Origin of the sequence: Halomonas sp. RT37 (genome assembly GCF_040070525.1) — a bacterium.
Taxonomy (GTDB): domain Bacteria; phylum Pseudomonadota; class Gammaproteobacteria; order Pseudomonadales; family Halomonadaceae; genus Halomonas; species Halomonas litopenaei.
Window position 1 is genome coordinate 4,463,843 of record NZ_CP098827.1, and the last position, 113,366, is coordinate 4,577,208.

The following is a 113,366-nucleotide window of genomic DNA, read 5'->3' on the forward strand; positions in this document are numbered from 1 at the left end:
TCTCGACGCCCCCCGTCGTCAGGTCGAGCAGGCTCTCGAGGAGCTCGACCGGCTGCCGTTGACGCGTCGAGTCGCGGCCTCTCGGCTGTACGCCAGCCGCCCGGTCGGTCCCCAGGACCAGCCCGACTACGTCAACGCCGTGGCCGAACTCCACACCCGGCTGTCGCCGCTGGCCCTGCTCGACCAACTGCAGGCGCTGGAGCAGCGTCATCGACGCGTACGCCAGCGCCACTGGGGGCCCCGCACCCTGGATCTCGACCTGTTGTGGATGGATGCCGCCGAGTGGCGCCACCCGCGCCTCACGCTGCCACACCCGGAATTGGTAAACCGCGCCTTCGTGGTACTGCCGCTGGCCGAGATCGCCACAGACCTCAGATTGCCCGACGGTCAGACCCTGGCATCGCTGGCCGAGCGCTGGAACGGCGCCCTCACCTCGGGTGATCTATCCCCATTGAACGCCACCGAGGCCGTTCGCTGAGCTTCTGGAGCCCAGGTGGCCCGAAGCCTCCAGGCACTCACTAGACGCCGATCGACCTCTACCACTTTGGTCGCTGTTACCTTGAACCCTGCACTGCCTTGGTCAACGTTACCTATCGACACAGATTCACCCATCGGTAACAATCCGCGGTGATCACTCTGGGGCGGTCATAGAACTCGCCCCACCGCCAACACGAGAACACGCCATGACTTCCGTCACCCTGAGCTCGCTGAAGGCTCGCAAGCGCGCCGGTGAACCCTTCAGCTGCCTGACCGCCTATGACGCCTCCTTTGCCGCCGCCGCCGGGCGCGCCGGCATCGACGTGCTGCTGGTCGGGGATTCCCTTGGCATGGTCCTGCAGGGGCACGACAGCACCCTGCCGGTCACCATGGACGACATCCTCTACCACACCCGCTGCGTGGCACGCGGCAAGGGCGACAGCCTGTTGATGGTCGATCTGCCATTCATGGGCAATCCCAGTCGCGAGCGCCTGCTGGACAACGCCGCCGCGCTGATGCGGGCCGGCGCCGAGCTGGTCAAGGTCGAGGGTGAGGGCTGGATGGCCGATGACATCCGTGAACTCACCCGTCGCGGGGTGCCCGTCTGCGCCCATCTGGGGCTGACCCCCCAGACCGTGCATCAGCTCGGTGGCTACAAGGTCCAGGGACGCGAGGCCGAAGCCGCCAGCCGTATCCTCGAGGACGCCCGAGCGCTGGTCGAGGCCGGCGCCTCGGTGATCCTGCTGGAGTGCGTGCCGGCGAGTCTCGGTCGTGCCGTCAGTGAAGCTCTGGAAGTGCCGGTGATCGGTATCGGCGCCGGCCCCGACACCGACGGCCAGATCCTGGTGATGCACGACGTGCTCGGCGTGACCCACGGGCGGACCCCGCGCTTCGTCAAGAACTTCCTGGCCGAAGCCGAGGACATCGAAGGCGCCTTCCGTCGCTACCACGAAGCGGTGCTGGCGCGGGAGTTCCCGGCTGCCGAGCACTGCTTCTAGGAGGTCTGCGATGCACGTCCATTCCGCCATCGCCAAGCTTCGCGAAGCGCTCGCGCCTCACCGCCGCAGTGGTGCCCGCATCGGCCTGGTGCCGACCATGGGCAACCTTCACCAGGGCCACCTGGCGCTGGTGGAAGCGGCCCGCGAGCGCTGTGACCTGGTGGTCGCCTCGATCTTTGTCAATCCGCTGCAGTTCGGCCCCAGCGAAGACCTGGACAACTATCCGCGCACCCTCGAGGCGGACCTGGCCAAGCTCGAGGCCGCTGGCTGCGACATGGTGTTCACCCCGACCCCGGCGACCATGTACCCCGACGGCCTCGACGGCCAGACCCTGGTGCGGGTGCCCGAGGTCAGCGAAGGCCTGTGTGGCGGCGCCCGCCCCGGCCACTTCGACGGCGTCTCGACCGTGGTCAGCATGCTGTTCCATATCGTCCAGCCTGACCTCGCCTGCTTCGGCGAAAAGGACTACCAGCAACTGGCGGTCATTCGCCGCATGGTCCGCGACATGCACATGCCGATCGAGATCGTCGGGGTGCCCACGGTGCGCGAGGCCTCGGGACTGGCGCTATCGTCGCGCAACGGCTACCTGAGCGAGGCCGAGCACGCCACCGCCGCCGAACTGCAGGCCACCCTGGCAATGCTTGCGCGCAGCCTCGAGGCCGGCGCCGACATCGACGCCACCCTGACAGAGGGCCGCGCGCGTCTGGCCTCCCACGGCTTTGCTCCCGACTATCTGGAGCTGCGCGCCCGTGACCTCGGCGCGGTGACCGCCACCACCCGTGACGCCATCCTGTTGGTGGCCGCTCGTCTCGGCGCCACGCGACTGATCGACAACCTCACTGTGACGCTACCTCGATAGGAGCCCCCTAGATGTACACCATCATGCTCAAGGCCAAGCTGCACATGGCTCGCGTGACCCACGCCGTGCTCAACTACGAAGGCTCCTGCGCCATCGACGGTGAACTGCTCGACCTCGCCGGTATCCGCGAAAACGAACAGATCCAGATCTACAACGTCGAGAACGGCCAGCGCTTCACCACCTATGCCATCCGTGCCGAGGAAGGCTCCAAGGTGATTTCGGTCAACGGCGCCGCTGCCCACCTGGCAAGCGAAGGCCAGCGCGTGATCATCTGCAGCTACGCCCACTACAGCGACAGCGAACTCGACCAGCACAAGCCCTCCCTGGTCTACCTCCAGGAAGGCAACGAGATCAGCCACACCAGCAACGCCATCCCGGTCCAGCTGGCCTGATCCGACCGCACCATCGCACCACCCGACAGGAGCGCACCACCATGGCATCGCTGAAGGAACAACTCGGCTCGCTGGTCTACTCCACCGAACACGGCGACATCTGCCCGGACTGCCGTGAACCGAAGGACGCCTGCCGCTGCGACGAGATCCAGGACCAGGCGCGCCTGGCCAGCCTGGATGGGGTGGTGCGAATCCGCCGGGAAACCAGCGGGCGCAAGGGCAAGGGCGTCACCACCATCGACGGCGTGCCGCTTGCCGACAAGGAGTTGAAGGCCCTGGCCAAGGAGCTGAAGAAGCGCTGCGGCACCGGTGGCGCGCTGAAGGACGGCGTTATCGAGATCCAGGGCGACCACCGCCAGGTGTTGAAAGACGCCCTGGAGAAGAAAGGCTACAGGGTCAAGCTGGCCGGAGGCTGAGCTCTGGCTTGTCTGAAAAGTGGCTGGGCCGGCGTCTAGCCCAGATCCCGGACCAGCGCTTCCAGCGCCTGATCCGCCGGGGCCTCGAGCTTGACGTCGAACAGTTCATCGGCCCGGGTGCGCCCCAGATTGATGCAGGCCACCGGGCGTCCCACCTTCACGCTTTCGCGCACGAAGCGAAAGCCGGAATAGACCATCAGCGAACTGCCGACCACCAGCAGGGCGTCGCTGTCCTCGAGCAGCCCTCGGGCGCTGGCCAGCGTCGCCGCTGGCACGTTGTCGCCGAAGAACACCACATCGGGCTTCCAGATACCGTCGCCACAGCGGCCACAGGAGGGCACCCGAAAGCTCGAGAAGTCCGCCTCCAGATCCGCATCGCCGTCCGGCGCCGGTCGCACCGGCGACGTTTGCGCCACCCACTGCGGATTGCAGCGCGCCAGCTCATCGTGCAGAGCATGGCGCATCTGGCGCGCACCGCAGCTCATGCACACCACCAGATCCGCCCTGCCGTGCAGATCGATGACCCGCCGGGAGCCCGCGCGCTGGTGCAGTCCATCGACGTTCTGGGTGATCACCCCGGAGACCTTGCCGCGCAGCTCGAGCTCGGCGATGGCCCGGTGCGCCGCGTTGGGACTGGCCTCATTGAGCACCCGAAAACCGATCATCGCCCGCGCCCAGTAGCGCTGACGCGAGGCATGGCGAGACATGAAGTCGCGATGATCGATCGGCGGCGAGCGCTTCCACTCGCCCTGGGCATCGCGATAGTCGGGGATACCGCTAGCGGTGCTGATGCCGGCGCCACTGAGCACGGCGATACGCCGGTGACGACAGACGAGAGCGTACAGCGCATCCATCGCCGACGCTGACGCTTCTCGGTTGACGCAAGTTCGAGCCTCGCTACCGCCGCCGACATTCGTCATTGCTCCTCCCCTTGTGACCGCGCACCAGCACCCGGGACAGGCCCGCCGGCCCTGCCCCCATGGCCAAGACTACCCCCGGGCGTTCGATAAGACCAAGGGCGCCATGGCCCAACAGGCACGTCGTTGTCTACAATGGACGGGATTCTTCACGGGCAAGGAGTGCCGATGGCCTGGCTGGACTACCTGCTGCCGCTGTTCTTTCTGTTCCCCCTCGCGGCGGCCGCCACGGTGGTGGTGGCACTCCGAAGCCTGCACGACGCGCGAGTACGCTCGCCGTTCGACGCCCACCCGCTGCGTGAGCCTGGGCAGGCCCTGCGCGATCGGCTGGATCGCGCCTTCGCCACCCTGTTCCTCAACGCCGCCCTCGGCCCCGTACTGGTGCTGACCCCACTGGTCTACGGCATGGGCAGGATGCTGTTCTCGCGCCACCAGAACTGGATCGAATGGGCGCTCTACGGTGTGCTGTGCACACTGCTGGCGATCGTGGTCAGCTTCCGACTGATGCGTGACTACCAGCGTATCCGTCGCCTGAAGCTGGGGCTCGCCTGCGAACTGGCCGTGGGCCAGGAACTCGAACGCCTGATTCGCCCCGAGGCTCATCCCTACTTCGTGTTCCACGACGTACCCGCCGACACCTTCGTGATCGACCACGTGGCGATCACCCCCCACGCCGTCTTCGTCATCGAGACCCGGGCCCGCACCCCGGCCATCAGTCCCGCCGGCGAGACCGAGGACACCGTGGTGGTCGAACACGAGCGCCTGCGCTTTCCCGGCTGGATGGAGCGACGCCCCCAGCGCAAGGCCCGCCAGGCCACCCGCTGGGTCGCCTCCTGGCTATGTCGCGAACTGGGACAGCCGGTGCCGGTCAAGGGCATCCTTGCCCTGCCCGGCTGGAAGATCGAACGTGAGGTCCCCGACGACGATCTTGCCGTGGTCAGCGGCGAAGGCCTGGCCGCCCATCTGACCGACGCCTGCCCTGGTATCGCGCCGATGGATCCGACGCTGCACGACCGGGTCATCGAGGCCTTGAACCGGCGAACACTGACGCGGGAACTTGGCCACCTGGAAGGCCCGTCCATCTAGGCTCTGTCCGAAAAGTCGACGAGCGAAGGTTAGACAAGGCAAAAATCGGTGAGAAAGCGCAGTTTACGGGGTGTAAATGAGCATTTTGATCCGATTTTTAACGCAGTATTGCCGAGCGCAGGCACTTTTCGGACGAGCCCTAGAAGCGGCGCAGCTCGATCCGGCTGGGGCAGCGCCCATGATCCACCGGAGCGAAGCTCTTTCTGGCCGGAAAGTCATCGATATGCTCCGCCTCCAGGCCGATGCGCACCTCGGTGAGCAGTCGGTTGCCCGAGCCCCCGCACTGCAGCGACAGGGAGCTGCCGGTACCCCGGCCGAAAGCCTCCTCGAAGGCCGCGATCAGCGCATTGCGCCTGACCGTCGAGCCTCGATTGTCGCGCATGAAGTCCCCCAGGGCCCCGGCGTTGACGATCTCGGTCAGCGCCAGGGCACCGTCGAAGAAGTCATCATCGCTGATCGATAGGCAGGCACCGTGCTTGGCGTACTCGTAACGGTCGAGGCAGCTGGCCCTGCCGGGCATGGCGTCGTCGAGCTCCTGTTCAAGCGATGAGCCGATATCGATGGCAGGCCCTGCCTGGCAGAAATCGCCCGCTGGCCTCGGGCGTTCAAGAAAGCAGCCCTGGCGGCGCCACTCGCTGACACTGACGCCCTGTGAGATCAGCCTGACGGGGCGTGACGGCCACAGCCCGTGGATCACGAAGCCATCGTCGGCCCCGACCATCAGCGACGGATCCCGGCACTCTCGTGGCGGCTGACGACGGCTGGCGCAGAACCCGGGATGCCAGGTCAGCGCCAGCACATAATGATCGAAGTGCTCTCGCTCGAGATCCTCCAGTGCCTCACGCTGCTCCTGCGGCTCGTGGGCCTGGGCGCCAGCGTTCATGGTGAGGGCCAGCAGCACCGCAGCCAGCGCACGCCATGGTTGCCGTCGACGGGCTCCCCGGTCCCCCTGTCGCCTTGCAATCGGCGACCACAGTTGGCAAGGTGCGCCGCCTCGCTTCAATCCTCTTTCGTCTTTCTCGGATGACTGTCTCATGAACCTGATCACCTTCGATCCGTTACGGAGTCTGGGGGTCCCGGGGGCGCGATACATCAAGCCTGAGCACATGAATGACCATCGCCAGGCCCTGGCCGATGCCGACGCCCTGCTGTTCCCCGAATACTGGCAGATCAATGCCCTGGCCTACGGCCTCAATCCGCGCGTCTTTCCCAGTCTACCCAGCTATCACCTGGGTCACGACAAGATCGAACAGACCCGCGCCTTCCAGGCCTGCTGCCCCGAGGCAACGCCCGATACCGCCATCCTCGGGGTCAATTCAGACGCCATCCACCAGGTGGAGGCGCGCTTCGGCTACCCGTTCGTGGTCAAGCGGGTGCGCAGCTCCATGGGCGAGGGCGTGCGCCTGATTCGCTCCCGCGAGGCGCTGATCGATCACCTGTCCAGCGAGAATCTGCTCTACGCCCAGCGCTACCTGCCCATCGAACGCGACCTGCGCATCGTGGTGGTCGGGCGCAGGGTGCTGGCCGCCTACTGGCGCGAGAGCCCACTGGGCGACTTTCGCACCAATGTGGCACGCGGCGGCGAGATCCGCCACGACCCGGTACCGGCCTCCGCCATCGAGCTTGCCACCACCCTGGCCCAGCGCCTGGGCATCGATCACGCCGGCTTCGACATCGCCATGGTCGATGACGCCCCGATGGTGCTGGAATTCAACCGGCTGTTCGGCAACCAGGGCATCGACTCCCCCGAGACCAGCGTGGGAGAGGCGATCCTCGAACACCTCGAGCAGGATAGCTGGCGCCAGGCGGCCTGATCCTTGAGCCTTGCTGGTCGCCGCTCTCGGAGCTATACCCCTTCACAAGATCGACCACAAGAAAACGGGCCACCGTCGCAATGACGGTGGCCCGGGCAGTCGGCGCTGAGCGCTGATTACAGCCGTGAAGGATGGCTCGCCGGGTCGCCCTCCTGGTGGGGCTTGTCGTCATGATCGACACCGTGGTGCTCCCCTTCCGGCAACTCCCAGGTGCCATCCTCGGTCCAGGGGTCATCCTCGGGGAATTCCTCGATATAGATTTCCTTGTCGGTGTAGTCCGGCTGATAGCGCAGATCGTAGTGGGCCGCCCGGACGGTCGAGATGCACAACAACAGCGCCACCAGCAGCAAGGGCACACCCCCTACCACCGAGGCCGTCTGCAGGGTCTCGAGCCCACCGATGAACATCAGCACCGCCGGCATGAACGACAGCGCAAAGGCCCAGAACAGTCGATTCCAGCGCATCGGTTCCTCGTCGACCTCCTTCTGCACCACCGCCGCCAGGATGTAGGAGATGGAGTCGAAGGTGGTAGCGGTGAAGATCAGCGCCAGCAGGGTGAAGGCGAAGATCACCAGGTAGCTCAGCGGCAGGGTCGACAGGGTAGCGAAGATCGCCGCCGTGGGGCTCTGCTCGTTAAGAATGGTGACCAGATCCAGGGTGCCGGACAGCTGCAGGTAGAGACCGTAGTTGCCGAGGATGATGAAGAAAAGGGCGCATCCCAGGGTACCGAAGAAGATCGAGCCCGCGACCATGGAGCGGATGGTGCGGCCGCGGGAGATGCGCGCGATGAACAGGCCGACGCTGGGGGCGAACACCAGCCACCAGGCCCAGTAGAAGATGGTCCAGTCCTGAGGGAAGTGGGTGTCCTGAAAATTCTCGAAGCGGGCGAAGGGCTCGGTCCAGGTGCCCATGTGCACCAGATTGCTGAGCACCCTGCCAAGGGCATCCAGGCCGGTACTGGCCATGAACTGGGTCGGCCCGACGATGAAGACGAAGGTCAGCAGCGACACCGCCAGCCAGAAGTTGATGTCCGACAGCACCTTGATGCCCTTCTTGAGGCCGACGAAGGCGCTGTAGCCGAAGACAACGGTACACAGCATCAGCACGAAGATGCGCGTCGCCAGGGTCTTCGGAAAACCGAACAGCTCATGCAGCCCCTCGTTGATCAAGGGCGCCGCCAGTCCCAGGGTGGTGGCACCGCCGCCCAGCATGCCGAACACGAACAGCACGTCGATCAGCTTGCCCGGCCAGCGGTGGGCACGGCTCTCGCCCAGCACCGGCATTAGCGCCTCGCTGATCTTGAGCACGCTGTGATTGCGCACGTAGTAGAAGTAGGCAATGGGAATCGCCGGGATCAGATAGATCGACCAGGCCACCGGCCCCCAGTGGAAGATACCGTAGGCCGCCGCCCAGCGCGCCGCATCCGGCGACTGAGGTTCCACATGGAAGGGTGGCGCCTGGTAGTAGTAGATCCACTCGATCATCGACCAGTAGAGGATCGAGGCGCCGATACCGGCGCAGAACAGCATCGCCGCCCAGGACAGGGTCGAGAACTCCGGCTGCTCCTCGGGGTCACCCAGCTTGATCTGGCCGATATCGCTGAACACGATGAACAGCATGAAGCCGCTGGCCCCGAGCCCCAGGGCCAGATACAGCACACCGAGCTCATTGGTAATGAAGTTCTTGGCCGCGATGACCCAGGTTGCCCCCTGTTCGGGGAACACCACCAGAGGCAGAGTGACAGCAAGGAGGAGAAACAGCGAACCGAAGAAGGTGGGCTTGTCGATCGCATCAAAGCCTTGATCGGAAGAGGCGGGGGAGGATTTCCTTTTCACGGGCCATACCCTTGTTATCGTTTTCCCCAGTATACGCAGTCTTGCTGCATCAAACGTCATCCATTGACTTAGGCCGCGCAGCGACAAACGCCCTATCGTCCGCCGCTGGACTCCCTTGGCCGGAACGCCCTGGTTCAATCACCCCGCTCTTACCGCCTGAACACACTCAGTTTTTCAATCACCACGTAGCTTGCCGCCCATTTCCTGGGCCAGGTCGACCGCGTAGTGGTCCGTCATCCCACCGATAAAGTCGAGCATGCGTCGATAGCTGTCGTACAAGGACCAGGACGGCAGCGGGGTGTTCTCGCCGATCAGCGCCAGCACCCGTTGGTGCTTGAAGCTCGAATGGCCGGTGTGGTGCAGCTCGTGGGCCGCGCCGATAAAGGCCTCGAGCAGAATACCGAGGGTGGTGTAGGCACCGATCTCCAGCTTGGCCTTGCGGGTATTGCGGAAGATGCGCTTGCGCGCCAGCTGCTTGGCCAGCTTGACCCCCCAGTCCAGATCCGGGTGGCACAGCTCCAGCAGGTCATCCTGAAGCGTTCCGGAAAGCAGCTCCTGCTCATGCTCGACGAACACCTGGCCCACGTCGGTGACCGCTCGCTCCATGGCCGCCCCTCGCAGCGCCGCGATACGCCGGCGTTGAGACACACCGGTACGGTTCATCTCGGCGTAGTCCGACGGCTCGCCACCGGCGATCTGGGTCAGGATCTCGGCCACCTCGTCGAAAGCCAGGATATCCATCTCCACCCCGTCCTCGAGGTCAAGCAGGGCGTAGCAGATGTCATCGGCGGCCTCCACCAGCCAGGCCAGCGGATGGCGACACCAACGGTGCTCGCCCTGGGGAATCAGTCCCAGATGGTCGGCCACCTGCTCAAGTGCACCGAGTTCGCTCTGATAGCAGCCGAACTTGCCGGCCTTGCCACCGTGGGTCACCGTCCACGGATACTTGAGCAGGGTACCGAGGGTCGCTGCGGTCAGGCGCATGCCGCCGCGAAACTGGTTGTACTCGATCTGGGTGACGATACGAAAGCCCTGGGCGTTGCCTTCGTAGGTCAGCAGGTCCTCGCGCTCCAGCGGCGACAGTCCATCGAGCAGCCCGCTGCCGTTGACCTCGGCGCACTTGAACCAGTCGCGGATGGCGTACTCACCGGCATGGCCAAAAGGGGGGTTGCCGATGTCGTGCCCCAGACAGGCCGCCTGGATGATCACCCCCAGATCCGCCGGAGTGATCCAGTCGGGCAGGCGGTCACGCAGCAGCTCGCCCACGCTCATGCCCAGCGAGCGGCCGACGCAGCCCACTTCAAGCGAGTGGGTCAGGCGGGTGTGGATATGGTCGTTGTCGGTGAGGGGATGCACCTGGGTCTTGCGTCCCAGGCGGCGAAAGGAGCCGGCGAAGACGATGCGATCGTGATCCTTGTGGAAGGGACTGCGTCCCACCTCGTCACGAGTCCCGCCACGCGGATCGTGCAGTCGGCCCGGATCGAGCAGTCGTTCCCAGTTCATGGTCTTCATCGATGGCCCCTCCTTGTGGCCCTCCATTCTGACACCCGGGACGACACCTGCAAGGCCACGACCGCGAGGTCGCCAGGACCCTCATGACAGGCCCTAGGCGCATCGATGGAAAGTCGATGGAAAGGCCCGGTGGATACACCTCCACCGGGCCCTCTTTCTTTAGCGACGCTTTAGCGACGCTTCTCTACGCCAGCCGACGCTTGAGCATCATGGCGTAGACCGCTCCGGCCACGATCAGGGTGGCGGCGAAGGCGTAGATCCCGATCGAGATCCCGCTGTTGACCAGGATGCTCCAGTCACCACCGCTGATCGACATCGCCCGGCGCAGATTGAACTCCATCTGCCCACCCAGCAGCAGGCCGAGCACAACCGGCACGGTGGGAATCTCGAGCTTTCTGAGCACATAGCCGAGCACCCCGAAGGCCAGCATCATGTACAGATCGAAGGGGCTGTTATTGAGCGAATAGACCCCGACAAAGGCGATCAGAACCACCATCGGCATCAGCAGCCAGCTGGGGGCCTGCAGCACCCGGGCGAACAGTCCCACCAGCGGTACGTTGAGCACCAGCAGCATGATGTTGCCGATAAACAGCGCTGCCACCAGCCCCCACACCATCTCGGGCTGCTGGGCGAACAAAAGCGGCCCCGGGGTGATGTTCATCGACAGCAGCAGGGCCAGCAGAATCGCGGTGGTGCCGCTGCCGGGAATGCCCAGCGACAGCATCGGAATCAGCGCGCCACCGGCGGCGGCGTTGTTGCCTGCCTCGGGCGCGGCCACACCGCGCGGGTCGCCGTTGCCGAAGTCCCCCTTGGCTCCCAGCCAGCGCTTCTCGAGCATGTAGGACAGGAAGCTGCCGAGCGAGGCGCCAGCGCCGGGCAGCACCCCGGAGACGAAGCCGATCAGCGAGCCACGACCGATGGTGCCCTTGCAGGACAGCGACGCCTTCATCCCCGGCCAGGCCGAGCCCAGCTTGATATGCGGCTTGTCGGCGTCGTGGCGCTGTTCGAGAAACACCAGGCATTCGGAGATGGCGAACAGTCCCACCAGGGCCACGATAAAGTCGATGCCGTCATAGAGCTCGAAGGTGCCGAAGGTGTAGCGCGCGACGCTGGACACCGGGTCGATGCCCACGGTCCCCAGCAGCAGGCCCAGACAGGCGGCGATGAAACTCTTGGTAAAGCTGCCGCTGGTCACCCCGCCGATGGTGGCAAAGGCCAGCAGGAACAGCGCGAAGTACTCGGCCGGACCGAACTTGATCGCCAGGTCCACCAACAGCGGCGCGAACAGCGTAAGCCCGATGGTGGCGATGGTGGCGCCGACGAAGGAAGCCACCGCCGACAGCCCCAGGGCCTCGCCGCCGCGCCCCTTGAGGGCCATCGGGTAGCCGTCCAGAGTGGTCATCATCGCCGGCTCGTCGCCGGGGATATTGAGCACGATGGAACTGATCCGCCCACCGTACATGCAGCCATAGTAGACGCTGACCAGCAGGATCAGCGCGGCGGTGGGATCCAGGCCGAAGTTGAAGGCCAGCGGGATCATCAGCGCCACCCCGTTGACCGGGCCGAGCCCTGGCAGCGCCCCGATCAGGGTTCCCACGGCGCAGCCGATCAGCGCCAGCAGCAGAAATTCCGGCTGGGTCGCCACGGCGAAGCCCTGGGCAAGAAAGGCAAGCGTTTCCATGATCAGTGTCCCCCTCCCCACCAGGGCACGTCCGGCAAGGGCATGCCGAGGGCAAACTCGAACAGTGCGTACAGCCCCAGCGCCAGTCCTGTGCCGGCGATCAGCGCCTGGCCCCAGGCCGCGCCGAACAGCCGCGTCAGTACGATGGCGCAGGCCAGGGTGGCGGGAACAAACCCCAGCGGCTCGAGCAGGCCAGCGTAGGCCGCCAGCAGCAGCAGCACCGCCAGCTGTCGGGCCAGGCCGGCACGATCCGGCCAGCGCTCGTTGAAGCCCGGGCGCAGGATCAGGTAGGCCGACAGCGCCGCCAGCGGCAGGCTGACCAGCCGGGGGAAAGCCCCCGGCCCCACCGGCTGCATGAAGCCGGTGACGAAGCTATGAGAATGCCACCAGGCCCCCAGCGCCAGCACCAGCAGCACCGCGCCGGCCAGGCGATCGCCGACCTGGGCCGGCCGGCGATGCTGGTGAGCGTCGAGGTCGCTCATCTGACTCATTGAATAACCCCGATCTCGCGCGAGATGGCCTCGACGCGCTGGATGGATTCCTCGACGAAACTCGAGAAGTCGTCACCGCCACGCCACAGCGGCACCAGGCCATTCTGGGCTGCCACGTCCTTCCACTCGTCGCTGGCGTAAAGGTTCTCGAGGTCTTCGACCATGCTGGCGTAGTCCTCGTCGGAGACCTCGCCGCCGGTGTAGAAGCCGCGCCAGTTGTAGCCGGTGACGTCATAGCCCTGGCTGACCGCGGTGGGCAGCTCGTCGAAGGGCTCGGGCAGCGGATCATCCGACATCACCGCCAGCACCCGCACGTCACCGGACTCGATGAAGCCGGCGACCTCGCCCAGGTCGGTGGAAACCACGTCCACGTGGTTGCCCATCATCTGGGTTACCGCGGGGCCGCCGCCGTCGAACTGCACCCAACGCAGGGCGCCGACCTGGTCGCCGGGCAGGCCCGCGGCCTTGGCCAGCATCAATGCCCGAATGTGATCCCAGCCACCGGCACCGCTGGAGCCGGCCATGGCCACCGAGGTCGGATCGGCGACGATGGCCTCCAGCAGTTGCTCGAGGGACTCGTACTCGCTCTCGTCGTCGACCAGGATGACGCCGACGTCGGTACCGAGCATGCCCAGCCAGCGCATGGTCTCGGCACCCCCGGGATAGCGACCCTGGGCAATCTGGGTCATGCCCACGGTGCTGGTGGCGACGATCAGGTTGCTGTCATCGGCACGCTTGGAGGCCACGTTGGAGAAGGCCACCGCGCCGACACCGCCGGGCATGTTGGTGACCTGCACCGAGCCGTCGGTCAGTTCCAGGTCGGTGAGCAGCTTGCCGACGCTGCGGCAGGTGAAGTCCCAGCCGCCACCGGGGTCGGCCGGGGCGATGCACTCGTCGATGGGCAGGGCGCTGGCCGAGGTCGAGACACCGAGGCCGAGCGCGAGCAGCGGCAGGCCAAGGCGAGTGGTCAGAGTCGAGGGCATGGAAGGCTCCTTGTTTTTCGTTGTTGGCGTTTTCGTTGTGGGTGTTGCGGTCCTGCGGTCCTGCGGTCCTGCATCGTTGTCACCAGCCGGCACCGGCCATCCGGCGGATTGCCTGGCGGTTGTCGAGTCGCCATCTTGCGCGGCCACTCGCCTGGCGTTGTCCGGCGGGGACCGCCACCCAGCCTAGACGATCCCGCGCTGGCGCAGCGCCCGACACTCGTCGGCACCGAAGCCGAGTTCGGCCAGTACCTCGTCGGTATGCTCGCCAAGCTGTGGCGCCGGTCGCTGGATCATCGCCGGGGCCTCGCGCATCTTGACCGGAAAGCCGGTGGTGGCGATCTGTCCGGCCTCGCCCTGATCCAGGGTCAGGCGCATGCGCTGGTCGATGATCTGGGGGTCATCGAAGGTCTCGCGCAGATCCTGCACTCGGCCACAGGGCACGCCGGCGGTGTTCAGGTGTTCGATCCAGTCGTCCACACTGCGCCGGCGCGTCACCTCGTTGAGGATCTCGCGCAGCGCCTCGCGGTGCGCCATGCGCTGGGCGTTGTCGGCGAAGCGCGGCTGCTCGAGCAGATCGACACGACCCAGCGCCTCCAGCAGACGACGCACCATGGTCTCGCTGCTGGGGGCGATGGCGACCTCGCCATCGCTGGCCTCGAACAGGCCGTAGGGGTAGAGCATGGGATGGTCATTGCCGGTACGCCGGGGGACCTCGCCGGTGGCGAAGTACTCCGCCGCCAGATAGCCCAGCATCGCCACCAGGCCGTTGGTCAGGGCGGTCTCGAGAATCTCGCCCTGGCCGGTACGCTCGCGACGCACCAGTGCCGCGCTGACCCCGAAGGCCAGGTTGAGGCTCGCCACCATGTCGCTGATCGGTGGCGCGGCGCGCATCGGCTCGCCCCCCTCGACCCCGTTGACGCCCATGAAGCCGCTCATGGCCTGGGCGACAAAATCGTAGGCGGGTCGGTCGCGGTAGGGCCCGGTGGATCCGAAGCCGTTGATCCGCCCCACCACCAGGCGCGGGAAGCGCTGCCTCAGGGTGTCGTCGTCGAGTCCCATCTTGGCCAGCACCCCGGGGCGGAAGTTCTCCACCAGCACGTCGGCATCCTCGAGCAGGCGGTTCAGGATCTGACGCCCTTCGGGCTCGCGCAGATTGAGGGTGATCGAGCGCTTGTTGCGGTTGAACTGGGCAAAGTAGGCGCTGAAGCCGTTGACCATATTGCCCTGGCGGCGGACCACGTCGCCCTCCCCCGGGGTCTCGATCTTGATCACCTCGGCGCCGTGATCCCCCAGCATCTGGCTGGCGAAGGGGCCGGAGATCACCCGGGTCAGATCGATCACACGTATGCCGGCCAGGCTGCCCGGAGCAAGGCCGGTGGCGTCCTGGGTCGATGGCCGCGAATCGTCGCTGTCATCCCTGCCGGGGCTAGCATCCATAGGTTTGCGTATCCGTCGGTATGTCTGTGGTGGTGTCGTCTGGTCTTGCCAGGTTCAGGGATCTGGCTCAGCCCTTTGCGGTGGGCACCGCATCGGGTCGATGCAGCCTGAGCCGAGTGCCGGCCCGGGCCAGCTGAGAGCCCGGCGCACGTTCCAGTCGCCGCGCGGCAAGCCCCGCCACCTCGATCAAGGACTCCAGCGAGACGCCGGTGTCATGCCCCAGCTCCTCGAGCAGGTAGATCAGCTCCTCGGTGGCCAGATTGCCGCTGGCGCCTGGGGCGAAGGGACAGCCGCCGAGACCACCGACCGCACTTTCGTAACGCGTGACGCCAAGCGACAGCCCCTGCATGACGTTGGCCAACGCCAGACCCCGGGTATTGTGAAAGTGCAGGATCGGCCGCGCCGCGGGGGCCTGTTCGGCGATCTCACCCACCACCCGCGAGACCACGGCGGGCGTGGCCATGCCGGTGGTATCGCCAAGGGTGAGGTCATCGATACCCAGCTCGCCGAGGCGACGCGCCAGCTCACCGATGCGCCCGGCCGGCAGGTCACCCTCGAAGGGACAGCCGAAGGCCGTGGCGATGGCGCCCTGTACCTCGATACCGCTGCCGGACAGGCGCTCGACGATATCGGCGAAACCGGCCAGGGAGGCGTCGATCGAGCGATTGACGTTACGCGCGTTGTGGGTCTCGGAGGCGGACACGAACAGCACCACCCGATCGATGCCCACCTCCAGCGCGCGCTCAGCACCGCGCAGATTGGGCACCAGGGCGCTGAAGCGGGCATCCGCCAGCCCCTTGGCGGCGGCCACCAGTTCCGCGGCGTCGGCCAGCGCCGGTACCGCCCGGGGACTGACGAAAGACGTCAGCTCGAAGCGCCTGAGGCCGGCCCGGTGAAGCCCGTGCAGCAATTCGAGCTTGTGCTCGGTGGACAGCACCCGCGCCTCGTTCTGCAGGCCATCACGAAGCCCCACTTCGGTCAGTTCGATTCTGGCAGGTGCTCGCTGGGGCGGCGATGACGTCATGGCGAAGAAGTCCCTAAAAGTCGATATTTCACCAATATAGAGGCTATTGGCTCATGTTGGACATACGCCTTTTCGCTGAGACGTCCGTACGCTGACGGTGCCAGACCGCAGAGGTATTCCCCTTGACCGGTGATTTCCATAGAATTCACCGCCCAAATCGTGATCCACAGCAATTTTTGTTACGGACTCGCACATTATCGTGTTCTTCACACGTTTTTCTGTTCGCATGCCGCCTCCGTCCCGGGGCGCTTGATGTAGAGGCGTCGACGTTCGCCTTCCCACCCTGAAAAGGCCTGGTTTCATGCAATCCACTTCCTCCGACGGCTCGGCCGCCGACAAGGGCTTCTTTGGTCACCCCCGCGCCCTGGGGCCACTGTTCTTCACCGAGATGTGGGAGCGCTTTTCGTTCTACGGCATTCGCCCCATGCTGGTGCTGTTCATCGCCGCCTCGCTGTTCGACGGCGGGCTCGGCTTCGACCCCAAGACCGCCGCCGCCATCGTCGGCATCTACGGTGGTGCCATCTATCTGGCCGCGCTGCCCGGCGGCTGGCTTGCCGACAACTGGCTCGGCCAGCGCCGGGCGGTGTGGTACGGCTCCATCCTGATCGCCTTCGGTCATCTGTCCATCGCGCTGTCGGCCCTGCTCGGTGCCGTCGCCTTCTTCGTCGGGCTGATCTTCATCGTGCTCGGCACCGGGCTATTCAAGACCTGCATCTCGGTGATGGTCGGCAGCCTGTATGACGAAAGCGACGTGCGCCGCGACGGCGGCTTCGCCATCTTCTACATGGGCATCAACATCGGCAGCCTGTTCGCGCCGTTGTTCACCGGGCTATTGATGGACTCGTTGGGCTGGCACTGGGGCTTCGCCATGGGCGGCCTTGGCATGCTGATCGCACTGCTGCTGTTTCGCCTGTGGGCGGTGCCCGCCATGCAGCGCGCCGACGCCGAGCGCGGCCGCGCCTCCACCTGGGACGCCCCGGCCCAGCGCCGTCGTCACGTCGGCCCCGTCGTGTCGCTGTGCCTGGCGCTGATCGCCGCCCTGGTGGCGCTGGTCGCTACCGGCGTGGTGACCATCGACGCCCGCGCGGTGGCCGAGGCCATGACCAGCGTGCTGATCGTCGCCTCGCTGGGCTTCTTTGCCTACCTGATGCTGTTCTCCGGACTCAGCGGTGACGAGCGTATTCGCGTCACCATCTGCTTTGTGCTGATCGTCGCCGCCGCCTTCTTCTGGGCCGCCTTCGAGCAGCAGCCCACCTCCTATAACCTGTTCGCGGCCAACTACACCGACCGCAACGTGATGGGCTGGGAGGTCCCCACCCTGTGGTTCCAGTCGTTGAACCCGGTATTCATCGTGCTGCTGGGCCCGCTGTTCGGCTGGCTGTGGCCGGCGCTCGGTCGGCGCCGACTGGAACCGGGTAGCCCGATGAAGTTCGTCCTCGGCCTGTTGCTGGCGGCCTGCGGCTTCGGCCTGATGGTGCTGGCGGCGCAACAGGTACTGACAGGCACAGGGCTGGTGTCACCCTGGTGGATCGTCGGCAGCATGCTGCTGTTGACCCTGGGCGAGCTGTGCCTGTCGCCGGTGGGGCTGTCCACCATGTCGGGGCTGTCGCCACGTCGCACCCAGGGCCAGTTGATGGGCCTGTGGTTCACCGGTGCCGCCCTCGGCAACCTGGTGGCGGGCCTGATCGGCGGTCACGTCAACGCCGAGGAGCTTCAGCAGTTGCCGGAACTGTTCGGACGGTCGGCCATCGCCCTGGTGATCTTCGCCGGGGTGCTGCTGTTGCTCGTGCCGGTGTTCAAGCGCATGCTGAAGCATCACCGTCTTATCGATCCGGCGGCCGCCCACCGCGCGGACGCCGAAGCCATTGTCAGAACAGGAGTCTGAGCATGACCTCAGCCAGTGCCGATACCGCTCGCCAACGCTTGAGCGATCTGCGCGAGGCGATGCGCCGCCACGCCATCGATGCCTGGTGGCTACCGTCCAGCGATCCGCACAACAGCGAATACCTGCCCGAGCACTGGGCCGGTCGCGAGTGGCTGTCCGGCTTCGACGGCTCGGTGGGTACCCTGGTGGTGACCCAGGACGAGGCCGGCCTGTGGGTCGACAGCCGCTACTTCGTGCAGGCCGAGGCTCAACTCGCCGGCACCGGCATCAGCATGATGAAGCTGACCCAGGGGCAGGCCAGCGCACCGATGCAGTGGCTGGCCGAGCGCCTCGAGGCCGGCGACACCCTGGGCTACGACGCCCAGGTGGTGTCCCTGGCCCACGGCCGCCAGTTCGAGGACATCCTTGGTGAACGGGGCGTCGTCCTGCGCGGCGACAGCGACCTGCTCGACGAGATCTGGCGCGATCGCCCGAGCCTGCCGAGCGGGGCCATCGAACCCCACGCCGGCCGCTATCTGGACGAGACCCGGCGCCAGCGTCTGGACCGGGTACGCACGGCCATGGCCGAGCACCACGCCGACTGGCATCTGGTGTCGACGCTGGACGACATCGCCTGGCTGACCACCCTGCGCGGTGCCGACGTGGGCTTCAATCCGGTGTTCCTGTCCCATCTGCTGATCGGTCGCGCCACCGCCACCCTGTTCGTGGCACCCGGCAAGCTCGCTCCCGAACTGGTCGACGCGCTCAAGGCCGATGGTGTCGAGGTGGCCGACTACGCCGACTGGGCGGCGCGGCTGTCCGCCCTGCCGCGGGACGAACGGGTACTGATCGATCCGGCCCGGCTGACGCTGGGGACCCGCCAGGCCCTGCCGGACGAGATGACCGTGGTCGAAGCCTTCCAGCCCAGCACCCTGGCCAAGGGCATCAAGACAGCCCACGAGCTCGGCTTCGTGCGTCAGGCCATGGAAGCCGACGGCGCGGCCCTGTGTCGCTTCTTCGCCTGGCTGGAGGCCGCCTTCGCCGCCGGCGAACGGGTCACCGAGCTGGACGTCGAGGCCCGCCTGTACGAGGAACGCGCCAAGGACGAGGACTTCGTCTGCGAGAGCTTCAATACCATCGCCGCCTTCAACGCCAACGGTGCCCTGCCCCACTACCGCGCGACCCAGGAGGCCCATTCGGTGATCGAGGGCGACGGTCTGTTGCTGATCGACTCCGGCGGCCAGTACCGCGGTGGCACCACCGATATCACCCGCATGGTCCCGGTCGGCACGGTCAGTGAGGCTCAGCGCGAAGACTGCACCCTGGTGCTCAAGGGCATGATCGCACTGTCGCGGGCACGCTTCCCCGAGGGCATCGCCGCCTCGCGGCTGGACGCCCTGGCGCGGGCGCCGCTGTGGGCCACCGGCCGCGACTACGGTCACGGTACCGGCCACGGTGTGGGCTACTTCCTCAACGTCCACGAAGGCCCCCAGGTGATCAGCTCAGGCGCTTCCGTCGCCGAACATACCGCCATGCGCGAAGGCATGATCACCTCCAACGAGCCTGGGGTGTACCGTCCCGGCCAGTGGGGGGTGCGCATCGAGAACCTGGTGGCCAACCGCACCGCGGCCCCCAGCGACTTCGGCGACTTCCTGGAGTTCGAGACCCTGACCCTGTGTCCCATCGACACCCGCTGCCTGAACCTGTTCACCCTGGATCAGGCCGAGATCGACTGGCTCAACGCCTACCACGACGAGGTCCGCCGCCGGCTGGCGCCGAGGCTCGACGGCCAGGCGCTGGCCTGGCTCGAAGCCCGCACCGAACCGCTGACGGTTGCCTGATAGCGGGCCTGCTGGTCGGCCGCAGATGCAAAGGGGCCCCGCCATGGCGGGGCCCCTTTGCGTAGGCTGCCAGCGCCGTTACATGAACGGGTTCTTGACCACCGGGATGAACATCAAGCGGAAGTTCCAGTCCGCATCCCACTCATCACCGCGGATCACGCTGTGCTGGATCTCGGCGGCCAGGCGCACCGGGGTGCTGCCCATGCGGACCACGTTGGAATAGCCCAGGCCGATCGGGAAGTTGACCTTTTCGCCGCTGTCGGCCTCCCAGTTGATGCGCACGTTGGGTGTCATGCCCACCAGTTCGGTGCCGCTGAGCCGGTAGTTGAGGAAGTACTGCAGATCGGTCTGGCTGGTGTGCTCGCGGTCATCTTCGCCGGCGTAGGACCACCAGTGCTGAGCCAGCAGGCCCATGTTCCAGCCACCGGGATTGGGCGCCAGGCGCGCGATCAGGGCCGCCGGGCCGGCCTGGAACTTGCCCTGTCCCAGAACGTCATGCTCGGCGGTGGGGAAGATCTGGGTCAGCCCCAGGCCCCAGATGACGCCGTCGGCGCGGGCCGGGCCGGCCAGGGTCACCAGGGCGGTGTCACCCAGGCCCTCGGTACGCCCGCGATGGGGGGCGTTGCGGCTCCACTCGTCGGGATCGATGTCCAGCGGGCTGCCGCCCCGGGCCAGGGTACCGAAGCTCTCGTCCATCGGAGTCGAGTTGTACTGGAACACCGGGCGCACCACCAGGTTCCAGTTGTCGTCTGCCATCTCGAAGGGGAAGGACATGACCGGCTGGAACTTGAAGGAATTGGACCAGCGACCGTCGAAGTCGTCGCCGTCCAGGTGGGTATAGTCGTTCTGCATCCACAGCATCCAGGCCGAACCCACCGGATTGGTGGTTTCCTTGGCGATGGCAGCAAGATCCTCGCTGCTGGCAGCAGGCTCGCTGTTGGCCGGTACGGTGCGTGGCGAGGACCGCTCCTGGGCAAGCGAGAGGCTCGAGATGAAAACCAGCGACATGGCCACCAGGCCAAGCCGACGAGAGCGTGAAAGGTTCATGGGGGTAGGCCTCAGAATCGTGACGCTACCCCCGACGCCGAGAGTAGCGGTGCAACGTCGCCACCACTCTAGGCCACCGATAACAGGCTGATGATATGCCCCTTGGGGTAGGCCGGTCCGGGCAGGCTGGTTAAACCGGTGCCCCCCGGACTCGCCGCCCCGGCCCGCTCAGACCTCCTGGTCTTCCGCCAGCGACGGCAGCAGCACCTTCAGCTTGCGGGTCAAGGTATTGCGCCCCCAGCCCAGCAGCTCGGCAGCCTCACCCTTGCGCCCGGCGGTGTGCTTGAGCGCGGTCTCGATAAGGATGCGCTCGAAGTCCGGCACCGCCTCTTCGAGCAGGTGGGTGTGGCCCGAGGCCAGGGCGCTGTCGGCCCAGGCGCGGAAGGCTTCACGCCAGTCTCCGCCTGCGGCGCTGTCATCGCCGCCGCGCAGCTCCGGCGGCAGGTCCTCGACCAGGATCTCGCGCCCGGAGGCCATCACCGTCAGCCAGCGACAGGTGTTCTCGAGCTGACGCACGTTGCCGGGCCAGTCCACCCGGGTCAGGAACTCCTCGGCTTCGCGGGTCAGCACCTTGACGTCGGTGGACAGCTCCTTGGCCGCCTCGACCAGGAAGTGCCGCGCCAGCCGGGGAATATCCTCGCGCCGCTGGGACAGCCTTGGCAGGTGCACGCGGATGACGTTGAGGCGGTGGAACAGGTCCTCACGAAAGCGGCCATCGGCGACCAGCGTCTCGAGGTCCTGGTGGGTCGCGGCGATGATGCGCACGTCCACCTTGACCGGCGTATGACCACCGACCCGATAGAACTCGCCGTCGGCCAGCACCCGCAACAGCCGGGTCTGGGTCTCCGACGGCATGTCACCGATCTCGTCGAGGAACAGGGTGCCGCCGTTGGCCTGCTCGAAGCGCCCCTGACGACTGGCGCTGGCGCCGGTGAAGGCGCCCTTCTCGTGGCCGAACAGCTCCGACTCGATCAGATCCCGGGGGATCGCCGCCATGTTGAGGGCAATAAAGGGATTGGCGGCGCGGGGACTGTGCTGATGAAGCGCACGCGCCACGCGCTCCTTGCCGGTCCCGGACTCGCCGTTGATCAACACCGTGATATGCGAGTGCGCCAGGCGCCCGATGGCCCGGAACACCTCCTGCATCGCCGGCGCCTCACCGATGATCTCGGCGTCGAGTCCTTCAGGCACGCTGACCGGCCGCTGGCGCTCGCGCACGTGGGCCACCGCGCGTCGCACCAGGGCCAGCGCCTCGTCCACGTCGAACGGCTTGGGCAGGTACTCGAAGGCCCCGCCCTGATAGGAAGCCACCGCACTGTCCAGGTCGGAATGGGCGGTCATCACGATGACCGGCAGGTCCGGGTGCACCTGGCGCACCTTGGCCATCAGATCGAGCCCGTCGATACCTGGCATGCGGATATCGGTGACCAGTACGTCGGGCGGCTCGGCCAGCAGTCGATCGAGGATACCGTCGGCCCGCTCGACCGCCTCGACCTCAAGGTCCGGCTGCGCCAGGGCGCGCTCGAGCACCCAGCGTATGGCCCGGTCGTCGTCGACGATCATTACACGAGCGGTATCAGTCATGACTCATCTCCAGGGGAATCAACAGACGGAATTCGGTACGTCCAGGCTCGGACTCGCATTCGATCAGCCCTTCGTGCTGGTGCAGCACCGACTGGGCGATCGACAGCCCCAGGCCGCTGCCCTCGGCACGACCGGACACCATCGGATAGAACAGGGTCTCGCGCAGCGTCTCGGGGACGCCCGGGCCGTTGTCGATCACGCTGACGTCGCAGACCAGACGATGGCGCTGGGCGCCCAGGGTGAACTGGCGGCGCGCGCGGGTCCTCAGGGTCATCACCGGGTTCGGTGTCTCGGACTCGACCAGCGCCTGGACGGCGTTGCGGGCCACATTGAGCACCGCCTGGATCAACTGGGCTTCATCGCCGGTCAACTCCGGCAGGCTGGGATCATAGTCGCGCTCGATGCTCACCCGCGGCTGCTCGACCAATAGCAGCGCGCGTACCCGCTCCAGCACCCGGTGGATGTTCAGCGGCTCTCGCCGACTCACCCGGTTGGGCCCGAGCATGGAATCGACCAGATCGCGGAGCCGATCCACCTCTTCGATGATGATCCGGGTGTACTCCTTGAGCGCCGGCGTCTGCTCCAGGTCACGCTCGAGCAATTGCGCCGCGCCACGAATCCCCCCCAGGGGATTCTTGACCTCGTGGGCCAGCCCCCGCGCCAGCACCTTCATGGTTTCCTGGCGCGACTGCAGCGCTTCCTCGCGGGAAATTCGCAACAGCCGATCCCGTGGTTCCATCTCCAGCAGCAGCTCGTCAGGCGACAGCGGCGTCACGGTGTAGTCCACCGTCAAGGGGTCTCCACCGGCGAGGACCAGCCGCGCCTCCCGTTGGGTATAGGGATGCTGTCCATCCCGGGCCCGTATCAGCACCTCGGCGATATCATCCTCGCCGCTGAGCCAGTCGCTCAGCGCCACGCCGGCAACCCGACTGGCGCTGACCGCCAGCAAGGTCTCCGCCGCCGGGTTCATCCAGGTCGGTCGCAGCTCGCCGTCGAGCAGCATGACCGCAGTTGTGAGGTGTTCGATGATGCCAGGCGTCATGGGTCCATCCTGATGGGGCAAAGCGCCCACTCGATAGAGGCCGCCACGGCGCCAAGCCGGCATTCCATGGTGGCGGTCCAGGTCTCGGCCTCGAGCAGGCGTCAGACAACAACATTCAAAGCAAGAAGCGGGCCAGCCTTGGTGCCAGTGGCACACTCCCGCCGCGCAGGCGCCAGGACGGTGCTTTTGTCGAGGAGGCGGGTCACCGTCGGCGCACCTACGCACCATTTTAGTGCACCAACCTGGTGCAGGGCAGTCTCGCCTGGATCACTGTCCGCACAAGGCCCGCAGATCGCGGGTCAAGGCGGCGCAGGACGAAGGGGGTTGGCGGGAAGCAGGCGGCTGGCGCGCTGTACGTGAATGACGATATCGGCACTGCGTTGACGCACCTCTCCCGACGGGGCCAGCACCACCAGGCCCAGGCGATGCTCGCCACGCTCCAGATTGGTGAGCCACAGTGGGCCGATGCCGGTGACGCTGGTGGCGAGCACACCGTCGACCTCCAGGCCGAGGCGATCCCCCGTCGCCGGAGGCGGGCTGATCGCGGCCAGCACCTTCAATCTTCCCCCGGTCCCCGTGGGCAACACGCTGTCATCCGCCGGGGAGGCGATGGCCAGGACATCGTGGGGCTGGAAGATATCGGCGTCGCTATCCGGGCCTGGTACTGAAGGCGCCGTCGGCCTGGAGGGCGCCGCCACATCCAGCGCAGGGGCGCTGGACAACGGCGGCGGTGCCAGCTCGCGGGCGCCGGCCGAGGGGGTATCGCTGTAGCGCACGATGCCGTCGGGACCGACACTGCGATAGATGGTGCTCGCCGGCACGGTTTCTGCCACCGGCAACGCCAGCCCGGATGCTGCCAGCAAGGCAATGGCCATCAGTGATGGTCGACTCGGCGACGAGGGAGCGCTCTCGCCCCTCTCCCGGCCTGCCCTGCGCGTCCACCGCTGCATCATCGTGATTGCCCTCGCCGACCTTCCCCTGACGAGGATGACGGCAGCCACGACCCGCGCCAAGGGGATCCCTTGCCCAGGCGCAAGGCCCGCGCAAAAAAATCGGCCCCGCGATCATCGCGGGGCCGACGGAACGCACGAGGCGCTATGCCGATCAGCAGCTGTAGTACATGTCGAACTCGATCGGGTGGGTCGCCATGCGCAGACGCTCGACATCCTCGTTCTTGAGCTCGATGTAAGCGTCGATCATGTCGTCGGTGAAGACGCCACCTTCGGTCAGGAAGCTGCGGTCCTCGTCGAGGGCTGCCAGCGCCTGGTCGAGGCTCTCGGCCACGGTCGGGATGGCCTTGCCTTCTTCCGGCGGCAGGTCATAGAGGTTCTTGTCCATGGCGTCGCCGGGGTGGATCTTGTTCTTGATGCCGTCGATACCGGCCATCAGCATCGCCGCGAAGCACAGGTAGGGGTTGGCGGTCGGGTCGGGGAAACGCGCCTCGACACGCTTGCCCTTCGGGCTTGCGGTGTACGGGATACGGATGGAAGCAGAACGGTTACGGGCGCTGTAGGCCAGCATTACCGGCGCTTCGAAGCCCGGCACCAGACGCTTGTAGGAGTTGGTAGAAGCGTTGGTGAAGGCGTTCAGGGCGCGGGCGTGCTTAATGATACCGCCGATGTAGAACAGTGCCATTTCAGACAGACCGGCGTACTCGTCACCGGCAAACTGGTTCTGGCCGTCCTTCCAGAAAGACTGGTGGACGTGCATGCCGCTGCCGTTGTCGCCGACCAGCGGCTTGGGCATGAAGGTGGCGGTCTTGCCGTAGGCGTGAGCCACATTGTGGATCACGTACTTCATTTCCTGAACTTCGTCGGCCTTCTTGACCAGGGTGTTGAAGGCAACACCGATCTCGTTCTGGCCGGCGTTGGACACCTCGTGGTGGTGCACCTCGACCTTCTGGCCGATGGCCTCGAGGGTGTTGCACATGGCACCGCGCATGTCATGGAAGCTGTCCACCGGCGGAACCGGGAAGTAGCCGCCCTTGACCCGCGGACGGTGACCGAGGTTGCCACCTTCGACGGCGCGGTCGGTGGACCAGGCACCCTCTTCGGAGCTGATCTTGTACATGGCGCCTTCGATATCGGCCTTCCAGTGCACCTCGTCGAAGATGAAGAACTCGGGCTCGGGGCCGAAGAAGGCGGTGTCGCCCAGGCCAGAGGACTGCAGGTAGGCCTCGGCGCGCTTGGCGATGGAGCGCGGATCACGCTCGTAGCCCTGCATGGTGGCCGGCTCGATGATGTCGCAACGCAGGATCAGGGTCGCGTCTTCGGTGAAGGGGTCGAGGAAGCCGGTGCCGTCCTCCGGACGCAGGATCATGTCGGACTCGTTGATGCCCTTCCAGCCGTTGATGGAGGAACCATCGAACATCTGGCCATTCTCGAAGAACTCTTCGTCGACCTCGGCGGCCGGAATGGTGACGTGCTGCTCTTTACCGCGGGTATCGGTGAAGCGCAGGTCAACCCACTTCACATCATGTTCGTTGATCAGGGCGAGGGTCTTGTCTGACATGTGGTCCTCCAGAGTGGAACTTGTCTCGTGACTCGAGCGTTGCGCAACGGCGCCAATCCCATGTCACCGGTTTGAAACGGGGGATGATCCAGGGAACAAAAGGGGTACCGGGATCCTTTGTAGCACGCTCCCGGGACACTGCCCATGGCAACGTGCGCGACACGATGACACTGCCAACCACAATGCAGATTGCGTGCCAGCATTGCACCAGCATCGACCAAAAAAATCCCAACCCATTGTTTCAAATCTTTTTTATCCAAACAGGCCCTTTGCGCCAGCTTAGGGCACAAAGGCCCACCACCTTCAGGATCTGCCGACCAATGCACCACAAAAGTGCAATAAAGACTGCGACGCACCACTTTGGACCTTTGTGACAGGATCTATAAACTCTGCCGGGCCGATCGCGAGGTGTCAGTGGGCGCTGGAACCTTTCGCAACGCAAAGATACACTTTATTACGTTCGACTCCGACCGCCTCCCCTGCCGGCCGGCGTCACCCTCCTCGGAGTGTCGTCGTGAAAATCAGCTTGATCATTGATGCCCGACTTACCGGCAAGGAACTGCCTCGCCGGCTCGCGGAAGCTCGCCAGCAGGTCGCCCTCTTCCAGGGAAGAGGCGAAATCCTCGTCATCGACGATGGCGATATGGCGCCACCACTACTGGGCGAACCGGGCGAACAAGCCGTCGTCGGCTATCGCCAGGTGCGCAGCAGGCCCGCGCCCATGGGGCGGCGCCTCAATCTGGCCGCCTCCCACAGCAACGGACGCATGCTCGGCTTCTGCCTCGGCCCCCTAGACACCCACTGGGTCGAGCGAATGATGGCAGCCGCCTGCGATGATTCGCGCCCGGTGGTGCGTCCTGCTCGTCCCTGTCCGCTATCGCTGCTCAGCCTGCTGCGACGTACACCGACCCGGGCCCTGGGCGTCGAACGCACCTGGTTCGATCGACTGGGAGGCTTCGACCCGTCGCTGGACCTGAGCGCGGTAGAGGACCTCGCCACTCGCCTCAAGGCCTGTCGCGCCAAGATGGTCGTACAGCGCGCCTGAGCGTCAGATCGTCCTTTCTGCCGATTTCGCCTACTTTTTTCGCCTCGCAGGTGCTTGATAGTTCAGCATCTTGAGGATCGATGCCGAGATTGGCGCCAACAAGGCTGGTCGTTGTCATCGCCCAGGCCCTATAATGCTGCCCCACTTTTTCCAGCAGGATCCCGTCGTGATCGAGAATCTTCGCAACATCGCCATCATCGCTCACGTCGACCACGGCAAAACCACCCTGGTCGACAAGCTGTTGAGTCAGTCTGGCACTCTGGACCGCAAGGCCGAGGGTCAGGAGCGCATCATGGACTCCAATGACCAGGAGAAGGAACGCGGTATTACCATCCTGGCGAAGAACACGGCGATCCGCTGGAATTCCCCCGAGGGACAGGACTACCACATCAACATCGTCGACACCCCTGGACACGCCGACTTCGGCGGCGAGGTCGAGCGCGTGATGTCGATGGTGGACTCGGTACTGCTGCTGGTCGACGCCGTCGACGGCCCCATGCCGCAGACCCGCTTCGTCACCCAGAAGGCCTTCGATCAGGGCCTCAAGCCGATCGTGGTGGTCAACAAGATCGATCGCCCCGGCGCACGCCCGGACTGGGTCATCGACCAGATCTTCGATCTGTTCGACAACCTCGGCGCCAGCGACGAGCAGCTCGACTTCCCGATCATCTACTGCTCCGCCCTCAACGGCATCGCCGGTCCCGAGCCTGACCAGCTGTCCGACGACATGACGCCGATGTTCCAGTCCATCGTCGACATCGTCGAGCCGCCCAAGGTGGAACTCGACGGCCCGCTGCAGATGCAGATCTCGGCGCTCGACTACTCCAGCTACGTCGGCGTCATTGGCCTTGGCCGCATCACCCGCGGCGCCATCTCGCCCAACCAGCAGGTGGTGGTCATCAACAAGGAAGGCCAGACCCGCAAGGGCAAGGTCGGCCAGGTCATGACCCACCTGGGTCTCGAGCGGGTACAGACCGAGCAGGCCACCGCCGGGGACATCGTCTGCATCACCGGCATCGACGACCTGGCGATCTCCGACACCATCTGTGATCCGGCCGCCGTCGAGGCACTGCCGGCACTGACCGTCGACGAGCCCACCGTGTCCATGACCTTCCAGGTCAACGACTCACCGTTTGCCGGCAAGGACGGCAAGTTCGTCACCAGCCGCAACATTCGCGATCGTCTCGACCAGGAGCTGATCCACAACGTGGCGCTGCGTGTCGAGCAGGGCGAGTCCCCGGAGAAGTTCATCGTCTCCGGCCGCGGCGAGCTGCACCTGTCGGTGCTGATCGAGAGCATGCGTCGTGAAGGCTTCGAGCTGGCCGTGGGTCGTCCCGAGGTCATCATCCGCGAGATCGACGGTGAGAAGCAGGAGCCCTACGAAGAAGTCATCATCGACTGCGAAGAGCAGCACCAGGGCGCCATCATGGAAGAGCTCGGCTATCGCAAGGGCGAGCTCAAGAACATGAACCCGGACGGCAAGGGCCGGGTCCGCCTGGACTTCATCATCCCGGCGCGCGGCCTGATCGGCTTCCGTGGTCAGTTCCTGACCCTGACCTCCGGTACCGGCATCCTGACCAGCCGCTTCGACCACTACGGCCCGCTCAAGCCCGACGCTTCCATCGAGCGTCGCAACGGCGTGCTGGTGTCGATGGTTCCGGGCAAGGCCCTGGCCTACGCCCTGTACGCCCTGCAGGAGCGCGGCAAGCTGATCATCGACCACGGCACCGAGGTCTACGAAGGCATGCTGGTCGGCATCAACAACCGCGCCAACGACATGGTGGTCAACCCCACCAAGGGCAAGAAGCTCGACAACATGCGCGCCTCCGGCAACGACGAGAACATCGTGCTGACCCCGCCGGTGCGCTTCACTCTGGAACAGGCCATCGAGTTCCTCGATGACGACGAGCTGGTCGAGATCACCCCGAACCATATCCGTCTGCGCAAGAAGTTCCTGACCGAGAACGAGCGCAAGCGCGCCACCAAGAAGTAAGCGCTGCGTTTTCTCGCTTCATCGATGCCCGCCTCCTGGCGGGCATCGTTGTTTTCGGCCTCTCTAGCGATGCCCGGCTCTTCATGACGGGCATCGTCGTTTTGCGGAATAGACAATATCGATGCCCGGCTGTTCATGGCGGGCATCATCGTTTTGCGGCAATGCTCATATAGACAATATCGATGCCCGGCGCCCGATGGCGGCCAGTGTCGTCTGCAAGTGGAGACATCAGTATTTGGGGTGAGGACGGCACCCTGGCCGGACTGAACTATCCTTTGGTGACCACCCAGCAAGGAGGCTCACCATGGCCGCCCGACGCTTCAGCGCCTTACTGTCCCTGCTGCCAGCATTTGCCCTGGCCTCGCCATCCACCGATGACACCCTGCTCGCCAATGCCGAGCAGGAGCGCTCGGCCTTTCTCGAGACCCTGGAGTCGCTGGTCAATCTCGACTCCGGTACCGGCGATGTCGACGACCTCGCTCGCGTCGAGGCGCTATTGCAGGAACGTCTCGTCGAACTCGGCTTCGAGGTCGAACAGCACCCGGCCGAGGCCTTCGGCGGCAACACGCTGGTGGCTCGACACCAGGGCAGCGGCGACGCCGATCTCATGCTGATGATCCACTACGACACCGTCTTTTCCTCAGGCACTGTGGCAAAGCGCCCCTTTTCCAGCGACGCCTCCAGGGCCTATGGCCCCGGCGTCGGCGATGCCAAGGGCGGCATCGCGGTCATCCTGCATAGCCTGGGCCTGCTCGCTGACCTCGGGCTCTCGCCCTGGGGAACTTTGACCGTGGTGTTCAACCCCGACGAGGAAAAAGGCTCCTTTGGATCCCGTGAGCTGATCGCCGAACTGGCCAGCGAACAGGACGCGGTCCTGTCCTTCGAGCCCACCCTGGGCAAGCCCGGCGAGTCAGCGGTCACCACCGTGACCAAGGGCATCAACTACGCCTTTCTCGAGGTCGAGGGACGTGCGTCCCACGCCGGCGGCGCCCCCGAGGAAGGCCGCAATGCGGTGATGGAGCTGGCCCACCAGTTGCTCCAGCTCGATGACCTTGGCGACAGCGACAAGGGCACCACCCTCAACTGGACCATTGTCGAGGGTGGCACCAAGCGCAATATCATCCCGGACTCGGCCAGGGCCGAAGGGGACATGCGCTACTTCGATCATACCGAGTACGAGCGCGTCATGGCCGAAGCCCAGTCGATTATTGCCGAGCAGCGAGTCACGGACACCGAGGTAGCGTTTCGGCTCGAGCGCGGGCGCCCGCCGCTGCCGCCGAATCCGGCCACCGAGCAACTGGCGGCCCTCGCCCAGTCTATCTACCGCCAGGAACTCGACCAGACGCTCGCCCTGGCCGAGATCGGTGGGGGCACCGATGCGGGCTACGCCTACGACCCCGAAACCGGCCAACCCGCGGTGCTGGAGTCCCTCGGTCTGGTCGGGGGGCGCTACCACAGCGACGAGGAATTCATCGAGCTCGACAGCATTGTGCCGCGACTGTATCTCACCACCCGTCTGATCCAGGAACTTTCCGGGCCGAGCGCTGCCACAATTGATGCAGACTGATAACCGTTAGGGGTGAAGACGGCGACCGCCCTAGTTGCGGTCTATGCTAATGGGGCACCGTCATCCTTCGCGAACAAGGAGATACGCGAATGCACAAGCACGTCGAATGGGATGATCCCGGCGCTGACAGCGTTCAGCGCTACTTCGCCGACAAGCCCGACGAATACCCCACCGCCCACGTCGGCAGTATCATCGCCGGCCGCTACCATGGCTATTCGGTCAGGGTCAGGGTGGAAGCCAGGGTCGACGACGACACCGCCAGCATCGGCGACGTGGTCGCCCTGATCTCCGTGCGCACAGGCGAGCGCACCAAGAATATCGGCGACCTGTCGATCGGCGATACCGTGCGTCTTGGCGACGATCACCGCGCCCTGGCTCCCCATACCAGCAGCTGACGACGAGTTCCAGAACCCGCCAGTGACGGAAACCCGTCCCGCCAACGCCTGCTAAACGCATCGCCCCTAGTCAGGCGCCATGGTTGTATCGCAAAGTTGACATGTCAGACCGGGCCTCGGCCCGGTCAGCCATTACCGCGTCGCGACGCCGACATGTCGACGGAAGCCCCATGAGCAGCGATAACATCTGGACCCACAAAGGCACCTTCCTGCTGGCCGCGGTCGGCTCGGCGGTGGGCCTGGGTAACCTCTGGCGCTTTCCCTACCTGGCCGGCGAGCACGGTGGTGGCGCCTTTCTGCTGGTCTACGTGCTGTGCGTCTTTGCCGTCGGCATCCCGATCCTGATCGCCGAGATCATGCTTGGGCGCAACAGCCGGCGCTGCCCGATCATGGGCATGCGCTTTCTCACCCGTTGTCATCGCACCTCCCGCGCCTGGGAGACCATCGGCTGGCTCGGTGGCCTGTCCGCGCTGCTGATCCTGAGCTTCTACTCGGTGATCAGCGGCTGGGCGCTGCACTATCTTGGCGAGATGCTGACCGGGTCACTGCGCGACGCCGACGCCGCCATGCTGGCCGACAACTTTGCCAACCTGATCGCATCGCCGCTGAAGCTGACGCTCTACCACACGCTGTTTCTCGCCATCTGCGCCTACATCGTCGCCCGGGGTGTCCATCGTGGACTGGAGAGTGCCCTGCGCATCCTGATGCCGACCCTGCTGGTCATTCTGCTGGTGGTGCTGTTCTACGCCGCGACCAGCGGCGACATGGCGGCAGCCAGTCGCTTCATGCTGTCCTTCTCGCTGTCCGAGTTGAGCCTGGAAGGCTGGCTCGAGGCGATGGGGCAGTCGTTCTTCACGCTGAGTCTGGGGATGGGCGCGATCATGGCCTATGGCGCCTACATGCCCAGCGAGACCTCGCTGACCCTGACCGCCTTCGCCATCGCCCTGATCGACACCCTGGTGGCGGTAATCGCGGGGCTGGCGATCTTCGCCCTGGTGTTCGGCGCAGGACTCGCCGCCGACGAAGGGCCGGGACTGATGTTCGTGTCACTGCCGCTGGCATTCTCGGTGATGCCTTCAGGCTCGCTGGTCGGCGCCATCTTCTTCGTGCTGGTACTGGGGGCCGCGATCAGCTCGGCGATCTCGCTGATCGAGCCGGTCGCGGCCTATCTGGTCGAGCGCTTCGACCTCAGTCGCGTACTGGCGGTAGCCCTGGTGTCGGTGCTGGCCTGGGGGCTGGGGCTCGCCACGGTGGCGAGTTTCAACGTCTGGGCCGAGGCCAGCCCCGTGCATGACGTGTTCGGTCGCAGCGCCTTCGCCGTGCTGGAACTGGTGACCCACATCACGCTGCCCCTGTGCGGCCTGCTGGTGGCGCTGTTCGCCGGCTGGTCGCTGACCCAGTCCGAATCGATGAAGGAAATGCACACCCGCTCCAGCTGGCTCAGGCTGTGGCGGTTTCTGGTGCGCTTCATCGCGCCGACCGGGGTCGCCTTCGTCTTTCTGCGGGCCCTGCCCTATGTCCAGGGCTACTGGCTGCCGACCATCGGTGCCTGCGTACTGGTAGGCGCCTTCGCCGCCTACCGGCTGATGGCCGAGCAGCACGCCGCCAGCGGCTGAGGGACGTCGGGAAGCCCGACAATCAAGACCGCAACGACACCAACGCAACAACGCAACAACGCAACAACGACAATAGACAACACGGCGGGACCCAAGATGTCAGCCATCATCGATGTACGACACGTCAACAAGGCCTTCGGCGGCCTTCACGTCATCAACGACTGTTCGATTCAGGTCGAGGAAGGCTCCGTCACCGGTCTGATCGGCCCCAACGGTGCGGGCAAGTCGACCCTGTTCAACATCATCGCAGGCGCCCTGCCGCTGGATTCCGGGCAGATCCTGCTGGACGGCGAGGACATCACCAATCGTCCGGCCAACGAGCTGTTTCACAAGGGCCTGTTGCGCACCTTCCAGATCGCCCACGAGTTCTCCCAGCTCACCGCCCTGGAAAACCTGATGATGGTGCCCCCGGACCAGCCCGGGGAGTCCCTGGCCAAGGCCTGGTTCGCGCCGAAGGCGGTGCGAGCACAGGAGGCCGAGGTCAAGCGCCGGGCCCAGGAGGTGATCGAGTTCATCGGCCTCAATCATGTGCGCAACGAGCTGGCAGGCAACCTCTCCGGTGGCCAGAAGAAGCTTCTGGAGCTCGGCCGCACCATGATGACCGACGCTCGGGTGGTGCTGCTCGACGAGATCGCCGCCGGGGTCAACCGCACCCTGCTGGGAGACCTGATCGGCAATATCGAACGGATGAACCGCGAGTTCGGCTACACCTTCCTGGTCATCGAGCACGACATGGACATGATCGCCAGGCTGTGCGATCCGGTGATCGTGCTGGCCCAGGGCTCGGTGATGGTCGAGGGCTCCATCGAGGAGATCCAGAACAACCCCGAGGTCATCGAAGCCTATTTCGGCGCCGGCGCGGCCTGACAGCGGCCCGGCAACAGACACCGCGCCACCCGGGGGCCCCTCCCGTTGCAGGCGCGGCGATAACAACAACCAGGGCGCGACAGGCGCTCTTATGCAGAGAACAGGACTATGCCTCTACTCGATGCACGCGAGGTGCACGGCGGCTATGGCGGCATGAACATCCTCAACGGGGTGGACATGGCCATCGAGGCCGACCAGATCGGCGTCATCGTCGGCCCCAACGGCGCCGGCAAGTCGACCATGCTCAAGGCCATCTTCGGCCAGTTGAACGTGACCCAGGGCGATATCCTGCTGCGCGGTGAACCGATCCAGAACCTACCCACCAACCGCCTGGTAGAACTGGGCATGGGCTTCGTGCCCCAGGAGCACAACGTCTTTCCCAGCCTGACGGTCAAGGAAAACCTCGAGATGGGGGCCTTCCTCAAGCCGGGCAACGTGAAACGCATGCTGTCCAAGGTCTACGAATTCTTCCCGCCCCTTCACGAAAAGCGTCATCAGCCCGCCGGCGAGCTGTCCGGTGGCCAGCGCCAGATGGTGGCCATGGGCCGGGCGCTGATGGCCGAACCCGAACTACTGCTGCTCGACGAGCCGACTGCAGGGCTGTCGCCCAAGTACATGTACGAGATCTTCGACCGGGTCAAGGAGGTCAACGCCGCCGGCGTCGGCATCCTGATGGTGGAGCAGAACGCCAAGCAGGCCCTGGCCATCGCCGACAAGGGCTTCGTGCTGGCCGCCGGCCAGAACCGCTTCACCGACACGGGGCAGGCGCTGCTTGCCGATCCTGACGTGGCCAAGAGCTTCCTCGGCGGCTGACGCCGAGTCCTAGCGCGGAGATATCGCCTTGAACGAATTCGTGTTCTTCATCAACAACGTGCTGATCGCCGGCAGCGTCACCGGGTCGATCTATGCCATCGGCGCGGTGGGCGTGACGCTGGTCTTCAGCATCATGCGCTTTGCCCACTTCGCCCACGCCGACATGATGACCTTCGGCGCCTTCATGGTGCTGCTGCTGGCGACGCTGTTCCCCCATGCCGGCGACGTCATCGGTGTGCCCACCGCCATCGTCATGCTGCCGCTGGCCATGGTGCTGACGGCGGCGCTGGCGGTGGGCATCGACAAGGCCTTCTACAAGCCGCTGCGTGCCCACGGCGTCAAGCCGATCGTGATGGTCATCGGCTCCCTCGGCGTGACCCTGATGCTGCAGGGCCTGATCCGGCTGTTCTCGGGCACCGGCGGCCAGAGCCTGTACGTCGATGACCGCAAGGAGATCTTCCGCCTGGCGCTGCCCTTCGAGGGCGCCCGGGTGCCGGTGGTGATCACCGAGCCGCAGATCTATCTGTTCGTGCTGACCCTGGTGGCGGTGATCGGGCTGCAGCTGTTTCTGTCGCGTACCCGGCTCGGCAAGGCCATGCGCGCCATGTCCGACAACCCGGACCTGGCCCGGGCGTCGGGCATCAACACCAACACCATCGTCGCCGTGACCTGGGTGATCGTCGGTGGCCTGGCCGCCATCGCTGGCACCCTGCTGTCGATGGACGTGACGTTCAAGCCGGACTTGAGCTTCCACCTGCTGCTGCCGATCTTCGCCGCCGCCATCGTCGGCGGTGTCGGCCACCCCTTCGGCGCCATCGCCGGCGGCTTCGTGGTGGGCTTCGCCGAGACCCTGGCGGTGTTCAACTGGCGGGTGCTGCTGCGGCCCTTCAGCGACAGCCTGCCCGAGTGGCTCGCGCTGCCCAGTAACCTGGCCTTCGTCGGCACCGAGTACAAGATCGTGGTGCCCTTCTTCATCCTCGTCGCCATCCTGGTGTGGCGCCCCACCGGCATCTTCAAGGGCAAGGTGATCTGATGACGACCAACAACTTTCATCGCCGCGACGACGCCAACACCGCGCCCCAGAGCCGCTTTCCGGTGCGCGAACTCAGCCTCTTGGTGGTCCTCGCCGTCGCCGTCGGCGCGGTCTACCTGGCCATGGGTTCGGCCTATTCGACACGCATGCTGGTGGAAGCCAGCTGCTACGCCATCCTGGCCCTGGGCCTGACCATCCAGTGGGGCTACGCCGGCCAGTTCAACGCAGGCGTCATGGGCTTCGTCGCCCTCGGCGGCTTCTGCGCCATGACCTTCAGCGTGCCGGTCAATCCGGCCTTCTGGGATAGCCCGCTGCCCGGTGAGCTGGCCAAGGTACTGGGGTATCTGGCCGTCGGTATCGCGCTGGTATTCGCGCTGTCGCGCATGACTCGCCTGGGCGTGCCGTCCTGGCTGCGCACCCTGATCACCGTGGTGATCGGCCTCGTCGTCTACATGGTGGTGATCAGCGAGCTGCGCGAGGTCACCGACGCCATCGAAAGCCAGATGGGCTTCATCGGTGGGTTCGGCCTGCCGGTGTGGGTCGGCTGGGTGGTCGGCGGAGCGCTGGCCGGCGGTATCGGCTACTTTATCGGCCACGTCTGCCTGGGGCTTCGCAGCGACTATCTGGCCATCGCCACCCTGGGCATCGCCGAGATCATCAAGGCCTTTCTCAAGAACTCTGACTGGCTGACCCGTGGCACCGCTACCGTGTCGCCGCTGCCGTGGCCGGTACCCGATCCCGGCGAGGTCGGCTTCACCCTGGCGCGGGCGCTCTATCTGTCGGTGACGGCGGTGATGATCCTGGGCATCTTCTTTTTGCTCAACCGAGCCTACAACGCCCCCTGGGGCCGCATGATCCGGGCGATTCGCGACAACGAGGTGTCATCTGCCGCCATGGGCAAGGACATCAATCGCCGCCGGCTCGAGATCTTCGTGCTGGGCTGCGTGCTGATGGGCCTCGGCGGCGCGGCACTCGGCAGCTTCAACAGCATCTTCGACCCCAACGGCTACCTGCCGCTCAACCACACCTTCCTGGTGCTGGTGATGGTCATCCTGGGTGGGCCGGGCAACAATCTCGGTACCCTGTTCGGCGCGGTGGCGGTGTACATCATCTGGATCATGTCAGAGCCGCTGGCGCTCTACGTGATGGAGTTGATCGCCCACTTCGGCCAGGCCAGCTTCGGCTGGGAGCTACCCAGCAACCTGGAAAGCCGAGCCCTGCAGGCCAGGGTATTCGTCATCGGGCTGTTGATCACGGTGGTGCTGCGCGTCGCCCCCAAAGGGCTGCTGCCGGAGAAGGTCAAGCACCATGACTGAGGCGTGTCCGTCGACACCGCTACTGCGGACAGTGCCTGACGCCGGTCGTCGTCACTGATGGTCTCATCCTGGCGGCCCAGGGTCGCCAGGGCCCGCCTCTCACGCCTCTTGCCCCATCACTGGCCATCTCGCACGACATCGCCAGCTCGACGCCAATGACAGGCCCCTACCAACGATAAAGCCCCCAGCCAGATGGCCGGGGGCTTTCCTTGAGCGCCTCTGTTGCGAGCATTGGCGCGGTCATTGGGCGGAGGCGACCGCCCGGATGCGTTGTCGTCCGTCGACGACTCGCCTTACTTTACGTCATGGCGGCTATTCAACAAAGCCCTTGCCGGTAAAAGTGCCGTTTTCCACGGCCATTTCCTGTACCACACCAGGCACATCGCCGTTGTCGTCGAAGTCCTGGGTACCGGAGGCGCCTTCATAGTTGATCTCGGTCCCCGCTGCGATCAGCTCCACCGCCTTCTCCCACTCACCGGGCAGGATGACCTCACCGGGGGGAGAGGACACGCTGCGCAGCGCCTCAGACACACCCTCGCGCTCGGCACTGCCGTTCTGCTGGATGGCCAGCCCCAGCAGGAAGGCCGCATCGTAGGCCTGGGCGGCGAATACGGCGGTGGGGTCGATGTCGGCGTTGTTGGCAAGTTCAGTGAAGATCTCGGTGCCGGGAAGGTCCGGGCTGCCCGGACGGGTGGCGATCATGCCGTCGAGCACGTCGGCGCCGATGGCCTCGACCAGGCTGTCGCCGACCATGCCATCGGCCCCCACGTACTGGGTGAACATGCCGCTCTCGTAGGCCTGGCGCACCACCGTCTGGCCGGAGGTATCGGCGTAGGCGAGTACCACCAGGGTCTGGGCGCCGGTGGCCGACAGGGTGCCGAGTTCGCTGCGGTAGTCGGCGCGGTTGTCCTCGTGGGCGAGGTTTTCCAGCACGCTGCCGCCGCCGTCCTCGAAGGCCGAGCTGAAGGCGTCGGACAGGCCGCGTCCGTAGTCGTTGTTGACGTAGGTGACGGCGACTTCCTCGATGCCCTTGTCGATCAGCAACTTGGCCAGCATCTCGCCCTGGAAGGCATCGGAGGGCACGGTGCGGAACACCAGGTCATTGTCGTCGAGGTCGGTGACCGCCGGCGCCGTGGAGGCCGGAGACACCATGGTCACGCCACCCGGAATCGCCGCGTTGTTGGCCGCGGCGATGGTGGCACCGGTACACAGCGCGCCAACGATGGCGGTGACCTGCTCGGTGTTGACCATGCGGTCAGCCGCGTTGGACGCCGCCGAAGCGTCGCCGCAGGTGGTGTCGCCGGTCGGCATCACCACGTCCTGGCCATCGAGGATGCCACCCTGGTTGTTGATATGGTCAACCGCCAGCTGGGCGCCGTCGTAGATCGGCGGCGTCAGGCTCTCGATCCCCCCGGTGAAGCCGCCGAGAAATCCGATCTTGACCTCTGCGTGGGCCATGGAGCCGACCGCCAGGGTGGTTGCAGCCACGGCGGTCGCCAGTACGCGCTTTTTCATGATTGTTGGTCTCGCTCTGGTTGTCCTGAGATGAAGCCGAGACGAGCGCGGTCAGCCGCGGCTCGCCCACTCGATCTTCATACCCCCAATCTGGAAGGCCGCCGGGGAAAACTCAAGTCCCCGCCGCCAACGCTAGGCCGGCTGGATGCAACAAGACGGGGTTCAGGACTGGCGTCTGTGGCCAGGCTTCTATACTCAGCACAGGCCCTGCCATCTGGCGGGGCCAACGCCCCTCACTCGCCAAGGAGCACACCATGTCTCGTTGCGCCCTGCTCGCCCCTGCCCTGATCGGTCTCGGCTCTGTTCTCGCCAGCGCCGGCGCCATGGCCGGACAAAACGTTGACTACCAGGTGGACGGTGAAGCCTTCCAGGGCTATTTCGCCCCCGCCACGTCCTCTTCCAAGGGCAGCGTGCTGATCATCCACGACTGGGATGGCCTCACCGACTATGAAAGAAAGCGTGCCGACATGCTCGCCGAGGCGGGCTACGACGCCTTCGCCGTGGACCTCTACGGCGCCGGCAACCGCCCCGAGGAGATCGACGCGCGCAAGGCCGAGATGGCGGTGCTCTACGATGACCGTGAACGCATGCGCCGGCTGACCCTAGCGGGGCTGACCCAGGCCCGTGAACAGGGCGCCGGCGAAGACACCGTGGTGATGGGCTACTGCTTCGGTGGCGCCGTGGTGCTGGAGATGGCCCGCGCCAACGCCGACGAAGGTGTGCGTGGTTTCGCTACCTTCCACGGCGGCCTCGGCACACCGGAAGGCCAGGGCTACTCCGCCGATACGCCACCGATCCTGGTCGCCCACGGTGGTGCCGACGCCTCCATCGGCATGGACCAGGTGGCGGCGCTGTCCGAGGAGCTGGAGGCGGCTGGCGCCCCCTACGAGATCCAGGTCTACTCCGGTGCTCCCCACGCCTTCACGGTATTCGGCAGCGATCGCTACCAGGCTCGGGCCGACCAGGCCTCCTGGGCGGCCTTCCACCAGCTGCTGCGGCGCGCCCTGGAACAGCAGGATCAGGGCTGAACCGCTAGCGTCGTCAACAGCCCGGCCACCTGGAAGCCGCTCCCAGGTGGCCTCTGAGCACCAGAAGGTGTGCAACGGATGAAAACACCGAGGCAGATTATTCGGTAGAATCCGCCTCCATCGTGCCGATCGCCCATTCGATAGCAGCCAACGAGAACATTTTGCTGACTATCGATGGGTGTCGCGTCTTCCCACCTTGCACGGCAGGCCATCCACCCTGTCCTTCTGGAGCCTCCCCATGTCCACCCCCGATCGTTCCCCCGGCCTGTGGCGCCGTATCCCGCTATGGCAGAAGATCCTGGTCGGCCTCGCCCTGGGTGTCCTCGTCGGCACCCTGATGGGCGAAAGCGCCAGCGTGTTCAAGCCCATCGGTGACATCTTCATCAGCGCCATCAAGATGCTGATCGTGCCGCTGGTGTTCTCTACCCTGGTGGTCGGTATCACCGCCATGCGTGACCCCCAGAAGATGGGCCGCATCGGCGCGCGGACCATCGCGCTGTATCTGGTGACCACCGCCTTCGCCATCGCCATCGGCCTGGCCGCCTCCTGGCTGTTTCAGCCTGGCGTTGGCCTCGACATGACCTTCGAGGCCAACCCAGACGCGGCCAAGGAAGCCCCAAGCCTAGTGCAGATCGTGGTCGGCCTGGTGCCCCAGAACCCGGTGGACGCCCTGGCCAGCGGCAATATCCTGCAGATCATCGTGTTCGCCATTGGCCTCGGTGTCTCGCTGACCCTGATCGGCGAGAAGGGCGAGCCGGTGGTCAAGGTGTTCGAGAGCTTCGCCGAGGCCATGGTCAAGCTGACCAGCCTGGTGATGGCGCTGGCGCCCTTCGGCGTGTTCGGTCTGATCGCCCACGTCGCCGGCAGCTACGGCGCCGAGGTGCTGCTGCCCCTGGTCAAGGTGATCGGCGTGGCCTACCTGGCCAGCGTCGTCCACGTGCTGGTGGTCTACTCCGGTCTGCTGTCGCTGCTCGGTCGTCTCAATCCGGTGCGCTACCTGCAGGGCATTCTCGATGCCCTGGTGGTGGCCTATTCGTCGGCGTCCTCGTCCGGCACCCTGCCGGTCTCGCTGCGCTGCGCGACGAAGAACCTCGGCGTGTCCGAGGGTGTCGCCGGCTTCGTGCTGCCGGTGGGCGCCACCATCAACATGGACGGCACCGCCATCTATCAGGGGGTGGTGGCGGTATTCATCGCCCAGTTGATCGGCGTCGACCTGAGCCTGGCCGACTACGGCATGATCATCGTCACCGGTACCCTGGCGTCCATCGGCACCGCCGGTGTCCCGGGCGCCGGCCTGGTGATGCTGTCCATCGTCATGGCCCAGATCGGCCTGCCGCTGGAAGCCCTGGCGGTGGTCGCCGGCGTCGATCGCATCCTCGACATGGCCCGTACCAGCGTCAACGTGGCCGGAGACCTGATGGTCACCACCCTGGTCGGCAAGAGCGAAGGCGAACTCGACGAGAACGTCTACAACGCCGCCAACAAGACCTGACCAGCCCCCCGAGCCCCTGCCAGACGACGATGCCCCGGCCAGTTGGCCGGGGCATCGTCGTTCAGGGTTCCGCCAGCATCATCGCTTTCAGCTGTGGCCCTGTTGCTCCTGGCTTGCCGTCTCGCGGGCGTCGAAGTCGGCATCCTGCGTGGCACCAGCGTGTTCAGCCGCGCAGTAGGTGGTGTGATGATTGGCGCAGGGCCCTTCTGCAGGGGCCAGCGGCTCAGCCAGCTTGGCAATCTTGCCGTCGACAACACCTGCCTGAGCGGACAGCGGCAGGGCCAAGAGGGCCAATACGAGCAGCGCGTTTCTGGTCTTCATGTTGTGTCTCCTGAGATGGCCGGTAAGGCTCTCTGGCAGCATACAACTTCGCAGACTAATAAAGTGAAACCCTCTGTGGGAGTCTCGCCAGGAATTGTCGAGAAGGGTAGCGAATCGTGTAAAAACTGAACGATATCAATATATTAAAATTCATCCAAGACACCTCGATGGCCACCTCTACGACGCCATGCCAAGCGCAGAACTGCTACGCTGAGGGGATATCCACCCATGTCAGCGACCCGGCGCCAGCCGCTTCGATCGCAGGGAGCACTTCATGACCCCCTCCACGTCCTCTCCCACCCCCTCCTGCTCGTCGTTGACACCCACCAGGCTCTCCGGCAGCCGCCTCGACATCGGCCGTGCCCACGGCAGCCAGCACCGTGAGGCGATCCTTGCCAGCATCGACGTCTACGACCGACTGTTTCATGACCTGGCGGGCCTGCGCTGGCACGAGGCGCGACGCGACGCCGAACGCTTCCTGCCGATGATCGAGCGGCGCTACCCGGCCATCCTCGAGGAGCTCGACGGCATCGCCCAGGGCATCGGCGGTGATCTGGCCGACGTGCTGACCCTCAACTGTCGCAGCGAGGTGTCGCTGACCCGCGCCGGCGGTGGCTGCTCGGCCTTTTCGCTCTATCACGCCGGCCGCCAGTGGCTCGCCCAGAACTGGGACTGGCGCGCCGACCAACTCGACCATCTGGTGATCCTCGAGATCCAGGCTCCCGGCGCACCGCCGTTGATCAGCGTGGGCGAGGCCGGCATGGTCGGCAAGATAGGGCTCAACGCCAATGGTGTGGGAGTCGGACTCAATGCCATCCGCTCGGCGACCTGTGGCGAGGGACTGCCGATCCATATCGCCCTGCGCGCCATGCTCGAGTGCGAGACCCTCGACGCCGCCCGGCAAATCGCCCACGACGGTGTCTGTGCGCCCGCCCACTTCCTGCTGGCCGACGGCAGCGGCCAGGCAGAAGGGCTCGAGGTTCACCCCGGGCAACCGGGAACCATCACCCCGGCTCGCGGGGTCGTCACCCATACCAATCACCTGGTCAGTGACACCGCCACCCACTGGGTCGAGGACTTCCCCAAGCCGGACTCCTGGTCCCGCCTGAGTCGCCTCGACGCGCTGGTCGAGCAACTGCTCGACGGTCTGGGTATGGATGACTCGGGTGCGGATGAATTGGCTGCGGACGAACGGGGTACAGCGAGCACAGCCCCCAACGAGAGCGCCACCCTCGACGCCGAGCGGCTATTCGACCTGCTCGGTGATCATACCCCCGGCGAGGACAGCCTGTGTCGCCACTTCGACCCGAGCGTCGCTGAAGCCGAGCGGATGGAAACGCTGTTCAGCGTGGTCATGGACCTGACCGACAAGGTGCTGTGGCTACGCCACGGCAAGCCCTGCCAGACCACCCATTCAATGCGCCTTGTGCCCACCGCCGTGTGACCCTGACGCCTCGCTTCCGTCCCTGCCGAGTTCGCCTTTCAGGTACTGTTCGGTGGTCAGCAGAAACAGCCGCCGAAACAGCTCGTGGATCGCCTCCTCTCGGCGCAGCGAGGCAAGCTCCGGATCCTTCTCTTCACTGCCCACCTCCTTCGGGTACTCCCAGGCCATGCGCATGGAGCCCGAGCTGACGTCGAAGATCTCGAGGGTCGGGTTGGCTCCGTGAAGCGCGGTCTTGATGCGATAGGACATGACGACCTCCTGCAGACGCTGATAGCCCAAAACAATGAGAATCATTAACGTTTGCAATATGGTCGTGTTTGGATGGCCTGTCAAGGCTCGTCCTGATCATCTCTGTTCAGCGACCAGAAGAAGCAGGCAACCGTCGCCGTGTCTATCGCAGGACTCAGCGTGTCAGCAATGCGCTGATGGCGACACCGGTGTGCATGACGTGTTCGTGCATGTGGCGGCGGGCAAGGTCGGCGTCCCTGGCGATCAAGGCATCGAGGATGGCGCGATGCTCATCGGTGGACTCCTGCCAGCGGCCGAGGCGATTCAGCGCCAGATAGCGCGCCCGCTCCAACCGACCCAGCAGGCGCTGGTGGGTTTCCACCAGCACCGGATTGCGCGCCGCCTCGACCAGCAGCGCGTGGATACGGGTATTGGTGGCGAAGTAGCCGTCGCGATCGCCCTTGGCGTGCTGCTTTTCCAGGCGAGTCTGCAGTGAGGCCAGCCGCTTGAGCTCGGTCTCTGTCATGCGCCCGGCCGCCAGTTCCACCGCCATGGCCTCGAGCCCGGCCTCGACCTCGAACAGATGACGCAGCTCGTCACCATCAAGCAGGGTGACCAGGGCGTTGCGATTGCGCCGCAGGGTCACCAGGCCTTCGCCCGCCAGCTGGTTCAAGGCATCGCGCAGGGGCGTGCGCGAGATGCCCAGACGCCGACACAGAGCCGGCTCCAGCAGACGCTCCCCAGGGGCCAGCTCACCGTGGACGATCAGCCCCTTGAGCAGGTCGTAGGCTTCATCGGCCAGGGACGGCGCCTGGATACGGCGGCGGTGAGGCGCTCGCTGACGCGTGCCTCTATCGGAGGGTGAAGCGACGGTGGCGTCGTCGGTTGTCGACGTCATGGGCATGGACCCTGGAAAATTGAAGGAGAGAAGGGCCCAGAGTATATCGCCTGCCCCGGGCCCGACATCCCCTTCAGGACTGCGGTTCGTCGGTCGGGTCGACGAACACACCCGGCGTCGGGGTACTCGAGGCACGCGCCGCCACCTCGTCCTCGAGTGCTGCGTCGGCTTCGGCGGAGCCTTCACCGTCCAGCGCCGGCAACACATAGTCATTGACCACGTTACGGAAGATGCGCACGTTCTTCGAATGGCGCAGCCCACCGTCGATCGGCAGCATCGCGGTCATCACGACCACAGCGTCACGCTCGGGCAGCGCCGTCACGAACTGGCCCTTGAATCCCATCATGTCGAAGCTCGGCGTGGTATCGACGATATGGCCAAGCCACAGGTAGTAGCCAAAGTCTCGCGCGGCGCGAGGAGTCGTCATCTGTGCGATCCAGCCCTCAGGCACGATCTGCTCGCCATCAAAGCGCCCCTGGTCGATCAGCAATTGGCCCAGCTTGGCCAGATCCATGGATCTGAGCCTCAACCCCCAGCCTGCCGACACCAATCCCTTGTCATCGGCTCGCTGCCAGCTTGCGTTCTCCATACCAAGGGGCTCGAACAGCCGCCGCTCGGCGTATTCGGCAAGAGGCTCACCGGCAGCGGCCTCGAGCATGGCGGCGGCGAATACCGGATTGACGTCGGTGTAGTCGAAAGCGCTGCCGGGTTCCCACGCAACCGGGGTGTCGGCGATCAACGCCAGGCGATCCTCGGCCCCGTAGTAGATGGGGTCACCTTCCGGATCGAAGTCATAAGCAAGCCCAGAGGACATCGACAGCAGGTGCGCCAGAGTGACCTCCTCCTTGTCGGCGACATACTCGGCCAGATCGGGGCGCAGGGTAGCGATGACATCGGCCACACTGGCGTCCAGGGTGATCTTGCCCTCCTCGATCAGCAGACCCGCCAGCAGCGCGGTCACCGTCTTGGTCACCGAGTAGAGCTCATAGTTGTGCTGCCTGCCGAGATCCTGGGTATAGCGTTCCATGATGACCTGGCCGTCCTTGACCACCATCAGGCTGCGCACGTCGTAGCCCTGGGCGTCGAGCCACGACGACAGCTCGCTCAGCGGGGCCGCATCCACTCCCACTTCGCTGGGTGCGGCACTTGGCAGGTCACTGGCGTTCGCGGTGGCACCGAGTGAACCGCACAGCAGGGTGGCGGCGACGAGTCCTGTGAGGGAACGACGACCGTGGGCAAATCTGGAAACAGATGCAGGAAACTGAAGGTGCATGGTGATACCTCGCTGTTGTACTTGTTGTGGTGATGCCTGCCAGGGTGACAGTGGCGGAGGGTCAGCGCCGGCCGATCAGCGTTGCCACATCCCTGCTCAAGCCCTTGTGCGGCTTGTCGGGGGGTGCGGCGTAGCTGCCGACGGTGGCCTTGGCGCGGCCGAGATCGACCAGCGCCTGGGCCTGGGTGATGGCGCAGGTCACGCCGTCCAGCGCCGGCACCGGCAGCTCGGCGGCGACCTGGCGGGCCAACCCCGCCAGCGGGGCCCCGGCCAGGATCAGCACGTCGGCGCCATCCTCTCTGACCGCCTGTTCGGCCAGCTCGATCAGCCGCCCTCCCTGGTCCTGCTGCACGCTACCGATGGCCGCAAGGGGTTCGTCCAGGGCGCGGATACTGGCCAGCCGCGAGCCCAGGCCGTAGCTGTCCACGGTTTCGCGGTACCAGGCCTGGATGCGCTGGGAGATGGCGATGATCGAGAAACGCCCGCCGTACTGACAGGCGCTCATCAGCGCCGCTTCGGTCAGCCCCACCACCGGGATCGGCAGGGCCTCGCGCAACGCGGGCAGACCGGGATCGCCGAAGGCGGCCACCACCACGGCGTCGTGGCCGGGGTAGCGCTCGGCGGCGAGACCCAGGGTCGCATAGCCGCCGATCAGCGCCTCGGCGCGGGTCTCGATATAGGCCACACCGAAGGGCGCGGTGGCGACGCTCAGTTCGCTGCCCGGGCGCAGGCTTGCCTGTGCTTCACGCTCGATCAGCGCGCTGACGTCGTCTGAAATATTGGGATTGATGACCAGAAGCTTCATGGCAGTCTCTTTGTGGTGGGCCGGTCCGAGGCGCCGAATGCGAAACCTCGGCCCTTTCGTAGCTTGTCGTTCGGTCGATGCCGTACTTCAGTCGCCAGTACCTCGATCATTCAGTACCTCGATCATTCAGTACCCCAGTGCCCGCGGCAGCCAGGTGACCAGCGAGGGGAAGGCGATACACGCCACCAGCACCACATACTGAAAGACGATGAAGGGCCAGGCGCTCTTCATCAGCTCGTTCAGGCTGATATTGGAGATGCCGCACATCACGAACAGCAGCACCCCCACCGGCGGCGTCATCATGCCCACCACCAGGTTCATCACGAACAGAAAGCCGAACAGCAGCGGATCGATGCCGTAGGACAGCGCGATCGGTGCCAGCAGGGGCACCAGCATGATGTAGGCGGCGTTGGACTCGACGAACATGCCGACCAGGATCAACAGCCCCATCACCAGCAGCAGGAACATCAGCGGGTCGCTGGTCAGTCCCTGCAGGGCGCTGGTCAGTCGCATCGGCACCAGATCGATGGTGAAGGCAAAGGTCATGGTCGAGGCGAAGGCGATCAGCGCCCCCACCATGGCTGCGGTGACCGCGGCGTTGAACATCGCCCGCGGCAGGTGCGACAGGCGTAGCTGGCGGGTGACGAAGAAGCCGATCACCAGCGCGTAGAGCACGGCGATGCCGGCCCCCTCCGTCGGGGTGAAGGCACCGGCGACGATGCCACCGACCACGACGATCGGCATCAGCAGAATGGGCAGCGCCCGCCAGGTCTGCACCAGCACGTGGCGCAGCCCGATGACTCCGCCGGCCAGCGGATAGCCACGGCGCATCGACAGGAAGCTGGCCAGGCCCATGAAGCCCAGCGCCAGCACCAGCCCCGGCACGATACCCGCCATGAACAGCCCGCCTACCGAGACGCTAGAGCCGGCCATCAAGGCGTAGACGATCATCGCATTGCTGGGCGGGATGATCGCCCCCAGGTTGGCCGCCGAGGCGACCACCGCGCTGCTGTAGCCGGTGTCGTACTGCTGACGCATGGACGGCACCAGCGAACTGCCCAGGGCGCTGGCACTGGCCACCGCCGCCCCGCTGACCGCCGCCAGCACCATGCCGGCGACGATCGCCACGTGGGCGAGCCCGCCGTGGACGCGGCCGATCAACGAGTTGGCGAAGTCGACCAGGCGCTGAAGGATCCCTGCCGCCACCATCAACTCGCCGGCCAGCATGAACAACGGAATCGCCATCAGCGGAAAGCTGTCCACCGAGTGCATCATGCGCTGTGGCAGCACCGCCAGGTCCATGCCGCCGACGACCAGCCCCACCAGCGAGGCAAGGCCCAGGGCAAAGGCCAGCGGCATACGCAGAAGCGCCAGTACCGCAAAGCTCAGAATAATCGCCAGGGTCATGGGCGCACCTCCTCACCTCGGTCATGGCCTGAGTCGGGTCCAGCCGGGGCGGAAGGCAGCGGCTCAAGCTCCAGGCACTGGGCGATCAGATGCAGCGCACAGTGGATCGCCGAGATCAGCACCGCGATATAGAACACCGCCGCGGTGATCGGCATGGTTGGCATCAGCTGCGGCCACTTGTCGATCACCGCACCGGTTCCCACCACCCCCAGGATCACCATCAGTACCACCCCCAACGCCGCCATCAGCTGGGCCAGCCGGCGCTGGGCGCCGGCGGGCAGGTGGCTGACAAGGGCATCGATACCGACGTGGATGCCACTCTTGATACCGTGGGGAATGGCCAGAAAGATCGCCCATACAAAGCACAACCGGGACAGCTCATCGGCGGAGTCGATACTGGTGCCGAGCAGGTAGCGTGCCACCACCTGGGCGCACACCAGCACCGTCATCAGGCCCATGGCCAGCAGGATGGCGTAGTAGGAGCCACGGTCCAGCCACGCCAGCAGATGCAGGAAATGGCGCCGAACCGGATGGCCCGCGTGGGCCTCCAGGCGTTGCCAGGCCCGTGTCATGCCCCCAGCTCCTCGAGCACCTTGTCGACCAGCTCAGCGCCGAGCTTTTCGCGCAGATCATCCACTACGCTCTGGCTGGCCTCGCGCAGGGCCGCGCGGGTCTCGTCGCTGATCGGAGTGAACTGCATGCCGCGCTCGATCAGGGTATCGCGGGCCTGGGTATCCTCGGCCGCCGCGGTCTCGCGCTGCCAGGCCACCGCCTCGTCCATGGCCGCCATCAGGGTGGCACGCTGGTCGTCGCTCAGGTCCTCGAACTTGTCGCGATTGGCGACCACCACGATGTAGTCGTAGAAGTGTCCGGTATCGGACAGGTACGGCTGCACCTCGTCCAGACGCTTGGTCTCGATGATGCTGTAGGGGTTCTCCTGGCCATCGAGCACCCCCTGCTGCAGCGCACCGTAGACCTCCTTGATGTCCATCGACACCGGATTGGCACCGATGGCGCGGAAGGTGTCCAGGTGGGTCTGGTTGGGCTGCAGGCGGATCTTCAGGTCCTGAAAGTCCTCGATCGACTCAAGCGGCCGCTCGGCGTTGGTGACGTGGCGGAAGCCGAGTTCCATGTAGCCCAGCGCCACGAACCCGGCCTCGGCCAGTTTCTCGTCGAGCAGCTCGCCGACCTCGCCGTCGATCAGCGCAAAGGCGTCCTCGCGGCTGTCGAAGGCGAACGGCAGGCTCAGCGCCTCGAGTTCCGGCACGGTACGCGACAGGTAGGAGATGCCGATCCAGCTGCCCATGATGGCGCCGGAACTGACCTGATCGAGATTCTCGCCGGCACCGCCAAGCTGCATGTTGGGGAACAGCTGGGCGGTCAGATCGCCATCGCTCTGCTCCGCCAGGGTCTCGGCGAAGCGCGCCATGGCGCGACTGCTGGAGTGATCATCGGTGAAGTTGCCGCCAAAGCGCAGGTCTTCTGCCTGGGCCAGCAGCGGTGTGCAAAGACCCAGGGCCAGCGCGCCGGCACCCAGCAGGGAAAGACGGGAGGGAGTCGTCATGTCGCAATCCTTGTTGTTGGTATTGGGTAAGGAATCGGTGATGGAACGCTCAAGCGAGCCCACCTGCTTTGACCTTAGTCGAACACACTAAAGAATTCCAAATCTTGAATACTATTTTTTTTAAAAACTTTATTTATCAGATAGTTGTTGTTTTCACATTCAGCAAGAAGCGACTTATGACATGCGGAGGCCATGCGACAGGAGATCTTCCGGGCGCCGAGCCGTGGGTGGCGAACCATGGGTGGCGAACTATGGGTGGCAAGCCGTGCACGGCGGGGAGTGTCCGGTAGCAAGGAGCAGTGGGCCCAAGCCCCTTGGTGCAGGGCTTGAGGGGAGGCTCGAAGGGAAAAGAGCCCTGGGAAAAGGGGCTCGAGGGCAAAGGTTTGGGAGAAAGCGTTCGGGAGAAAAGGTTCGGCAGAAAGGGTTCGGGGGACGGCGCGGCCAGCACCTGCAGCCCCGCGCCAGGCAACGCTCGCGGTCAGTCGTCGCCAGCGTTGTCGGGCAGCCCCTGCAGCACGGCCTGGCCGGTCTTGCGCATGTGCAGGCTCAGGGCCTCGGACAGCGCCTGGGCGTCCCGCGCCTCAAGCGCCTCGACGAAGTAGCTGTGCTCGCGAGCGGACTCCTCCCAGCGGCTGGCGTCCAGGTTGGCCATGTAGCGCGCCCGGGTAATACGCAACGTCAGCGATTGCTCCAGGTCTTTCAGCACCCGATTGCCGGACAGGTCCGCCAGACGCTGGTGAATGCGTTGATTGAGGGCAAAGTAGCGCTTGCGCTGATTGTCCGCGAAATAGCCCATCATCTCGTCATGGAGTCGGCGGATCTCGGCGATGTCGGCATCAGAGGCGCGCACCGCCAGCAGGTTGCCCGCCAGCGACTCCAGTGCCGCCATGACCTCGAACAGATCACGTACCTCGTCACGATCCACCCTGGTCACCCGGGCCCCACGATGGGGCAGCATCTCGACCAGGCCTTCGCTGGCCAGCACCTTGAGCGCCTGGCGCAGTGGCGTCGGCGACACCCCAAAGGCCTCGCACAGGGGTTTTTCCGCGATCCGGCTGCCGGGGGCCAGCTCTCCTTCCAGTACCATTTCGCGCAGGCGCTCGGCCACCGCCTCATAAAGGCTCGAGCGCTTGAGCGGCGCCGGGCGAGGCGGTGACAGCACGTCCTGATCCAGGGACTCGTTCATGGCGGCTCCTTTTGCTCCTCGGTGCTCCTGGGTGCTCATGCTGGCTGCTTGCGGAGGACTGGGGCGTCGCTTCAGCCCACAGCGCCCTGGAGCGGGCACCCACTGCTCAGCACGCCGACCATCGACCACCAGCACTCAACAAAGCGCTGAAATCAAAGTTATTTCCACACCCCATCGAAGATCCCAAGGCGCGGATTCCACGATGGTGGCCAGGCGTCCACTGCCACTTTCACAGCAAGATGTCATGGCGATTGATGCAGTGTACTTGCAAAAACTCGACGTTATGCAATGCTGAAAAGGTCGTAGAAATTTGGAATTCCGAATTTCTTTCAAGATTCAGTGTAGCGCGCCACAGGCAAGACCGGCCACCGCCGATACGCCTCCGGGGCACGCCCCACACAACAACAACACGACCTTGCACAGGATCGCCACGCCCATGCAACGCACCCTTCTCGGAATGCTGACCCCCTCGTCGAACACCGTGCTGGAGCCTTACACCAGCGCCATACTGCGGGACCTCATGCCAGCGGTCAGTGCCCACTTTCAGCGCTTCACGGTCAAGGAAATCTCGCTGAGCGAGGCGGCCCTGGCCCAGTTCGACCCCGCACCACAGCTTGACGCCGCCCGCCTGCTCAGCGATGCCCGCATGGACGTGATCGCCTGGAATGGCACCTCCTCGAGCTGGCTCGGGTTCGACGCCGACCGCCGCCTGTGCGCCGCCATCACCGAAGCCACCGGCATACCGGCGACCAGCAGCGTGCTGGCGCTCAACGAGGTGCTCGAGCGCACCGGGGTCAAGCGTCTAGGGCTGGTCACCCCATACCTTGACGACATCCAGGCCGCCATCGTCGACAACTACCGGCGTGAAGGAGTCGAGGTGGTGGCCGAGCGTCACCTCAACGACCGCGGCAACTTCTCGTTCTCCGAATACGATGAGCAGACCCTGGCCGAGATGGTCCGCGAGGTCGCCCGAGCAGAGCCGGAGGCGATCACCATCCTGTGCACCAACCTGCGCGGGGCCGGCATCGTCGAGGAGCTGGAGCGGGAGCTCGGTATTCCCATCTACGACTCGGTCAGCGTCACCGTGTGGAAGAGCCTACTGCTGGCAGGCAAGGACCCGAGCGCCATCAACGGCTGGGGCCAGCTGTTTCACGACCCTCGGCTCGGCTGACACTCCCCCGCCCCTCTCCACAGAAACAGCAATAGCAACATCAGCACCTGCAACAACCACCAACAACAAGATGAGGTTCTCCCATGACGACTCCCTCCCTCGTGACGGCGACCCGCCGGCTTACCCTCGGCGCCCTGATCGCCGCCCCCCTGCTGGTGGCCACCAGCCAGGCCCAGGCCGAAACCCTGCTGCGAGTAGCCGGCAATTTCTCCGGCAACAAGCTGCACGTGGACAACGTGGAGCGGCCCTTCTTCGCCGAGCTCGATGCCCGTGACGACCTGGCGGTGAGCTACAACCCGATGGACGCCATCGGCGTGGAAGCCGCGGACGCCCTGCGCAACATACGCTCCGGTGCCTTCGACGTGATGTCGGTGCAGATCGGTATGGCCTCCCGCGACGAGCCGTTCTTCGAGGGCATCGATCTGGCCGGGGTCACCGCCGACCTGGACCAGCAGCGCGAGGCGGTGGACGCCTTCCGCGCCGACTTCGACGCCCGCCTGCAGGAACGCTTCAACGCCAAGCTGATGACGCTGTGGCCATTCGGCCCGCAGATGATGTTCTGTAACGGTGACATCAACGGTGCCGACGACCTGGCGGGCAAGAAGGTGAGGGTGTTCACGCCGTCCATGTCACGGCTGGTGGAAGGACTCGGCGCGGTGCCGGTGACGCTGCAGTTCAGCGAGGTCTACCTGGCGCTGCAGCGCGGCGTCGCCGACTGCGGAGTGACCGCACCGTCGGCCGGCAGTAACGGAAAGTGGCCGGAAGTGACCGATCACTTCGTACCGCTGCCGTTGTCCTACTCGGTGCAGGGCCACTTCATGAACCTGGACACCTGGAACGGCTTCGACGCCGAGCAGCAGGCGTCGCTGAGCGAGGCCTTCGCCCGCCTCGAGGACCAGATGTGGGACCTGGCCTACACCGTCAACGACGATGCCATCGCCTGCAATACCGGTCAGCCGAGCTGCGAGAACCACACCGCCTACGACATGACCCTGGTGGACATCGACGAGGACTCCCGCGCGCGCATCGAACAGATCACCTCCGAGGCGGTGCTGCCGGTGTGGGCGGAGACCTGCGACGCCCGCTACCCCGAGTGCACCGCGCTGTGGAACGCAAGCGTCGGCGAGGTCACCGGCCTGAGCGCCAGCGCGCCCTGAGCGGCGGCTGATCGACCCTGTCGCCCACGACCAGGGGCCGCCCATGCGGCGGCCCCGTCCCCAGGAGCATCCCGATGTCCGATTCCCGTCCCTCCGGTGCGCATTCGCCACCCGACGCCAGATCGCCCGGCGCTGCATCCGCTGCCGCATCGATGGCTGTATCACCGGACTCCCGGCTCGACCGGGGACTTGCCCGTCTGTCCCGCGGTGCCGCTCTGGCCGCCGGCTACGGCGCGCTGTTGCTGTCTGCGCTGATCACCTTCGAGGTGCTGGCGCGCAAGTTCTTCGCCTTCTCGCTGCAGGGGGTCGACGAGATCGGTGGCTATGTGCTGGCTATCGGTGTCGCCTTCAGCTTCGCCTTCGCCCTGACCCAGCGCGCCCATACCCGGGTCGACGTCCTGCTGACGCGACTGCCGCCCCGGCTGCGCGCCCTGCTCAACCTGGTGGCGCTGGTGCTGTTGTGCGTGTTTTCGCTGTTTATGCTGTGGCGGGCGGGCGCGACCCTGGGCGAGACCCTGGAATTCTCCAGCCTGGCCAGCACCCCACTGCAGACCCCGCTGTGGATCCCCCAGTCGCTGTGGCTGATCGGGCTCTCGGTGTTCGCCATCGTCACCCTGCGAGCCGCCGTCCGGGCCGGAGTCCAGCTAACGCGCGGCCAGATCGGCGCGCTCAACGCCGGCTGCGACCCGCTCAGCGCCGATGACGAGCTCGACGAAGCGCGTCGCCACTATGTTGGCGCGAAGAGTGGCTCGCCTGGCCATTCGGCGGATGGCCAGATAGCCGGCCGGGAGAAGACACCATGATTTCCGTCACCGAGGTACTGCTGGGCTTTGCCCTGATGATTTCCATGATGGCGCTGGGCATCCATGTGGCGGTGGCCATCTTCACCACCGCCGCCCTCGGCGCCATGCTCTACCTGGGCACCCCGCTGCTGTTCTCCTTCGGCGACCTGTTGTGGGGCACCCTCAACGACTTCATCCTGACCGCCATTCCGCTGTTTATCCTGCTCGGCGAGCTGCTGCTGCGGGCCGGCATCACCGAGCGCATGTACTCGGCGCTGTCGGTGTGGCTCAACCGCCTGCCTGGCGGTCTGCTGCACACCAACATCGGCGCCTCATCGGTGTTCGCCGCCATGTCCGGCTCGTCGGTGGCCACCGCCGCCACCATCGGCACCGTGGCCCTGCCGGCCTTCGCTGAACGCGGCTACAGCGAGCGCCTGGCGCTGGGCACCCTGGCCGCCGGGGCGACGCTCGGCATCCTGATTCCACCCAGCATCAACATGATCATCTACGGGGCGATCACCAACACCTCCATCGGCGCCCTGTTTATCGCCGGTATCGTGCCCGGGCTTGCCCTGGCGGCCACCTTCATGCTGGTGATCATGGGCATGAGCCTGCTGCGCCCCGGGGTCGCCGGCGAGCGCGAGCCGCGCGTGCCGCTGGCCCAACGTCTGCGCTCGCTGGTCGATCTGCTGCCGCCGGCGTTCGTCTTCGCCATCGTCATCGGCAGCATCTACAGCGGCTGGGCGACCCCCACCGAGGCCGCCGCCCTGGGGGTGGTGGCAGCACTGCTGCTCGCGGCGCTCAACCGCAAGCTGACCATCGCCATGCTTCACGAGTGCTTTCTGTCCATGGCACGTACCACCGCCATGATCATGCTGATCATCTCTGCGGCGTTCTTTCTCAACTATATCGTCGGCATTCTCGGCATCCCCTTCGCCCTGACCCAGTGGGTCTCGGAACTGGGACTGTCGCCGCTGGGGCTGATCCTCGCACTGGTGGTGTTCTACCTGGTGCTGGGCTGCTTTCTCGAGACCCTGTCGATGATGATCGCCACCGTACCCATCGTGGTGCCCATGGTGGTGCAGTTCGGCTTCGATCCGGTGTGGTTCGGTGTATTTCTGGTGATCATGATGGAAATCTCGTTGATCACCCCGCCCATCGGCATGAACCTCTACGTGGTGCAGGGGGTGCGCGGACGCGGCTCGATCGTCGACGTGATGATCGGCAGCCTGCCCTTCCTCGCGGTGATGCTCGCCTTCGTCGCCCTGATCACCGCATGGCCGGCCATCGTGCTGTGGCTGCCGGGGGTGATGGGATGATCGGCGATATCCGCCACGCCTTGGCACCAAGCACCTGAACAACAATGAATAACTCCGGCGCGAGCCGGTCTCTGGAGAGCAAGATGCAACGCCTCGATACTCTGATCACCAACGCCACCGTGATCACCGCCGCCGACCGCTTTGTCGCCGATATCGGCATTCGCGACGGGCGTATCGTCGCCCTCGGCGAAGGACTCGCCGAGGGTGCAGGCCCAGTCGGCGAGACCATCGACGCCAGCGGCCTGTGGGTGATGCCCGGCGGCATCGACGCCCATTGCCACCTGGCCCAGCCGCTGGGTGACGGCGCGGTGATGGCCGATGACTTCGCTAGCGGTACCCGCTCGGCGGCGGCCGGTGGCACCACCACGGTGATTCCCTTCGCGGCCCAGTTCAAGGGACAGTCGCTGCGCGCGGCGGTGGAGGACTACCACCGCGAGAGCGACGGCAAGGCGATGATTGACTACGCCTTTCACATGATCGTCACCGACCCCAACCAGACGGTGCTGCGCGAGGAGCTGCCGGCGCTGATCGAGGAGGGTTACAGCTCGTTCAAGATCTACCTGACCTACGATGACCTGAAGCTCAACGACCGCGAGGTGCTCGAGGTGCTGGCGCTGGCCCGCCGCGAGGGCGCCATGGTCATGGTCCACGCCGAAAACGCCGACTGCATCGCCTACCTGACCGAACTGCTGGAAGCCCAGGGCCACACCGCCCCGCGCTACCACGCCGAGGCCCACTCCTCCATCGCCGAACGCGAGGCCACCCACCGCGCGATCTCGCTGGCCGAGCTGATCGACGTACCGCTGCTGATCGTCCACGTTTCCGGCCCCCAGGCGATCGAGCAGATCCGCTGGGCCCAGAGCCGTGGCCTGCGGGTCTACGGCGAGACCTGCCCCCAGTACCTGATGCTGACCGCCGATGACCTGGACCAGGACGGCTTCGAAGGCGCCAAGTGCGTGTGCAGCCCACCGCCCCGGGACCCGGCGGCCCAGCAGGCGGTGTGGGAGGCGCTGGAAAGCGGTGTTTTCCAGGTGTTCTCGTCGGACCATGCGCCCTTCCGCTACGAGGACGACAAGGGCAAGAAGCTGCATGGCGAGGAGGCGAGTTTTTCCTGCATCCCCAACGGTATTCCGGGGCTCGAGACGCGCCTGGCGATCCTGTTCTCGGAGGGCGTGGTCAAGCAGCGCATCGACGCCACCCGCTTCGTCGCGCTGACCGCCACCAACCCGGCCAAGATCTACGGCCTTTATCCGCGCAAGGGCACCATCGCCGTGGGCAGCGACGCCGACCTGACCCTATGGGACCCCGAGGCCCGGGTCACGGTGTGCAACGACGACCTGCACCACGCGGTGGACTACACCCCCTACGAGGGCCTGGAGCTGACCGGGCGGGTGGTCATGGCGCTGTGCCGGGGCCAGGTCGTCGCCCGCGACGGCAAGCCCTGCGGCCAAGCCGGTGACGGCCAGTTCCTGCGCTGCGACAAGCCCACCCCGGCAAGGCCCAGAGGGCAGGCCAAGGGGTTCTAGGGCTAGGTAATGGACGTGTTGTACGGTGGAACAATGTGTCCAGTCAAAAGGAAGGAGTCCCCTCGCCCGCGGCGAACAGAGGGCAGCGAAAGGAGCACGGCGAACAACGCCAAGTTGGCCAAGTTGCTCGCCCCCTTGTCTTTTCCACACGAGTCCCGGGGCGAGGGCCCAGTACCCCCGCCCGGGCGCTGGGCTGCACAGGTGCATCGCTTGTATGTCACTCAACCGGGATAGTATGAGAGGTGTCGCTTCCCCCGAGGCGATAGTTGTACTGTCGCGCGGAGGGCTACAATGGATAGAAGGCACCACGCCGAGAAAGCCTTGTGTGAAGCCATGGAAAAGATCATCGTCGGGATCATCGTCGGCCTGACCATAGGCGCCACGATCAACAGGCACGCCCCGGTGGGGCTGTTACTATTGGCTATAGGCCTGGCCACAGTGACCCTGGCGGGGATTGCCACTTACCTCGGCCATCTGCGCGCGGCCGAAGACGCCGCCAAAGGAGGCAGCTCATGAGTCACAATGCCGCCATCATTGTCCTGGGGCTCATGCCCGCCGTCGTTTTCGGCGTGAGCCTGCTACTGATTCGCTGGCGATACCGCTAGGGCTTGTCTGAAAAGTGCCTGCGCTCGGTAATACGGCGTTAAAAGTCGAATCAACATGCTCATTTACACCCCGTAAACTGCGCTGTCTCACCGATTTTTGCCTTGTCTAACCTTCGCTCGCCGACTTTTCGGACAGAGCCTAGCCTTCGATCTTCCTTCACGCTCACAGAGCCCGAGCCCTCGGCCACCTCTCGCCTCGTGGATTCTGGCGACAACACATCAGCCATATCAACAGAGTCGCGGCCTCCAGACAGCCAGGCGCCCATTCAATCGGTAAGCCCCTGGTACTGGCGCCCTTCCCAGGCTTTCGCGCCCCCCGGCTGCTTGAGCAGCCCACTTGCAACCCTGCCTACCCCAGCGCTTCCTCGACGATGGCGCGGGCCTCGTCGCTCATGGGCAGGCCCAATGCGAGCTGGTGGGCGGCGGGGGACATCTTCTTCCAGGTCATCTGGACGATGCGGATCAGGTGGTCGTGATCGACCTGACGCGAGAAGTCGGCGAAGTAGTTCTCGAGGAACACCAGGCAAGCGCAGTCTTCCACCGCCTGGGTGCCGGGGTCGCGCCCCAGTCCCTGCTTGCGGATCATCCGCGCCACCTCGTCGGCGTCGGCGTCGCTGTAGCCGCAGGCGCGCATCACCTCCGCCGCCAGTTGGCCGGCGCGCTTGCCCTGGTCACGTCGCCAGGTCAGGTAGCCGATGCGGCCCTCTTCATAGTCACTGCGCGGCACCTCCCAGCGCTTCAGGTGCTGGTTGTGCACGGCAAGCTGCACCAGCTCCGCTGCGTCGGGATCGAGACGCTCGAGCCAGGCGCTCATGCGCCCGGCGTGCCACAGCTCCTGGGGCTGTGACGCCCCGCCCACCTCCACGCGGCGAGGGTCCTCGGCATGCAGGGCGTCGAGCCTTGCCTGGGCCTGGTCGAAGGGCGTTGTCGTCATGGGATTCCTCGATGGCGTCGATGCGTTGCCATCATGGTAACGGTCTGACGGCCATCTCAGTAGTCTTGCGCCGTTCCATGGCCGCGCAGATGACGGCAGGCCAGCGCCAGCGGCAGCAGAAAGATGGCGAAGCACCACATCGCGGCGGCAACCAAGACGACAAGCAGGAGGCGCGTCCATGGACGCTCAAGGGAGGTCAGCAGCGGGCGAAGCCCCTCGAGCAATACGCCCAGCACCAGATCCATGCTCGGCAACAGCATGGCATTGAGCACCCCGGCCCAGATCGCCAGGTCGACGGGCACGCCATGTGGCACCAAGCTGACCAGCGCCAGCAGGGCCAGCACGAGAAGCGCCATCCATCGACAAATGCGGCGAGGTTCCGTCGACAGGGCGGGCAGCTGTGGGAACCGGTGGGGCAGCGTGAGCATGGGGAGCACCGAGCAGGAAGATATTCATACTCTATACTGCTCCTCCCCTACCCCCTTTGACTGACCTTTGTGTGCGTAATCACTTACAACACAATCAACATGATCTACATCACGTTTTGCGCAATCCGTCCTCTGAACCGACGAAAAATCGTCAATCGACTAGTACCAACGGCCGATACGTGACGCCAAAACAGCGCAGGGCCGACGCTTTTGCGTCGGCCCTGCGGAGTAGAACGCACCTGATGGAAACCGGTACCTGAGTCGCATCAGCCAGGCTAGAAGGTATAGACCACGCTGCCGGTCAGGCTATCGACGTGCCCGATCTCGTCGGCATCGATGCGCTCGACCTCCAGACGCCCGGTCACATCGAACAGCTGCACCCGGGCGCCCAGCCCGAATACCGGGTCGGTGCCGGAATAGTCCTTGTTCAGGCCATTGCCGCTGCGGTCGGCGTCCCAGTCCGCCATGCCGGCCTTGCCGTAGACGCCGAAGGGACCAAAGCTGAAGCCCGCGATACCCATGGCCTGCAGGCTCTCCACCTCGAGCCGTGCCGAGGTGCCGTCGACCTCACCGTCGAGCTCACCGCCGTTGAGGTAGGACAGCTCCGCCCCCAGATCGAGGAAGGGCAGCCAGCCGAAGTTGTAGCCGGCAAAGACCTTGGCCGCCGACGCCTCGTCGTCAAAGTCGTCATCGCCCTGCATCTGGCCGGCGCCGACACCGACGTACAAGCCGGTACTGCCGCCCGCCACGCAGTGGGTCGACGTCAGCAGGGCCAGCCCAAGGGCCGCCCCGACCAGCGCCATCCGCCGCAATATCCGTGACATCCTGAAAACTCCGTAGAAACGTTGTCCTGTTGTGCGAGACCAAGCACACCTGACACTTTATTTCAGTCTATCGTGGGAAGACATTCTTTGCAGTACCGATTGTAGGAAAGTTCCACGCCTGCCTCGAACGCTCTGGCGGCTACCTCAAGTGGATGGCCCGAGGGAGGGAAGTCGTGGAATCCCAGTTATTGTTATGTTATAACTTTCAACCATTTTGCTCGACCGATTCGCCCCGGAGCTATCCTGCATGACCCATCGTCACCGCCCCGAAGGGCCTTGCCACTTCTCGCTGATGTCCCTGTCCATGCGGCGCCGACTGATGCTGGTGCTGATTCCCCTGCTGCCACTGTGGCTGGCGGTGTCCTGGTCCGCCGGATGGTGGCACTGATGTCACGCCTCGTCTTGCATGATCTGCAGTTGGCACGCGGCGGGCGCACCGTGCTCGAACATCTCGAGGGGCGCTTTCAGGATGGCGCCATCACCGCGCTCATCGGCGCCAACGGCGCCGGCAAGAGCACCCTGATCCAGGCCATCATGGGCGACTTGACGCCGGTCGCGGGCCGCGTCGAATGCGCCGTTCCGGCGCCGCGCCGCGCCTGGCTGCCGCAGCAGTTGGCGCTGGACCTGAGTTTCCCGATGAGCGTCGAGGAACTGATCATGACCGGCACCTGGCCGAGCCACGGTGCCTTCAAGGGCTACTGCGCCGCTCACTATCGCCGTGGGCGCGAGATCATGGAACGCCTGGGCATCTCACGGCTGGCCCACCGCCCGCTGGGCGAGCTGTCCGGAGGCCAGCGCCAGCGAGCCCTGATCGGTCGGACGCTGATGCAGGAAGCCGAACTGCTGCTGCTCGATGAACCCTTTGCCAACGTCGACGTCGATACCGTCGAGATGCTGATGGACGTGCTGCGCGAGATGGCCGAACAGGGGGCGACCCTGATCATCGTGCTGCACGACATGGAGCAACTGGCACGCCTGGCCGATGACGTCCTGATCCTGTCCCAGGGCCACGGCCGCTGGGCCACGCCGGATGCCCTGGTGGAGCGTCACACCGGTCAATTGACCCGCCCACCTCGACTGCCGCTGACCTTTCCTGGATCTGTCTGAATGCTCGACTCGCTGCTTTCCACCCTGTACCTGTGGCTGATCGCCCCTTTCGACTATGCCTTCATGAGCCGTGCCCTGCTGGCCAGCCTGGCGCTGTCGCTGGCGGCGCCGCCGCTGGGGGTCTTCCTGATGCTGCGCGGCATGAGCCTGATCGGCGACGCCATGTCCCACGCCATCCTGCCCGGCGTTGCGCTGGGTTTTCTGATGGCCGGTTTCTCGCTGCCCATCATGAGCCTTGGCGGCATGCTGTCAGGGCTATTGATCGCGCTGTTGGCCGGCAGCGTGTCCCAGCTCACCGGCCACCGGGAAGACTCGGCCATGGCGAGCTTCTTCCTGATCTCGCTGGCGGCCGGGGTAATGCTGGTCGCCCTGGGCGGCAGCAGTGTCGATCTGACCCATGTGCTGTTCGGCTCCATTCTGGCGGTGGACACCACCGCCCTGGTGCTGATCACCGGCATCAGTAGCCTGATCGTGATCACCCTGGCGGTGATCTTCCGCGCCCTGGTGGTGGAATGCCTCGACCCGCTGTTTCTGCGCAGCCAAGGCACCAGAAGCGGTCTGGTCCACGGTGTCTTCCTGGGACTCGTCGTGCTCAACCTTACCGCCGGGTTTCAGACCCTGGGCACGCTGATGGCGGTCGGTCTGATGATGCTGCCGGCCACCACCGCTCGCTTCTGGAGCACGCGCCTCGAGGGCCTGATAGTGCTGTCGGTGGTGATCGCGCTGGGCGCCAGCCTCGGTGGCCTGCTGATTTCCTACCACCTGAGCCTGCCCTCTGGACCGGCCATCATCCTGCTGGCCGGTGTGGCCTATCTGCTGTCGGCGCTGTTTGGCCGCCAGCACAGTCTTTCTGCTCGCCTTCGTCGTCGCGCCACACCGCTGCGCGCCGACGACCACGCCTGACGCGCCCCGCCTTCCCCTGACCAACCGGAGATCAACGTCCATGCCACTGTCACTGCCTCATGCCTTCGTCAAACGCCACGCCTGGATTGCCCTGACGGGACTCGCCCTTGGCCCCCAGGCCGTGGCAGACGAGCCCACCCAGGTGGTCGCCAGCTTCAGTGTATTGGCCGACATGGTACGCAACGTCGGCGGCGACAGGGTCGAGGTCACCTCGCTGGTCGGCCCCGACAGCGACCCCCACGTCTACTCCCCTCGCCCGACCGACGCCAGGGCCCTGGCCGAGGCAGACCTGGTGGTGCTCAACGGCCTGCAGTTCGAGGGCTGGATGACGCGCCTGCTCGACGCCAGCGGCTATCAGGGCAAGACCGTTGTCGCCACGGACGGAGTGCCGCTGCTGGCCTATGGCGGCCAATCACTGCATCGCCAGGACGAGGAAGGGGACGAGCACGACGGCCACGACCATGACAGCCATGAAGAGCACGACGGCCATGAAGAGCACCGCGGACACGGTGATCACGACAGCCATGAAGACCATGAAGATCACGACGGCCACGATGATCACGACAGCCACGACCATGGCGAGTACGACCCCCATGCCTGGCTCGACCTGTCGGCAGGACTGATCTATGTCGCCAATATCCGCGACGGACTGATCGCCGTCGACCCTGACAACAGCGAGCACTACGCGTCCAGGGCCGACAGCTACATGGAGGATATCCAGGCGGCCCACGACCAGGTGCTCGCGCTGCTCGACGACCTGCCGGAACACGCCCAGGTCATCGTCGGCCACGACGCTTTCGGCCACTTCTCTCGGGCCTACGGCATCGACTTCCTGTCGCCGGTCGGTCTGTCCACCGAAGCGGAACCGTCAGCGGCAGATATCGCGCGCATGGTGGACGTCATCCGTGAACGCCAGATTCCGGCGCTGTTTGTCGAGAACATGTCCAGCCCGGCGCTGATGGAACAACTGTCCGAGGAAACCGGCGTGCCCATCGCCGGCTCACTCTACAACGGCGCCCTGTCCGAAGAAGGGATGACGTCTCACTACCTGGGAATGATCCTGCACAATGCCGAGGTGCTGCATCAGGGGTTGGTCGATGCCGAGGGTCATGACGATAGCCACGATGGCCACGACCACGACCACTGATCCTGTCATCACGACCCGCTCGCTCGACAGCTCGAGTGGACGCCACACGTCGTCCTGTCGACCTGCAGAAAACAAAGGACCGCCCTGGGGCGGTCCTTTCGTCTTTCGCTCCAAACGGCGGTCTTCAGTCGACGCTTGAGGCAACCGACATCAGGCTTCGGGGATCTCCAGTGCATCGCGCACCACGGGCCAGGCCTCCTCGCCGTCGCGCGTGGTGACCCCCTCGAGGAAGCCCTTGGTCTCCTCGGGGTGTTCACGCAGCCAATCGACGGCAACCGCCTCCGGCTCGCGCTCTTCGTAGCTGAAGCCACGGATCATGGCGCTCTGGTCATCGGCGGTAAACACCAGCTGATCGAGCAGACGGGTGGCATTGGGGTGGCTCTCGGCGAACTCGCTGCGCACCAGGGTGCGCACGTCGCTGCGGCCGCCTTCCGGGCCCCACATGTCCTCGGGGTCATCCAGATAACGCACGTCGAACTCGATGTTCATCCAGTGCGGGGTCCAGGCGGCGAACACGATCCACTCTTCACGATCGATCACCGCGTCCACGGCGCTCAGCATGCCTGGCGTCGAGGTCTCGGACAGGTTCCAGTCACCCAGACCGTAGGTGTCCTCATCCACGGCGCTGTTGAGCGAGTCGCTCATGCCGGAGCCCACCTCGATGGAATAGATGGTGCGGTCCAGCTTGTCGGCAAACTCTTCCTTGTCCAGATCCTCCGCCGTTTTCACGCCGGCTTCGTAGACGTAGGTGGGTACGGCAAAGCCGAGGCGCGCACCGTCGACGTTGTTGCCAAGGTCCTCGAGCTTGGACTCGCCATCCTCGAAGCTGGCGTCGTACATGCCCTGCTGGGCCGGCAACCAGGCCGCCAGAAAGGCGTCGAGCTCTCCCTGGCGCAGGGCCTGATAGGTGATGGTGGAGCCCAGCTCTTCCTGGACCGGCTCATAACCCAGGGTCTCGAGCAGGGTGGATGCCAGGGCCGTCTTGACCGTTACACCGGGCCAGGCGGGCACGGAAAAACGAACCTGGGCATCTTCCTGGTCCTGAGCATGGGCGCCGAAGGAAGCCGCGAGCGCAATCGAGGCCGCCAGGGCCAAGGGCATGGAATGGTGTCGCATGGTTCACCTGTCGATAGCTGTAGAAGCCATCAACCATACCGGCTCGGCACACCGCCTCAAGAACGCGCCTTCAACGACTGGGTCACGGCACCGCACTTACCTGTTTGCCAGAAGTCCTTTGCTGGACCAGTCTTAAGAGGCCCGTTTCGCCGGAGGAAACACCAAGATGGCTGACATCGACTACACCCTGGAGCGCCAGATTACCCTCAAGGCACTCGCCAAGGCCTTGTCCCGCGGGTTTTCGCCCATCGTCGAGGTGGAGTCGATGGATGGCATCTACACGGTGCGCTTTCATCACGCCAACGGCACCACAGAGCTTGCCGACGACAAGGGGCGAACCCGCACCTTTCTCGGCACCGGCGAGATCCGCGAGTTGCTCGGCGGCGTCGGCCTGACCCATGGCGTCCTGACCTGGACCGATCAGTGCGGTGACGAGATGATCGGCGTGGAGGGCAAGGCCATGACCCCCGACGAGATGCTGGCCAACGGCACACGCATCTCCTTTCGTTAGGGGGCACGTATCTCCTGTCGTCAGGGGGCATCGGCCTGTCGGTCGCGTCCGCGCCTGGTCGCCTGGTCGCCTTGTCGTTGTCGTTGTCGCTACGCCTGCGGCGCCAGCGACACATTAGGCCTCGGCCCCCTTGGCCTGCCTGGTAGGGCAGAGTACCGTAGAGGGCGCCTCGTCTGTGCAGGGAAAGCCGCAATGACCACTTCGATGCCGTGGTACACCAGGTCCTCTTGGACAGCCCTGATGGCACTGCTGCTGGTACTTCTGGGGGGCTGTGCCTCGGCCCCGCTGAGCACCGATGACGGCGGCCAGGGACTGTCCATGGAACGTGCCCTGATCCTGTCCGAGGCGCGCAGCGCCGTCGGCACCCCCTACCGGTTCGGCGGCAACGATCCGCGCGGGCTGGACTGTTCCGGCCTGGCCCAGATGACGTATTCCCGGGCGGGTATCCCCTTGCCGCGCTCATCCCGGGAGCAATACCGGCGCCTGCCGCCCATCGACGAGGCACGGCCGGGTGATCTTCTGTTCTTCGCTACCGGCAAGGGTCCCGGGGTCAGCCATGTCGGCATCTACGCCGGCGACGATGTGATGATCCACGCGCCCGGACGCGGGCGAACGGTCACCACCACCTCGCTGTCCATAGACTATTGGCAGGATCGCTTCGTCGGGGCAGCCGCGCCGGCGCCCTGACGCTCGCTGCCACGAGGCCGCGCCCCGGTCTCACCGATCGACCCGTCGGGTCCGTCCGGGCCCGTCGCCATCAACCGCCAAGGAGACGACCATGACGCTACGACTGGGTGATACCGCACCGGACTTCACACAGGAAAGCACCGCCGGCACCATTCACTTTCATGAGTGGGCCGGTGACAGCTGGGTCATCCTGTTCTCTCACCCCAAGGACTTCACCCCGGTGTGCACCACCGAACTCGGGGAAGTGTCGCGCCTCAAGGGCGAATTCGACAAACGCAACGCCAAGGCCATCGGCCTGTCGGTGGATCCCATCGAGGATCACCACGCCTGGGCCGGCGATATCGAGGACACCCAGGGCCACGGGCTCAACTTCCCGCTGCTCGCCGACGCCGATCGCAAGGTCAGTGACCTCTACGACATGATCCACCCCAACGCCAACGACACCCTGACGGTGCGAAGCGTATTCATCATCGATCCGGCCAAGAAGGTGCGCCTGACGCTGACCTACCCGGCCAGCACCGGACGCAACTTCGACGAGATCCTGAGGGTGCTGGACAGCCTGCAGCTGACCGACGGCTACAAGGTGGCGACCCCGGTGAACTGGAACCATGGCGACCGTTGCATCATCGTGCCTGCCGTCTCCAACGACGAGGCCAAGACCCTGTTCCCGGAAGGCTGGGACGAACAGCGTCCGTACCTGCGTTTTGTCAAACAGCCCGGCAAGAAGTAAGGACGGAGCAGGCAAGACGTAAGGACAGAAGTGTCCGAGGGAGGGACGAGCAGCGCCCCCTCTCTATCTACCGCTACGTCAGACAGCCTGTCCCCTCAGCGATGGCCGCCCCCGGGCGGCCATCGTCGTGTCGGCGTCTTCCGACGCCTAATAAGCATATAACGGATTGATCGCACGCCTGCGTGTCGCCCTCGTCCCCCGATCGTTATCATGCTGATCATTAACTTCATTGCTCCGGGAGGGCTCCATGCCCCAGCTCCTTTACCGCTGGCTGACCGCCGCCGCCCTGCTTCTGCCTGGTACCGCCATCGCCGCCGACGAAGGTCCGCTGGAGGTTGGTTATATGCCGATCCTGCCGGTGGCTCAGCTATTCGTGATGGAGGGCGAAGGCTGGACCGAAGAGGCCGGTCTGGAACTTGAGCTGACACGCTTTTCCAGCGGGCCGGCGATGGTCCAGGCGCTGGCCTCGGGTGATCTCGACGTCATGTACTTCGGTATCGGCCCGGCCATGGTGGCTCGCGCCAACGGGGTACCGATCAAGGTACTGGCGGCCGCCATCCAGGAGCAGATCGGCCTGGTCGCCCGCGGCGAACTGGCCAGCCTGATGGCCGACGCCGACCCGGCCCAGGCCATCGCCGACTTTACCGAGCGCGAAGGCCGTCGGCCCAAGATCGCCACCTTCCCCAAGGGCTCGGTACCCGACACGGTATTGCGCTACTGGCTGGACGAACGCCTGGGCATCGGCAGTGACGCCGTCGAGATCGTCGCCATGGGCGCCGATCGTGTCCAGCAGGCGCTGCTGGCCGGTGCAGTGGACGCCGCCTCGACCCTGGAGCCGATACTCTCCACCGTGACCGAACGCCTCGACGACGCCCAGATCGTGGCCCACGCCTCGGACATGTTGCCGGGTCAACCCGGCGCGGTGCTGGCAGCACGCGAAAGCCTGCTCGAACAGCGCCCCGATGCCGTCAGCACCTTGCTCGAACTTCACCTGCGAGCGACCCACGCCCTGGTCGATACGCCACAGCAGGTCGCCCCCTCGGTGCGCGAGTTCGTCGGCAAGCGTCTGGTGCCGCTGGAAACCGTAGAGGCTGCACTGTCCTCGCCCTTCGCCAACTACGGCGCCGATCCCCACGCGATCGTCGAGGGCACCCGCACCATGCATGACTTCCAGCTGGCCAACGGCACCCTCAAGCAGGGCCTCGACATCGACACTCTGTTCGACACCCGCTGGTACGACGACCTGACCGCAAGCGCTGACGCAGACGCCGAAGAAGGCGACACGAGCCCATGAAGTCGGTATCTCGTAGCCGGCGCACCGGCCTCGGTGCGCTGGGGCTCGTCGCCTTTGTGGCACTCTGGGAGATCTCACTGCGCCTGGGGCTGCTGCCCGGCAATCTGGTTCCGCTGCCCTCTGCGATCCCGACGGTCTTCTGGGGCGAGGTGGTCGACGGCATCTGGTGGGAAGTCGTCAGCTCGAGCCTGTCTCACTACAGCGTAGGGGTGGCCATCGGCTCGCTGGCAGGTATCGCCATGGGCGTGGCGGCGGCCCTGCTGCCGGTATTCGACGCCCTGCACGCCTGGCTGGCGCGCCTGCTGCGCCCGATCCCGCCACTGGCCTGGATCCCCTTTGCCATCATCTGGTTCGGGATCACGCCATCGGCGGCGGCCTTCATCATCAGTATCGGGGTGTTCTGGATCAACTACTTCGCCAGCTACAGCGCGGTGCGTGCGGTGGACCCCGGCTATGACGAGGTAGCCAGGGCCTTCGGCCAGGGTTCGCTGCTGGCCCGCCTGACCAAGGTCAGCCTGCCCGCGGCAGCCCCCGGCATCCTCGGTGGCCTGCGCGCCGGCCTCGGCCAGGGCTGGATGACCGTGGTCGCGGCCGAACTGTTCGGCATTCCCGGCATCGGCCAGCGCATGATGGAGGCCTCGGGCCTGCTGGCCACCGATATCGTGGTGGTCTACATGCTGACCATTGCCGCGCTCTACGCCCTGTTCGACCTGGGCTTTCTGCATCTGCAAAAAAGGCTGCTGATATGGACACCCTGACAGCCGAACGCAACGCCGACGCCTGCGTGCTCAAGGCCCATGACCTGGCGCTGGGCTTCGGCGGCCAGCGCGTGCTCGAACATGTCGACCTGCGCCTGGCTCCACGGGAGTTCATCGCCATCGTCGGTGCCTCCGGGGTCGGCAAGTCGACCCTGCTGCGGGCACTCTGCGGCCTGCTGCCGGCGGTGGCAGGCGAGCGCTGGCTGGACGAGAGTCCGCGTGATGGAGCGCGGCCCTGGTCGATGGTCTTCCAGGCGCCACGGCTGTTTCCCTGGCGACGCATCCGCGCCAATGTGGCGCTCGGGCTCGAGGGACTGGGGCTGTCCCGGGAGGAGCGCCAGCGCCGCGCCCTTGCGCCGCTGGAGCTGGTCGGCCTGGGCGACATGGCCGAGCGCTTTCCTTCCACCCTGTCCGGCGGCCAGCAACAGCGTGTCGGCATTGCCCGGGCGCTGGCGGTAAAGCCCCGGGTGCTGTTCATGGACGAACCCTTCTCGGCGCTGGATGCGATCACTCGCCGTCGCCTGCAGAACGAGTTGATCGACCTGCGCCAGCGCACCGAGGCCGCCATCGTCTTCGTTACCCACGACATCGAAGAGGCGGTGCTGCTGGCCGACCGGGTGATGGTGCTCGGTGGACATCAGGGCGGGGCCCCGGCGCGGGTCATCGACACCCTCGAGATCACGCTGCCCACCGACAATCGCCGTGAGCATGCCGACTTCGGCGCCCAGGTCCATCATCTGGAAACATTGATCGGCGCCGCCCCGGAGGCGTCATGAGCGAGACCGGCCTGCCCCCCCGCGAAGCGGGTGATTCACGCTTGAAGGTGATGCTTCACGCTCCCTGCGCCGAGAGCCTTGCCCGCGCCAGGCGCAATGCCCGCAACCTCAAGGCCGCCAGCCCCGACGCCGAGGTGCTGATCATCACCAATGCAGGCGGTGTGGCCGCCGCCGTCGCCACCCCGGACGACACCGACGCATGGTTAAGACTGTGTCGCAACAGTCTCGACGCCCAGGGCATCGTCGACACCCGGGGACTGGCCATCGTCGAGGCAGCGGTACTCACCCTGGCCGAGGGCCAGCGCCAGGGCTGGGCCTATATCCGCGCCTGACGCACGCGTTTGATCCACGTCCAGACAGACCGCCTTGGCAGGAGGCCATTGCGGTCGCCCTTGCAGATCACCCTTGCAGGTCGCCCTTGAAGGCGAGGACGGAGCCAGGCGCGACGAGCCCTCTGCTCCCCACGATTCCCATGCTCTGCCAATGGCGTTCGACCAATGTCGCAGCTCGCCGACTGAACATTTTGCAGATTCGCGCATCAGACCTTGTCACAAATCTTTCAATAAAGCTTAAGCGCGCGTTAAGGCAAAGCCGCTACGCTGCAGCCCTAGCGATGGTGTCAGTAGTTGTCTTCTGGCCCGCCCCCTGCACCGACAAGGAATTCCGAACATGCCCTTCCTACAGCAGGTCTCCCGTACTCGCCCCCGCTTCGCCACCAAGGGGCTTCTTCGTATCTCTCTGGCCCTGGTCGGCGGCCTCGCCCTGATGGCCTTCTGGTCGTCCATCAGCCTGCCCCTCGGCAGCCTCAGCCTGATTCTCGGTGGCCTCGCCCTGTGGCCCCGAACCGCAAGCTCGGAGCGTCGAGACGACGCCACAGACAGCGGCAACGGCGTACCGGTTCGCGAGCTCGCCCTCGCCGCCCTGGGGGTATTGATCGCGCTGCAATTGCTGGGCTGACGCCCGGCGAGCTGTCGCGGTTCACCGTCTCCCGGCTCAAGGGGGATATCTCAGGCCATCGCCGCTTTACAGCGGCGCGCAGTGACCGGATCATGACTCCCTGCAAGGCGACCCTCGCCGCCTTCGTCCAACGCCAGGGAGGCCTGTCATGACGACAACACTCACCGGCGCCGACATCGGCGCACGGCTGACCCGGCTTCGCCAGGCGGCGCCGCTGGTCCATAGCCTGACCAACTACGTGGCCATGAACAGCGCCGCCAATGTGCTGCTGGCCGTGGGCGCTTCACCGGCCATGGTCCATGCGCGTGAGGAAGCGGCCGAGTTCGCGGCATTGGCCGACGCTGTGCTGATCAATATCGGTACGCTCTCGCCTCACTGGGTCGAGGCCATGATCGAGGCTGCCACCAGTGCCGGCGAGCACCAGACCCCCTGGGTGCTCGACCCCGTCGCCGTTGGCGCCACCGCCTATCGGCGAGAGTCGGCCGCCAGGCTGCTGGACTTGAGGCCCAGCGTCATTCGCGGCAACGCCTCGGAGATCATCGCCCTGGCCGAGGACGGTCTTGGCGGGCGCGGCGTCGACTCCACTGCCGCCAGCGACGACGCCGTGCAGGCGGCCGTCGCCCTGGCCCGGCGCCAGGAGGCGGTGGTAGCGGTAACCGGTGAGGTCGATCTGGTCACCGACGGCCGGCGGCTGGTGCGCGTGCCCGGTGGACACCCGCTGATGCCCCGCGTGACGGCGCTGGGCTGCGCCCTGTCCGGTGTGGTCGCGGCCTTTCTCGCCGCCGATCAGGATCCGCTGGTCGCCACCTGCGCGGCCCTGGCCTGCTATGGCGAAGCCGGCAGTCGCGCCGGCCGCACCGCCCAGGGTCCTGGCAGCTTCGCCGTCGCCTTTGTCGACGCCTTGCATCAGCTCAATCCCGAGACGCTGTTACGGCGAGAACCTCTCGCCATCGAGTCTCTCGACTGACCCGACCGCCCTACCCGATTCATGTACCAGGAGCCCCTCGTGACCCACTCTCCTCGACGCCTTGATGCGCGCCTGTTCGACCCCCGCAGCCTTCGCCTCTATCTGGTCACCGACCCCGGGCTGTGCGCATCCATGGGGATTGAAGCGACGGTGGAGGCGGCGGTACGCGGCGGAGTCAGCCTGGTGCAGCTACGTGACAAGACCGCCAGCGATGACGAACTGGTGCAACTGGCGCGCCGACTGAAACCGGCGCTGGCCGAACACGGGGTTCCTCTGGTCATCAATGACCGTGTCCAGGTCGCGCTAAAGGCACAGGTCGACGGCGTGCATCTGGGGCAGGACGACGGCGACGTGGGCGAAGCCCGCCGCCTGCTTGGCGAGACGGCGATCATCGGCCTATCGGTGCAGCACCCCGACCAGCTGTCGCGCCTGGATGTCCAGGCACTGGACTACCTGGGACTCGGACCGGTATTCGCCACGCCGACCAAGAGCGACCACGCCACGCCGCTGGGCTTCGATGGTCTTGCCTCGCTGGTGGCGGCGAGCCCGCTGCCCAGCGTGGCCATCGGCGGGCTCAAGCGCGAGCACGCCTCGGCGGTGCGTCAAAGCGGCGCCGATGGCATGGCCGTGGTCTCCGCCATCTGCGGCCAGGCGGACCCGGCGTGCGCCGCGAGGGACCTGCTGACGGCCTGGGAAGGCTGAACCGGCCTGGGAGCCCGGCCAGGCAGCCCACCGCCGAACGCGACCCTCAGACGCGAGGCCTGACCCTTCGACGCCCATGGACCATTGCGGCGATCAGGTTGTCGCCCAGTCGTCGCCCCTCCAGGATGGCACCGCCCACGTGCAACGGCACCAGACACAGTACCGCCGTGGCGAGGCCCTCGTGCAGCTCCTCCATCCAGTGCACATCGTGGAAACGCTCGGTGTGCACCATCAAGATGCCGGTGGTACCGAGCCCCACCAGCAAGGCCAGCATCAGCAACATCATCACCGCCCCCAGCGGGCTATGGGTGATGCGCTGAGGGGAACTGTTTTCCTTTGCTTCCTGTGCTGCGGCCTGTCTCTTGAGCGCCGCTCCAAGGCGCGAGGGTGTCGGCCGGAAGCTCGACCAGCGCACCGACCAGGGCCCCACCAGCCCCCAGACGACACGCAGCCCTATCAGCCCCATCAGGGTGTAGCCGATATAACGATGTGGGCCAATTTCGGCGTAATTGAGGGCAACCCCCAGCACCAGCGCCCAGTGAAAGACGCGAACCAACGGGTCCCACACCTTGATCTGCCGGCTTTTTGAATGTGACGGAATCGATGCCATCGTCCTGCTCCCTGAAGGTGATACGCCTTGTCGCGTAACAGGCAGCCTGACGGCAGCAACTTAAGGCAAGCTTAGGCGCTGTCCGAAAAGTCGACGAGCGCAGGCACTTTTCAGACAAGCCCTAGGACGGCAAGCGCCTCCCCCCAAGGCGACGTGATGTCGGTCAACCTCCTGGTCCTTCCATCCGATCAAGCGCCCAGCTCAGGCCGAAGGGCGCCGCTTGAGGCTGGTGCGCCCCTCCTGGTAGGCGATCGCCAGGCCGCTGGCGATGATCAGGGTGCCGCCGATCAGCACCCCGAGATCCGGCACCTCGTCCCAGATCATCCAGCCGAGCAGGACCGCCCACAGCATGGCGGTATAGTCGAAGGGGGCGGCGATAGCGGCCGGAGCGTGACGAAAGGCCAGGGTAATAAAGGCGGTAGCGCCGACCCCGAGCACCCCGGACATGAGAAAGGCCGGCCAATGCTCCAGCGCCGGCGCCTGCCATACCAGCGGCAGGGCGACGCCAGTCACCACAAAGGGCACCAGGGTCATGTAGAACACCATCGCCCACAGGTGCTCGCGGGCGCCGTAGCGCCGAGCGGTGATCATCATCAAGGCATAGAACACCGCCGCCCCGAGCATCGACAGAGCACCCAGCGAGATGCCTTCACTGCCTGGACGCACGATCACCAATACACCGGCAAAGCCCACCAGCGACGCCAGCACCACCGGCACGCTCACCCGCTCGCCCAGCAGCGGGACCGACAGCAGGCTGACAAACAGCGGCGCGGCGAAGGCGATGGCGGTGCCCTCGGCGAGCGGCATCATCGTCAGCCCCAGCACGAAGCAACCCATGGTGCCGGTATAGATCAGACCACGGATCAGATGCACCCCCGGGCGTCGGGTCGACAGGGTGCGCAGGCCTCCCCCCTGGTGTGCCAGCAGCATGATCAACGGCAACGACACCAGGGTGCGAAAGAAGATGATCTGCAACGGCGAATGCACCTCGCCGAGCCACTTGGAAATGGCGTCACCGAGCGCCAGGCACAGCACGCCAAGACACATGAACCCGATACCCTTGAACGATGACCCCATGCTCTCCTCCCTGTCCGCAGCCGCTGATGGCAAGTGGCTCACGATCACCACTTACCTGACCCAAAAACGAACCCCGCCGGCACGGGGCCGACGGGGGTAACAGGGACAACGTTAGGGGGCGAACGCTTCGCTGGCAAGAACAGACGCACCAGAACTGTGCACTGGTGTATGCCATGCAGCAAAAGGCCCGCCGGAGGCGGGCCTTGTCGGAGAACGACGTGAAGGTGGCGCGAACTGACGCTTAGAGGCTGGCCTGAACGACCATGCAGTCCATGCCCTGCTGCAGCAGTCGCCGACAGGCCGAACGGGCCTGGCCTTCCTGCAGGTCCACCACCCGGGCACGGTAGATGTTGGCATTGTCGGCTCGCGCCACCGCTACCCGGGCGTGGGCCATCTCGCCCGCCAGACGATCGGCCGCCTGGCTGGCCTGGCTGCGCGCGCTGTCCATGTCGCTGAACGCCCCCACCTGGACCCCCCAGTCGCCGGTCTGCGCGATGGTGCTGTTCGCATTCGCGCTGGTGGTGTTCGTGCTGGCCGCGCTGGACGGCGCGCTCGACACGGCACTCGACACAGGGCTGGGCTCAGGCCTCGCCGCTGCCGCGTCGGGCACCGAGGCCGCCACCGGAATCGATGCCAGGGCGGGTGCCGAGGCACTCGGCTGGTCGATCAGGTTGCGCAGCGGGTCGGGACCGGACGAAGAACGACGCGAATCGGAGATGATCGGGGCGGCGGACTCGAAGCGCACCGGCGCTGTCGCCGACTGACGGCTGGCCAGTGTCGGCGTGGCCGGACGCACCACGGTCTCGACCCGTGACGGCCGCACCGCGGTCGATGGCACCTGAGCGACACGGCTCGGCGTCGGCGCAGAGATCAACCCACGCTGGCGAGGCGCCATCAGTTCACCACCGGAGACGTCGGTATTGGCAAGGAAACCACGGCCGTCGACCAGCGAAGCCCGCAGGAAGCCACGGTCGAGCAGGCTCATCATCTGCTCATCACGGGAAGCGGCGGTGTAGCCGCCCATGACCACCGCCACCATGCGCCGTCCATTGCGGGTCGCAGAGGTCGCCACATTGAAGCCGGAGGCGCGAATGAAGCCGGTCTTGAGACCATCGGTACCCGGGTACTTGGTCAGCAGACGGTTGTGACCGGTGTGACGAGTGCCACGCCAGGTGAACTCGGTAAGAGAGAAGTAGGGGTAGTACTGGGGGAAGTCCAGCATCAGACGACGCGCCAGGATGACCATGTCCCGCGCCGTGGTGACCTGGCCGGAGTTGGGCAGGCCCGAAGCGTTGCGGAAGGTGGTGTTGTTCATGCCCAGGCTGCGCGCCTTGCGGGTCATCATGTCGGCGAAGTGTGATTCAGTTCCGCCCAGGGACTCGGCCACCACCACCGCCACGTCATTGGCGGAGCGCACGACCAACGCCTGGATGGCCTTCTCCACCGGGATGCTGTCACCGGGCTTGAGCCACAGCTTGGTCGCCGGCATCGAGGCCGCATGGGAAGAGACCGGCAGCGGCTGGCCCAGACTCATGGTACGACCGTCCAGAGCCTCGAACAGCATATAAAGGGTCATCATCTTGGTCAGTGAGGCCGGATAGCGGCGCTCATCGGCGTTTTCCGCGTACAGGATCTCATGACTCTCGGCGTCCACCACGATGCCTGCGTAGCGCGGGTTGCCTGCCTGGGCGGACTGCACCACCATCAGACAGGTCACCACCAGCGCGACCAGCATCGTCAGCGAACGCCACCCGGAATTCCTTGTGGTCACCATTTATCCAAACCCCTGCGATTTCCAGACTGCACTGACGGCATTATGACCCACTTGACCGGCCTGTACAGGCCAAATTGGCGAGCGTTCACCATCATTCTCGGCATTATATAGACCATTTCGGGCGAACTAGCCGTTCATGCAGGCGCCTTTGTCGTCGTCCACTTGGGCAAAAGCCGGGGCGGGCCTACTCCTGCGCGCTTGCGTCAGGTCAAACTCCCGCACGGGCCAGCAGCGCCTCGGTATCAACGCTATCACGCTGGGCCGGCGTCAAGAAGCGTTCGGCGTAGTCGCTGTAGATCCGCTGCTCCAGCATCAGCCGGAAGATCTCGGGGTCCAGATGGCCCTCCCGCACCATGTCGGCCAGCGTCGCCAGTGCCCGGGAAAGGGTCATGGCCGACTTGTAGGGGCGGTCCGCGGCGGTCAAGGCCTCGAACACGTCCGCCATCACCATGACCCGCTCCTCGAGGCTGGCGTCCTTCATCGCCAGTCGGCGTGGATAACCGGTACCGTCCATGCGCTCGTGATGATTGCCGGCGATGGCCGGGACCCGACGCAGGTGCGCGGGCCAGGGCAGCGCCTCGAGCATCATGATGGTCTGGACCACGTGCTCCTGGATGCGGAATCGCTCGACCTCGTTGAGGGTGCCGCGGGACACCCTGAGATTGAAAAGCTCGCCCTGATGGCCGGCCAATTCACTGGGCCGCATGTCGAAACGCCAGACATTTTCGGGGTCGTCCGGCGCCACCGCCGGGCGAGAGCGGTGCCAGGGAATCTCGTGACGTGGCAGGTCGGCCAACAGACGCTCCTCCGCGGGCAGCCTGCGCAGGGGTTCGCGGGACATGCGCTTGAGCTCATCTCGCGATACCCCGAGCCGATCATCGAAGTGCCGCCACCAGCGCCACTCGGCGATGACGGTCAGGCGCTCCAGCAGCTCATCGCTGATGGCCTCGCCCCCCCGATTGGCCTCGGCCACGCATTCGAAGGCTGCGATCAGCTCCTGCTGTCGCGCATGGCGCCGTCGCTCCAGCGTCACCGGATCGCCACCGTGGGCGCGCCCCTGCCAGTAGTCCACGTCGGCATCGCGCCACAGCACCTCGAAGCGGGTGCGAATCTCATGGATACGGTCGTAGCGGGCCTCGAGCTTGGTGGCCTTTTCCATTACCTCGTCGGGGATCGCCAGCTTGCCGCAGTCATGCAGCCAGGCCGCCAGATGGAAGGCGCTGCGGCGGGTCGCGTCGAAGTGAGTCTCGGCGTATACCCCGTGCTCGCTGCGATCGATGCCCTCGACGATCATCTCCGCCAGTACCGGCACTCGCGAGCAGTGGCTTCCGGTATGCGGCGACTTGGCGTCGATGGCATGGGCCACCAGCTGGACGATGCCCTCCAGTAGACGCGCCTCACCGCGCAGCAGTCGCCTCAGGTCGATGGCCACCGCTGCCGCCGCCGACACTTCGGCGACGAAGGCACGCCAGTGAGCGTCGTCATCGTCCAGCGAGCGCCGCGCCAACGCCAGCAGACCCAGCGTCGCTCCCTCCCGGTTACGCAGCGGCTGCAACAGATAGCCCGCCGCCTCAAAGCGCTCGATCAGCGCCTCGAGCTCGGCCTCGGAGCCTTCCTGCAGTCGCAGCTCCCGACTCCGGGGGTCCGCATCGGGGTCCCTCGCCTCCCCCTCCCTGGCGATCCGGGCGAAGCGTCCCTCGTCCTGTTCATCGGCCAGGTAGATGGCCCCGGCGCGACTGCCGGTGCCGCGCAGCAGATCCTCGAGGATGCTGGTCAGCATGCGATCCAGGCGTGGCTCGCTGTTGAGCACCCGGGTGATGCGTCCAAAGCCCTCGATACCACGCGCCAGCCGGCGCAGTGCCACACTGAGCCCGCGCACCTCGGTCACCCGCGAGCCGACACCGTCGCAGGCGGAAAAATCGTAGCGCCCGAGCGCCTCGACCTGTCCGGACAACTCCCGCAGCGGACGCCCCAGTCGTCGTCCCAGCAGCACCCCCAGCGGCAACAAGGCCAGCGTCACGATCCCCGCCAACAACGAACTCTCCAGCATCATCTGGCGCACATCGGTGGTCAGCTCGTCTTCCGGGACCGCTGCAATCAGCCGCGTGGCCTCACCCCCCAGGGTGACAAAGGGCAGCACCAGCCCCCACCACTGGCGACCGTCATGGGACAACCGCCGCGGTGGCTGGTCGACGTTCGTGGTCAACAATTGCGCCAGCACCGGCATGGTCAGATCCTCGAAAGAGGACAATTGGCGGGCGTTGCCGGGCCCAGGATCCAGTGAGGCGTCCAGGGTAGTCGCCAGCGCCTGGCCAGAGGCGGTAACTACCGCCATGCGCGTCTGCGGCGTCAACCGCAGGTCATCCAGGCCGATGCCAAGGTCCCGCGAGGCGACATCCAGGCCGACCACGGCGTCACCGCTGCGGCGCGCCATGCTGATGCCGATTTCGCCAGTGTTGAAAAACACATAGGGAGCGGTCAGGAAAGGAGCGTCACCCTCGGGCGCCTGCTGAAACCAGGGACGGCTGCGCGGATCGAAGAAGTACTGGTCGAGTCGCTCGCGCCCGAGCGGGGCAAGCGATGGATCGAACAGATGCCATTCACTCTGCGGTGGCTGGCCAGGGCGTGCATCCACCACCAGCGCCAGGTAGGCCGCGTCCTGGCCGCCGCTATCGACCAGGTCGGGACGCTTGCTCTCCAGCATGCGATCCACCGCGCGAAACATCAGGAAGTCGCCGCTGCCATAGCCGATGTAGACGGCGTCGACCAGTCGATGGGCTTCCAGCGCCGCCCTCATCAGCGGCAACGCTGCCAGCCGGCCGTCCCAGTCGTCGGCCTCGCCCGGGGCCCCGTTGGCCAGCATGTCGATGGCCACCCGTGCCGGCCTCACCAGCGCCTGGGTGCGCGCCTCCAGGGTGTCGACCAGCTGAGCCGAGGTCTCTTCCAGGGTCGCCCCCAGCGTGCGCTGGGACTGGTGCCAGGAGAACCCCAGCAGCGCCACCTCCATCACCACCATCACCCCGACGATAACGATACCGATCAGCCACTGCACCGGAATGACGAGACGATGGCGGTACATGGTCGGACCTCTCGTGGCGAGGCAAACGGGACTTTCAAGCGTGACGAAACGCCCTAAGCCGAAAGGGGTAGCGCTCTCTCCACTATATGTGCAGATCTGCAGACGCGTATCCCGAACACAGCGGCAGGCTCCACGTTAGGTCAACGCCGAGCTCGGGCCCGGATGGCATCGATATCGACCTGGTCGATCTGTCGGTCGGCCACAAAGGTATCGGCGTAGCGCCGCCACACGCCGCTATCCAGCAGCAACTCGAAGACCGCCGGGTCCAGGTGGCCGTCCTTGACCATGTCGGCCAGGATCTCCAGCGCGCGGGACAGTGGCAGGCCATTCTTGTAGGGACGATCGGAGGCGGTCAGCGCCTCGAACACATCCGCCAGCGCCATGATCCGCTCTTCCAGGCTGGCCTCGCCGAGTCGCAGCCGCCGCGGATACCCCTGTCCGTCCATGCGCTCATGGTGATTGCCGGCGATCTCCGGCACTCGCTTCAGGTGAGCGGGCCAGGGCAGAGACTCGAGCATGATGATGGTCTGGATCACGTGCTCCTGCATGCGGAAGCGTTCGACGTCGTTGAGCGTGCCCCGGGCGATGCACAGGTTGTAGAGCTCCCCCTGATGCTCCGCCAGGGACGGCGGCTCCATCGAAAAGCCCCAGTGATTGTCGGGGTCCTCGGGATGCACCGGGGGACAGGGACGCTGCCAGGCAATGCGATGACGGGGCAGATCGGCAAGCAGACGTTCTTCTGCAGGCAAGGCGCGACGGGGTTCTTCGGCCATGTTGTCCAGTTCGGCCCGCGACAGCCCGAGGCGGTCATCGAAGTAACGCAGCCAGCGCCACTCGCCGATGGTCTTCAAGCGCTGGCAGTCGGCCTCGCCCATCGCCTCGCGGCCATGGTTGGCCTCGGCGACGCAGGCGAAGGCTTCCTGCAGCTCCTGGCGCCGACGCTGCAGTACCTGGTCAAGCTTTGTTGCCTCGCCCCCCTGGGCGATGGCACGCCAGTAATCGAGTTCAGCGTCTCGCCACAGCACCTCGAAACGGGTCCGGATCTCGTGGATCCGGTTGTAACGGGTCTCGAGCTTGGTGGCCTTCTCCATGATGTGGTCTGGGGTGGTCAGCTTGCCGCAGTCGTGCAGCCAGGCCGCCAGGTGGAAGGTGGCGCGCTCTTCCTCGCTGAGGTGAACCGCAGCAAAAGGGCCCTGGCGCGCCCGATCCACTTCATCGATCAGCATCTCCGCCAGTTGCGGCACCCGGGTACAGTGTCCCCCGGTGTGGGGTGACTTGGCATCGGTGGCCCTGGCGACCAGCTGAATCATGGCGTCCAGCAGACGCGCCTCGCCCTCGAGCAGGCGGCGCATGTCGATGGCCACCGCCGCCACCGATGACACCTCGGCGACGAAGGTGCGCCACTGGTCATCATCCTGACCACCGTCCCGGTGCGCCAGCAGCAGTATCCCGAGACGCTTGCCGGCGCGGTCGCGCAGCGACTGCACCAGATACCCTTGCGCCTCCAGTGCTCGCCGCACCTCCAGCAGAGGGCCCGAGTCCTGGTCGACCTCGAGCGTCGCCGGCAAAGGGGCATCGCCCCACCCCTGACCCGCCTCGGCGACCGGCGACAGGCGGCCTGAACTGTCCTCGTTGGCCAGATAGATGACCCCGTGGTGGCTGCCGGTGACGTTCAACAGCTCATCGAGGATGCCGTCGAGCATCACGTCGAGCCGGCGCTCGCGTCCCAGCATGCGATTGATGCGCCGAAACTCGCCGACGCGATGCACCAGAGTGTCCAGCGCACCGGACAGGTGAGCCACCTCGCGCACCCGGGAGTCGACCCCTCGATAGGCATCGAGGTCGAACTCGGAGATGGTCCGTACCTGCTCGCCCAGTTCGCGCAGTGGGCGCCCGAGTCGGCGACCCAGCAGGATGCCGAGTGGCACCATCAGCGTCACCAGCCCCAGCGACAGCAACAGACGGTGCCACAGGGATTCACGCAGGCTCGCCATCAGCTCCCGCTCCGGCATGGCCACCAGCAGCCAGGCCAGTCGACTGCCGAGCATGTCGAAGGGCAGCGCCAGCCCCCACCAGTACTGCTCACCACAGAAGTAACGGACCGGCGTCGCCAGCACCCCCTGATCCTTGAGCTCGATCAACGGCGCCTCGCCCAGATCCTCCAGCGAGGTCCCCGGCAACAGCGCCGCATCCTTGTCCGCGTTGTGGGCGAGCACATCGCCCTCGGGAGTAGTGATGGCCAGCAGTGACCCCTGGGTGGTGGCAAACGCATGGATTTCCTTGCCGAGATCCGCGGAGGTCATATCGATGCCAAGCACGGCGCGTCCGTCACGGGATCGCTGGGACAGGGTGACGCCCTGCTCACCGTTGGTGAAGAAGGTATAGGGCGCCGATAGCTGCGGGCCGTACTCGTCCAGCGCCTGACGAAACCAGGGGCGATCGCGCGGGTCCAGGCCGTGGCTCTCGATGGCGATGCGACGTAGCTCCCTCGCCTCATCGTCGAGTACCTGCCAGTAGCCAGCCATGCCTTGCCGCCTGTCGCCGTGCAGGATCAGCGCCAGGTAAGTGCCACCGGCCAGATTCAATGAGTCGGATACCGCCCCGGGCGACAGTCGCTCGATGGCGCGAACCATCAGAAAGTCGCCGTTGTCGGAGCCGATGTAGGCGCCTCCCAGCACCTCCTGGGCGTCGACCACCGCCGCCAGCATGGGCAGCAGATGATCGCTTCGGGCACTGTCGAAGTTCTCGATGCTCGTTTCTCTGCTCAGCACACCGAGCATCGCCCTGGAAGGTTCGATCAGCGAGCGGGTCTTGACCTCCACCGTCGCCGACAGCTGCTGGCTGGATCGCTCCAGCGCCTCGACCAGCGAGTCCCGAGCCTGATCCCACGACTGCCACAGCAGCAGACCGGCCATCATCAGCGTCATGCCGACGATGGAGGCGGCGATAAGCCATTGGATCGGGAGTTCACGGCGGGCAAATAGAGGCATTGAAGGACTCGAGGGTGGCAGTCGACCAGCAGTGACGACTACCTATCACTCTATGCCAATTCAGCCGCTCTGGAGCGGGGGGCAACTACCCCCTATGCACTACTTCGCCCACATCTTTCGTCTTGACCCTCACCCATGGCGGCCGTGCCTGCCCAGACGTTCAGGTCAGCAGCCGCGTCATGCCCAGCCACACCAGACGCAGCGACAGCGCGGTCAACACCACCCGGAATCCGGTGTCGAAACGCCGCTCCGACACGTGATGCAACAGGCGCAGTCCAAGCCAGGTGCCCAGCACCCCGACGCCGATCATCAGCAGGATCAACCACAGCCAGTCGGCGAACAGGAAACCGGCGACGCCGAAGACGAAGGCCTTGGTCAGGTGCTGGAAGGTCATGCAGGCGGCGAAGGTGGCCACCGTACCCTGGCGGGAGTTTCCGGTCTGCTTGACGAAGGCCGCCACCATGGGCCCACTGGCGCCGACAAAGCTGGACAACAGGGTAGTGACGGCGCCGGCGATCAGGGTGCCCAGGCGGCCCAGGGCGCGCTTGGGCAGTCCCGGCCCCCACAGGGTATAGAGCACAAAGGCGGCGATCGACAGCTCCAGCACCCCGCTGGGCAGGCGAATCAGCAGCCAGCCGGCCACCAGGGCGCCGACCAGGGCTCCGGGGACAAAGGTCGCCAGCAGCGGCCAGTGAACGTATCGCCAGCTCATGGCCAGGCGTCCGCCATTGGAGCCAAGCTGGACCATGCCATGCACCGGGATCAGTGCCGCCGCCGGCATCACCTGGGCCATGGTCATGATCAACAGGGTGCCGCCGCCCACGCCCAGCGACGCGCTGATCATCGAGGTGACACCGGACAGCAGGATCAGGCCGAGACTGACGAGGGGGGACAGCGGCGAGATGGCGGCGAGCCACTCCATGGCGACAAACTCCTGAGACAAGAAAAGCCAGAAGCTTACCTTTGTGTGCCACGGCTCGCACTCGCTGACGACCCGCCCGCCAGCATCGCCTCGCTGCCCGCAACGCCAACGCCAACGCCAACGCCAACGCCAACGCCAACGCCGATCGATCTTCCGGGCGGAAGATCGATCGGCGCGGGTACTTTCCGTGAAGGCAAGAGCCGTGACGACAGGATCAGCGATGGGCACATTCAGCGGCTGATACAGAGAGCAGGCTCAGGCCAATCATCAGGATCAGCGTTTCAGGCCAAGCGCCGCCAGGGATTCGCGCTCGCGGCGGGCGTAGAGCTCGAGTTCATCGCGCACCGAGGCCCCCAGCGCCGCCTCGAAGGCGTCACGGTTGGCGTTGCCCTGCCCCACCGCACTCTCCTCACCGCCCAGGTTGGACTGGAAGATGCCCGCCGCCGACACCGGCAGGAAGTCCTCGTAGGTCAGCGGCTCGGCCACCACCTTGCCGGCGGCGATCTGTACCTCCACAGAGGCGTCACCGTCGAACTCGTCTACCGCACGGTAGACGAAGTAGGCCAGACCCTCGCGGCGCAGGGTGGTCTCGTCATCGGGGAAGTCGGCGAAGACCTCGGCCAGGCGTGCCTGATGGGCGGCGTTGTCCAGCCCCTGGGTCGCCTTGCGGGCCTCGCCCAGCAAGCGGTCATACAGGGCGCGGCCCTTGGGTGTCAGCGCCACGCCACGCTGCTCGATCTCGCCGAAGCGGGCGGTATGGCTACCCTCGGCGTCACCGACGAAACGGGTGGTCTCTTCCAGCGCCTTGAAGCTGGTCTGACGCAGCAGGATCGGACAGGCGCGCCGGGGCGGGCCCTCGATCACCGCCTTGGGCGTCATGCCATGCTCGGGCATCCGGCGCTGGGCCTCGTCGATGTCCAGGGTACGCGGGGTCAGATGGTTGATGTGCGGGCCACGGAAGGACACCACATCGGCGATCAAACGGTGGGCCGAGTGCAGCCGCTCGTAGGTGGCGCGGTCCACGGTGGCGTCCTGGTGCCAGCGGAAGGTCTCCAGGGCTTCGGCGACGAAGCGCTCGGCCTGTTCCTCGGTGAGGCCACCCTGCTGCTCGAAGGTGGCGATCAGTTCACGCACCCCCGGAGTGAAGATGTCGCGATTGGCCAGGATCTCGCTGGCCAGGGTGCGCAGCTCGACGTCCTCGATCAGCTCGAGGCGCAGCAGCGAGGTAAACAGGCGGAAGGGATTGCGTGCCAGGGCCTCGTCGGTGACCGGGCGAAAGGCGGTGGAGTGCACCGGCACCCCGGCCTCGGACAGGTCGTAGTAGCCCACAGGTAACATCCCCATCACCGCAAACAGGCGCCTCAGGGTGGCGAGTTCCTCGGCCGTGCCCACCCGGATCGCACCGTGACGCTCGACGCCCAGGCGAGCGTGCTCGCCGCTGGCCTCGAGCCGCTCGGCCAGCGCCGGATCAGCCTCGAGGGTCTGCCGATTCACCTGCTCGACCAGTGACAGCAGGGTGCCGTACTGGGGCACCTCGGCCTGGTACATGGCCGACATGGCAGAGGCAAAGCGGTCACGAATCTCGTCGGCGGTCACAAAGTCGGAAGACATCCGGGCTCCTATCGGTTGGCAGGCGGTGATGCCACCGATAAGACCAGAGCGGGGAGGCGGCGACAAACGAAAATTATCGCTGGTTGTATTCCTTCAAGGAATGCCACGGCGGTGGTCGCCGCCATCGCTCTCGACACTCCGCGCCTTTATCGGCGCAGTCTTTCTCGCAGCGACGCCATGGGAGCCACCCCGCGCTACCAGTCCTCCAGCTTATGTGCCCCGCTGCTGTCGCCCCCGTCCGCCTTGCCGCGCTCTGCGCGAGCAAGCGCGCGGCCAGGGCGCCTCAGTGCCCCAGGATCTGACTCAGGAACAGCTGGGTACGCTCCGAGCGCGGGTTGTTGAAGAACTCCTGGGGCGGCGCCTGCTCGATGATCTGGCCCTGATCCATGAAGATCACCCGGTCGGCCACGGTCTTGGCGAAGCCCATCTCGTGGGTCACGCAGAGCATGGTCATGCCTTCCCGGGCCAGCTCGATCATCACGTCCAGCACCTCCTTGATCATCTCCGGGTCCAGCGCCGAGGTGGGCTCGTCGAACAGCATCACCTCCGGGCGCAGACACAGCGCGCGCGCGATGGCCACGCGCTGCTGCTGGCCGCCGGACAGCTGGCCCGGGTACTTGTGGGCCTGGTCGGCGATCTGCACCCGCTCGAGAAACTCCATGGCGGTGGCCTCGGCCTCGCGCCGGGGTTTCTTCTGTACCCAGGTCTGGGCGATGCAGCAGTTGTCGAGCACCGACAGGTGAGGGAACAGATTGAAGTGCTGGAACACCATGCCGACGTGCCGGCGGATCTGTTCGATGCGCTTGACGTCCTGGGTCATGTGCACCCCGCCCACGGTGATGCGGCCCTGCTGGTGTTCCTCCAGGTGATTGATGCAGCGGATCAGGGTGGATTTGCCGGACCCCGAGGGCCCGCACACCACGATGCGCTCCCCTGGCTGCACGGTCAGGTCGATGTCGCGCAGCACGTGGAAGTCCCCGTACCACTTGTTGAGGCCGTCGATCTCGATCATCGGCGTGTTCGAATCCGCCGTGGTCGCCGCTTGAGCAGACATGGCTGCCTCCCGATCAAATTTGTTGTTGTGGGCCGTCAATGGCCGGTATGTAGACGCCGTTCGATATATTGGCTGTAACGTGACATGCCGAAGCAGAAGATCCAGAACATCAGCGCGGCGAACACGTAGCCCTCGGTGGCGAAGCCCAGCCAGTTGGTGTCGGTGAGCCCGGCACGGATGATCGCCAGCAGGTCAAACAGGCCGATGATCAGCACCAGCGAGGTGTCCTTGAACAGCGCGATGAAGGTGTTGACGATGCCCGGGATCACCAGCTTGAGCGCCTGGGGCAGGATGATCAGGCCCATCCGCCGCCAGTAGCCCAGGCCCAGCGCCTTGGCGGCCTCTTCCTGGCCTCTGGGTATCGCCTGCAGGCCACCGCGCACCACCTCGGCCATATAGGCGCTCCAGAAGAACATGATGCCGATCAGTGCGCGCAGCAGCTTGTCGAACTCAACCTCGCTGGGCACGAACAGCGGCAGCATCACCGAGGCCATGAACAGCACCGTGATCAAGGGCACGCCGCGCCAGAACTCGATGAACACTACCGACAGGCTGCGCACCAGTGGCATCTGCGAGCGCCGGCCCAGCGCCAGGATCACCCCCAGCGGCAGCGAGCCGACGATACCGACGATGGCCACGGTCAGGGTCAGCATCAGCCCGCCCCACTCACGGGTGGGCACCGCCGGCAGGCCGAAGTGGCCTCCCAGCAGCAACAGCCAGGCGATCACCGGAAAGCCGACCAGGGCGAAGATCACCACCCAGCGCTTGGCCGGCAGTCGGGGAATCATCAGCCAGGCGATGGTGGCCACCAGCAGCGCCAGGGTGATATCGACGCGGTAGCGCTCGGTCTCGGGGTAGAAGCCGTAGACGATGGTCTCGAAGCGGGCGCTGATGAACACCCAGCAGGCGCCCTCGCCGGTGCAGGCTTCGCGGGTGGTGCCGATCCAGTCGGCGTCGATCAGCGCCCACTGCACCAGCGGGGACAGCGCCCATACCAGCACCGCCAGGGTGATCAGCGAGACCACCGAATTGAGCGGGGTCGAGAACAGCCGACTGCGCAGCCAGCCGGTGACACCATGGCGCGCCACCGGCGCCGGCCGGGCGGCGATCATGGAATGCTCGGTGGACGCGGCAGCCGGCGCCACCTCGGGCTCACTCGGGGGGTGCACCGGGGACTGGGAAGGAGGTGTGGGACGCTCGGTCATGGCAGCAGTCCTCCAACGAAGACAGGCAAGCGGCTCATGGCAGAGCGCATGGTTGGCGTATTCATCTCAGCGCTCCTTGAGCAGGGTCCGGGCGTTGTAGACGTTCATCAACGCCGACACCACCAGACTGATGGTCAGATAGACCGCCATGGTCATGGCGATGATCTCTATCGCCTGGCCGGTCTGGTTGAGGCTGGTACCGGCGAACACCGCCACCAGGTCGGGATAGCCGATGGCGGTCGCTAGCGACGAGTTCTTGATCAGGTTCAGGTACTGACTGGTGAGCTGCGGCACGATCACTCGCATCGCCTGGGGGATGACCACCTTGCGCAAAGTGATGTTGCCCGGCAGGCCGATCGCCCGGGACGCCTCGATCTGTCCCTTGGGCACCGACTGGATCCCTGAACGCACGATCTCGGCGATAAAGGAGGCGGTGTAGATCGACAGCGCCAGCCACAGTGCCATCAGCTCCGGGATCACGGTGATACCGCCGGAGAAGTTGAAGCCCTTGAGCGACGGCACGTCCCAGGCAAGCGGGCTGCCGCTGGCCACGAACACCAGCAGCGGCAGGCCGATGATCAGGGCGCTACCGAGCCAGTACACCGGCAGCGCCTTGCCGGTACGCTGCTGAAGCCGTCTGGCGTAGATACCAAGGGCCACCACCGCCAGGATCGCTGCCACCAGCGCCAGCTGGGTCAAGCCGAAGCCTGGCTCGGGCACCGGCGCCGGCACGATCAGCCCGCGCACGTTGAGAAAGAACGCCTCGAGCAGCGACATGCTCTGGCGCGGACTGGGCAGGGCCTGGAGCACGGCGAAGTACCAGAACAGGATCTGCACCAGCAGCGGAATATTGCGAAAGGTCTCGACGAAGGCCGCCGCCAGGCGAGCCAGCAGCCAGTTGGGCGACAGCCGGGCGATACCCACGGCGAAGCCGATCAGGGTGGCGGCCAGAATGCCGAGCCCGGACACCAGCAGGGTATTGAGCAGCCCCACCACGAAGGTGCGGGCGTAGCTGCTGTCGCCGGAGTAGTCGATCAGGGTCTGGGGGATCGAGAACCCGGCGCGCTCACCGAGGAAGTCGAAACCGGTGGTGATGCCCCTGGCCTCGAGATTGGTCAGGGCATTGCCGATCATCATCGCGATCAGCGCGGCGAGGCCTGCCAGCAGCAGCGCCTGGATGATCAGCGCACGAAAGGCAGGACGCCGCCATAGCGGCGTCCGTTCGATAGGGGGCGTGGACATGGGCGAGCCTCTTGCTGGACGACGCTTGCCTCCGGCCCGTCTCGCGGCCGTGGGTATTCACCCGCGAACGGCGAGGGGGCCGGCGCGCGACGTCGTCGCTCTATCCGTCATGGGTCGGACGACCCCGGCCATGGCCGGGGTCGCAGCGGACAGTATCAGCGGATCGGCGGGGCGTAGAGGATGCCGCCTTCGTTCCACAGGGCGTTCATGCCACGGCTGATGCCCAGCGGTGAGTTTTCGCCCACGGTATCGGCGAACACCTCACCGTAGTTGCCCACCTGGGAGACGATGTTGTAGGCCCAGTCGTTGGTCAGACCGAGCTGCTCGCCGTAGGTGCCGTCGACACCCAAAAGGCGCGCCACCTGGGGATTGGGCGGATCATTCTTCATCTGCTCGGCGTTGTCGCTGGTGATGCCCAGTTCCTCGGCATTGACCATGGCGAAGACCGTCCACTTGACGATGTCGAACCACTGGTCGTCACCCTGGGCAACCACCGGGCCCAGCGGCTCCTTGGAGATCAGCTCGGTGAGGATCTCGACGCTGTCCGGTTCCGGCAGCTGCAGGCGCAGGGCGCTGAGCTGGGAGGTGTCCGAGGTGAGCACGTCACAGCGCCCGCTGGCGAAGCCCGAGGCGGTCTGGTCCGGGGTATCGAAGGTCACGGTGTTGATGTCGATGCCCTTGGCCGGGAAGTAGTCCGCCAGGTTGAGCTCGTGGGTGGTGCCGGACTGGATGCAGATGGAGGCGCCGTTCAGGTCCTCGAGGCTCTCGATGCCGAGATCCTTGGCCACCATGAAGCCCTGACCATCGTAGAAGGTGGTCGTCGTGAAATTGAGGCCCAGGGAGTTGTCCCGGGTGGCGGTCCAGGTGGTGTTGCGCGAGAGCACGTCGATCTCACCGGACTGCAGCGCGGTAAAGCGCTCCTTGGCGGTCAGCGGGGTGAACACCACCTTGTCGGCGTCACCGAAGATCGCCGCCGAGATGGCGCGACAGGTTTCCACATCGAGTCCCTGCCAGTTGCCGTTCTCGTCCGGCGAGGAGAAACCGGACAGGCCGACGTTGACACCGCATTGGAGTTCGCCGCGGGAGGTGACTTCGTCCAGGGTGGCGGCCGAAGCACTGCTCGTCACGCCCAGCGCCGCTGTGGATAGCGCGGCGAGGGAGAGGGTCAGCAACGTCTTGTTATTGTGTCGCATGGATTCAACTCCAGTAATGGATGAGCGTTGTACGCCCATTCACTATCCGAGCCTCGGCCGGCGCGGTCAATGCTGGTGTCGACGTTTGTTTTAAACGATGGATTGAAGTTCGATGGCAGCCCCCATCGAAAAGAGGCCCGGGAGGAGCGTACCCGCTGGCACGCCCCCTCCGGGCAAGACGCACTGATCTCCACCACAAGCACGCCTTGTATCAGGACAGCGCCACGCCCTTGGGCGTTGTCCGTAAAGACGCCGAGCGCAGGCACTTTTCACATAGGCCTCTAGTGCGAGGTGCCTTCTTCATAGTGGGTCTTGTTCCACACGTTGTACTTGCCTGACGGCTTGTCCATCGGTACCCGGGTGATCTCCTCGAGGCTATCGGCGTCGTAGGCGATCACCGCGCCGTCGCGCTCCCACAGGCTCAGCAGCAGGGTCTCGCCGTCACGGTCGAACTCCACGTGGGCAGACGTCTTGCCCGGCTCCGGGATCAGGGTGCGCACGATCTCGAGGCTGTCCTTGTCGATCACGTGGACACGATCACGGTTGGGCCCGAAGAACACGTCGGTCCAGGCGTAGCGGGAGTTTTCGTGGCTGCGCATGAAGAAGCCCGGGCCGTCGGTATGCAGCGTCTTGATCAGCGAATAGTCGTCCATGTCGATGATCGAGACTTCGGGCTTGGCCAGGTGGGGAATCGCCATCACCCGACGTCCGCCGGTCTCCCAGGTGATGCCGGAACCCAGATGGGGCATGCCCGACAACGGCAGGTCGGCCAGTTTGTCGCCGCTGTCCAGGTCGATGACCATGGCCCCATCGCCACCGCGGGAGGCGCCGATGACGCGGCGGTACTCGGGGTCGAAGAAGAAGTCGTCGAGGTAGTCCGGCACCGGCAGACGCCGGACCTCGAAGCTCTCGCCCCTGGCCTCCAGAGCCTTGCGCGCGGGATCCAGCGGCTCGTCCATATGCCCCGTGGCCACCACCGCTTCAGGCGTCACCGGCCAGGGGATCTCCCACAGCTCCTTGACGTCCTTGAGCGCGGCGATAAAGCTCGAGCGCGGCGGCGCGGCGTAGACGGCGCTGACCCGGGAGCCGTTGCCTTCGGCGTCGGCGGCGGGATAGACCCGCATGGGATCGAGCCGGTGGGCGTCGAACAGCACCAGGTTGCCCGGCAGGGTGTTGGCGGCCATCACGTAGCGGCCATCGGCGGACACCGCGATATTGCGCATATTGATGCCGGCGCGGACCTCGGCCACCACGGCGAAGTGATAGAGATCGAACTTGGTGATCCAACCGTCGCGGGAGCCAAAATAGACGTAGCGGCCATCCGGGCTGTACTTGGGCCCGCCGTGCAGGGCAAAGCGAGTGGGGAAGCGCGCCAGGCGCTCGAAGGTGTCGCCGTCGAGCACGCTGGCGTGGTGATCGCCGGTCTCTACCACCACGAACAGATTCTGCGGATCGGCGTCGAACTCGGGCGTGTCGCCAAGAGGGTCTTCACCAGCGACCGGAGGATGCGACACCACCTGGCTTGCGCGGATATCGTCGAGCGTCCAGTCGGGGGTCACCGGCGGGTCACTCAGCACCCAGTCACTCAGCGCATCGACCTGGGCCTCGGCAAGCGTGTCGGTGAAGCCGGGCATCTGGGTCGCGGGGCGGCCATCGGCAATCACCCGACGAACCTCTTCGGGCTTGATACGCCCGAGGTTCTGGGGCAGCAGCGCCGGCCCCATGGCGCCCAGACGATCGGCGCCGTGGCAGCTGGCGCAGTGATCCTGGTAGAGCTGCGGCGCTGCCGAATTTGCCGCTATCGCCTCCTCCTGAGCCCCAGCCAGCTCTGGTATCAAGGCTGGCATCAGGACTGGCATCAGCCCGATCAGGGCCGCGCCCAGCAGTCTTGCCGTGTTCATGCCACCGCCTCCGCCACCGCGTCCATATCGAGTCGCCCGGCCAGGGACACCACCTCGCCCACCACGATCAGCGTCGGCGGCTTGAGCCCCTCGGCCTGGATGGTCTCCGGCAACTGGCCCAGCCGGGTGATCACCCGGCGCTGTTCCCGGGTGGTGCCGCGTTCGATCAGCGCCACCGGCTGGTCGGCGGGCAGGCCGTTGGCGAGCAGTTCGCGGCGAATCAGCTCGGCGTTGGTCAGCCCCATGTAGAACACCAGGGTGTGACGGCGACTGGCCAGCGAGCGCCAGTCGAGATCGAGGCTGCCGTCGGCGCGGGCGTGGCCGGTGACGAAGGTCACCCCTTGGGCGTGGTCGCGATGGGTCAGCGGAAAGCCGGCGTAGGCGCTGCAGCCCTGGGCCGAGGTGATTCCCGGCACCACGCGAAAGGGCACCTGGTTGTCCACCAGCATCTCGGCCTCTTCGCCGCCGCGCCCGAAGATGAAGGGGTCGCCGCCTTTGAGGCGCACCACCCGCTTGCCGGTCACCGCCAGGCGTACCAGCAACTGGTTGGTTTCCTCCTGGGTCAGGGCGTGGCAGCGCGCCGCCTTGCCCACGTAGAAGCGCTGGGCCGCCTTGGGCGCCAGCGCGAGCACCTCCGGTGACACCAGGCGATCATAGACCAGGCAGTCCGCCTGGCTGAGCAGGTACAGCGCGCGCAGGGTCAGAAGGCCGGGGTCACCGGGGCCGGCGCCGACGATGGCCACTTCGCCGGAGGCGAGCGGCGCTTCGCCGAGCTGGTCGTAGAGGGCTTGCAAGGACATGGTGATCTCCCGTTCAACCGGTCGTCAGAATCATCTTGGGCGAGACGGCATCGGTCAGGCCGATCTCGTCATCGTCGAGGTAGCAGCCCGGGTCCTCGGCCCAGGGATCGCCCAGGGTCTTGAAGGCGCGCACCCGGGTATTGCCGTTGCAGATCGGCAGGTAGCGACAGGCGCCGCAGCGTCCCTTGAGCGGCCGCGGACGACTGCGAAACCCTCGCATCAGGTCGTCGTCGGCCTCGCACCAGATCTCCGAGAAGGGCCGCTCACGCACATTGCCGAGGTGGTGGTCCCACCAGAAGGAGTCCGGGTGGACATTGCCCAGGTTGTCGATATTGGCGATGTACTCGCCGCTGGCGTTGCCGCCCCAGGCGAGCAGACGCGCCTCGAGATCGGCGACCCGCTCGGGGAAGTGGCGCCTGGCCCAGTGCAGCAGGAAGGGGCCGTCGGCGTCGTTGTTGCCGGTGACGTACTCGCGCCGGATACCCGCCTCGAGTTCGGCGCGACAGCGGTCGAACAGTCGGGTCATGGCGTCGCGGGTCATTTCGTGCCAGGCGTCGTGCTTACGGTGACGATGACCGCGTCCGCCATAGTTGAGGTGTGACAGGTAGAACTTGTCGACGTCGTGCTCGGCGGTCAGCGCCAGGATGTCGTCGAACTGGGCGTAGTTGTCCCGGGTCAGGGTGAACCGCAGCCCTACCTTGATGCCCCGCTCCTTGCACAGCCGGACTGCGGCCATGGACTCGCGAAAGGCGCCACGACGCTGGCGGATCTGGTCATGGGTCTCCTCGAGGCCGTCGATGCTGATGCCGACGTAGTCGTAACCGGCATCGGCGATGGCTTCGATCTTGTCCTCGGTGATCAGGGTGCCGTTGGTGGAAAGCCCGGTGTACAGCCCGAGTTCCTTGGCCCGGTGCGACAGTTCGAAGATGTCGGGGCGCATCAGCGGCTCGCCACCGGACAAGATCAGCGCCGGCACCCGGAAGGCCTTGAGGTCCTCGAGCACCTTCATCGCCTCCTCGGTGGACAGCTCACCGGCAAAGTCGACGTCGGCCGACACCGTGTAGCAGTGCCGACAGGTCAGGTTGCAGCGGCGAATCAGATTCCAGATCACCACCGGGCCTGGCGGGGTGCGGGCAGGCGCCAGTGGCGTCGGCTCGAGCAGGCTGTCGATGTAGCGGGTCACTCGGAACATGGCGAGGCTCCCTTGGCGGTGGCGAGCCGTAGCCCGGTCTTCTTGAGGATGCGGCTGCTGTAGAGAATACGGTGGTCGCGGCAGGCGTCGCCCAGCCATTCACGCAGCCGCTCGGCCTGGGCCTCGACTTCGTCACGGTGGTGGCCGTGCAGCATCACGAACAGGTTGTAGGGCCAGTCCGGCAAGCGGCGGGGCCGCCGGTAGCAGTGACTGACGCCCGGCCAGTCGGCCAGCTGCCGGCCGAGTTCATCGATGCGCTGATCATCGACGTCCCACACGGTCATGCCGTTGGCCAGGTAGCCCAGGCGATAGTGGTTGGGTACCGCGGCGACGCGGCGCACGACGCCGGTCAGGCGCAGGCGCTGAAAGCGTGCCAGCACCTCCTCGCCGCTCATGCCGATGGCCGCGCCCACCGCCGCCCAGGGGTCGGCCACCAGCGGCAGCCCCGCCTGGGTGGCCTCGATCAGGGCGCGGTCGCCGTCGTCCAGCACAGAGACATCGTTGCGGTCCCTAGACGGGCAGGTGGAGATGGACATGGAACTCCTCCTCCTTGGGCAGGTTGATAACCTCGAGCCCGGTGACCTCGGTGATGGCCTCGATCACCGAGGCGACGCGGCCGGGGCGATCACAGGCGATGACGAACCACATGTTGTAGTGGTGCTCGCGGCGATAGTTGTGGGCCACCTCGGGGAAGGCGTTGACGACCTCGGCGACGCGCTCGAAGTCGGCTTCCGGCACCGCCAGGGCGGCCAGCGTCAGGGCACCGCCGAGACGCTCGGCCTGGAACATCGGGCCAAAGCGACTGAGGATCCCTCGATCAAGCAGCGACGACAGGGTGTCGAGCAACTCGCGCACCCCGAGCCCCAGCTCCAAGGCCAGGTCGCCGTAGGGGTCCGGGGTCAAGGGCACACCCAACTGCAGGCGGTTGATGATCCGACGCTCTACCTCAGACAGCGCAGCCACCGCGTCATGGCGAGCGGTGGCAGCGTCGTGTGGATGGCGGTCGGGGTCGCCGGGGAAACCCCGGGACGGTGTTTCTGAGCTCATGGCTCCTCCGGGGGTGTCATGGTTCCTCGGGCGTGTAGCGTCCGCCGCGCTGGCGATAGGCCTGGCGGCTGAACAGCACCTGGTGGTCGACGTCTTCGAGGCCATGGCGCTGGATCAGCGCACGGATCTGGGCCTCGACACGCACTCGCCGGACGCCGTGGATCATGCAGAACAGGTTGTAGGGCCAGCCGAGGCGACGCACCCGCTGGTAGCACAGGGTGACCTCGGGCTCAGCGGCCAGACGCCGGCCTACCTCGTCGACGCGATCATCGGGCAGGTTCCACACCACCATGGCGTTGGCGGCGAGGCCCAGGCGGCGATGGCGGACCACCAGGCCGAAGCGTTTGATGAAACCGCTGTGCTGCCAGTGCCCGATCCAGGTGCGGACCTCCTCGACGCTCAGGCCGGTCTGCTCGGCCAGCACCTTGAACGGCTCAGGCACCAGCGGCAGCCCTTCTTCGAGACAGGCCCTGAGTCTGATCAGGCGGCGATCCTGAGCCTGCAGCGGGCCTGCCGGACGGCGCTCAGCGGTGGACGTGACGGCCTCGATCATGCTTCCTCCAGCTCCGCCCAGGGCAGGGCGAAGGCCAGGTCGATGTGATAGCTCTGGACCATGGGCAGGCGCAGCAACGGGGTGGCCAGTTCGGCCTCCAGCCGCGTCAGGCGCAGTTCCAGGCTGGTGCTGTCCGGCGCCGTCACCACGAACCACAGGTTGTAGCGGTGCTCGCGCCAGTAGTTGTGGTTGACCCCGGGGCAGGCGTTGATGATCTGTGCCACCGCCTCCCGGCGATGGTCCGGCACGGCCACCGCCACCAGCTCGCTGGCGCCGGCCTGGCGGTGATCGAACACCGCGCCGACACGGCCCACCACGCCCAGGTCACACAGACGCTGCAGGCGCTCGATCAACGCCTGCTCATCCAGTCCGAGCTCTTCGGCCATGGCCGCAAAGGGACGCTCGACCAACGGCAGCGATCGCTGATAGCGATCGATCAGTCGCCGGTCGATGCGGTCCAGGTCGTCGACCACCTTGTCGGTTGCCATGGCCATCTCCCGAAAAGCGAAAAATTGGGGCGGGCCGCCCGTGCGAGCGGCCCGCGAGGACGTCAGTAGACGTCGTGCTGGGTGTTGTAGACGTTGAACTTGCCGGTCGGCGTGACCAGTCGCTCGTCCTTGATCACCGCTTCCAGCTGCAGCGTCTCGTCGTCGACCACCACCAGCGCGGAAGACTGATCGGCGGTGTTCCACACCGAGAACCAGACCTCGTCGCCGGCACGGTTGTACTCCGGCTGCACCACCCGCTTGGGTCCTTCGCCAAGATCCGCCCAGTCGGCGATCGGCAGCACCTGGAAGCCCTCTTCCAGGTCGTTGACGTCATACACGGCAACGCTCTGGCTGATGGCCTCGTCGGGATTCAGCGCGGTGTCCACGTAGAGGTGCTCGGACTCGGGGTGGGTCTTGATGAACAGCGAGCCGCCACCCTGACCTTCCAGGGTGCGCACCACCGTCCAGGCCTGGTCCGGATGACCTTCCGGGTCGGTACCGATCAGCGAGATGGTGTTGTCGCCCAGATGGCTGGTGGCCCACACCGGCCCGAACTCGGGGTCGACGAAGTTGGCGCCACGCCCCGGGTGCGGGGTCTTGCCCACGTCGATGATCGCCTCGAGCTCACGCTCCTTGGCATCGATGACGACGATCTGGTTGGACTGGTTGGCGGCAGTCATGAAGTAGCGACCGCTGCTGTCCCAGCCACCGTCGTGCAGGAAGCGGGAGGTGTCGATCTCGACGCTGGACAGGGCGTCCAGGTTCTCGTAGTTGACCAGACGGACCTTGCCGGTTTCCTTGACGTTGACGATGAACTCCGGGTGCTGATGGGACGCCACGATGGCCGCCACACGGGGCTCCGGATGGTACTCCTGGGTGCCCACCGTCATGCCGCGGGTGCTGACGATCTTCTTCGGCTCCAGGGTCTCGCCGTCCATGATCACGAACTGCGGCGGCCAGTAGGTGCCGGCGACCGCGTAGGTGTCCTCGTAGCCCTCGAACTTGGAGGTCTCCACCGAACGCGCCTCGAGACCCACCTTGATCTCGGCCACGGTGGTCGGCTCTTCCATCCACAGGTCGATCATGTCGACCTTGGCGTCGCGACCGATGACGAACAGGTAGCGCCCGGAAGCTGACATCCGCGAGATGTGCACCGCGTAACCGGTATCGATGACCTTGACGATCTCCTTGCTGTCGCCGTCGATCAGGGCGATCTGGCCGGCGTCACGCAGGGTCACCGAGAACAGGTTCTCCAGGTTCAGGTCGTTCATCTGCTCGGTGGGGCGATCTTCCGGCGCCACGAACACGGTCCAGCTGTCCTTCATGTCGGCAAGGCCGAACTCCGGGGGTACCGGTGGCTCATGCATGACGTAGTTCGCCATCATCTCGATCTCGTCATCGGTCAGCTGGCCGGAGGTACCCCAGTTGGGCATGCCCGCCGGTGAGCCGTAGGTGATGAAGGTCTTGAGATAGTCCATGCCGCGTTCACGGGTGATGTCGGTGGTCAGCGGCTTGCCGGTGGCCCCCTTGCGCAGCACGCCATGACAGCCGGCACAGCGTTCGAAATAGATCTCCTTGGCGTGATCGAACTCTTCCCGCGTCATCGCAGGGGCGCCCTCTTCATCGGGCATCATCACCGCCGCCGGGTCGACGCCGGACGGATTGCTCTGGTAGGCCGCCTCTTCCGGAGACAGGTTCTTCTCGGCGCCATGGGCGCTTCCCAGGCCTGCAATCACGATGGCTATCGCTGCGGCAAGGGGCTTGAGAGTCGTGACGCTTCTGGTCATCTTTTCACCTCGAGTCATGATCCACGTGTCTTTCATCCTGTCGCCAATGTCGTGCCACAAGATGAAAATGTCGCCAGGTTTTCCGCTTTCTCTTGAGCGAGTTATTTCCCTTGGTACGGCAATCCCTTCCCTGGATAAGCGACACATTTTCCTTCCAGATGAAGGCCGCGAAGACGCCCGCTCTCTTCGCGTTTGCCCTGCCTACCATGGAAGCGCGCATTCCCGACGATTTCACTGGGTCTCTTGCCGACTCTTGACCCCTATCAACAATCACTCCTCCGCGCACCAGCAGAAATTTTTCCCCTTTAATTTCTTAAGCTTAATGACCAAATAAGACTTTCGGAGCTACCTCGAAAGGAGCATTTCAGTACTTTTTGATCAAGACGTTGACGCGCATCATCCAATGGCTCCAGCCGCTATCGACAGCAGGACGAAACTCGACTACTGCTTGCCACTTCAAGACACACCAATACCTTCGGGATAAAACGACGACCCATATCAATAAATATTTTCGATGAATCAAGGAAACTGTCGGGTCCTACAGGGACCTTCGCCGGGGGACACTTGTCGATGGCAACACCTATTTCCCAGCACCCTTTCAGGTGCCATGCGTGCTCAGTGCTTGCGCCACGATGGCGTGCCGCCCTCGCCTGCCTTCTGCTGATGGGAGCATGGGCTGCCGATACATCGGCGACGCCCGCGCCCAGCGCCTCGGCGACACACAAGACCAGCGCCTCGTCGACACACAAGACCAGCGCTGCGACAGATACCAACGGCGCAGCAGTGGACCCGGAGGCGCTCGGCAACCTGCTCCTTCAGGACTGCGGTTCCTGTCACGGCATGACCCTCAAGGGGGGACTGGGCCCTGCTCTCACCCAGGAGCGTCTGGCGGTCTACGACGTCGACACTCTGACCACCATCATCCTCGAAGGCCTGCCCGGCACCGCCATGCCGCCCTGGCGCGATCTGCTGAGCGCCGAAGAGGCCCGCTGGATCGCCGAGACGCTCAAGCACACCGACGCTCAGGAGCTCCCATGAGGCACCGTTCTGCATTGCCCCATCCCCCCGCCGCCAAGGGTCTTCGGCGCTTTCACGCCCCGGGCTTCGTGCTTGGCCTGGCACTGGCCTGCGGCCTGATCGCCTGGGGCCAGAGCCCGCACGGCTCAGCCGCCGTTGCCCACAGCACCGACGCCGGCACGCCGGAGGCCAGCTGTGCCAACCTCGCCACCGGCGGACTCGGGGTCGTGGTCGAACGCGCCGATGGACGCCTGGCCCTGGTCGACCGCCGCCAGCATCGCGTGATCACTCGTGTCGAGGGACTGGGCGATCTGTCCCACGCTTCGGTGAAGTTCTCCAGCGACGAGCGCTTCGCCTACGTGTTCGGCCGCGACGGCGGTCTGACCAAGGTGGATCTGGTGTGCGCCACCATCGACAAGAGAGTGCTGCAGTCCGGCAACAGCATCGGCGGGGCCATCTCCCAGGACGGCCGCATCATTGCGGTGGCCAACTACGAGCCGGGCGGCGTGAAGCTGTTCGACGCCGACAGCCTTGAGCTGTTGGCCGAGGTACCGGCGCGCTACACCCAAGATGACGGCAGTCAGGCGCTGTCCAAGGTGGTCGGTCTGGTCGACGCCCCAGGCAACCGCTTCGTCTACAGCCTGTGGGACGCCAACGAGATCCAGGTGCTCGACGCCTCGTCGCTCATCGCGGACGAACAGGGCTCGAATGAGCTTCCTCCTATCACCCGCTTTTCCGATATCGGCGAGAAGCCCTACGACGCCCTGATCGATCCCATCGGGCGCTTCTACGTGGCCGGCCTGTTCGGCGAGGACCACCTGGCGCGCCTGGATCTGTGGCACCCGGAGAAAGGCGTCGAGCCGGTCCTGTCCGGCTATCGCCAGGGCGACGATAAGCTGCCGGTGTACAAGATGCCCCACCTGGAGGGCTGGACCATCGCCAACGACCACGCCTGGTGGCCGGCGGTGGGTCGCCACGAGGTGCTGATGGCGAACCTCGACGACTGGCGCCTGGAGCGACGAATTGCGGTGCACGGGCAGCCGGTGTTCGTGATGAGCCGGCCGGACCAGCGCCAGCTGTGGGTCAACTTCGCCCACCCCGACAACAATGTGGTCCAGGTCATCGACAGTGAAAGCGGCGAGATCATCCGCACCCTGACCCCCGGCCAGGCGGTACTGCACATGGAGTTCAGCCCGCGCGGCGAGGAGGTCTGGATCTCGGCGCGGGACTCCGACCAGGTGGTGGTCTACGACACCGACACCTTCGAGCGCCTGGCGACCCTGGAGGCCGAGTCGCCCAGTGGCATCTTCTTCACCGATCGGGCCCATCGCATCGGCCTGTAGGCCGCGGGAGAACGCCATGCACCCTGCTTCGCTGGAAACTCGCCAGACGCAATCACAACAGACAACCGTCGTCACGACGCCTTCCGGGCAGCGCAAGGTGCTGCTGCTCTACGCCCTGATGCTGGGCAGCGTCATGGCGGTGGTGACCGCCCCGCTCAGTGCGCTTGTCGCTCATCTTTGGCTGGCCATCAGAAGACCCACCGATGCGGTACTGGTGAGCCACCTGCGCTTTCAGCTTGCGACCTTCTGGTACGGCGTGCTGGCCGGGGCGATCGGCCTTGGCCTGTGGGGGCTGATCGGACACATCGACCTGCCGGGGCTCACCGGCTGGGCCTACGGCTATCTGGGGTTCACCCTGGCGCTCATCTGGATGGTGGGACGCTGCGCCCTGGGCATCCGCCAGCTGTTGCACCACCTGCCCGTCCCGCGCCCCCTGTCCCCACTGCTGGGTGGCTGCCGCGTGCGCTTTACGGACGCCGACCGGTGAACCTCGATCACGGCGCCTCTGGCATGCCGGGTTCTGGCGTTCCAGGCTCTGACTTACCGGGCTCTGGCTTACCGGGGTCTGGCTTACCGGGGTCTGGCTTACCGGGCTCTGGCTTGCCCAATCCTGGCTGGGGGCCGCTGTCGGGCCTGCCGGGCAACCCGTTGATGTGGGTGCTGATCATCAGTGAGCTGCTGGTGTTTGCCGCCTTCTTTGGCGTCTTTGCCTGGCAGCGGGTACTCGACCCCGTGGGCTTTCTCGCCGGGCAACGCTATCTCGAGCCGCTGCTTGGCGGCCTCAATACCCTGGTGCTGCTGACCAGTGGCCTTGCCGCGGCGATGGCGGTCACCCAGTCCCAGTGTCCACCCCACGCCCTGCGCGAGCGCCGGATACGCCAGTGGCTGGCGCTGGCCGCGGTGCTGGGCATGGCCTTCTGTCTGATCAAGGCCGTCGAGTATCACCTCGAGTTCTTCACCGGCCCACTGCCGGACAGCGGCAACTTCTTCACCTTCTACATCGGCCTGACCGGCTTTCACGCCGCCCACGTCATCTTTGGCCTGTGCCTGCTGGGCGTCGCGATATGGCGCCCTCGAGCGGACACCGTGGAAACCGTCTGCGCCTTCTGGCACATGGTCGATCTGATCTGGGTACTGCTGTATCCCCTGCTCTATCTGGTGCGGTGACGACAATGCATGACACGGATACTCAGCGCAGACGCCTGTGGCGCACCTGGGCCCTGTTGATGGGCATGACCCTCATCGCCATGGCCAGCGGCGCACTGCATCGCGGCCCGCTGGCACTCTGGGCCCTGGCGCTGGTGCTCATCGCCAGCCTGGTCAAGGCGCAACAGATTCTCTCCATCTACCTCAACCTGCGTATTGCCCCTGCCTCCTGGCGAGGGGGACTCTTGGTACTGGTCGGGGCGATGGGGCTTGGGCTGGCGGCTGCTGGACTGCTGCCTCGCTGGATCGAGGCTCCTGGTGCGACCTCCGGTGCGACCACCATCCCGGTCTCGATCCACAGCACCACAACGAATAACACCACTGATCGACACACTGAACGACACAACGAACGACAGGCACAGGAGCCCAGATGAACAAGGCCGTGGAAATCGACATGACCTTCGAGGAAGACCCCGGCGAGACCATTCGCCTGGTGGCGGTGGTCAACGACCGAGGCGACCTGACCTCGACTCAGGTCTACGGCTTCGCCCGCGACCGCGCGGAAGAGGAACTGGTGACCTACCCCTTCGTGCTGGATCGAGCGGGCGATGATCACTACCAGATCCGCTGGGGCTACGGCGACTGCACCGAGAGTGCGCTGAACTTCTCATCCCCCGCCGTGGCCCTTGGCCAGCGCGTCTATCGCGTCGACACTTACCGCACCGGCAGCGCCCGTTTCTGCTACGAGATCACCGGCATCAACGACCTGGTGCGCTGAGCTGCTAGCGACTGACGGCCAACGGCGAGCAACCGACCACTCAGCCCCGCAGCGCTCAGCGTTCGAGCCGGCGCCATAGCCGCAGGGTGAGCCAGACCGCAAGGGGCACCAGCGCCATCAGCACGATGTCCCAGTCACGGTGATGGATCAGCCAGGCCAGCGGCGTGAACAGTATCAGCGCCGCAAGGCCGGCGGTGGCGAGCGCCAGCCGCTGGCGCCAGCGAGTCTGTGACGAAGACATGACGTTCATTGGGCCACCAGCTGTCGATAGATGCCCGGCAGCGCCAGGGCGAGATGCTCCGGACGCGGCACGATGGCGTAGCCCCCTCGACCGAAGATGCGGCCAAGATAGCGACTGGCCTCGCGATCGATGGTCACCCCGAATACCCGCACGTCTTCTCGTGCCGCCTCGCGCACCGCGTGGCGGGTGTCCTCGATGGCATAGCGCCCCTCGTAGTAGTCGGTGTCGTTGGGCTTGCCGTCGGTCAGCACCAGCAGCAGCCGATGTCGTCTGGGGTGTTGGCCCAGCTCCCTGGCCAGGTGGCGAATGGCCGGTCCCATGCGGGTGTAATGCCCCGGCGTCAGCGCCGAAATGCGTCGTTCCACCCGCTCGCCCACGGCCTCGTCGAAGGCCTTCAACTGCCTGACCCAGACCCGATGCCGACGCTGGGAGGTAAAGCTGTGGATGCTGACGTCGTCGCCGCAGCCGGTGATGCCGTGGCCCAGTACCATCAGCGCTTCCTGGGCCACGTCGAGCACGCGGCGACTTTCCAGCCAGGCATCGGTGGACAGCGACACGTCGATCAGGATGGACACCGCCAGATCACGCCCCTGGGGCCTGGCGTCGACGAACAGGCGGTCGCTGGCCTGACCACCGGCGGCCAGGTCGCAGCGACTGCGGACCAGGGCGTCCAGGTCCAGCTCGTCACCGTCCGCCTGGCCCCGCAGCCACTCTCGCCGAGGCCGCAGGGCCTCGAACTGGCGGCGTACCCGGCGAGTGGCCGCCTCGTCGCCCTGCCAGGGCTCGCCCTCCTCAATGGCAGGTTCGGCGATCACCCGGCAGTGGGCCGGCAACAGCCGGCTCTTGCGGTAGTTCCATTCAGGATAGAGGTGCTCGACGCTGGAACCAGCGGCCAGCGACTCGCCACAGGCGGCGTCGGGCGCCAGGTCCAGCGACATCTTCAGCCGTGAGGCGGCCCGTCGCCGGTTGCGGCTCAAGGTGATCTCGTCGATCTGGTCGGCCGCCTCACGCGCGGCGTCTTCCTCCTCGTCATCCAGGTGGCGGTTGACGTTGACCATCTCCGCCCAGGACAGCATTTTTTCCGAGGCATTGAGCATCAGCGGGTCGTCTCGCTCGGCCTGATCCTGATAGCGGCGCTCGGCCTTGCGCCGGGCACCTTCCACCTCGGCGGCCTGAGGCGGAGCGGGTTCTTCGTCTTCGTCCTCGTCATCCTCATCGGTCGACCTCGAGACGCACTCAAGCGTCGACGCCTCGCCCCACAGCGGCACCGGCAGAAAGGGCCGATACCCCCGTGGCGCGCGCACCGACGGGCGCCCTTGGCCATCCGCCGCCTGCAGCCAGGACCACCACTGGCGCGCGTCGCCTTCGGGACTGTCTTGCGCCTGGGCCTCGCTATCGAAGGATCGGTCGTCGCCCAGCAGGCGCCGGACCAGTGTCTCGACCGCAGCTTCTTGCGGAGGCAGGCCGCGGCGCCGAGGACGCACGGAGAGCAGCGCCTGGCACAGCCGGGCATGGCGCCGGACGAAGCCGGGATAGCGCGCAAGCGTCACCTCGGTTGAGCGCCGGGCCTCGGCCAGGCGCACCAGATCCTGTTCGAGCGGATCGTCGCAGCGCGCCACCGGACGGCGCTCGGCCAGCGACATGGCCAGCCAGCGATATAGATCGCGATTGAGCTCAACCTCAGGCAGCAGCGCCAGTCGCTGCGGCAGCAGCAGGTGCTCGTCGTCACGCCGCGAGACCTCCAGCGCCTCCTCGTCGAAGCCCAGGCGCTGACGCAGTGACAGGCGATGGCGCGAGGCGCGCTTGCCGATCGCATCCAGGGTGACGCCGGGGTCTCCGCCGCTGGCGCGAAACAGCACCCCCAGCGAGCGCGACACCTCCTCGAGGGTCACCGCCGCCTCGGGATATTCAGGATAACTGGCGGCACGTGACGCCCAGCGGTGCCAGTGACGCCCGACGAACTCCTCGACCTCGAGAAACTCCAGCATGGTGGTGGCTATCCGAAGGTGGCGGTAACGACGTCCTCGATGCCCTTGAGCACGTCGGGATCGTCACTGAGAGGCTCGAGCAGGGCCGCCCGGGCGGCGTCGAGCACCGGCATGCCGGCCTGGATCAGGCTGGCGCAGTAGATCAGCAGGCGAGTGGACACCCCCTCTTCCAGGTCCTGGCCCTTCATCGCCCGCAGGCGTGCCGCCAGGTTGACCAGGGCCTCGCAGCGCCCACGCGAAAGGCCGCTTTCATGGGCGACGATGTCGACCTCTGTGTCGGCATCGGGGAAGTCCAGCGAGATCGCCACGAAGCGCTGGCGGGTGCTCGGTTTCAAGGTCTTGAGAATGTGCTGATAGCCAGGGTTGTAGGACACCACCAGTATGAAGTCGTCCGGCGCTTCGAGTCGCTCGCCGGTACGTTCCAGCGGCAGCAGACGGCGATCGTCGGTCAGCGGGTGCAGCACCACGGTCACGTCCTTGCGCGCCTCCACCACTTCGTCGAGGTAGCAGATGCCGCCTTCGCGCACGGCCCGGGTCAGGGGGCCGTCGGACCAGGCGGTATCACCGCCCTTCAACAGATAGCGTCCGGTCAGATCGGAGGCGGTCAGGTCGTCGTGGCAGGCCACGGTGTGCAACGGCAGCCCGAGACGTGCCGCCATATGGCGCACGAAACGGGTCTTGCCGCAGCCCGTCGGCCCCTTCAGCAGCAGCGGCAGACGCTGGCGGTAGGCGTGCTCGAACAGCGCGACCTCCTGGCCGGTCGGCTGGTAGAAGGGGATGTCGTCACGCACAGGGTCCTGGTGCAAGGCGCACCGAGACAGGGTTGCTTGGGTCATGAACAGTGTCCTCGAGACCATCGAGGCCGCCTGACGGCGGCCTCGATCGGGTTCAGCTGGCGGACATCGCCGGCTGGCCAGAGGCCGACCGACGGGCCGGACCGAACAGCGCGTAGAGCAACAACACCGCGCCCACCGTCACCGCGATGCCGGTGCCCAGACGCATGGTGTAGAACAGGCCGAGCTGGTCCTGCACCTCCATGTAGTTCATCCCCAGCACCCGCTGCAGATGGGTCTGCACCGCACCGGCAAAGGTCAGGGTGAAGGTCATGAAGCACATGGCCGAGGTCAGGATCCAGAAGCCCCACATGTTGAGCACCTGGTTGAACGGCTGGCTCCGACGCAGCTGCGGCATGGCGTAGGTGATCACGCCGAGGATCAGCATCACGTAGGCACCGTAGAACGCCAGGTGGCCATGGGCGGCGGTGACCTGGGTGCCGTGGGAGTAGTAGTTGATGAACGACAGGGTGTGCATGAAGCCCCACACGCCGGCGCCGAAGAAGGCGACCGTCGGGCAGCCCATGGTCCACAGCATCGCGGCCTTGTTGGGGTGGTTGCGCGACCCCTTCCAGAACATCACGAAGGCGAACACCACCATGGCGAAGAACGGAATCACCTCAAGGGTAGAGAAGATGCTGCCTATGGCCTGCCAGTAGCCCGGCGTACCGATCCAGTAGTAGTGGTGGCCGGTGCCCAGCAGCCCGGAGAACAGCGACAGGCCGACGATGACGTAGAGCCACTTCTCGATCACTTCGCGGTCGACGCCGGACATCTTGATCAGCAGATAGCCGAGCAGCGACGCCATGATCAGCTCCCACACGCCCTCCACCCAGAGGTGAACGACCCACCACCAGTAGACCTTGTCCACCGCCAGGTTGCCGGGGTTGTAGAAGGCGAACAGCCAGAATACCGCCGCCAGCCACAGGCCCAGCATCAGCACCAGGTTGATGGTGGTCTTGCGGCCCTTGAGCAGGGTCATGCTGGTGTTGTAGAGGAAGATCAAGAAGGACACCGTGATCAGCACCTTGACGAAGAAGGGCTGCTCGAGGAATTCACGTCCCTCGTGGATGCCAAGCTGATAGCACACCAGGGCGGCGACCCCGGCTACCACAAAGATGCCCAGCTGCAGGTAGGCCAGCATCGGGCTATGAATCTCCCGTTCGGCCTCTTCCGGCATCAGGTAGTAGGTGCAGCCCATGAAGCCGATCAATAGCCACACGATCAGCAGATTGGTATGGCTGACGCGGATAATGTTGAACGGCATCAACTGGGCCAGGAAGTCTGGAAAGACGTAGACCAGCGCAGCCATGATGCCAAACACCAGCTGAAGGGCAAAAAGCCCCATCGCCACCAGGAAGAAGGCGTAGGCCACCTTCTGTGTTTCATATTTCATTTTTCATGTTCCTCCACGGTTTCCCCTCACGCGACGCGTACGCCATTGCGATCTTGTCGATATGTCACGCGAACCCACCGACCTATCCCGATACGTGGGGCGGCCAGTTCTGATCATCGATAGCGTCGGTCCACTCGAGGAAATCGATCAGCGAGGTCATTTCCTCGTCGCTCAGATCGAACTGCGGCATCTTGCGCCGCCCTGGTACGGCCAGCGGCTGAGCGCGCATCCAGGCCGCCAGTCCCGCCCTTGCCGCCTCGGGGTTTTCGCGCCCGTGATAGCGGGTCCAGACATTGGACAGTTCAGGCGCAAAATAGGCCCCCTCGCCCATGATGCTGTGACAGTTGATACACATGTTCTTTTCCCACACATGCTTGCCTTCGCGTACCGAATCGGTCAGCGGAAGCGCGCTGGTGGACTCCGTCACGATGTACCAGTGACTGTGAGCAGTCAGCGCTACAAAGATCAGGAAAAAGAACAGTGAGCCCCCGTAGAAGATGTTGCGTGCTGCGGATTTTGTCAGACCCTCGGCCATGACCACGTCTCCTCATTGTTTGGCCCATGGTGCCGGAGAGTCAGACCTCCCTGGCCCCGTTGACCATTGTATTGAGGAGCGCTCTTCTATACCTGAGTTAAACACTCGGAATATGACATGCATCACCAAAATTCTTGATTGATTCGCCCCATCAACCACTTAAACAGTTGCCAGGACTATCGGCGATAAACGATGAAATTGACGAGACAAGATGACGACAATATCGCCGCCGACAGGAGAAAAAACCAACGCCATTGAGGTAAATCAATGCATTGCAATAAAGAGGCTATACCAGCCAGGACAGGACGCTGTGTCGGTGCGCGGCGCCAAGCATATAGACGAAGATCAGCAGCGCCAGACAGGCCGACAGCGCCCGCGTTCGAACGCTGGCAGCTCGTCGAAGCGCCAGACTACCGAAGCCGACATAGGCCAGCAGGGCGGTCAGCTTGGCCGCCAGCCATGGCGTCTGGTGAGGCCACTGGGTGGTGAGCACCATCAGCGACAGCCCCGCTGCCAGCAGCAGGGTATCGAGCAGATGGGGCAGCACACGCACCCAGGAGCGTTCGAGCCAGGGCGACTCGGTCACCGACCACAGCGCGCGCAGGGCGAAGAGGGCACCGCTGACAAGCGCCAGCGACACATGCAGGGACTTGAGGGTGAGGTAGAGCGGTAACATCTGAGCCTAGCCGTCCTGACCGTCGACACGCGGACTGCCGAGAATCGGCACGTAGTGGGCCAGAAAGATGGCGTAGCCGAGACACCACAGGAGGATGCTCAGGCTGTAGACCCAGTGGGTGATCGAGGGCCACAGCGCCAGCACCAGCGAGCGCGACAGTCCCGCCGCCACCAGCAGGCCCAGAGCCACGCCGATGCCCGGCAGACAGCGCATGGGGCGGCCGGTATGGCCCAGCGACACCCGCGACATCATCGACAGCATCATGGTGCCCATGGCACCCACGGTGATGGCGTGGACACCCAGCTCTGCCCGGCCGACGCCCCACAGCCCCAGGGCCCACAGCAAAAGCCCCAGCGGCACGAAGGCGTAGCTCAGGTGAAGGCTCCACAGCAGGGGTTCACGTCCGGTGGCGCGGCCCTGCCAGCGTATCAGGCGCAGCGGGTGGGCCAGCGCCGCCACCAGCAGCGCCAGCGCCAGTACGCTGTCGGGCAGATCGGTCCCCAGGGTGCGTGCAAGCTGCAGCACCACCGCCAGCGCCAGGCTGCCGAGCGCCAGCCCCTCGAGCCAGGGCAGCGCCGGGCGGCGTTTCAGGCCCAACCGGTTGGCGGTGAACATCGGGATCACCCGACCGCCCAGCACCCCCATGATCAGCGTCACCAGCAGCACCGCCAGGTAGGACGACTGGCGCACCAGCTCAGGGTCCCCCTGGAGCACGCCCAGATGGCTGCCCAGGTTGGCACCGGCGAGGATCGCCAGCACCGGCACGAAGATCAGGTTGCGCCAGCGCTTCGCCCGGATCACCATCACCGCCATCACGGCGCAGACGATCAGCAGAAAGCCGACGTCCAGGGCCATCACCAGCGCCTGTGGCAAGACAGGAAAGGCCAGCCCCAGCCTGGCCGCCAGCCACAGTGCGACGAGCCCCAGCAGCGGGGCGCCATGCAGCCCCCTGAGGCCGGTCCAGGTCTGCACCGCGGTCAGCAAGAACCCCGAAACCACCGCCCCCACCACACCGAACAGCATCTCGTGCTGGTGCCACCACAGCATGCCCGCCCGGGGCGACAGCACGAAGATGCCGTGCCAGAAAGCGAGCCACACCAGCAGGGCCACCACGCTGAAGGCCGCCGCCAGCAGGAAGAAGGGACGAAAGGCGAGGCGCGCAAGAGGCAGACGAGCGGCGACGGATGACATGGCGAGTACCTGAGTAATTCACTTGGTCTTGTGAAGTCTGGCCCGCTTTGGACAACATCACCATGATGCACATCAAAGGCACTGCCGATGCCGCAAACCTGACTCACGCTGGCAAGCCCTGCATCCCCCAACCCAGCCCCAACCCCGCGACAGCCTCGCACGCCCTTGGCGATAACCAGGCCAGAATCAGGCCTTTAGCCCCAGCCGCCTCGCCAGGCGATGCAGATTGCCGGGGTCCAGCCCCAGCCGGCGAGCCGCCCCTGCCCAGTTGCCTTCAGTGTCCAGGGCCTGCCGGATGTGCTCGCGCTGAAAGGCCTCGGTAGCCTCCCGCAGCGAGGGCTCTCGATCCAGCGCCTCGCCCGCTGGACGATCGGCCGGCGACACGGCGCTTCGAGACGTGTCGCCTTGCGCTGCGGGCGCGCCAGTGACCCGGGCTGTCGCCGGCGCCAGCCCCAGGTGTTCGACCTCGATGCGTACGCTACGGCGGCGAGCATCGGGCGTCCCGAGCACGTCCACCGAGGCCAATGCCAGCAGCGAGGCACGTGCCAGCAGTGACTCCAGCTCACGTACGTTGCCGGGCCAGTGCCAGGCCGCCAGCGACACCCGCGCGGCCTCGCTCAGGCGCAGGTTGCCGACGCCGAGACGCACCCGGTTCTGCTCCAGGAAGTGTCCGACCAGCAACGCCAGGTCCTCGGGACGCTGGCGCAGCGGGGGTACCTCCAGCGGAAAGGCGCTGAGCCGGTGATAGAGATCCTCGCGAAAGCGCCCCTGGGCGACCTCCAGGGCAAGATCACGGTTGGTCACCGCGACCACTCGAACGTCGACATGCTGGAGCCGATCGCTGCCCAATGGCTGGACCTCGCCTTCCTGCAGCACCCGCAACAGCTTCGGCTGCAGCTCCAGCGGCAGCTCCCCCACCTCGTCCAGCACCAGGGTGCCGCCGTCGGCCATCTGGAAGTGCCCGCGATGGTCGCTGGTTGCCCCGGAAAACGCCCCGCGCCGATGGCCGAACAGGGCGCTCTCGATCAACGAGGCAGGAAGTGCGGCGCAGTTCACCACCACCAGTGGCCCGTCGGCACGTCGCGAGCCGTGATGGAGGGCATGGGCGATGCGTTCCTTGCCGACGCCGGTCTCGCCCAGCACCAGCACGCTCATGTCGGTGGCGGCGACCAGCTCCACCGAGGCCATCAGCTTGCGCATGGCGCCACTGCGCCAGCCGGTCAGCCGACGCGGCAACTGGCCGTGGTCATCGCGCTGCAGGGCGAGCTGCAGGCGGGCGCCGTCCAGACGCCGGGACAGCCGCAGGCAGGTGCCCAGCAACTCGGCCGCCGCCAGCAGGCCCTGGTCATCCAGCTCGGCCAGCGCCCCCGGAGTCAGGGCGTCCAGGGTGACCATGCCGATCAGCTCATCACCGTCGCGCAACGCCACCCCCAGGCAGTCATGGACAGGGCTGAGACCGTCATCCAGCAGCCCGTCGTAGGGATCAGGAAGGGGCGAGTCCGCGGCAAAGCGGCAGACCCCCGGCGCCTCGGCGATGGCGGCAAGGCGAGGATGCTCGGCCAAGGCGAAGGTCCTGCCGGCCACGCCCTCGGGCAGGCCGATGGTGGCCACCGGCCTGAGACCGGAGCCCTGCGCCACCAGCAGCGCGCTGGCATCCGCCGCGGTGGGGGCCACCAGTGATTCGAGCACGCCCTGCCAGGCCTCGGCGAGCTCGGGACCCTGCTCATCGCCCAGGCGCTGCAGCAGGGCACGCAGGCGTCGTAGAAAGCTGACCACCTAGAATGTCCTTTTGACTATCAATAGTGTCAAAACGATAGCACTTGTAGTGTCAGATCGACATGCAACCTCGATTTCATTCGCAAGAGGTACCACTGTCCTGGGCGAATACCGGGACAGAATCGGGTCGCAAACGTGGCCGGGAACCGGGCCAGAAAAAAAGGAGCCGGGTAGCGTGACCAGCGCTCTCGACAAGCGCCCTGTGGATCCACACTGCCCGCTCATTACCTACTCTGGATCACCCGCACTGTGGCAAGTTGGCGCACCTTAAGCGAAGCGGCATATCGCTTGCTCCATACAGGGTACAGAAAGGCGACGAGCGATACGCCCCGACCCCGTGGAAGCACCGCAGGTGTCGAGGCATATCAACCGATGCTCTGTTCACAAGCTGTAGAGAAAAAGTAGGCCCAAACGAGCCAGGCCTCCGACACGGTGAATGTTTTTTGCCACAGTGGGAGCGCGCTGCGCCATATCCCTGACAGGAGACGCCATGACCACCGCTGCCCAAGACGCCATCATCGATGCCACCGCCCCTCTGGTCGCCGAACACCTCGACGCCATCACCGCCCGTTTCTATCCGCTGATGTTCGAGCGCTACCCGGAGGTCAAGGCGGTGTTCAACCAGGCCCACCAGGCCGACGGTGGCCAGCCGAAGGCGCTGGCGCGAGGGATGCTGGCCTATGTCGGCCTGCGCCGCCAGCCCCAGGAAGTCATCGACTCGATGCAGACGGTGATCAGCAAGCACGTCTCGCTGGGCATCCAGCCCGAGCAGTACCCCATCGTCGGTGAATGCCTGATGGCCGCCATCGGCGAGGTGCTGGGCGAGGTGGTGACGCCGGAGATCGCCGACGCCTGGGCGGCCCTGTACAACGACCTGGCCGCGCTGCTGATCGCCGCCGAAGCCGAGCGCTACCAGGCCTTCGCCGAGCGCCCCGGCGGCTGGCGTGGACTGCGCGAGTTCCGTGTCGCCCAGATCCAGCGCGAGTGCGAGGTGATTCGCTCCTTCACCCTGGAGCCGGTCGACGGCCAGCCGGTGGCCGACGCCGAGCCCGGCCAGTACATCGGCCTGCGCCTGGCGGTGGACGAGGCAATCGTGCATCGCCACTACAGCCTCTCCGGCAGCCCCAACGGCCGTAGCTATCGCATCTCGGTGAAACAGGAGCCGGGCGGTCTGGTCAGCAACTTCCTGCACCAGCAGATGCGCGTCGGCGACACCCTGGAACTGCTGCCCCCCGCCGGTGAGCTGACCCTGGACGATGGCGATGCGCCGGTGATGCTGATCAGCGGCGGTGTCGGCCAGACACCGATGCTGCCGCTGGCGCGCCAGGCCCTGGCCCAGGGACGCCGGGTCTGCTACGTCCACGCTGCCCGGAATATCGACCACCACGCCTTCCGTGGCGAGGTCGAGGCCCTTGCCAGAGACTATCCACAACTGCTGACCCGGGTCTGCGCCTACGAGGAAGGCGACGGCGGCGACATCAAGGGCCGCCTCGAGCGTGAGCTGCTGGCCCGCCTGCTGCCCGGCGGCGACGCCCAGTGCTACTTCGTCGGCCCGCCGCCCTTCATGAGCGCCATCGACAGCCATCTGGCAGAACTGGGTATCCCCGAGCAGCGCCGTCACTACGAGCACTTCGGTCCCTCGCGTCCGCTCGACCATAGCAAGAGCGTCGCCTGAGCCGCAGCTGGCTATCTTGTTCGACGTGTCTGCGCTGCGCCGCCGTCATGAAAACTTCGGTCCCTCGCGTCCGCTCAGCAACACCAGTAGCGTCGCCTGACAAGCACGTCTGACCGACCGTCGCGTTCCACTCAGCCCACCACGACAAGGCCGCGCCCGAGGGCGCGGCCTTGTCGTGTCTTGCGGCGGTCGCTCACTGGCCAGGACATCAGGCGTGCTGTCGCGCCTCAGGCTTTCTCACCACCATGAAGTAGTAGAACACCCCGGTCAGCGCCAGGAAGAACAGGCTGTCGGGACTGGTGAGGAAGATCAGCGGGTTGCCGTCGGACAGCGACAGCGAGCGTCGGCAGTATTCCTCCAGGCTCGGGCCGAGCACGAAACCGAGCAGCAGGCAGGCCACCGGATAGCCCTGACGCCGCAGCAGGAAGGCGAGCACCCCGAACACCAGCGCCAGTCCCATCTGGAAGATCGAGTAGGTAGCCACGTAGCAGCCGACCAGCGCGATCACCGCGATGCTGGCGTAGAGCACATCGCGGCGGATCGAGACGATGCGCACGAACCAGGGTCCCAGCACGTAGAGCGTCAGCGGCACCATCACCAGGGCCGCCACCAGCAGCGCCATGAACATCGGTGCCACCAGCGCAAGCTGGCTGTCGAGGAACTGCGGCCCGGGCTGCAGGCCGTTGATCACCAGCACGCCCAGCACGATGGCGGTGGTGGGATCGCCGGGAATACCGAAGGACAGCATCGGCACGAAGGCGCCGCTGCACATGGCGTTGTTGGCGCCCTCCGCCGCCGCGATGCCCTCCACCGACCCCTTGCCGTACTTCTCCGGGTGGCGTGAGCTGCGCATGGACTCGGCGTAGGCGACAAAGGCCGCCATGGAGCCTCCGGCGCCCGGCAGCACGCCGACGCTGTAGCCGATGATGGCGGTCTTGACGTAGCGATAGACGCCGATTTCACGCACCTCGTGCCAGGGTGGAATAAAGTCCCGGCGGCGAATGACGCTGGCCTTGATGGCGTCGACCTCGACGGTGCGCGAGGCGCGGTTCTGCGACTGAACCAGCAGCTCACTGACGGCGAAGGCACCGATGACCAGCGGCATGATGTCGATGCCCTGCATCAGCACGCCGGTGCCGAAGGTGAAGCGGGTGACCGGCTGCATCACATCGATACCGACAGTGGCCACCATCACCCCCAGGGTGGTGGCGACCAGACCCTTGGAGATGGCCCCACGCTGGGAGATGACGATCACGATCAGGGCGAAGGCGATCAGCGAGAACTTGCCCGGCGTGCGAATCAGCAACGCCGCCTCGGTGGCCAGCGGCGCCATCACCATCAGCATGATGGCACCCAGGGCACCGCCGATCATCGACGCCAGGGCGGCGTGGCCCAGCGCCTTGGCGCCCTCGCCCCGCTGCTGCATGGGGTAGCCCTCGATGGCGGTCATCATCGAGGCCGGGGCACCGGGAATATTGATGGTGGTGGCGGTGATGCTGCCACTGCACATGCCGGCCATGAAGATGGCGGCGCAGGCGACCAGCGCCGCGGTGATGTCGAGGCTGTAGGTCAACGGCAACAGCAGGGCAATGGCCAGCATCGAGGTGAGCCCCGGCACGGCGCCAAAGAAGGTGCCGATCAGGTAGCCGCCGATCAGGTAGGGCAGGATGTCGGGCTGCATCAGCACGGCAAGGCCCTTGGAGAGTTCGATCAGATAGTCCATGGGTCAGATCCAGGGCGTCGGCAGGCGAACCTGGAACACCAGCTCGAAGAGCCCGTATCCCAGCAGGGTGAGCACGCCGGCCACCAGCGCCTTGAACGCCAGCGCCTGCGGCGAGGGCCGCCCGGTGGCGAAGGCCAGCGTCATGCTGAAGGCGTAGAGGAAGGTGGCGATGAAGTAGCCAAGGTGGGCAAACAGGGCGATATAGACGGCGGTGAGCAGGGTGACCGCCACCGGCCCCCGCCACGCCGCCACCTTTGCATCGCCACGGTTGTCGCCGCCCTCGTCGCTTTCCCCGGCGCCGGCCTCACCACCTGCCTCGCCACTGGCCGCCTCGCGTCGATCGGCGAGGATCACGCCACCCAGCGCCAGCAGCATGACCACGGCGAGCGCTACCGGGAAGAAGGAGGCGGTCAGGGCCCCGTTCTTGATGGGCGGGGCTATCTTGAACGCCTCGAGCAGATAGATCAGGGTCAGGGCCAACAGGCAGATGACGACACCTGTCGGCCCCGTCAGCCAGGTCCCCAGGCGGGAGAGCGATTTCATCGGGAGTCCTCCGGAAAAGAGCCGCCACCGCGGTGGCGGCGCGGGCTTACTGGCCGATCAGGCCGGCTTCCTTCAGCTCGTCCATGCGCGCGAACAGCTCATCCTGGGTCTGTTCGGCCCAATCCTCGACCTCATCGGTGCCCAGCCAGTTGGGAGTGACACCGACGTCGACCAGCCAGTTCTGGAATTCCTCGCTGTCGTAGGCCTGCTGATAGGCCGCCTCGAGGGCCGTCACGGCGTCGTCCGGCGTATTGGCAGGCGCCGCCAGGATCACGAAACTGCCCATCTGGATGTCGTAGCCCAGCTCGGTTGCCGGGGGCACGTCGGGGAAGCTCTCGCTCTGGACGTCGGTGAACTCCACCAGGCCACGGGCGTCACCCGCCGAGATCAGCGATTCGAAGTCACCGAGGCTGGTCAGCGCCAGGTCCACCTCGCCGTTGAGCAGGGCCTCCTTCTGGGGCGCCGCGCCACCGGGATAGGAGACGATCTTGAACTCCACCTCGGCCTGGTCCTGCAGTTGCAGCAGCGTCAGGTGGGTCCGCGAGCCCATGTTCTGGATACCGGCACGGATCTCCCCAGGCGCGGCCTTGGCGGCTTCGATCAATGCCTCGAGGCTATCGAAGCGCGAATCCTCCGGCACCACGACGGCGTCCGGCTCGCTGGTGATCCGCGCGATCAGATCCAGCTTGTCGATATCGTAGCCGGCCAGCATCCCCTGCCACGGGATGGTGACAACGCTGTCGTAGGTCAGCGCGATCAGGGTGTAGCCATCGGGGCGCGCACCCAGCGCCTGCACCAGGCCGTTGGCGCTCATGCCGCCTTCGATGTTCTCGACGTAGACGGTGCCTCCCAGCGGCTCCTCGGCCAGGTTGGAGATCTTGCGAACGATACCGTCGGTACCGCCGCCGGCGCCCCAGGGCACGATCATGCGAACGTCGCGCTCCGGATAGTCCGCCGCGACCGAGGCACTGACGACCAGCGCCAGGCCACCCAGGGTCATGCTCATCGACTTGCGCATCTCTTCCACTCCTTGCCACCGTCAGGGCAGTGCTTGTTGTTGGCTTGCGGGGACGGCCGACGCAAGGCGGTGTGGCCGTTCCTGTGGGGACTGCTGCTCTTGTAGTTGCCGCTCTTGTGACGACTACTTCGGCTTTTGCACTTAAGGTATTACATCATACAAAGTATTCGTGTACCCAAGATAGCCAGAGCATGACGACGGCGAAATGCGACTTTAGTGAAGGATATCCGTCTGTCGGCGCGGCACCGGCGCCATAAGAAGGCGCTTCATCAACTGGGCGCCATAAGAAGGCGGCATTGATCGGGCGCCATGAAAAACGACAGCGGGGCCGATCGGCCCCGCTGTCGTTTGCGGTCTACTCTCTATCACCCTCGCCGCATCGTCTGCTTTATCCGCCCTGAAGGACGCAGCGCCTTAGCCCAGCCCCGGCGGGCTCAGCCGAGGCAGGCGCGACTGCAGCAGCGCGGCCGCCTGCATGACCCTGTCATCGCGGAACTTCGGCCCCACCAGATGCAGCCCCACCGGCAGCCCCTGGTCGTCCAGCCCGCAGGGCAGCGACGCCGCCGGCTGCTGGGTCAGGTTGAACGGATAGGTGAAGGGGGTCCAGTCCATCCATTCCCGGTAGGGGCCGCCCGGCGGCACGTTATGACCGGCCGCGAAGGGCGAGATCGGCATCGTCGGGGTCACCAGCAGATCGAAGCGCCGATGAAAGTCGGCCATGCAAGCGGTCAGCTCGGCGCGCCGGCGGCGGGCGTCAAGGTACTCGGCCAGGGGAATATCGGCGCCGCGACGGGCGATCTCGAGAAAGCCGGGGTCCAGCAGCGCCTGCTGCTGTGGCGACAGCCTCGAAAGGGCCTGGGAGGCGCCGGAGAACCACAGCGTGTTGAAGGTGTCGATGGGATCCTCGAAGCCCGGGTCGAGCCGCTCGACCCGAGCCCCCAGCG

107 protein-coding genes (2 of these 107 running past the window's edge) are annotated in these 113,366 nt (G+C 65.6%); 48 read left to right on the top strand and 59 right to left on the bottom strand.

Translation table 11 applies throughout. From position 1 onward, the window contains the following. The 5 genes from folK to NFG58_RS19480 form a co-directional block, all read left to right on the top strand. On the top strand, window positions 1-478 hold the 3' portion of the coding sequence (gene folK / locus NFG58_RS19460) for a 2-amino-4-hydroxy-6-hydroxymethyldihydropteridine diphosphokinase (protein WP_348827192.1). 41 nt of this gene lie to the left of the window's left edge; 478 of the gene's 519 nt are visible here — the last part of the coding sequence; the start codon falls outside the window, past its left edge; the stop codon is at window positions 476-478. Between the two features lie 205 nt (window positions 479-683). Further along, on the top strand, window positions 684-1,475 hold the full coding sequence (gene panB, locus NFG58_RS19465) for a 3-methyl-2-oxobutanoate hydroxymethyltransferase (protein ID WP_045993297.1): 792 nt from the start codon (window positions 684-686) through the stop codon (window positions 1,473-1,475). 10 nt (window positions 1,476-1,485) lie between these two features. Next, on the top strand, window positions 1,486-2,334 hold the full coding sequence (gene panC, locus NFG58_RS19470; RefSeq protein ID WP_348827193.1) for a pantoate--beta-alanine ligase: 849 nt from the start codon (window positions 1,486-1,488) through the stop codon (window positions 2,332-2,334). An 11-nt stretch (window positions 2,335-2,345) separates the two neighbouring features. After that, on the top strand, window positions 2,346-2,726 hold the full coding sequence (panD, locus tag NFG58_RS19475) for an aspartate 1-decarboxylase (RefSeq protein WP_045993299.1): 381 nt from the start codon (window positions 2,346-2,348) through the stop codon (window positions 2,724-2,726). A 41-nt stretch (window positions 2,727-2,767) separates the two neighbouring features. Then, a complete protein-coding gene (locus tag NFG58_RS19480) occupies window positions 2,768-3,142 on the top strand; it encodes a translation initiation factor Sui1 (RefSeq protein ID WP_045993300.1) in 375 nt (124 codons plus the stop codon). A 35-nt stretch (window positions 3,143-3,177) separates the two neighbouring features. Here NFG58_RS19480 and NFG58_RS19485 read toward each other — a convergent pair whose 3' ends face one another. Further along, on the bottom strand, window positions 3,178-4,062 hold the full coding sequence (locus tag NFG58_RS19485; RefSeq protein WP_348827194.1) for an NAD-dependent protein deacetylase: 885 nt from the start codon (window positions 4,060-4,062) through the stop codon (window positions 3,178-3,180). Between the two features lie 165 nt (window positions 4,063-4,227). Here NFG58_RS19485 and NFG58_RS19490 point away from each other — a divergent pair, with 165 nt between their 5' ends. After that, window positions 4,228-5,145 carry a nuclease-related domain-containing protein gene (locus NFG58_RS19490; RefSeq protein WP_045993302.1) on the top strand — a complete coding sequence of 306 codons (918 nt, stop codon included), beginning with the start codon at window positions 4,228-4,230 and terminating at the stop codon, window positions 5,143-5,145. 139 nt (window positions 5,146-5,284) lie between these two features. Here NFG58_RS19490 and NFG58_RS19495 read toward each other — a convergent pair whose 3' ends face one another. Further along, complete coding sequence (locus NFG58_RS19495) at window positions 5,285-6,028, bottom strand: ribonuclease I (protein WP_287164032.1); 744 nt, start codon at window positions 6,026-6,028, stop codon at window positions 5,285-5,287. A gap of 151 nt (window positions 6,029-6,179) precedes the next feature. Between NFG58_RS19495 and NFG58_RS19500 the strand changes: the two genes are divergently transcribed. Continuing rightward, window positions 6,180-6,959, top strand: coding sequence for a hypothetical protein (locus NFG58_RS19500; RefSeq protein WP_213229402.1), 780 nt, complete (start codon window positions 6,180-6,182; stop codon window positions 6,957-6,959). Window positions 6,960-7,075: 116 nt separating this feature from the next. Here NFG58_RS19500 and NFG58_RS19505 read toward each other — a convergent pair whose 3' ends face one another. The 7 genes from NFG58_RS19505 to NFG58_RS19535 form a co-directional block, all read right to left on the bottom strand. Beyond that, the gene (locus NFG58_RS19505) at window positions 7,076-8,794 is read right to left on the bottom strand and encodes a BCCT family transporter (RefSeq protein ID WP_045992375.1); all 1,719 of its coding nucleotides are present in this window, start codon (window positions 8,792-8,794) and stop codon (window positions 7,076-7,078) included. A gap of 174 nt (window positions 8,795-8,968) precedes the next feature. Continuing rightward, the gene (locus tag NFG58_RS19510; protein ID WP_108132170.1) at window positions 8,969-10,306 is read right to left on the bottom strand and encodes a deoxyguanosinetriphosphate triphosphohydrolase; all 1,338 of its coding nucleotides are present in this window, start codon (window positions 10,304-10,306) and stop codon (window positions 8,969-8,971) included. A gap of 184 nt (window positions 10,307-10,490) precedes the next feature. Continuing rightward, entirely contained in the window at window positions 10,491-11,987 is a 1,497-nt protein-coding gene (locus NFG58_RS19515; RefSeq protein ID WP_045992377.1) for a tripartite tricarboxylate transporter permease, read from the bottom strand. A 2-nt stretch (window positions 11,988-11,989) separates the two neighbouring features. Then, window positions 11,990-12,469 (bottom strand): tripartite tricarboxylate transporter TctB family protein, encoded by a 480-nt coding sequence (locus NFG58_RS19520; RefSeq protein ID WP_045992378.1) that lies wholly within the window; start codon window positions 12,467-12,469, stop codon window positions 11,990-11,992. Between the two features lie 5 nt (window positions 12,470-12,474). Further along, on the bottom strand, window positions 12,475-13,461 hold the full coding sequence (locus tag NFG58_RS19525; RefSeq protein WP_108448688.1) for a tripartite tricarboxylate transporter substrate-binding protein: 987 nt from the start codon (window positions 13,459-13,461) through the stop codon (window positions 12,475-12,477). A gap of 183 nt (window positions 13,462-13,644) precedes the next feature. After that, entirely contained in the window at window positions 13,645-14,898 is a 1,254-nt protein-coding gene (locus NFG58_RS19530) for a CoA transferase (protein WP_348827195.1), read from the bottom strand. A gap of 67 nt (window positions 14,899-14,965) precedes the next feature. Further along, a complete protein-coding gene (locus tag NFG58_RS19535) occupies window positions 14,966-15,922 on the bottom strand; it encodes a hydroxymethylglutaryl-CoA lyase (RefSeq protein ID WP_253554310.1) in 957 nt (318 codons plus the stop codon). Between the two features lie 301 nt (window positions 15,923-16,223). Here NFG58_RS19535 and NFG58_RS19540 point away from each other — a divergent pair, with 301 nt between their 5' ends. Next, window positions 16,224-17,807 carry a peptide MFS transporter gene (locus tag NFG58_RS19540; protein WP_045992381.1) on the top strand — a complete coding sequence of 528 codons (1,584 nt, stop codon included), beginning with the start codon at window positions 16,224-16,226 and terminating at the stop codon, window positions 17,805-17,807. 2 nt (window positions 17,808-17,809) lie between these two features. Next, a complete protein-coding gene (locus NFG58_RS19545) occupies window positions 17,810-19,627 on the top strand; it encodes an aminopeptidase P family protein (protein ID WP_348827196.1) in 1,818 nt (605 codons plus the stop codon). A gap of 78 nt (window positions 19,628-19,705) precedes the next feature. Here the strand turns inward: NFG58_RS19545 and NFG58_RS19550 are convergent, their stop codons facing one another. The 5 genes from NFG58_RS19550 to glnA form a co-directional block, all read right to left on the bottom strand. Beyond that, window positions 19,706-20,674 (bottom strand): hypothetical protein, encoded by a 969-nt coding sequence (locus NFG58_RS19550; RefSeq protein ID WP_222568745.1) that lies wholly within the window; start codon window positions 20,672-20,674, stop codon window positions 19,706-19,708. 168 nt (window positions 20,675-20,842) lie between these two features. After that, window positions 20,843-22,258 (bottom strand): nitrogen regulation protein NR(I), encoded by a 1,416-nt coding sequence (gene ntrC, locus NFG58_RS19555; protein ID WP_045992383.1) that lies wholly within the window; start codon window positions 22,256-22,258, stop codon window positions 20,843-20,845. Next, window positions 22,251-23,300 (bottom strand): nitrogen regulation protein NR(II), encoded by a 1,050-nt coding sequence (gene glnL / locus NFG58_RS19560; RefSeq protein WP_222516395.1) that lies wholly within the window; start codon window positions 23,298-23,300, stop codon window positions 22,251-22,253. Before glnL ends, ntrC begins: the two co-directional genes overlap by 8 nt. 299 nt (window positions 23,301-23,599) lie before the next feature. Then, the gene (locus NFG58_RS19565) at window positions 23,600-24,175 is read right to left on the bottom strand and encodes a DUF4124 domain-containing protein (protein WP_348827197.1); all 576 of its coding nucleotides are present in this window, start codon (window positions 24,173-24,175) and stop codon (window positions 23,600-23,602) included. Between the two features lie 229 nt (window positions 24,176-24,404). Continuing rightward, a complete protein-coding gene (glnA, locus tag NFG58_RS19570; protein WP_045992386.1) occupies window positions 24,405-25,811 on the bottom strand; it encodes a glutamate--ammonia ligase in 1,407 nt (468 codons plus the stop codon). A 514-nt stretch (window positions 25,812-26,325) separates the two neighbouring features. Here glnA and NFG58_RS19575 point away from each other — a divergent pair. The 9 genes from NFG58_RS19575 (at window position 26,326) to NFG58_RS19615 (ending at window position 36,456) form a co-directional block, all read left to right on the top strand. Then, complete coding sequence (locus tag NFG58_RS19575; protein WP_348827198.1) at window positions 26,326-26,856, top strand: glycosyltransferase family A protein; 531 nt, start codon at window positions 26,326-26,328, stop codon at window positions 26,854-26,856. A gap of 166 nt (window positions 26,857-27,022) precedes the next feature. Beyond that, window positions 27,023-28,849, top strand: coding sequence for a translational GTPase TypA (gene typA, locus NFG58_RS19580; RefSeq protein ID WP_197037093.1), 1,827 nt, complete (start codon window positions 27,023-27,025; stop codon window positions 28,847-28,849). Window positions 28,850-29,153: 304 nt separating this feature from the next. Further along, window positions 29,154-30,416: a glutamate carboxypeptidase gene (locus tag NFG58_RS19585; RefSeq protein ID WP_348827199.1), complete on the top strand. Its 1,263-nt coding sequence runs from the start codon at window positions 29,154-29,156 to the stop codon at window positions 30,414-30,416. An 89-nt stretch (window positions 30,417-30,505) separates the two neighbouring features. Further along, window positions 30,506-30,811 (top strand): hypothetical protein, encoded by a 306-nt coding sequence (locus tag NFG58_RS19590; RefSeq protein WP_108132161.1) that lies wholly within the window; start codon window positions 30,506-30,508, stop codon window positions 30,809-30,811. Window positions 30,812-30,981: 170 nt separating this feature from the next. Beyond that, the gene (locus NFG58_RS19595) at window positions 30,982-32,427 is read left to right on the top strand and encodes a sodium-dependent transporter (protein WP_045992390.1); all 1,446 of its coding nucleotides are present in this window, start codon (window positions 30,982-30,984) and stop codon (window positions 32,425-32,427) included. A gap of 96 nt (window positions 32,428-32,523) precedes the next feature. After that, on the top strand, window positions 32,524-33,294 hold the full coding sequence (locus NFG58_RS19600) for an ABC transporter ATP-binding protein (RefSeq protein WP_045992391.1): 771 nt from the start codon (window positions 32,524-32,526) through the stop codon (window positions 33,292-33,294). A gap of 108 nt (window positions 33,295-33,402) precedes the next feature. Beyond that, window positions 33,403-34,107, top strand: a complete 705-nt coding sequence (locus tag NFG58_RS19605) for an ABC transporter ATP-binding protein (protein WP_045992392.1) — start codon at window positions 33,403-33,405, stop codon at window positions 34,105-34,107. A gap of 28 nt (window positions 34,108-34,135) precedes the next feature. Continuing rightward, on the top strand, window positions 34,136-35,140 hold the full coding sequence (locus NFG58_RS19610) for a branched-chain amino acid ABC transporter permease (RefSeq protein ID WP_108132160.1): 1,005 nt from the start codon (window positions 34,136-34,138) through the stop codon (window positions 35,138-35,140). Beyond that, window positions 35,140-36,456 (top strand): branched-chain amino acid ABC transporter permease, encoded by a 1,317-nt coding sequence (locus NFG58_RS19615; protein WP_108132159.1) that lies wholly within the window; start codon window positions 35,140-35,142, stop codon window positions 36,454-36,456. The genes NFG58_RS19610 and NFG58_RS19615 overlap by 1 nt, the downstream gene beginning before the upstream one ends. 312 nt (window positions 36,457-36,768) lie before the next feature. Here the strand turns inward: NFG58_RS19615 and NFG58_RS19620 are convergent, their stop codons facing one another. Next, complete coding sequence (locus NFG58_RS19620) at window positions 36,769-37,974, bottom strand: ABC transporter substrate-binding protein (protein ID WP_045992395.1); 1,206 nt, start codon at window positions 37,972-37,974, stop codon at window positions 36,769-36,771. A gap of 251 nt (window positions 37,975-38,225) precedes the next feature. Here NFG58_RS19620 and NFG58_RS19625 point away from each other — a divergent pair, with 251 nt between their 5' ends. Continuing rightward, entirely contained in the window at window positions 38,226-38,999 is a 774-nt protein-coding gene (locus tag NFG58_RS19625; RefSeq protein ID WP_108132158.1) for a dienelactone hydrolase family protein, read from the top strand. Between the two features lie 238 nt (window positions 39,000-39,237). Further along, on the top strand, window positions 39,238-40,491 hold the full coding sequence (locus NFG58_RS19630) for a dicarboxylate/amino acid:cation symporter (RefSeq protein WP_045992397.1): 1,254 nt from the start codon (window positions 39,238-39,240) through the stop codon (window positions 40,489-40,491). An 87-nt stretch (window positions 40,492-40,578) separates the two neighbouring features. On the opposite strand, the gene NFG58_RS19635 is transcribed toward NFG58_RS19630, so the two are convergent. After that, complete coding sequence (locus NFG58_RS19635) at window positions 40,579-40,812, bottom strand: hypothetical protein (RefSeq protein WP_045992398.1); 234 nt, start codon at window positions 40,810-40,812, stop codon at window positions 40,579-40,581. A 274-nt stretch (window positions 40,813-41,086) separates the two neighbouring features. Between NFG58_RS19635 and NFG58_RS19640 the strand changes: the two genes are divergently transcribed. Beyond that, on the top strand, window positions 41,087-42,256 hold the full coding sequence (locus NFG58_RS19640) for a C45 family peptidase (protein ID WP_222516390.1): 1,170 nt from the start codon (window positions 41,087-41,089) through the stop codon (window positions 42,254-42,256). On the opposite strand, the gene NFG58_RS19645 is transcribed toward NFG58_RS19640, so the two are convergent. The 8 genes from NFG58_RS19645 to NFG58_RS19680 all read right to left on the bottom strand — a co-directional run bounded on the left by NFG58_RS19645 (window position 42,227) and on the right by NFG58_RS19680 (window position 49,617). Then, a complete protein-coding gene (locus NFG58_RS19645; RefSeq protein ID WP_045992400.1) occupies window positions 42,227-42,505 on the bottom strand; it encodes a hypothetical protein in 279 nt (92 codons plus the stop codon). The genes NFG58_RS19640 and NFG58_RS19645 overlap by 30 nt on opposite strands. A 154-nt stretch (window positions 42,506-42,659) precedes the next feature. Further along, window positions 42,660-43,382 carry a GntR family transcriptional regulator gene (locus tag NFG58_RS19650; RefSeq protein ID WP_045992401.1) on the bottom strand — a complete coding sequence of 241 codons (723 nt, stop codon included), beginning with the start codon at window positions 43,380-43,382 and terminating at the stop codon, window positions 42,660-42,662. A gap of 73 nt (window positions 43,383-43,455) precedes the next feature. Beyond that, window positions 43,456-44,655 carry a serine hydrolase gene (locus tag NFG58_RS19655; RefSeq protein WP_222516389.1) on the bottom strand — a complete coding sequence of 400 codons (1,200 nt, stop codon included), beginning with the start codon at window positions 44,653-44,655 and terminating at the stop codon, window positions 43,456-43,458. Window positions 44,656-44,716: 61 nt separating this feature from the next. Beyond that, complete coding sequence (locus NFG58_RS19660) at window positions 44,717-45,460, bottom strand: aspartate/glutamate racemase family protein (protein WP_222516388.1); 744 nt, start codon at window positions 45,458-45,460, stop codon at window positions 44,717-44,719. A 126-nt stretch (window positions 45,461-45,586) separates the two neighbouring features. After that, window positions 45,587-46,867: a TRAP transporter large permease gene (locus NFG58_RS19665; RefSeq protein ID WP_108132155.1), complete on the bottom strand. Its 1,281-nt coding sequence runs from the start codon at window positions 46,865-46,867 to the stop codon at window positions 45,587-45,589. Next, window positions 46,864-47,439, bottom strand: coding sequence for a TRAP transporter small permease (locus tag NFG58_RS19670; protein WP_052704322.1), 576 nt, complete (start codon window positions 47,437-47,439; stop codon window positions 46,864-46,866). The genes NFG58_RS19665 and NFG58_RS19670 overlap by 4 nt, the downstream gene beginning before the upstream one ends. Further along, complete coding sequence (locus NFG58_RS19675) at window positions 47,436-48,431, bottom strand: TRAP transporter substrate-binding protein (protein ID WP_052704323.1); 996 nt, start codon at window positions 48,429-48,431, stop codon at window positions 47,436-47,438. Before NFG58_RS19675 ends, NFG58_RS19670 begins: the two co-directional genes overlap by 4 nt. Before the next feature lie 478 nt (window positions 48,432-48,909). Then, window positions 48,910-49,617: a GntR family transcriptional regulator gene (locus tag NFG58_RS19680; RefSeq protein ID WP_045992404.1), complete on the bottom strand. Its 708-nt coding sequence runs from the start codon at window positions 49,615-49,617 to the stop codon at window positions 48,910-48,912. Window positions 49,618-50,053: 436 nt separating this feature from the next. Between NFG58_RS19680 and NFG58_RS19685 the strand changes: the two genes are divergently transcribed. The 6 genes from NFG58_RS19685 (at window position 50,054) to NFG58_RS19710 (ending at window position 56,088) form a co-directional block, all read left to right on the top strand. Continuing rightward, window positions 50,054-50,788 carry an aspartate/glutamate racemase family protein gene (locus tag NFG58_RS19685; RefSeq protein ID WP_222516386.1) on the top strand — a complete coding sequence of 245 codons (735 nt, stop codon included), beginning with the start codon at window positions 50,054-50,056 and terminating at the stop codon, window positions 50,786-50,788. A gap of 83 nt (window positions 50,789-50,871) precedes the next feature. Further along, window positions 50,872-51,945, top strand: a complete 1,074-nt coding sequence (locus NFG58_RS19690; protein WP_222516385.1) for a TRAP transporter substrate-binding protein — start codon at window positions 50,872-50,874, stop codon at window positions 51,943-51,945. Between the two features lie 74 nt (window positions 51,946-52,019). Beyond that, complete coding sequence (locus NFG58_RS19695) at window positions 52,020-52,748, top strand: TRAP transporter small permease (RefSeq protein WP_222516384.1); 729 nt, start codon at window positions 52,020-52,022, stop codon at window positions 52,746-52,748. Continuing rightward, on the top strand, window positions 52,745-54,046 hold the full coding sequence (locus NFG58_RS19700; RefSeq protein WP_083970360.1) for a TRAP transporter large permease: 1,302 nt from the start codon (window positions 52,745-52,747) through the stop codon (window positions 54,044-54,046). Before NFG58_RS19695 ends, NFG58_RS19700 begins: the two co-directional genes overlap by 4 nt. 44 nt (window positions 54,047-54,090) lie before the next feature. Continuing rightward, window positions 54,091-55,572: a dihydropyrimidinase gene (gene hydA / locus NFG58_RS19705; protein WP_222516383.1), complete on the top strand. Its 1,482-nt coding sequence runs from the start codon at window positions 54,091-54,093 to the stop codon at window positions 55,570-55,572. Window positions 55,573-55,863: 291 nt separating this feature from the next. After that, on the top strand, window positions 55,864-56,088 hold the full coding sequence (locus NFG58_RS19710; RefSeq protein WP_222516382.1) for a hypothetical protein: 225 nt from the start codon (window positions 55,864-55,866) through the stop codon (window positions 56,086-56,088). Window positions 56,089-56,526: 438 nt separating this feature from the next. On the opposite strand, the gene NFG58_RS19715 is transcribed toward NFG58_RS19710, so the two are convergent. From NFG58_RS19715 to NFG58_RS19725, 3 genes are all read right to left on the bottom strand, one after another. Next, window positions 56,527-57,111 (bottom strand): DUF4202 domain-containing protein, encoded by a 585-nt coding sequence (locus tag NFG58_RS19715; RefSeq protein WP_108448671.1) that lies wholly within the window; start codon window positions 57,109-57,111, stop codon window positions 56,527-56,529. A 56-nt stretch (window positions 57,112-57,167) separates the two neighbouring features. Further along, a complete protein-coding gene (locus NFG58_RS19720) occupies window positions 57,168-57,539 on the bottom strand; it encodes a hypothetical protein (protein WP_222516381.1) in 372 nt (123 codons plus the stop codon). Window positions 57,540-57,814: 275 nt separating this feature from the next. Beyond that, window positions 57,815-58,363 carry an outer membrane beta-barrel protein gene (locus NFG58_RS19725; protein ID WP_052704403.1) on the bottom strand — a complete coding sequence of 183 codons (549 nt, stop codon included), beginning with the start codon at window positions 58,361-58,363 and terminating at the stop codon, window positions 57,815-57,817. A 247-nt stretch (window positions 58,364-58,610) separates the two neighbouring features. On the opposite strand from NFG58_RS19725, the gene NFG58_RS19730 reads away from it, so the two are divergent. Genes NFG58_RS19730 through NFG58_RS19745 form a run of 4 tightly spaced genes read left to right on the top strand, consistent with a single transcriptional unit; the run spans window position 58,611 to window position 61,520 of the window. Next, on the top strand, window positions 58,611-58,751 hold the full coding sequence (locus NFG58_RS19730) for a hypothetical protein (protein WP_181248609.1): 141 nt from the start codon (window positions 58,611-58,613) through the stop codon (window positions 58,749-58,751). After that, entirely contained in the window at window positions 58,751-59,470 is a 720-nt protein-coding gene (locus NFG58_RS19735; protein ID WP_213229372.1) for an ATP-binding cassette domain-containing protein, read from the top strand. The genes NFG58_RS19730 and NFG58_RS19735 overlap by 1 nt, the downstream gene beginning before the upstream one ends. Continuing rightward, window positions 59,471-60,373, top strand: a complete 903-nt coding sequence (locus NFG58_RS19740; protein WP_108132148.1) for a metal ABC transporter permease — start codon at window positions 59,471-59,473, stop codon at window positions 60,371-60,373. Between the two features lie 40 nt (window positions 60,374-60,413). Beyond that, window positions 60,414-61,520, top strand: a complete 1,107-nt coding sequence (locus NFG58_RS19745; RefSeq protein ID WP_222516380.1) for a zinc ABC transporter substrate-binding protein — start codon at window positions 60,414-60,416, stop codon at window positions 61,518-61,520. 150 nt (window positions 61,521-61,670) lie between these two features. On the opposite strand, the gene NFG58_RS19750 is transcribed toward NFG58_RS19745, so the two are convergent. After that, complete coding sequence (locus NFG58_RS19750; RefSeq protein WP_348827200.1) at window positions 61,671-62,636, bottom strand: ABC transporter substrate-binding protein; 966 nt, start codon at window positions 62,634-62,636, stop codon at window positions 61,671-61,673. 166 nt (window positions 62,637-62,802) lie between these two features. On the opposite strand from NFG58_RS19750, the gene NFG58_RS19755 reads away from it, so the two are divergent. The 10 genes from NFG58_RS19755 to thiE all read left to right on the top strand — a co-directional run bounded on the left by NFG58_RS19755 (window position 62,803) and on the right by thiE (window position 70,018). Beyond that, window positions 62,803-63,147, top strand: a complete 345-nt coding sequence (locus NFG58_RS19755) for a hypothetical protein (protein WP_045993496.1) — start codon at window positions 62,803-62,805, stop codon at window positions 63,145-63,147. A gap of 240 nt (window positions 63,148-63,387) precedes the next feature. Beyond that, window positions 63,388-63,834: a C40 family peptidase gene (locus tag NFG58_RS19760; RefSeq protein ID WP_240184218.1), complete on the top strand. Its 447-nt coding sequence runs from the start codon at window positions 63,388-63,390 to the stop codon at window positions 63,832-63,834. Window positions 63,835-63,925: 91 nt separating this feature from the next. Then, entirely contained in the window at window positions 63,926-64,564 is a 639-nt protein-coding gene (locus NFG58_RS19765) for a peroxiredoxin (RefSeq protein ID WP_108132145.1), read from the top strand. A 247-nt stretch (window positions 64,565-64,811) separates the two neighbouring features. Next, complete coding sequence (locus NFG58_RS19770) at window positions 64,812-65,858, top strand: ABC transporter substrate-binding protein (RefSeq protein WP_045993498.1); 1,047 nt, start codon at window positions 64,812-64,814, stop codon at window positions 65,856-65,858. Then, window positions 65,855-66,616, top strand: a complete 762-nt coding sequence (locus tag NFG58_RS19775; RefSeq protein ID WP_108132144.1) for an ABC transporter permease — start codon at window positions 65,855-65,857, stop codon at window positions 66,614-66,616. Before NFG58_RS19770 ends, NFG58_RS19775 begins: the two co-directional genes overlap by 4 nt. Beyond that, complete coding sequence (locus tag NFG58_RS19780; RefSeq protein ID WP_348814983.1) at window positions 66,604-67,392, top strand: ABC transporter ATP-binding protein; 789 nt, start codon at window positions 66,604-66,606, stop codon at window positions 67,390-67,392. Before NFG58_RS19775 ends, NFG58_RS19780 begins: the two co-directional genes overlap by 13 nt. Further along, the gene (locus NFG58_RS19785; protein WP_348827201.1) at window positions 67,389-67,724 is read left to right on the top strand and encodes a hypothetical protein; all 336 of its coding nucleotides are present in this window, start codon (window positions 67,389-67,391) and stop codon (window positions 67,722-67,724) included. Before NFG58_RS19780 ends, NFG58_RS19785 begins: the two co-directional genes overlap by 4 nt. Window positions 67,725-68,061: 337 nt before the next feature. Then, entirely contained in the window at window positions 68,062-68,349 is a 288-nt protein-coding gene (locus tag NFG58_RS19790; RefSeq protein ID WP_045993501.1) for a hypothetical protein, read from the top strand. A gap of 148 nt (window positions 68,350-68,497) precedes the next feature. Continuing rightward, complete coding sequence (gene thiM, locus NFG58_RS19795; protein WP_348827202.1) at window positions 68,498-69,316, top strand: hydroxyethylthiazole kinase; 819 nt, start codon at window positions 68,498-68,500, stop codon at window positions 69,314-69,316. A gap of 39 nt (window positions 69,317-69,355) precedes the next feature. Further along, window positions 69,356-70,018: a thiamine phosphate synthase gene (thiE, locus tag NFG58_RS19800; RefSeq protein ID WP_301271164.1), complete on the top strand. Its 663-nt coding sequence runs from the start codon at window positions 69,356-69,358 to the stop codon at window positions 70,016-70,018. A gap of 46 nt (window positions 70,019-70,064) precedes the next feature. On the opposite strand, the gene NFG58_RS19805 is transcribed toward thiE, so the two are convergent. From NFG58_RS19805 to NFG58_RS19895, 19 genes are all read right to left on the bottom strand, one after another. Next, on the bottom strand, window positions 70,065-70,628 hold the full coding sequence (locus NFG58_RS19805; RefSeq protein ID WP_348827203.1) for a cytochrome b/b6 domain-containing protein: 564 nt from the start codon (window positions 70,626-70,628) through the stop codon (window positions 70,065-70,067). Window positions 70,629-70,829: 201 nt separating this feature from the next. Then, window positions 70,830-71,705 carry a DMT family transporter gene (locus NFG58_RS19810; protein ID WP_045993504.1) on the bottom strand — a complete coding sequence of 292 codons (876 nt, stop codon included), beginning with the start codon at window positions 71,703-71,705 and terminating at the stop codon, window positions 70,830-70,832. Between the two features lie 241 nt (window positions 71,706-71,946). After that, the gene (locus tag NFG58_RS19815; protein ID WP_348827204.1) at window positions 71,947-73,479 is read right to left on the bottom strand and encodes a D-alanyl-D-alanine carboxypeptidase; all 1,533 of its coding nucleotides are present in this window, start codon (window positions 73,477-73,479) and stop codon (window positions 71,947-71,949) included. Between the two features lie 208 nt (window positions 73,480-73,687). Then, window positions 73,688-76,558, bottom strand: a complete 2,871-nt coding sequence (locus NFG58_RS19820; protein WP_348827205.1) for an HD domain-containing phosphohydrolase — start codon at window positions 76,556-76,558, stop codon at window positions 73,688-73,690. A gap of 140 nt (window positions 76,559-76,698) precedes the next feature. After that, on the bottom strand, window positions 76,699-79,548 hold the full coding sequence (locus tag NFG58_RS19825; protein ID WP_348827206.1) for an HD domain-containing phosphohydrolase: 2,850 nt from the start codon (window positions 79,546-79,548) through the stop codon (window positions 76,699-76,701). A 160-nt stretch (window positions 79,549-79,708) separates the two neighbouring features. Beyond that, window positions 79,709-80,470, bottom strand: coding sequence for a sulfite exporter TauE/SafE family protein (locus NFG58_RS19830; protein ID WP_108448658.1), 762 nt, complete (start codon window positions 80,468-80,470; stop codon window positions 79,709-79,711). Window positions 80,471-80,743: 273 nt separating this feature from the next. Further along, window positions 80,744-82,081, bottom strand: a complete 1,338-nt coding sequence (locus NFG58_RS19835) for a VOC family protein (protein ID WP_348827207.1) — start codon at window positions 82,079-82,081, stop codon at window positions 80,744-80,746. Between the two features lie 283 nt (window positions 82,082-82,364). Then, window positions 82,365-83,093 carry an amino acid ABC transporter ATP-binding protein gene (locus NFG58_RS19840; protein ID WP_045993549.1) on the bottom strand — a complete coding sequence of 243 codons (729 nt, stop codon included), beginning with the start codon at window positions 83,091-83,093 and terminating at the stop codon, window positions 82,365-82,367. 77 nt (window positions 83,094-83,170) lie between these two features. Further along, window positions 83,171-84,247: an amino acid ABC transporter permease gene (locus tag NFG58_RS19845; RefSeq protein WP_045993550.1), complete on the bottom strand. Its 1,077-nt coding sequence runs from the start codon at window positions 84,245-84,247 to the stop codon at window positions 83,171-83,173. A 159-nt stretch (window positions 84,248-84,406) separates the two neighbouring features. Continuing rightward, on the bottom strand, window positions 84,407-85,582 hold the full coding sequence (locus NFG58_RS19850) for an amino acid ABC transporter permease (RefSeq protein ID WP_124805219.1): 1,176 nt from the start codon (window positions 85,580-85,582) through the stop codon (window positions 84,407-84,409). Between the two features lie 155 nt (window positions 85,583-85,737). After that, window positions 85,738-86,775 carry an amino acid ABC transporter substrate-binding protein gene (locus NFG58_RS19855; protein ID WP_045993511.1) on the bottom strand — a complete coding sequence of 346 codons (1,038 nt, stop codon included), beginning with the start codon at window positions 86,773-86,775 and terminating at the stop codon, window positions 85,738-85,740. A gap of 281 nt (window positions 86,776-87,056) precedes the next feature. Beyond that, on the bottom strand, window positions 87,057-88,676 hold the full coding sequence (locus NFG58_RS19860) for a cytochrome D1 domain-containing protein (RefSeq protein ID WP_348827208.1): 1,620 nt from the start codon (window positions 88,674-88,676) through the stop codon (window positions 87,057-87,059). Next, window positions 88,673-89,476 (bottom strand): uroporphyrinogen-III C-methyltransferase, encoded by an 804-nt coding sequence (gene cobA / locus NFG58_RS19865; protein ID WP_108132132.1) that lies wholly within the window; start codon window positions 89,474-89,476, stop codon window positions 88,673-88,675. The genes NFG58_RS19860 and cobA overlap by 4 nt, the downstream gene beginning before the upstream one ends. Window positions 89,477-89,489: 13 nt before the next feature. Continuing rightward, window positions 89,490-90,668 (bottom strand): heme d1 biosynthesis radical SAM protein NirJ, encoded by a 1,179-nt coding sequence (gene nirJ, locus NFG58_RS19870; protein WP_348827209.1) that lies wholly within the window; start codon window positions 90,666-90,668, stop codon window positions 89,490-89,492. Next, window positions 90,656-91,204 (bottom strand): AsnC family transcriptional regulator, encoded by a 549-nt coding sequence (locus NFG58_RS19875; RefSeq protein WP_222568726.1) that lies wholly within the window; start codon window positions 91,202-91,204, stop codon window positions 90,656-90,658. Before NFG58_RS19875 ends, nirJ begins: the two co-directional genes overlap by 13 nt. Continuing rightward, entirely contained in the window at window positions 91,179-91,715 is a 537-nt protein-coding gene (locus tag NFG58_RS19880) for an Lrp/AsnC family transcriptional regulator (protein WP_348827210.1), read from the bottom strand. Before NFG58_RS19880 ends, NFG58_RS19875 begins: the two co-directional genes overlap by 26 nt. 16 nt (window positions 91,716-91,731) lie before the next feature. Beyond that, window positions 91,732-92,268: an AsnC family protein gene (locus NFG58_RS19885; protein ID WP_348827211.1), complete on the bottom strand. Its 537-nt coding sequence runs from the start codon at window positions 92,266-92,268 to the stop codon at window positions 91,732-91,734. Next, on the bottom strand, window positions 92,265-92,756 hold the full coding sequence (locus NFG58_RS19890; protein WP_045993516.1) for an Lrp/AsnC family transcriptional regulator: 492 nt from the start codon (window positions 92,754-92,756) through the stop codon (window positions 92,265-92,267). Before NFG58_RS19890 ends, NFG58_RS19885 begins: the two co-directional genes overlap by 4 nt. A 62-nt stretch (window positions 92,757-92,818) precedes the next feature. Further along, on the bottom strand, window positions 92,819-94,543 hold the full coding sequence (locus NFG58_RS19895; RefSeq protein WP_083970485.1) for a nitrite reductase: 1,725 nt from the start codon (window positions 94,541-94,543) through the stop codon (window positions 92,819-92,821). 663 nt (window positions 94,544-95,206) lie between these two features. Here NFG58_RS19895 and NFG58_RS19900 point away from each other — a divergent pair. The 6 genes from NFG58_RS19900 to NFG58_RS19925 all read left to right on the top strand — a co-directional run bounded on the left by NFG58_RS19900 (window position 95,207) and on the right by NFG58_RS19925 (window position 98,827). Further along, window positions 95,207-95,581 (top strand): cytochrome c, encoded by a 375-nt coding sequence (locus NFG58_RS19900; RefSeq protein WP_348827212.1) that lies wholly within the window; start codon window positions 95,207-95,209, stop codon window positions 95,579-95,581. Further along, on the top strand, window positions 95,578-96,903 hold the full coding sequence (locus NFG58_RS19905) for a cytochrome D1 domain-containing protein (RefSeq protein ID WP_348827213.1): 1,326 nt from the start codon (window positions 95,578-95,580) through the stop codon (window positions 96,901-96,903). The genes NFG58_RS19900 and NFG58_RS19905 overlap by 4 nt, the downstream gene beginning before the upstream one ends. 16 nt (window positions 96,904-96,919) lie before the next feature. Next, on the top strand, window positions 96,920-97,390 hold the full coding sequence (locus NFG58_RS19910) for a hypothetical protein (protein ID WP_348827214.1): 471 nt from the start codon (window positions 96,920-96,922) through the stop codon (window positions 97,388-97,390). Window positions 97,391-97,503: 113 nt separating this feature from the next. Further along, complete coding sequence (locus NFG58_RS19915; protein WP_348827215.1) at window positions 97,504-98,070, top strand: cytochrome c oxidase subunit 3; 567 nt, start codon at window positions 97,504-97,506, stop codon at window positions 98,068-98,070. Window positions 98,071-98,075: 5 nt separating this feature from the next. After that, window positions 98,076-98,483 (top strand): hypothetical protein, encoded by a 408-nt coding sequence (locus NFG58_RS19920; RefSeq protein ID WP_348827216.1) that lies wholly within the window; start codon window positions 98,076-98,078, stop codon window positions 98,481-98,483. Continuing rightward, window positions 98,480-98,827 (top strand): hypothetical protein, encoded by a 348-nt coding sequence (locus NFG58_RS19925; protein WP_108132124.1) that lies wholly within the window; start codon window positions 98,480-98,482, stop codon window positions 98,825-98,827. Before NFG58_RS19920 ends, NFG58_RS19925 begins: the two co-directional genes overlap by 4 nt. 55 nt (window positions 98,828-98,882) lie before the next feature. Here NFG58_RS19925 and NFG58_RS19930 read toward each other — a convergent pair whose 3' ends face one another. The 8 genes from NFG58_RS19930 to norR all read right to left on the bottom strand — a co-directional run bounded on the left by NFG58_RS19930 (window position 98,883) and on the right by norR (window position 107,463). Further along, complete coding sequence (locus NFG58_RS19930) at window positions 98,883-99,068, bottom strand: hypothetical protein (protein ID WP_348827217.1); 186 nt, start codon at window positions 99,066-99,068, stop codon at window positions 98,883-98,885. 5 nt (window positions 99,069-99,073) lie between these two features. After that, window positions 99,074-101,056, bottom strand: a complete 1,983-nt coding sequence (locus NFG58_RS19935; RefSeq protein ID WP_348827218.1) for a VWA domain-containing protein — start codon at window positions 101,054-101,056, stop codon at window positions 99,074-99,076. Window positions 101,057-101,064: 8 nt separating this feature from the next. Continuing rightward, entirely contained in the window at window positions 101,065-101,892 is an 828-nt protein-coding gene (locus tag NFG58_RS19940) for a CbbQ/NirQ/NorQ/GpvN family protein (protein WP_348827219.1), read from the bottom strand. 52 nt (window positions 101,893-101,944) lie between these two features. Continuing rightward, window positions 101,945-103,285, bottom strand: coding sequence for a cbb3-type cytochrome c oxidase subunit I (locus NFG58_RS19945; RefSeq protein WP_108132122.1), 1,341 nt, complete (start codon window positions 103,283-103,285; stop codon window positions 101,945-101,947). Window positions 103,286-103,367: 82 nt separating this feature from the next. Beyond that, the gene (locus NFG58_RS19950) at window positions 103,368-103,820 is read right to left on the bottom strand and encodes a cytochrome c (protein ID WP_045993522.1); all 453 of its coding nucleotides are present in this window, start codon (window positions 103,818-103,820) and stop codon (window positions 103,368-103,370) included. 286 nt (window positions 103,821-104,106) lie between these two features. Beyond that, window positions 104,107-104,496 (bottom strand): SirB2 family protein, encoded by a 390-nt coding sequence (locus tag NFG58_RS19955; RefSeq protein WP_222568716.1) that lies wholly within the window; start codon window positions 104,494-104,496, stop codon window positions 104,107-104,109. Between the two features lie 6 nt (window positions 104,497-104,502). Next, window positions 104,503-105,687: an NnrS family protein gene (locus tag NFG58_RS19960; protein WP_348827220.1), complete on the bottom strand. Its 1,185-nt coding sequence runs from the start codon at window positions 105,685-105,687 to the stop codon at window positions 104,503-104,505. A gap of 186 nt (window positions 105,688-105,873) precedes the next feature. Then, window positions 105,874-107,463: a nitric oxide reductase transcriptional regulator NorR gene (gene norR, locus NFG58_RS19965; protein ID WP_348827221.1), complete on the bottom strand. Its 1,590-nt coding sequence runs from the start codon at window positions 107,461-107,463 to the stop codon at window positions 105,874-105,876. Window positions 107,464-107,953: 490 nt separating this feature from the next. Between norR and hmpA the strand changes: the two genes are divergently transcribed. Beyond that, a complete protein-coding gene (hmpA, locus tag NFG58_RS19970) occupies window positions 107,954-109,138 on the top strand; it encodes an NO-inducible flavohemoprotein (protein WP_348827222.1) in 1,185 nt (394 codons plus the stop codon). Window positions 109,139-109,346: 208 nt separating this feature from the next. On the opposite strand, the gene NFG58_RS19975 is transcribed toward hmpA, so the two are convergent. From NFG58_RS19975 to NFG58_RS19990, 4 genes are all read right to left on the bottom strand, one after another. Next, window positions 109,347-110,861: a tripartite tricarboxylate transporter permease gene (locus NFG58_RS19975; protein ID WP_045993526.1), complete on the bottom strand. Its 1,515-nt coding sequence runs from the start codon at window positions 110,859-110,861 to the stop codon at window positions 109,347-109,349. Between the two features lie 3 nt (window positions 110,862-110,864). Then, entirely contained in the window at window positions 110,865-111,404 is a 540-nt protein-coding gene (locus tag NFG58_RS19980; RefSeq protein WP_348827223.1) for a tripartite tricarboxylate transporter TctB family protein, read from the bottom strand. 46 nt (window positions 111,405-111,450) lie between these two features. Further along, window positions 111,451-112,422 carry a tripartite tricarboxylate transporter substrate binding protein gene (locus tag NFG58_RS19985; protein WP_348827224.1) on the bottom strand — a complete coding sequence of 324 codons (972 nt, stop codon included), beginning with the start codon at window positions 112,420-112,422 and terminating at the stop codon, window positions 111,451-111,453. Between the two features lie 414 nt (window positions 112,423-112,836). Then, window positions 112,837-113,366, bottom strand: partial view of an amidase gene (locus tag NFG58_RS19990; RefSeq protein WP_348827225.1) — the final stretch only. The gene runs 910 nt beyond the window's last position; only the last 530 of its 1,440 coding nucleotides appear in the window; the start codon falls outside the window, past its right edge; the stop codon is at window positions 112,837-112,839.

Bases quoted from the DNA above. Each gene is read 5' to 3' on its own strand.
- NFG58_RS19845 (WP_045993550.1), bottom strand. From the start codon at position 84,247: ATGATCGCCGCCCGGCCGGCGCCGGTGGCGCGCCATGGTGTCACCGGC.
- NFG58_RS19900 (WP_348827212.1), top strand. From the start codon at position 95,207: ATGGGAGCATGGGCTGCCGATACATCGGCGACGCCCGCGCCCAGCGCC.
- thiM (WP_348827202.1), top strand. From the start codon at position 68,498: ATGACGACAACACTCACCGGCGCCGACATCGGCGCACGGCTGACCCGG.
- NFG58_RS19725 (WP_052704403.1), bottom strand. From the start codon at position 58,363: ATGTCACGGATATTGCGGCGGATGGCGCTGGTCGGGGCGGCCCTTGGG.
- NFG58_RS19665 (WP_108132155.1), bottom strand. From the start codon at position 46,867: ATGACCCTGGCGATTATTCTGAGCTTTGCGGTACTGGCGCTTCTGCGT.
- NFG58_RS19840 (WP_045993549.1), bottom strand. From the start codon at position 83,093: ATGATCGAGATCGACGGCCTCAACAAGTGGTACGGGGACTTCCACGTG.
- NFG58_RS19480 (WP_045993300.1), top strand. From the start codon at position 2,768: ATGGCATCGCTGAAGGAACAACTCGGCTCGCTGGTCTACTCCACCGAA.
- panB (WP_045993297.1), top strand. From the start codon at position 684: ATGACTTCCGTCACCCTGAGCTCGCTGAAGGCTCGCAAGCGCGCCGGT.
- NFG58_RS19515 (WP_045992377.1), bottom strand. From the start codon at position 11,987: ATGGAAACGCTTGCCTTTCTTGCCCAGGGCTTCGCCGTGGCGACCCAG.
- NFG58_RS19530 (WP_348827195.1), bottom strand. From the start codon at position 14,898: ATGGATGCTAGCCCCGGCAGGGATGACAGCGACGATTCGCGGCCATCG.
- NFG58_RS19615 (WP_108132159.1), top strand. From the start codon at position 35,140: ATGACGACCAACAACTTTCATCGCCGCGACGACGCCAACACCGCGCCC.
- NFG58_RS19650 (WP_045992401.1), bottom strand. From the start codon at position 43,382: ATGACGTCGACAACCGACGACGCCACCGTCGCTTCACCCTCCGATAGA.
- nirJ (WP_348827209.1), bottom strand. From the start codon at position 90,668: ATGTTCCGAGTGACCCGCTACATCGACAGCCTGCTCGAGCCGACGCCA.
- NFG58_RS19685 (WP_222516386.1), top strand. From the start codon at position 50,054: ATGCAACGCACCCTTCTCGGAATGCTGACCCCCTCGTCGAACACCGTG.
- NFG58_RS19495 (WP_287164032.1), bottom strand. From the start codon at position 6,028: ATGAACGCTGGCGCCCAGGCCCACGAGCCGCAGGAGCAGCGTGAGGCA.
- glnL (WP_222516395.1), bottom strand. From the start codon at position 23,300: ATGACGCCTGGCATCATCGAACACCTCACAACTGCGGTCATGCTGCTC.
- NFG58_RS19670 (WP_052704322.1), bottom strand. From the start codon at position 47,439: ATGACACGGGCCTGGCAACGCCTGGAGGCCCACGCGGGCCATCCGGTT.
- NFG58_RS19540 (WP_045992381.1), top strand. From the start codon at position 16,224: ATGCAATCCACTTCCTCCGACGGCTCGGCCGCCGACAAGGGCTTCTTT.
- NFG58_RS19585 (WP_348827199.1), top strand. From the start codon at position 29,154: ATGGCCGCCCGACGCTTCAGCGCCTTACTGTCCCTGCTGCCAGCATTT.
- NFG58_RS19755 (WP_045993496.1), top strand. From the start codon at position 62,803: ATGGCTGACATCGACTACACCCTGGAGCGCCAGATTACCCTCAAGGCA.
- glnA (WP_045992386.1), bottom strand. From the start codon at position 25,811: ATGTCAGACAAGACCCTCGCCCTGATCAACGAACATGATGTGAAGTGG.
- NFG58_RS19595 (WP_045992390.1), top strand. From the start codon at position 30,982: ATGAGCAGCGATAACATCTGGACCCACAAAGGCACCTTCCTGCTGGCC.
- NFG58_RS19955 (WP_222568716.1), bottom strand. From the start codon at position 104,496: ATGTTACCGCTCTACCTCACCCTCAAGTCCCTGCATGTGTCGCTGGCG.
- NFG58_RS19675 (WP_052704323.1), bottom strand. From the start codon at position 48,431: ATGACGACTCCCTCCCGTCTTTCCCTGCTGGGTGCCGGCGCGCTGGCC.
- NFG58_RS19510 (WP_108132170.1), bottom strand. From the start codon at position 10,306: ATGAAGACCATGAACTGGGAACGACTGCTCGATCCGGGCCGACTGCAC.
- NFG58_RS19910 (WP_348827214.1), top strand. From the start codon at position 96,920: ATGCACCCTGCTTCGCTGGAAACTCGCCAGACGCAATCACAACAGACA.
- NFG58_RS19710 (WP_222516382.1), top strand. From the start codon at position 55,864: ATGGATAGAAGGCACCACGCCGAGAAAGCCTTGTGTGAAGCCATGGAA.
- NFG58_RS19630 (WP_045992397.1), top strand. From the start codon at position 39,238: ATGTCCACCCCCGATCGTTCCCCCGGCCTGTGGCGCCGTATCCCGCTA.
- NFG58_RS19920 (WP_348827216.1), top strand. From the start codon at position 98,076: ATGCATGACACGGATACTCAGCGCAGACGCCTGTGGCGCACCTGGGCC.
- NFG58_RS19715 (WP_108448671.1), bottom strand. From the start codon at position 57,111: ATGACGACAACGCCCTTCGACCAGGCCCAGGCAAGGCTCGACGCCCTG.
- NFG58_RS19980 (WP_348827223.1), bottom strand. From the start codon at position 111,404: ATGAAATCGCTCTCCCGCCTGGGGACCTGGCTGACGGGGCCGACAGGT.
- NFG58_RS19820 (WP_348827205.1), bottom strand. From the start codon at position 76,558: ATGTACCGCCATCGTCTCGTCATTCCGGTGCAGTGGCTGATCGGTATC.
- NFG58_RS19785 (WP_348827201.1), top strand. From the start codon at position 67,389: ATGAGCGAGACCGGCCTGCCCCCCCGCGAAGCGGGTGATTCACGCTTG.
- NFG58_RS19525 (WP_108448688.1), bottom strand. From the start codon at position 13,461: ATGCCCTCGACTCTGACCACTCGCCTTGGCCTGCCGCTGCTCGCGCTC.
- NFG58_RS19775 (WP_108132144.1), top strand. From the start codon at position 65,855: ATGAAGTCGGTATCTCGTAGCCGGCGCACCGGCCTCGGTGCGCTGGGG.
- NFG58_RS19835 (WP_348827207.1), bottom strand. From the start codon at position 82,081: ATGTCTTCCGACTTTGTGACCGCCGACGAGATTCGTGACCGCTTTGCC.
- NFG58_RS19640 (WP_222516390.1), top strand. From the start codon at position 41,087: ATGACCCCCTCCACGTCCTCTCCCACCCCCTCCTGCTCGTCGTTGACA.
- NFG58_RS19550 (WP_222568745.1), bottom strand. From the start codon at position 20,674: ATGAACCTTTCACGCTCTCGTCGGCTTGGCCTGGTGGCCATGTCGCTG.
- NFG58_RS19485 (WP_348827194.1), bottom strand. From the start codon at position 4,062: ATGACGAATGTCGGCGGCGGTAGCGAGGCTCGAACTTGCGTCAACCGA.
- NFG58_RS19960 (WP_348827220.1), bottom strand. From the start codon at position 105,687: ATGTCATCCGTCGCCGCTCGTCTGCCTCTTGCGCGCCTCGCCTTTCGT.
- NFG58_RS19520 (WP_045992378.1), bottom strand. From the start codon at position 12,469: ATGAGCGACCTCGACGCTCACCAGCATCGCCGGCCGGCCCAGGTCGGC.
- NFG58_RS19940 (WP_348827219.1), bottom strand. From the start codon at position 101,892: ATGACCCAAGCAACCCTGTCTCGGTGCGCCTTGCACCAGGACCCTGTG.
- NFG58_RS19605 (WP_045992392.1), top strand. From the start codon at position 33,403: ATGCCTCTACTCGATGCACGCGAGGTGCACGGCGGCTATGGCGGCATG.
- NFG58_RS19855 (WP_045993511.1), bottom strand. From the start codon at position 86,775: ATGCGACACAATAACAAGACGTTGCTGACCCTCTCCCTCGCCGCGCTA.
- NFG58_RS19805 (WP_348827203.1), bottom strand. From the start codon at position 70,628: ATGGCATCGATTCCGTCACATTCAAAAAGCCGGCAGATCAAGGTGTGG.
- NFG58_RS19765 (WP_108132145.1), top strand. From the start codon at position 63,926: ATGACGCTACGACTGGGTGATACCGCACCGGACTTCACACAGGAAAGC.
- cobA (WP_108132132.1), bottom strand. From the start codon at position 89,476: ATGTCCTTGCAAGCCCTCTACGACCAGCTCGGCGAAGCGCCGCTCGCC.
- NFG58_RS19645 (WP_045992400.1), bottom strand. From the start codon at position 42,505: ATGTCCTATCGCATCAAGACCGCGCTTCACGGAGCCAACCCGACCCTC.
- NFG58_RS19660 (WP_222516388.1), bottom strand. From the start codon at position 45,460: ATGAAGCTTCTGGTCATCAATCCCAATATTTCAGACGACGTCAGCGCG.
- NFG58_RS19985 (WP_348827224.1), bottom strand. From the start codon at position 112,422: ATGCGCAAGTCGATGAGCATGACCCTGGGTGGCCTGGCGCTGGTCGTC.
- NFG58_RS19735 (WP_213229372.1), top strand. From the start codon at position 58,751: ATGTCACGCCTCGTCTTGCATGATCTGCAGTTGGCACGCGGCGGGCGC.
- NFG58_RS19810 (WP_045993504.1), bottom strand. From the start codon at position 71,705: ATGGGGTCATCGTTCAAGGGTATCGGGTTCATGTGTCTTGGCGTGCTG.
- NFG58_RS19935 (WP_348827218.1), bottom strand. From the start codon at position 101,056: ATGCTGGAGTTTCTCGAGGTCGAGGAGTTCGTCGGGCGTCACTGGCAC.
- NFG58_RS19770 (WP_045993498.1), top strand. From the start codon at position 64,812: ATGCCCCAGCTCCTTTACCGCTGGCTGACCGCCGCCGCCCTGCTTCTG.
- NFG58_RS19975 (WP_045993526.1), bottom strand. From the start codon at position 110,861: ATGGACTATCTGATCGAACTCTCCAAGGGCCTTGCCGTGCTGATGCAG.
- NFG58_RS19635 (WP_045992398.1), bottom strand. From the start codon at position 40,812: ATGAAGACCAGAAACGCGCTGCTCGTATTGGCCCTCTTGGCCCTGCCG.
- NFG58_RS19825 (WP_348827206.1), bottom strand. From the start codon at position 79,548: ATGCCTCTATTTGCCCGCCGTGAACTCCCGATCCAATGGCTTATCGCC.
- panC (WP_348827193.1), top strand. From the start codon at position 1,486: ATGCACGTCCATTCCGCCATCGCCAAGCTTCGCGAAGCGCTCGCGCCT.
- NFG58_RS19730 (WP_181248609.1), top strand. From the start codon at position 58,611: ATGACCCATCGTCACCGCCCCGAAGGGCCTTGCCACTTCTCGCTGATG.
- NFG58_RS19850 (WP_124805219.1), bottom strand. From the start codon at position 85,582: ATGTCCACGCCCCCTATCGAACGGACGCCGCTATGGCGGCGTCCTGCC.
- NFG58_RS19680 (WP_045992404.1), bottom strand. From the start codon at position 49,617: ATGAACGAGTCCCTGGATCAGGACGTGCTGTCACCGCCTCGCCCGGCG.
- NFG58_RS19885 (WP_348827211.1), bottom strand. From the start codon at position 92,268: ATGATCGAGGCCGTCACGTCCACCGCTGAGCGCCGTCCGGCAGGCCCG.
- hmpA (WP_348827222.1), top strand. From the start codon at position 107,954: ATGACCACCGCTGCCCAAGACGCCATCATCGATGCCACCGCCCCTCTG.
- NFG58_RS19780 (WP_348814983.1), top strand. From the start codon at position 66,604: ATGGACACCCTGACAGCCGAACGCAACGCCGACGCCTGCGTGCTCAAG.
- NFG58_RS19740 (WP_108132148.1), top strand. From the start codon at position 59,471: ATGCTCGACTCGCTGCTTTCCACCCTGTACCTGTGGCTGATCGCCCCT.
- NFG58_RS19535 (WP_253554310.1), bottom strand. From the start codon at position 15,922: ATGACGTCATCGCCGCCCCAGCGAGCACCTGCCAGAATCGAACTGACC.
- NFG58_RS19655 (WP_222516389.1), bottom strand. From the start codon at position 44,655: ATGCACCTTCAGTTTCCTGCATCTGTTTCCAGATTTGCCCACGGTCGT.
- NFG58_RS19790 (WP_045993501.1), top strand. From the start codon at position 68,062: ATGCCCTTCCTACAGCAGGTCTCCCGTACTCGCCCCCGCTTCGCCACC.
- NFG58_RS19905 (WP_348827213.1), top strand. From the start codon at position 95,578: ATGAGGCACCGTTCTGCATTGCCCCATCCCCCCGCCGCCAAGGGTCTT.
- NFG58_RS19930 (WP_348827217.1), bottom strand. From the start codon at position 99,068: ATGTCTTCGTCACAGACTCGCTGGCGCCAGCGGCTGGCGCTCGCCACC.
- NFG58_RS19750 (WP_348827200.1), bottom strand. From the start codon at position 62,636: ATGCGACACCATTCCATGCCCTTGGCCCTGGCGGCCTCGATTGCGCTC.
- NFG58_RS19545 (WP_348827196.1), top strand. From the start codon at position 17,810: ATGACCTCAGCCAGTGCCGATACCGCTCGCCAACGCTTGAGCGATCTG.
- NFG58_RS19890 (WP_045993516.1), bottom strand. From the start codon at position 92,756: ATGGCAACCGACAAGGTGGTCGACGACCTGGACCGCATCGACCGGCGA.
- ntrC (WP_045992383.1), bottom strand. From the start codon at position 22,258: ATGACTGATACCGCTCGTGTAATGATCGTCGACGACGACCGGGCCATA.
- NFG58_RS19590 (WP_108132161.1), top strand. From the start codon at position 30,506: ATGCACAAGCACGTCGAATGGGATGATCCCGGCGCTGACAGCGTTCAG.
- NFG58_RS19860 (WP_348827208.1), bottom strand. From the start codon at position 88,676: ATGAACACGGCAAGACTGCTGGGCGCGGCCCTGATCGGGCTGATGCCA.
- NFG58_RS19950 (WP_045993522.1), bottom strand. From the start codon at position 103,820: ATGGCCGAGGGTCTGACAAAATCCGCAGCACGCAACATCTTCTACGGG.
- NFG58_RS19490 (WP_045993302.1), top strand. From the start codon at position 4,228: ATGGCCTGGCTGGACTACCTGCTGCCGCTGTTCTTTCTGTTCCCCCTC.
- panD (WP_045993299.1), top strand. From the start codon at position 2,346: ATGTACACCATCATGCTCAAGGCCAAGCTGCACATGGCTCGCGTGACC.
- hydA (WP_222516383.1), top strand. From the start codon at position 54,091: ATGAATAACTCCGGCGCGAGCCGGTCTCTGGAGAGCAAGATGCAACGC.
- NFG58_RS19500 (WP_213229402.1), top strand. From the start codon at position 6,180: ATGAACCTGATCACCTTCGATCCGTTACGGAGTCTGGGGGTCCCGGGG.
- NFG58_RS19565 (WP_348827197.1), bottom strand. From the start codon at position 24,175: ATGGCCATTGCCTTGCTGGCAGCATCCGGGCTGGCGTTGCCGGTGGCA.
- NFG58_RS19895 (WP_083970485.1), bottom strand. From the start codon at position 94,543: ATGACCAGAAGCGTCACGACTCTCAAGCCCCTTGCCGCAGCGATAGCC.
- NFG58_RS19625 (WP_108132158.1), top strand. From the start codon at position 38,226: ATGTCTCGTTGCGCCCTGCTCGCCCCTGCCCTGATCGGTCTCGGCTCT.
- NFG58_RS19695 (WP_222516384.1), top strand. From the start codon at position 52,020: ATGTCCGATTCCCGTCCCTCCGGTGCGCATTCGCCACCCGACGCCAGA.
- NFG58_RS19875 (WP_222568726.1), bottom strand. From the start codon at position 91,204: ATGTCCATCTCCACCTGCCCGTCTAGGGACCGCAACGATGTCTCTGTG.
- NFG58_RS19815 (WP_348827204.1), bottom strand. From the start codon at position 73,479: ATGGTGACCACAAGGAATTCCGGGTGGCGTTCGCTGACGATGCTGGTC.
- NFG58_RS19700 (WP_083970360.1), top strand. From the start codon at position 52,745: ATGATTTCCGTCACCGAGGTACTGCTGGGCTTTGCCCTGATGATTTCC.
- NFG58_RS19760 (WP_240184218.1), top strand. From the start codon at position 63,388: ATGGCACTGCTGCTGGTACTTCTGGGGGGCTGTGCCTCGGCCCCGCTG.
- NFG58_RS19600 (WP_045992391.1), top strand. From the start codon at position 32,524: ATGTCAGCCATCATCGATGTACGACACGTCAACAAGGCCTTCGGCGGC.
- NFG58_RS19690 (WP_222516385.1), top strand. From the start codon at position 50,872: ATGACGACTCCCTCCCTCGTGACGGCGACCCGCCGGCTTACCCTCGGC.
- NFG58_RS19925 (WP_108132124.1), top strand. From the start codon at position 98,480: ATGAACAAGGCCGTGGAAATCGACATGACCTTCGAGGAAGACCCCGGC.
- NFG58_RS19945 (WP_108132122.1), bottom strand. From the start codon at position 103,285: ATGAAATATGAAACACAGAAGGTGGCCTACGCCTTCTTCCTGGTGGCG.
- NFG58_RS19720 (WP_222516381.1), bottom strand. From the start codon at position 57,539: ATGCTCACGCTGCCCCACCGGTTCCCACAGCTGCCCGCCCTGTCGACG.
- NFG58_RS19880 (WP_348827210.1), bottom strand. From the start codon at position 91,715: ATGAGCTCAGAAACACCGTCCCGGGGTTTCCCCGGCGACCCCGACCGC.
- NFG58_RS19745 (WP_222516380.1), top strand. From the start codon at position 60,414: ATGCCACTGTCACTGCCTCATGCCTTCGTCAAACGCCACGCCTGGATT.
- NFG58_RS19830 (WP_108448658.1), bottom strand. From the start codon at position 80,470: ATGGAGTGGCTCGCCGCCATCTCGCCGCTGTCCCCCCTCGTCAGTCTC.